Here is an 85,271-nt window from a genome sequence, read left to right as displayed (position 1 = left end):
ACTCGCGGTGTTTCGCCCCGTCAAGCGTGTCTTGGGCCGCGCGGCGCGATGTCGTTCGAAAATCGCCGGCGACCGGAACTCGGGTGGGGAGAGATCTCCCGCTCGCGGACGGCGCCTCCGGCGTCCATCTCGCGACACGACTGCGTCGCTCGCCACGATGATAGATCGGGCCCGCTGCCTTGGCCGCTCCCGTCGCTCATCTCCGTCGCGGTCTCGCCTGGATGCTCGGCGCCATGGCCGCTCTCGTGGCCATGAACGCCTGCGCCAAGGGGCTGCGCGAGGACGGGTTCAGCACGGCGGAGCTGATGTTCTATCGGACCACGCCCGGGCTGCTGTGGATCTGGGCCGAGCTGCGCCGCCAGCGAGTCAGTCTTCGGCCGGTGCGCGCAGATCTCGTCGCGCTGCGCTCGCTGTTCGGGATCGCCGCCATGGCCGCTACCTTCTATGCGGTGCGGGCGCTGACTCTGGTCCAACACCAGACCCTGCATCTACTTCACCCCGTGTTCGTGGCGCTGTTCGCCCCGCTCGTGCTCCGCGAGCGCATGCACCGGCTCGCGTTGCTCGCCCTCGTGTTCGCTGCGAGCGGCGCCTTCTTCGTGCTCGCACCTCTGGGAGATCTCTCCGTCCTCCCGCCAGGCCCCGCGCTCGCCGGGTTCGCCGCCGCGGTGTTCTCGGCGCTGGCACACGTGACCATCCGCAAGACCTCCGCGACCGAGGCGCCCGAGCTGGTGGTCTTCCACTTCGCCTTGCTCGCCGCGGTCGTCGGTCTTTCGTGGGGCGTCGCCCAGGGCGACTTCCAGACCGGACACCTGTCACGCCAGAACCTCGCGCTCGTCGGCGGCACCGCGCTGTTCGGCACGCTCGGACAACTATGGATGACTCGCGCCTACGGCCTCGCGCCGGCCTCGAGCGTCGCCATGGTCGCGTACGCCGCGATCCCCCTGGGCCTCGGCGTCGACCTCATCTTTTGGGACGCGCGTGCGCCGGCCAGCGCGCTGGTCGGCGCGGTGCTCCTGGTCGTCGCCGGCTACTTGCTCACGCGTAAGCCGACGGACGCGGGCCCGCCGTAGGAGAAGATCTCCTCGACTCGACGACGTCGGCCGCGACGTCCTCGAGGCGAGCGACGGTCGCGTTCGTCGTTAGCGCCGCACGTCGGTGCGGCGAGCGCCGTGCTCTCCTCGCTCGCGGCGAGATCTCGCTCGCACCGGCGACGCGGATCAGCCGGGCCAGCCGTAGAAGATCCCGACCATCTCGCGACGCACGTCGTCGAGGCGGGCGAGGCTCTCCGCCGCGGCCGGGTCGACATCGGGCGGGAAGTACGCCGACGGGTCGAGCCGCGTGCGCATCATCTTGGTCTGCCAGATGTTCTCGTTCTGCAGGACCAGGTCCTCGCAGTGATAGTCGGCGAGGATCTTCGGGTCGATGAAGTCCTGGATCGACTTCAGCGTGTGGTCCATGTACACGCGCCGGCCCTCGGCGTCGCGAGTGAAGCCGCGGACGACGTAGTCGATGATCACCACGTCGTTCTCGAAGCTCTCGAACATGAAGTTCAGGGCTCGCAGCGGGACGATCGTCCCGCACGTGGCGATGTCGATGTCGACCCGGAAGCTGCAGATCCCCTTCGGGTCGTACCAGTCCGGGTAGGTATGGGCGCAGAGGTGACTCTTCGTGAGGTGCGCGCCGATGCTCGTGTGGCCCATCACTTCGTCGGCCACCTGCTTTTGGCCGAGATCGCTCATCAGCACCAGCGAGCTCGCGCCTTGCGGCTCGTAGTCCTGGGCGGAGACCGACAGGACCTCGGCGTCGATGATGTGCGCGATCTCGCGCAACATGTCGGTGATGCGCTCGGCGCTGAATTTCTCGTCGATATAGCGGACGTAGGCGTGCCGTTCGTCCTCGGTGCGGGCGACGAAGAAGTCGTAGAGGTTGAAGCTGACCACCTTCGTCAGGTTGTTGAAACCTTGCAGGCGGACGCGTTCGCGCGGGACGAACATGGCCGGGGACGATGGCCGGGGATGCCGGTCGAGTCAAGCCTCGGCGGCGCGTGCGACGGCCAACACCCGCGGAAGGACTGGCCTTTTTTGCGCTTGCGCCCGCCTAGTGCCGTCCCGGACACTCCCTGCCTATGCTTGGGTTCTCCTCGGCCGCAGCATTTGCGTTCGCGCTCGCAGACCCCGACCGGATCCCGAACGACGTGGCGATCGCCATGGCGCCGACGGTCGGGTGGGTCATGTTGGCTTGCGCCGTTCTCCTGTGCCTGATCTTCCTGCTCCAAAGCGAGCGCTGGCGGCGCTGGTGGCTGACGAACGAGGATCCGCGGCCGGTAGCGGCGTTCCGCATCGTCTTCGCCTTCCTCTGCATCTGCAACATCAACGACCTGTGGGAGTACTTCACCTTCCTCTTCTCGGACGAAGGCATCTTCCTCAGTGATGCGGCCCGCCAGCTGGTAGCGCCGGCCCAGTTCAAGGGCTTCGGCGACGGCATCGGCGACGACCCCTACGGCTTCTTCGACGTCCCGGGCGCGCTCGAATTCTTCAAGGGCCACAAGTACTCGCTGCTGTACTTCTGGGACACGCCCACGGCGATGTGGGTGCAGCTCATCGGCTTCTACACCGTCACCGTCCTGTTCATGTTCGGGTGGAAGACGCGGGTGATGGGCGTCTTGAGCTTCCTGCTGATGAACAGCTTCTTCCTCCGGAACCACCTGTTCTGGGAGGGCACGGAGCTGGTCTATCGGGTGTTCTTCTTCTACCTGCTGCTGGCCAAGAGCGGCCACGCGTACAGCATCGACAACTGGCTGCGGACCCGGAAGCTGCGCAAGCAGGGCCTGCTGTCCGAGCGCCACGGGCCTGGCGGCGGCGCCGGCGTGGCCCCCGGTCCCGAGCACCCGCAGGGCTTGCAGGCGGTCTACCGGCTGATCCCGGCCTGGCCGCGCAACCTGATGATGCTCAACCTCGGGGTGCTGTACTGCTTCACCGGCGTGGTCAAAAACGGCCACGTGTGGGCCAAGGGCGACGCGCTCTACTACGCCCTCAACATGGACCACTTCTACCGGTTCTACCCGCAAGAAGTGTCGTCGATCCTGGGCCTCAACATGTTCCGCCTGGCCACGTGGATCACCCACTGGTGGGAGGCGATGTTCCCCATGATGGTGCTCGGCACCATCATCCGCTGGGGCATCCGCGAGCAGGTGCCGCGGCTCGAAGGCTGGCGGCTGTGGGCCGTGCGCGCCTGCTGGGTGGCGTTCGGCCTCGGCGCCCTGGCGGTCGTGCTCATCACCCTGCCGGTGCACCACGTCGAGCTGCCGAAGAACTGGTGGACCACCCAGCGCGTGCAGATTTTCACCGCGGTGGGCTGGGTCGCGCTGATGGCGGCCATCGGCGCCCTGTTCTGGTTCCTCAACCGGCGCCCGCCGACCGTGAAGATCCGCGGCAAGCGCTACCTCCTCGACCTCGACTGGTTCTGCCGGTGGTTCCTCGGTCGCCGCGTGTGGCTCACGCTCGGCCTCATCTTCCACGGCAACCTCCAGCTCCTCATGAACATCGGCATGTTCCCGCCGATCATGATGTCGACCTACCTGTTCTTCCTCCAGGGGGACGAGCCAGGGCGGATCTTGCGGTTCTTCGGGCGCGGGCTGGCCAAGCTGTTCCCGTGGCTGCCGCTCCCGGCCGACGTGCGCCGCGGCGAGCCGCCGCTGCCGGCCGAGGACCGCACGCTGCCGCATCACCGCCGCGACGGTCGTCGACTGCCGCCGGCGTTGCTCTACGGCATGCTCGGGGTCGCCATCATCGGGGTGATCTTGCACGCGAGCCCGCTGGTGCCCTGGTTCAAGGTCAGCGTGCTCGGGCGCGAGGAGACGGCGCCGGGGGTCAACCTGGGGATCCACTTCGCGTGGACCCTGATCGTCATGATGGCCTTCATGACCCTCTACACCTACGTGCAGGGCCATCGCGGGGCCCGGCACCTGGTCGTCAAGCTGCTCGGCCTCGCGGCCGGGATCTTCGCCTACGTGTGGCTGATGAGCCGGACCGGCGAGACCACGCAGGACAAGGACCAGCTGCTCCTCTTCAAGCTGGCGGCGACCGGCTCGATCTTGCTCGTCGTGTGCCTCAACCAGGTGCCGGCGATCCACCGCCACCTGGCCAAGCTCGGCCTGACCTTCTCACCGCCGGACCGGCCGAAGCGCGAGCCCGACATGCCGGCGATCTGCCCGCAGACCGAGCACACGGTCGCGCCGTGGGCCTACGGGCCGGGCGGGCGCCTGTTCGTCGGCGCGCTGGTCCTCTATCACATCGTCGCCATCGCCATCTGGGAGCTGCCCGAGAAGGACTGCATCTCGACGTTCCGGATCAAGGCGCGTGAGCCGTTCTCGACCTGGGTGCTGGCGACGCAGACCGACCAGCAGTGGGGCATGTTCGCGCCCAACCCGCCGCGGCACAACGTGCTGATGCGGACCGTCGTGACCGACGAGGCCGGCGAGCGCTGGGACCTGCGGACCGACACTTACGCGCTCGAGCGCAAGCCGATCCCGTGGGTCTGGAACGACCGCATGCGCAAGATGAACCGCCGCATCATCGGCGGCGAGTCGGGCAAGGGCGACTGGTACCAGCAGTGGTACTCGCGCTACCTCTGCCGCCAGTGGGCGATGAGCCACCGCGGGGTGATGCCGCAGAAGGTCGAGCTCTACAAGGTCTCGTACCGCATGCCGGCGCCGGAGATCGTGGCCAAGCAGGGCTGGTACGTGCCCGAGAAGCTGCTCCACGACACCGGCCGCGAGGAGCGGCAGCACACCACCAAGTGCGCCTCCTCGGACCACGGGCAGCTGCCCAACTTCATCCGCGAGCGCCACGGCCTGCCGCTGCTCGAGGAGGGCGTGTTCAAGCCGTGGATCCACAACAAGAAGAAGGCGTGGGACAAGCGCTACGACCCGCCGAAGACCACCGACGCCAGCAAGCCGAACACCACCGGGACGGCCGGCAAGCGCGCCACCTCGACGGTCAAGCCGCCGTCGCTGGCCCGGGGTGAGGGCGAAGCCGCCGCGCCCGAGCCGACGCCGCCGGCCGAGGTCAAGCCGCTGACGAAGCCGGTCGACTGAGGCACGGCTTCTCACAGCGAAGGGCCCGGCATCACGCCGGGCCTTTTGTTTTAATCCCCGCACATGCTGCTGGGCTTACTCGCGGACGAACGGATCCCCAACGCCGAAGCGCTCGCGCTCTCGCCGACCGTCGGTTGGTGGATGCTGCTCGGCTTCGTCTTCTTCGTGAGCGCCTGCATCTTCCACCGCGAGGCGTTCCGACGGCTGTTCCTGCGCGCCGAGGACCCGCGGACGATGGGCCTCTTCCGCATCGTCTTCGGCCTCGTCACCCTGGCCAACATCAACGGCCTGTCCGACCTCTTCGTCTACCTCTTCACCGACGAGGGCCTGTTCCTCACCGACGTCGCGCGCGAGGTGTTCGCCAAGGAGCAGTTCGTCGGCTTCGGCGACGGCATCGACCCCGAGCCCTACGGCTTCTTCGACTGGGGCGGCGTGGTCGAGTGGCTCAAGGGGCCCAAGTACTCGCCGCTGTTCTTCTGGGACTCGCCGACCGCCTTCTGGCTGGTGCTCGGCGCGTTCGAGGTCGCTTGCGTGTGCATGATCGTCGGCTTCAAGACGAACGTCACCAAGTGGCTCACGCTGCTGCTGTTCCACGCCATCATCCTGCGCAACCAGGTGTTCTGGGAGGGCACCGAGAACGTCTACCGCTGCTTCCTCCTCTACCTGTGCCTGTCGCGCTGCGGCGCCGCCTACAGCGTCGACAACTGGCTGCGTTGCCGTCGACTGCGCAAGCAGGGCCGGCTCAGCGAGCGCGACGGCCCGGGCGCCGGCGCCGGCCTCGCTCCGACCCCCCAGCACCCGCAGGGCCTCGAGGCCGTGTACCGGCTGATCCCCGCCTGGCCGCGGATGATCATGATCTTGCAGCTCGCCGCGCTCTACTGCTCGACCGGCACCGTCAAGAACGGCGACGTGTGGGCCAAGGGCGACGCGTTCTACTACGCGCTCAACCTCGACCACTTCTACCGCTTCGAGCCGCAGCAGCTGTCGGCCGTGTTCGGCACCAACCTGTTCCGCATCAACACGATCGTCGTCCACTACTGGGAGGCGCTGTTCCCCCTGGTCGTGCTCGGCCTGGTGACCCGGTTCGTCCGCCGCGAGCAGCTGCCGCCGCTGCCCGAGTGGCAGCGCTGGGCCGTGCGCGCCTGCTGGCTCGGCCTCGGCCTCGTCGGCCTGGTCGTCGTCTACATCACCCTGCCGTTCCACATCCCGGCGGTGGCGCGCGGCGGCATGGCCAGCCTGGCGACCTGGCAGCGGTGGTTCCCGGTGGCCTGGCTGGCCGGCATGGCCGCGATCGGCGGGCTGTTCTTCTGGCTCGGCCGTCGCCCGCCCACGATCGCGGTCCGCGGCCATCGCCTCACCCTCGACCTCGACTGGTTCTGCACCTGGTTCCTCGGCCGCCGCCTGTGGCTCGGCCTCGGCCTCATCTTCCACGCGCACCTGATCGTGATGATGAACATCGGCTGGTTCACGCCGGCGACGATGGCCACCTACGTCGCGTTCCTCAACGGCAGCGAGGTCGCCTTCCTGCTGCGGGCGATCGGCGAGCGGCTCGGGCGGCTCGGACTACCTGTCCCGAAGGACATCACGCGCGGCGACGCCCCGCTGCCGGCCGAGGACCCGACCCTGCCGCACCTCCACCGCGACGCCGCCGCGCTGCCGGCGTGGGCGCTGGCTGGCGCCCTGGTGGTCGCGGTCGGCGGGGTCTACGTCGTCGCCGAGACCGACCTCGGGGTCCCGTGGGCGGCCACCGGCGCGGTGATCTTCGCCGGCCTGGCGGTGATCGGCTTCGGCGTCGCGCAGCGGCGCGGCGCGGCGCAGCTGTCCGTCATCGACCCGTTCACCGGGCGCCCGCGGCGGCCGTGGGCCTACGGCTCGATGGGCCGCTTCCTCGCCGGCGCGTTCGTCGTCTATCACTGCACCGGCGTGGCGATCTGGCTGCTGCCCGAGAAAGACAGCCTCGGCGGCGAGGGCAAGGACGGCTGGCGGGTGCGCGCGCAGGAGCCGTTCAAGTGGTGGGTCCGGACCAGCCAGACCGCGCAGGGCTGGAAGATGTTCGCGCCCAACCCGCCGCGCAGCAACGTCTTCATGCAGGTCATCGTCACCGACCAGGACGGCGGCGCCTACGACCTCAACACCGACGTCTACCACCCCGACAACAAGCCGATCCCGTGGCTCGGCTACACCCGCCAGCGCAAGATCAACCGCCGGATCATCGGCGGCGAGGGCGGCAAGGGCGACTGGTACCAGAAGTGGCACGCGCGGTGGGTCTGCCGCGACTGGGCGCTCAAGCACGGCGGCCAGGCGCCCAAGAAGGTCGAGCTCTACAAGCTCTCCTACGCGATCCCGACGCCGGAGGAGGTCGCCAAGAACGGCCCCTACAAGCCCGAGGAGCGGCTCGCGGCCAACCGCTTCCGCAAGCTCGTCTACACCGGCGAGTGCGGCGACATCAACGCGCAGCTGCCCAACACCATCCGCGCCCGCCACGGCCTGCCCCTGCTCGCGCCCGGCGAGTTCCGCCCGTGGGTGAAGAACCACCAGAACGCGTGGAACAAGAAGAAGCCCAAGTCGCCGCAGGTCCCGTGGCTCGTGCTCGTCAGCGTGGTCGTGGTCGGCGCCGCCGGCCTGCGCTGGCGCCGGCTCGACCGCGACAACAAGCGCCGCGCCGCCGCCGAGACGGCCTGAACGTTCGGGCATGCGCCTTGAGACATGCCCCCAGGGGCATGTCCGCTCGGACATGCCCCTTCAGTCAGCTCACTCCCGCGACTCGCGCTTGGCCTCGCGGGCCCGGGCCCGGCGCCAGCGCCACAGCTTCATCACCGCCGAGGTGCCTGTCTCGCGCAGCGCCGAGGTGAGGCTCTTGCGCGTCCGGCCGTGCTCGTCGCGGGTGCTCTCCGCCAGCTTGGCGCCGAACCACAACCCCGCGAGGATCCCCGCGATGAGGACGACGATGGTGAAGATCAGGTTGATCAGCTCGGTCATGGACGATGGCTCACAGGTGAGGCGCCCCGAGCAGTACCCGGAGCCAGTGCGGGTACAAAAGTAGCAGAGTCGTCATCGGCAGCCGCGGCGGTTGCGACGCAGACGCCTCTACGGGCGGCTCCGCGGGCACGGGCGCGTTCGGGCACGTGCAGCCCCAACTGGCCGGCAGGCGCGGACAAGCGGTCTCGGCGATGAGCCGGTGGCCCTCGGCGTTGGGGTGGATATGGTCGAAGCTCCGCAGCTCGGTGCGCAGGAACCAGCGCGGCACCTCGGCGGCCTCGACCGCATCGGTAGCGAGCGCCGCGTCGCGCGCCGTCTCGTCGAGCTCGGCGTGCTGCCGCTTCCACAGCGCGTCCTTCGTCAGCGCGGTGCGCATCGCCTCGACGTCGCGCAGCGGCGCCGACGTGGCGCGCAGGGCCGAGCGATACAGGTCGACCGCGACCTCCGGCAGCTCGTCCGGTTGCCACGCCGCCTCGGCCCCGGCCGATCGCTTGCGGGCGTAGTCACCGAGCGCTTCGTGGGGCGTCAGCGCCCCGAGCACGAAATCGACCACCGTCCGCGTCGCTCGCAGGTAGCGCAGCCCGGCCGCCCCGGCCCAGCGCTTCGGGTCGGTGTCGTCGCCCCACGGCGTCAGGCTGAACGCGACCACCTTGAGCCCGCGCGCGTGGGCCAGGGTGAACAGCTCGCGGATGTCGTGGTTGGTCCGCTCTGGCGTGCCGACGCTGTTGAGCCCGCCCTGGAACACCAGCCAGTACTCGAGCGCCGGGTCGCGCAGGTTGACGTACGGGTTCTCCAGGAACTGCTGCTTGAACCGCTGCTTGAGCTGCAGCGCGCCGAAGCCGACCTTCGAAAGGTTGCGGACCTCGACGTTGCTGCACATCTCGGCCAGGCGCTCGGCGTAGGGCTGCTTGGGCCACGCACCGATCGACCCGGCCAGCACCACCACCTTGACCGGGCGGTCCTTCTGCTTGAACCGCCACGTCGGCGGCGGCTCGACCTCGGGCGCCGGAGGGGCCGCCTCGGGCTCCTGCGCGCGCGCCCCCGTCACCCACAACCAACTCGCCACGAACCCGACGACCACGCCACGCATGAGTCACTCCACCACGGCGAACGACGCCGTCGCCAGCTCGATGCCGTCGACGGAGACCACCCGCGCCTTCCAGCTGCCGATGTACTCGCGCCGCAGCACCAGATAGGCGCGGGTGCGGTACGCGTGCAGCTCGGGGATCTGCACCGCCCGCCGGCGGAACAGCTCCCCGTCCTTCTCCCACAGCACGTCGACGCTCTCCTCGACGCGGCTGTGGACCACGCGGAAGCACACGTTCACGGCCCCGTGTCGGCTCAGCGAGAACTTGTCCGCCTCGCCGGTGCAGCCCTCGCGCTCGTAGGCCTGCCCGACCCAGATCTTGTCGACGTGGATCCCCGACGCCCCGATCGCCCCGACCGGCGGCTCGTCGTGGATCCCCACCGGCAGGCGCTCGAACACCCGGGCGATCGCTGGCGGCGTCCCGGCTGGCACCGAGCGCGGACCGGCCGGTCGCGCCTCTTCGGCGGGCTCGACGTCGGCCGTCGGCACGTGCGCCGCCGGCAGACGGATCTCTCGCGCAGCCGCCGGTGTGGGCGTGGGCGTGGGTCGCTCCGCGCGGACCGGCGCTTCGTCCTCGGCTCCGTCGCGCTCGCCGCGAGGCGCCTCGAGGTTGCAGGCCAGACATGCCAGCGCCGCTGCAGCGCCCTGCAGCCCGCAGCGACTCGCGCCCTTCGGGGCGCCTTTGCCTGTTCGTCGCACGCTCGCGGCCTTCACGCGGCGTGGGGGAGCACCGCGCAGCGCATCCTAACCGGTGCGTTCGCGGGCTCACAACCCGCTCGTCCGCAAACGCGACGCCGGTCGGCCCCCGGGGCGTCCCGTGCGCTTGCTCATCGGCACGCGGCGGTCTAAAGAGTGCGGCATGCTTCGCGCTCCTCTGAATTGCCTCGGTACCGTCGTCCTGGCCGGCCTCGTGGTCGCCTGCACCACGCCGCACCACGCCGGCAAAGTACCGCGGGAGAGCCCGCCCGCCCCCGTGCCGGCCGCCGCCCGCCCGTTGCCGGCCGGCAGCGCCGAGGGGGTGCCCGAGAGCCTGCTGCACGAGTACGAGGACCGCGACGTCGCGTCCGCCGCCGAGATCGCCACCTGGCAATTGCCCTTCCAGGCCAAGCGGATCGCCGTCGCGCTGCTGACCCTCGCCGCCAAGGACGACCTCGCCGGCCTGCGCGCCGTGTTCACCGAGCACGCGCGCTGGGGCATCCCCGACCGCCGCGAGTTCGACGCCCGCCCGGTGTTCGCCGACGGCGGCCGCGAGTTCTTCGACACCTTCCGCGACGCCGCCAGCCGCTTCGCCCGCAAGGAGGCCTTCTTCTGCCCGCCGGTGGTCCCGCCGGCCGCGCAGATCTACGTCCGCAACGGCGCCGAGCCGATGTGGTGCGCCTACCTCAGCAAGGATGGCCTCGACGTGCTCGCCTTCAAGTTCGTCTACGAGGACGGCAGCGCCAAGATCGACTACGTCGGCCTGCAGCCGACCCGCGCGACTGGTGGCACCGCCGCGCGCAAGGGCCCGATGCCGCCGCCGATGACCCCGCAGGTCAAGCGCGGCACGGCCCCGGTGGGCCCGTTCATGAGCTCCGGCAACGACTCGATCCCGCTGCAGATCGAGCGCCGCGACCCGCCCCCGGGCATCCGCCAGCCCAACCCGACCGGCTCCCTCGCGCCGGCGCCGGTCGGCGGCCCGACGAACCCCGGCCCGCCCGCGCCCGCGCCCACCAAGGCGGCCCCGGCAACGCCCGCGCCCGCCAAGGCCGCCCCGTCCCCCGCGGCGCCCGCCCCGGCGGCGCCCGCTCCGGACCCGGGCTCCGGTCACTGACCCGAAGGGCATGTCGCATCGGACATGCCCTTCGCTACATGTTCCATCGGGCATGCTCTCCACGACATGCCCTATCGGGCATGCTCCGTGACGTGCCCTGCATGTTCTTGCGGGCATGCTCCCGCAGCATGCTCCCCGCCCCGAGGCGCTCTCTTCAAGATGTCTCTTCGGACAGATTCGGAGCCTCGGCCAGCCACGCCGCGATGCTGCGGTTGTCCTGCCGTCCGAGCCCCAGCTCCTCGCGCAGCGCGATCCAGTCGGCGGCCCAGCCGGCCTGGGGTTCGACGATCAGGTCCGCGTCGAGGTCGGCCACCCCGCGGAAGTTGAGGCGGCACGTCTTCAGCTCGTGCGGGCGCTCCGGGTGCCACAGCGGGATCCCGTACTTGCGGCAGATCCGCGGCCGGTGGGCGTAGAGCAGGCAGCGTTCGTCGCTCCCCAGCGCCGGGCACGCCGTCCCTGGCGCGTACGCGCGGGCGAGGGCCACGATCGCCGCCCGGGTCGCCGGCTCTGCCGCTGCCAGCCCCTCGCGCAGCAGCTCGCCCTCGACCTCCGACACCGCGAAGCTCTGGCGGCAGCACTCCCCGCAGCCTGGCCGGCACTGGATGTGGTCGCGATAGCGGGCCACCACCGGCGCGACGTCGCCGTCGACGATCCGCAGGTGCACGCGCAGGCGCTGCGACCGCGGCGTCATGGTGACGATCGGCCGTCCTTCTGCTCGACCAGCGAGCGGTACGGCGACCACACGTGTCGCTCGAGGAACCGCCGCGCCGAAAGCTCGCCGCGTTCGACCGCCGCCGCGTCCTCGGCCTGGCGCTTCAGCGACGCCTCGAGCGCTCGCGTGCGCATCCCCGAGGCCGCCTCGTCCTCCGGGTGGAGCGCGGCGAACAGCCCCGGCGACCCGCGTCCGAGCCCGACCCACGCCGCGTGCCACTCGGCCAGCTGGGTCCGCAGCGCGGGCAGCTCGACGCGCGCCGCCCAGGCCTCACGCCCGACCTGCAGCTCCGCGAACGAACCGAGGCCCCCGCGACCGCGCGCCCGCAGCAGCGCATCGACCTCGGCGAACGACACCTCGGCCTGCCCGTCCTCGTCGGAGCGGACCGTCATCACTTGCACCACCGACCCGTCGGCCGCGGCCACCGCGACCGCGACCGGCCCGACGTAGCGGCGCACGTTGCAGCCGGCGAGCCGCGCCCCGCCGACGTCGAGCGATCCCTGCCCCGGCGTGCGCAGCGGCCAGCGCCGGCACAGGTGGGCCTGCGACAGCACCAGCGTCATGCTCGCCAGCCGGACCGTCGCGCGATCGACGATCCCGAACGACCGCTGGCGCGTGGCCGCCAGCGCCTCCTGGGCCGCCCGGGTCTGCATCACGGCGCACGTGCCGGTGACCTGTTCGCCGGCGGCCAGGGCGGTCGTCAGCGCCGCGCGGCACGGCTCCGACGTCCGGGCCGTCACGACCGCCATCACGCGTGGGTCGACCTCGTTGCGCCCTGGTTCGCGGCTGCGGCCGCCGAGTCCCGCGCAGCCCGCGGCCACGAAGAGCGCCGCCGCGGCGCCCCACGCCGCAGCCCGGATCGGTTTGCCGCGCCGCACCGCGGGCAGCTTACCACGCCCGGCGCGCCCGCCGACTTGAGCCCAGGGGCGCGCTCGGGCACTCTCCCGGCCCATGTCCCTCGCACCTCGCCGTCTCCGCCTGAGCGCCAGCCTCGCCCTCGCGCTCGTCGCCGCTGCCGTCCCCGGCTGCCTCAAAGTGCCGGTCGGCGACCTCGACGCGCCCGGTGGCAAGGACGGCAACCCGGCCGAGGCCAAGGCGGTCGTCGACCGCTTCGTCGCCGCGCTCGGCGGCGAGGAGGCCCTGCGCAAGATCGCCCAGCGCACCGTCGAGGCGCGCATGACCTTCTTGCCGGAGACCGGCTGCACCGACAAGGACGAGAACTGCCGGGCCACCGAGACCGTCGGCACCTTCACCTTGCAGTCGACGACCGACCAGCGGCTCTACCGGCGCACCGTCATCGACAAGCAGATCGAAGAAGAGGGCTACGACGGCAAGACCGGCTGGCAGTTCCGCCGCGGCTTCCTCGTGCTCGAGGACGAGGACGAGTCGGTCATCACCCGCGAGGACGCCGCGCTGCACTGGTACTTCGACTTCGAAAAGCGGGGCATCGAGCTCGCGCTCGAGAAGCCGCGCGACAAGGACTTCGACGGCAATGCGCGGGTCCTCGACGGCGTGCGCTGGTCGAGCAAGGGCGACCTCGTGCCGCCGAAGACCCAGTGGTACGACCGCAAGACCGGCCTGCTCGCCGAGGAGCTGCTCGAGGACGACAAGGCCGAGCCGCCGATCAGCCAGCAGATCATCTACGACGACTACCGCCCGATCGACGGCGTCCTCGTCGCCCACAAGATCCGCCTCGTCAACAAGTTCGGCGACCGCACCCAGGAGGTCGTGTTCGTGACCCAGCGGATCGACCACGCCCCGATCAAGCCCGAGGTGTTCCAGGTCCCCAAGGTCCCGCCGCCGGAGAAGGCCAAGGACGAGAAGCTCGTCGCCCTGGCCAAGGCCCGCGAGGCCGCCGCCGCCGAGCCGAAGAACGCCGAGGCCCAGGTCGCCCTCGCTCGCGCGCTGTGGGCCGCCTCGCACTTCGAAGAGGCCGCCGACGCCGCCCAGGTCGCCCTCAAGCTCCAGCCCAAGGAGGCCGAGGCGCTGTGGATCCTCGCCCGCGCGCGCGTGCTGCAGGGCCGCTACAAGGATGCCCTGCCGATCCTCGACCGCGCCGGCAAGGCCGGCGTGCGCGACGTCCTCGTCCACGCCCAGCGGGCCTGGATCGCCAGCCACCAGCGCGACTTCCCGGCCGTCGCCGAGGCGCTCGACCACCTCGGCGACGCCAACGCCCAGCTCGCCGGCCGTTACCGCAACTTCGCCGGCAAGCCGCTGCAGGTCAGCTTCAAGGGCAACGGCTGCACCGCCGAGCTGCCGATCGCCACCGAGGGCACCGTCACCTTCGTCGACATCCAGATCGGCGAGGAGAAGGTGCGCGCGCTGGTCGACACCGGCGCGGCCGACGTGATCCTCGACGGCGAGGTCGCGGCCAAGCTGAAGATCCCGGTCCGCTCGAAGTCGCGGCTCGGCGGCGAGGGCGGGGCGGAGATCGGTCACGGTCAGCTCGACGCGATCACGGCCGGCAACGCCACGATCTCGGGCATCCCCGTCGACATCTTCCCGCACCAGGTGCTCGAGCAGATGACCGGAGGCGCCGGCGCGGCGCCGCAGGCCGTGCTCGGCTCCCGCGTGCTCGAGCTGTTCCAGGTCAACTTCGACCTGCCCGCCAACAAGCTCGTGCTCGTCAACCCGATCGCCAAGTGCAAGAGCGCCCTGGCGAGCTACCGCACCGGCAGCGGCGTCCCGTTCTACCTCCACGAGACCCACTTCCTGTACGTGCTCGCGGCCATGAACGGCGCCGAGGGCCTGTTCCTCGTCAACACCGGCATGCAGGGGGTCGCCGTCACCGCCACCACCAAGGCGTTCGCCCGCGCCGGCATCGGCGCCCCGCCGCTGCGCCGCAACGAGGCCGCCCTCGTCGACGTGACCGAGTTCACCGTCGGCAACGCCTTCAAGGTCCTCGGCCTCCGCGGCGCCTACGGCTACTTCGAGCAGAGCGAGAGCAGCGACCAGTTCCGCATCGACGGCATGCTCGGCCTCGACTTCGTCGGCCGCGGCCGCCTCACGATCGACTACCCGGAGCGCAAGCTCTACTTCGCCGCCCCGCCCGCCGAAGCCGCCGCGCCCGCGACCCCCGCAGCGGCGCCCCCCGCGAAGGCCAAGTGACGCGGTGCCTGGCCGATCGAACATGTCCGAAGAAGCAGCAAACCGATGGCTCTTCGGACATGTCCCAAAGTACAGCTTCGATTTTTAAGAGATGACCGAAGCAACACATGACGATCGCGTCGGCTACCTCGCGGCCTGGGGGCTCCTCGGCGACGCGTGGGTCGAGCGGCCGTACGTCGAGGTCGACGGTCGCGGCGTCATCGTCCGCACCGCGGCCGGCCGGCCCGCCGACGCGCCCGCGATCGTCCACGACCTCGGGCGTCGGCTCCTCTACCCCGGCCTCGTCAACGCTCACAGTCACGCCTTCCAGCGGGCGATCCGCGGCGGCACCCACCGGCGCGGCGACGGCGATCCTTCGAGCTTCTGGAGCTGGCGCGAGGCCATGTACCGCGTCGCCAGCAGCCTCGGCCCTGACGAGGTCTACGCCGTCACCCGCCGCTGCTACGCCGAGATGCTGCGCGCCGGGATCACCTGCGTCGGCGAGTTCCACTACCTCCACCACGCGCCCGACGGCACGCCCTACGCCGACGCCAACGAGCTGTCGCGCCAGGTCTTGCGCGCCGCCGCCGAGGTGGGGATCCGCGTCGTCCTGCTCGAGGTCTACTACGCGCGCGCCGGCGAGGGCCGCCCGGCGCTGCCCGAGCAGCGCCGCTTCTGCGACGGCAGCGTCGACCGCTACCTCGCCCGCGTCGACATCTTGCGCAGCGAAGGCCACGCGGTCGGCCTCGCGCCGCACAGCGTGCGCGCCGTCCCGTTGACCGCGCTGACCGAGCTGGCCGCCTACGCCCGCGCGCACGGCCTCGTCGTGCACGCCCACGTCTCCGAGCAGCCGCGCGAGAACGACGAGAGCCGCGCCGAGCACGGCCGCACCCCCACCGAAGTGTTCGCCGACGCCGGCTGCCTCGCGCGCCCCGGCAGCTTCACCGCCGTGCACGCGATCCACCTCGAGGACCGCGACCACGACCTGCTCGCCGGTCACAACGTCTGCGCCTGCCCGACCACCGAGGCCGACCTCGGCGACGGCATCATCCCGGCTCCGCGGCACCGCCAGCACGGCACCGGCCTGGCCCTCGGCAGCGACAGCAACGCCGTGATCGATCTCGTCCAGGAGGCCCGCCTGCTCGAGATGCACGAGCGCCTGCGCGCGCAGGCGCGCCTCTGCCTCGCCGGCCCCGACCCCGTCGCGCGCACCCTCCTCGACATCGCCACCGTGGGAGGCGCTCGCGCCCTCGGCCGCCCCGAGCTCGGCCGCCTGGTGGCGGGCAGCCCGTTCGACGCCTGCGCGGCGGACCTGGACCACCCCCACCTCGCCGACCTGCCGGACGACCAGGCCCACGACGCCCTGTGGCTGTCGGGCACCGCGGCCGCGATCGATCGCGTGTTCGTCGGCGGCGTGCGGCGGCGCTAGACCCCCCAGGTCGGTCGGAGGCCAGCACTAAACCCCGCAAGTCGGCTGCGCTGAACCCCGGCCATGCCCGTCGTGGCGCCGGCGAGACCCCCGCTCCCGCCGGCGCCACGACGGCGGCGTGCGACGGCGCTAGACCCTCACTGCCGCCGGTGCTACGTCCGCAGCGTGCGTCCCCTCCTCGCCCTCGTCCTCGCGTGCAGCGCGTGCACGGGCGCGACCGAGAAGTCACGCGCCGCGTGGGACAAGGCGGTCAGCGGTCAGGGCGGCGCGAGCAAAGGCTCGGGCGGCAGCAGCGGCGGCCGGGGTACCCCCCGCGGCACGGGGGTGCGCGACAACTGGCAGGCGCTCGCGCAGTTCACCACCGACTCCAGCGAGATGCTGGCCGGCGGCTCGACCACGGTCTCGCTGCCGCGGCTGGCCAAGCAGCTGTGCGCCGAGGTGCCGGAGGCGCTGTCGGAGGACCCGCCGCCCGAGGCCGTGCGCTGCGCCCCGAAGTCCCCGTTCGCGGCGCTGGGCCACGAGTTCGAGCTCGAGCTCGGTCGCGACAGCACCATCGGCCTGGTCGCCCGCGAGCTGACGGATCAGGACAGCGGCGAGCTGGTCCGACAGATCTTGCAACGCCTGCGGGGCATCTGCCGCGAGCCGTGGGCCAACGCCGGCCGCGCAGACAACGCTCTCGCGGACTTCCATCGCTGCCCGACCGCCACCGGCGCGGAGGTCGTGGTCGGCCGCTTCCCCACCAACCTCGCCGCGGGCCAGTGGCACTTCTCGCTGGCTGTACTCGGCCCGGGCTAATATCCTCCGGCCACCCGTATGGACACCCTCTCCACCGCGCCCACGAGCCACGGCGGGCTGATCTTCCCGCTCGACATGTTCCGACCGACGGTGCTTGCGGCCGTGATCGCCGAGCTGCTGCTCGGCAAGGTCCGCAACATCCTCGACGCGACGCTCGAGATCTCCCGGCACCCGACGTCGCCGCTGGCGCTGGCGCGGATCCACGGCAACGTGGTCGGCGAGGACCCCGCCGAGTTCTGGCGCACCAACCCGGACATCGCGCTGGCCGCCAGCCAGGCGGTGCCGCGGCAGTGCTTCGTCTACTACGTGCGCTCCGGCCCCAACCGCCGCGAAGGCTTCCTCGTCGCTCAGCGCGGCCAGGCGCTGGCGGCCGACGACAGCGACCGCGACACGTCGGGTCAGCACTGGCCGGTCACGCGCCTGGTCGATCAGCTGCGGATCACCGTCGACGACCTGGCCAACGGCTTCGCCGGCGGTCCCCGCATCGAGCTGTCGCTGATGGAGCCGACCGGCAACGACCAAAACCTGCTGATGGCGCTGGTCGGCCAGCCGCCGGGCGAAGCCGGCGACGAGGAGCTCGACGACATGGGCGAGGAGCCGCCTCCGCCGCCCCCGCCGTCGCGCGGAGGCGGGCTCACGCAGGGCTTCTCGGCCCCGCCGCCGAGCGCCGCGGGTGGTTCGAGCCCCGTGAGTGCCACGAGCTCCGCGAGCCCCCCGAACCAGTCGGCCAAGGCTCCGGCCAAGGCGCCGCAGGTCACCGCGGCTGACGACACCAAGCGCCGCGCCAGCGAGCGAGCCGCCGAGCTGCAGGAGATGCAGGCCCGCAGCGAGAACGCCGCCAAGTCGCTGCGCTACGTCGAGGACGAGCGCGGCCTCGTGGTCCTGGTCCCGGTCGAGCTGTCCGAGGCTTCGCTGCTCAGCAACTACATCGTGCCGGTGATCGAGAGCTCGCTGCCCGACGGTCTGCCGAGCGCGCTGCTGGAGACCCTCACCGGTCGCGCGATCGATTTCGCCGTCAAGGTCGAGTTCTTCAGCGAGGTGTTCGTCGACGCCCAGCCGCTGAACCGCCCCAAGTTCGAGGAGCGCGCCCGCGAGATCGATCTCGGCGGCACGAAGGTGAAGGCCCTCGAGGTCCTGGCCCCACGCCTCGGCATCGGCACGCTGCTGCGCCTCGGCAGCACCAACGTGTTCGTGTCCCGCCGCCCCGACGCGCCTCTGCCGGCGGAGCTGCTGCTCTCGCTGCTCAAGAGCTGAGCGCCGACGTTCGCCCGTGAGCCGACGGAGCGTCGGCTTGCGGTCGTTCGTCACGCGGTACAGCTCGCTTGCGCGGCTCGTCTCGAGCTGAGCGCCGACGTTCGCACTGGGCCGACGGGAGCGTCGGCTCGCGCGGTCGTTCTTCACGCGAGCACAGCTCGCTTGCGCGGCTCGTCTCGAGCGGAGCGCCGACGTTCGCACTGGGGCCGACGGGAGCATCGGCTCGCGCGGTCGTTCTTCACGTGAGCACAGCTCGCTTGCGCGGCTCGTATCGCTCTCGCTCGAGCGGCTCGTATCGCTCGCGCCACTCGACTTTCTCCGACAGAGATCGCCTCATCCATGCTCGTGCTCGCGCGAGAGCGGCCTCTTCGCGGGCACGCTCGCGCGACTGTTCGGGCCTCTGGCGCGCCCGCGATGCACCGCGGAGATCGCTTCGCATCCGTCGTTGAAAGGCCTCGGAGATCGCCTTTGAAGCGATCTCCAGTCGCGACGACGGCACCGGTCCCGGGGGTGGGGATCGGTGCCGCGTGTGGATAGCTGAGGAATTTTACCGGCGACAAACGGCACCGCCTCCCGGAGGGAGGAGCGATGCCTTGGCGGCGTCGGGGTTTACGCGGAGAGGTGAGTCTTGAGGCTCGACAGGATCGCCTCTTCGCGGGCGGCGATCGTGGTGTCGGCCGGGTCGCTGAGCTTGTCGCGGATCAGCGCCTCGAGGATCACCATGCGCTCCGGGTGCGGCGGCAGGTGCTGGGCGAGGCCCAGCTTGCGGCTGGCGAGCACCTTGAGGAACGGCTCGATTTTGCGGATCTCCTGGGCGATCCGCATCGTCGCTTCTTTGCCCTCGCCTCGGCGGATCTGGAACTTCGGGGCGCAGCGTTCGACCGCTGCGACCAGGTCGCGGGCCAGATCGACATCGACCTGGTCTTCGACTCCGAAGCTCGCCACGACGATGGGACGGCTCTGCGCCTTCTTGTTCCCCTCGCCGGACCACCAGACATTGTGCGCGATGGACAGGTAGGTCCTGCGCGACTCACCACAACGGACTTTGTTTCTCCGGAGATACATAGGAATAAACCTTCCTCAGGCAATCCAAGGTTGCGTGCGAGAGCCCGGCATCAGGCCGGCACTATTTTGGACGCAGGTGCCGGGTAAAACTTCAACCCTGTCCCCACGGTCTGTGCCCCTGTTTACCTGCATCCCAAGGCCCCCTGTGCCCACGAACACAAGGCTAGCGTTTGCGCCAGAGGGTCGCCAGAGATTTCCGACTGCTGCAGCCAAATTGCTCAATTTCCTTGGGTTTTTTTATGCGTTTTGGGACCGTGCGCGCCTCGCGCAACGCGTGATACCTGGGCCCACACGCCCAATGGCTCTAGAAATCGCAGTTCCGCGGCGTCCGCGGGAAGGGGATGACGTCGCGGATGTTCTCCATCCCCGTCACGTACATGACGAGGCGCTCGAAGCCGAGGCCGAAGCCGGCGTGCGGCGCCGTGCCGAAGCGGCGGGTGTCGAGGTACCAGCTGTAGTGCTCCGCGTGCAGGCCCGACTTGCGGATTGCGTCCAGCAGCACGTCGAGCCGCTCCTCGCGCTGTGAGCCGCCGATCAGCTCGCCGATCTTCGGCACCAGCAGGTCCATCGCCGCGACCGTTTTGCCGTCGTCGTTGCGGCGCATGTAGAACGCCTTGATCTCGGTCGGGTAGTCGGTGACGAAGACCGGGCGACCGACCAGCGTCTCGGTCAGGTAGCGCTCGTGCTCCGCCTGCAGGTTGGCGCCCCAGTGGACCGGGAACTCGAACTTCTGGCCCGAGGCCTCCAGCCGGCGGACCGCCTCGGTGTACGGCATGCGCTCGAAGCTCGAGTCGAGCACGTGCTGCAGGCGCGCGACCAGGCCCGGATCGATCTGCTTGTTGAAGAACGCGAGGTCGTCGGCGCAGCGGTCGAGCGCCGTGCGCATGAGGTGCTTGACGAACGCCTCCGCCAGCGTCGCGTCGTCGTCGAGGTCGCACCACGCCATCTCCGGCTCGATCATCCAGAACTCGGCGGCGTGCCGGCTGGTGTTCGAGTTCTCGGCGCGGAAGGTCGGGCCGAACGTGTAGATGTCCGACAGGCCCATGGCGAAGGTCTCGCCGTTGAGCTGGCCGGACACCGTGAGGAACGACGGGCGAGCGAAGAAATCCTCGTGGTAGTCGACCGCGCCCTCGGGCGTGCGCGGCGGGCTGTTCACGTCGAGCGTGGTGACGCGGAACATCTCGCCGGCGCCCTCGGCGTCGGAGCCGGTGATGATCGGCGTGTGCACGTACACGAACCCGCGCTGCTGGAAGAACTCGTGGACGGCCTGGGCGAGGGCGCTGCGGACGCGGAAGACGGCGCCGAAGGTGTTGGTGCGGGCACGCAGGTGGGAGATCTCGCGCAAGAACTCGAAGCCGTGGCGCTTCTTCTGCAGCGGGAAGCTCGAGTCGGCCAGGCCGACGACGATCACCTCGGTGGCCTTGAGCTCGACGCGCTGGCCAGCCGCGGGAGAGGCGATGACCTCGCCGACGATCTCGACCGCGCTGCCGGTCGTCAGCTTGCGCAGCTGCTCGTAGTTGGCGAGCTCGGGGTTGACGACCACCTGCAGGCTGGCGAAGCACGAGCCGTCGTGGAGCTCGACGAACACGACCTGTTTGCTGTCCCGGACGGTGCGCGCCCAGCCCTTGACGCGCACACCGGCGCGCGGGGGCTCGAGCTGGAGCACGTCGACGATCTTGGTCCGCGGGGTCTGCATGGCAGACGCGAGCGTAGAATTCCTGGCCCGGGGTTCGCAAGTGCGGTACAGCGACGACGCGCGCATGACCGCCGCCTTCGACCCGCCTGGCAGCGCCCGGAATTCGGCCCCGCCGTCGCTCTCGGCCGCGCCGCCGACCTGGCTGCCGATCCACGAGCGCTTCATCTCGTTGCAGGGTGAGGGCACGCTCGTCGGCGTCCCGAGCTCGTTCGTCCGCGTGTCCGGCTGCAACCTCCGCTGCGCGTGGTGCGACTCGCCCGGCACGTCCTGGGCGCCGTCCAGCCGCCGCGCCGAGCTGACCGAGCTGCTCGGCTTCTGCGCCGCCGGCCCGCGCCACGTCGTGCTCACCGGCGGCGAGCCGCTGCTGTACGCCGGGGTCGCCGCGCTCAGTCGGCAGCTGCGGGCGGCCGGGCATCACGTCACCGTCGAGACCGCCGGGACCGTGTGGCTCGAGGGCCTCGCCTGTGACCTGGTGTCGCTGAGCCCGAAGCTGCGTCACAGCACGCCGTGGGCCCGCGACCCGGCGCAGGCCGAGCGGCACGAGCGCACGCGGCTCCACCTGCCGGCGCTGGCGCGGCTGATGGCGAGCTTCCCGTGGCAGCTCAAGTTCGTCGTGCGCGCCGGCGAGAGCGCCGCCGACGTCGCCGAGATCGAGGCCCTGCTGCGCGAGCTCGCGGTGCCCGACGACCAGCGCGGCCGCGTACTGCTCATGCCCGAGTGCACCGACCGCGAGGCCCTGCCCGCGGCCTATCGCGCGCTCATGCCGATCTGCATCGAGCGCGGGTTTCGCCTCGGCGAGCGGCTCCACATCCACATGTTCGGTCACACCCCGGGCACCTGAGCCCGCGGCGCGGCGAAGAGGTAGAACTGGGCCGTGCTCTACCTCTGGCTCAAGGCGTTCCACATCATCGGCTTCGTCGCGTGGTTCGCCGGGCTCTTCTACATCTTCCGGCTCTACGTCTATCACGTCGAGAACCGCGACAAGCCCGAGATCACGCAGCTGCTGGCGATCATGGAGCGGCGGCTGTACCGCGGGATCTGCTGGCCGGCGATGATCTTCACCGCCACCTTCGGCGTCGCCCTGTTCGTGCAGATGCCGGGCTTCTACATGGCCCAGGGGTGGTTCCACGCCAAGCTGCTCGGGCTGCTGCTGCTCGTCGGCTATCACCTCTACTGCGGCAAGGTCCGCAAGGACCTCGCAGCCGGGCGCTGCAACCTGACCTCGCGGCAATGTCGGCTGCTCAACGAGGTGCCGCTCGTCCCGCTGCTGCTCATCGTGATCATGGTCGTGGTGAAGCCCCACCTCGGCGGCTGAAGCTCCGCGCGCCCCGGCCGTTTGCGCCCCTCCCGACGCCGCTCGGGTTTTTTTTGCTATCCTGCCGGTGATGGTCGCACGCCTCCGCCGCGCGTCGTCCTGCCGCCTGCTGGCGCTGGTGGCGTGCGCGTGGCTGCCGGCCTGCGAGGGCACCGACGCCTCGTGCGCCGGGCTCGCCGAAGACGGCCTGCTGGTCACCGCGTACATCGACCACAACGGCAAGCTGGCGCGCACGGAGATCGAGATTCGCCGGCTCGACGACGACGCCGGGCTGGCGCTGGCGCTGTGCAAGCGCAGCTCGATCGCGGTCGACGGCGTCACGGCCACGCGCGTGCGCAAGCCCAGCGGCTCGTACGTGTACAAGACCGAGACCGTCGACCGGGCCAAGGGCGGCGAGACCGTGAAGCACGAGCTGCGCCTGCGCGACGACGACGACGACGAGGCGATCTATTCCATCTCGGTCGAGGCGCCGGCGTTCGAGATCACCGCGCCCACGGCCGGCGCCAAGCTGCCGCGCGCGCAGGCGTTCGAGGTCGCCTGGACCCCGGCGCGGGCCGGCGCGACGATCCTCGCCCGCATCGACGACGCGATCGACGGCGTGACCTGCCTGGCCGCGCCGATCGTGCTCGAGCTACCGGACGAGGGCGCGGCGCAGGTGGCCCCCGGGCAGCTCAAGACCGGCCTGACCCGGCCCGAGCCGTGCAGCGCGACGCTCCGCCTGTCGCGGGTGGCCACCGGCGCGCTCGAGCCCGTCAGCGGCGACTCCCGCCTCCACGCCGACAGCCGCGCGCAGGTCGCGACCTGGCGCGACCTCAAGTTCACGTCCGACCCTTGAGACACCCCATGAAGCTGCCATCCAAAGGCGTCCTGATCCGGCTCTGCATCTACGTCCCGCTGCTCGCCTACTTCGGCTACATGGCGTGTCAGAAGTACAAGGAGGAGCAGGCCGAGCAGGCCGAGCAGAACGCCGCTCCGGTGCTCGACGGGCCCAAGCACACCTTCACGCTGCCCGACGGCAAGTCGGTCGAGGTCGTCGAGATCTCCGAGGACCAGGCGCGGCAGATGGGCCTCGACCCGGGCGCCCGCGGGCCGGCCGGCAAGGCCGAAGCGCCCGCGAAGCCGCCAGACGCGGCAGACGCCAAATCGCCCCCTCCGGCCCCCACACCGGCGAATTGACCGACTCTGCACGATCGCGTAACCCTCGTGGGCCATGGAGCAGAAGGACTTCTTCAAGCTGTCGGCGAAGGCGCTCGAACACATCGACGCGCACCTCGGCGGGCTCGAGCTCGAGGAGCTCGACGTCCAGCTCGCCGGCGACGTGCTCACGCTCTCGTTCAAGGACGGCGGGCGCTTCGTCATCAACGCCCACAGCGCGGCCGGGCAGATCTGGATGGCCGCCGGCACCACCGCGTGGCACTTCGATTTCGTGCCCGAGCAAAACAAGTGGATCGCCCGCAAGACCGACGACGAGTTGATGACGACCGTCGCGCGGGTGGTCAGCAAGAAGCTCGGGACCGAGGTGTCCCTTTGACCAGGTGACCGCGTGCGCGAGGTCCGACCTTCCTCGGCGGCTCTGGGCCTCGTCGCGGCGTTCGCCGCGGCCTGCTCGCAGATCACCTCGGAGACCGAGCTCCGCACGATCGTTCGCCCCGACGCGCAGCCGCTCTTGAGCGAGGAGCGGGTGGTCGCGGTGGCGGTCGAGGCCCGCTGGTCGCAGCGCGGGAGCACCCTCGAGGTCGAGCTCCGCGAGCTGCGGTCGTGCCGGACGGTGGCGCACCTGGCGGCGCGGCAGGAGGAGCGGATCGTCCGCAAGCCGGACGCGATGATCTACTTCGAGTACGGGCTGGCCGCGCTGGCGCTCGGGGCGGCGGCGCTGGCGTTCGCGCGGCCGGAGCTGTTCGCGGCCGAGCCCTCGTACGACGCCGAGCGCATGCAGTACATCCGCGATCCGAAGACGGGGCTGCGCATCGGCGGGGTGTTCACCGGCGTGGGCGTGGGGCTGTTGACGGCGGGGATCGTCGACAGCGTGCGGGCGCGCGACCGGGTGCGGGTGAGCGACGCGGTGGCGCTGCGCGAGGGTCCGGTGAAGCCGTGCGATCCGCCGAGCGGGCCGGCCAGCGGCCGCGCGGTCGAGCTGGTGCTCGGCGAGCGCGTGCTCGCCAGCAACGCCGACGCCGAGGGTCGGGTCCGCTTCTCGCTGCCGGCCGAGGACCAGACGAGTGAGCTGTCCCCGGAGACAGATCGCTCTCCACGCGCGCTGGCGGCGACGCTGCGGGTCGGGTTCGCGGGGGCGCTGCCGATCACCCTGGTGACCCCGTACGCGCACACGACGGACGCGCCGCACACGGGCACGGCGCATTCGGGGCCGCGATGACGAAGATCTGTCCACGCGTCGCTTCGGCGCGAGCGAGCGAGCCATGACTTCGGCGCTCGCGTACGTCGGCCTCGGCAGCAACCTCGGCGAGCGGCTCGATACGCTGCGCGGCGCGGCTGAAGCGTTGCGTGCCGGGGTGATCGCCGGGACCGAGCTGCTCCGTTGCTCGCCGGTGTTCGAGACCCGGCCGCTGGGACCGTCGCTTCACCCGTTCCTCAACGCGGTGGTCGAGCTGCGGACCACGCTCGCGCCCGCGGAGCTGCTGACCGGGCTGCTCGCGCTCGAGGCGCGGCACGGGCGGACCCGACGCGAGCGCTGGGAGGCGCGCACCCTCGACCTCGACCTGCTGGTCATGACCGAGGACGGTCGCTCGCTGCAGGTCGACAGCGAGCGGCTCGTGCTGCCCCACCCCGAGCTGGCCCGTCGCGACTTCGTGCTCGCCCCGCTGGCGGCGCTGCGCCCGGACCTGCGCCCGCGCGGCGGCGCCACGGCGGCCGAGCTGCTGGCCGCGCTCGCCCCGGAGGCCCGCACGATCCTCGCGCACGGCGGGCCCCCGCTGTGCTAGCTTCCTCGCGCCCAGGCGGATAGCTCAGCGGTAGAGCGGCGCCCTTACAAGGCGCGGGTCGCAGGTTCGAACCCTGTTCCGCCTATGAGAAGAGAAGAAGGGGCCGAGCGCGAAGCTCGGCCCCTTCTCTCGTTCCGGATGGCGTGACGTTCGCTCGCGCCGGAGAGGCCGCTCGGATGTCTCTTCGGACATGTCATCGCGTGCCGAGGCTGATCGCGCGCTGAGTCTCGAGGACAGAGCCAGCTCGCGAAGAGAGGGCCGAGCGCGCGGCGCTCGGCCCTCATCATATGTCTTGAAGGACATGCCCTTCAGAGCATGCCCTTCGGAGCATGCCCTTACGGGCAGGGGAAGATCGCGTCGAGGGCGAAGATCGCGTCGGTGACCTCGTCGGGGCCCGGGGCGTCGGTGGTCCACAGCGCGGCCAGCTTGCCGGCCTCGGCGGGGTTGCGATCCTGGGCCTCGCGGTTGAGCACGGGGCCGGCGACCTGCAGGAACGCCCAGTGGGCCTGGGTGTCGGCGCTGCTGCAGGAGGCGTCGACGTACTGCTGCATGTGGTCGCGGACGATCACCGCGTAGCCGCGGTGGAGGCCCTGGTCGAGCTGCTCCCAGCCCTGCGCGAACAGCTCCTGCTGGTCGTCGGGCAGGGTCTCGAGCAGCGGGTACATGCCGCCGTCCTGGGCGATGTCACGCCAGCAGCGGGTGGCCAGGATGCCGTCGTGGATCCGCTCGTGGGCGTTGCCGCTGATCGCGTCGACCTCGGCGGCCATGCCGATCGGGGCGTCGATCGCCTCGCCGCCGGTGTAGTAGGCCCAGGCCGAGTCGCAGTCCTTCGGCGCGACCGTGGCGCAGGTGTTGGCCTCCTTGTACACGGAGAGGTAGAGGAACCAGAGCAGGCCGCCGTGGATCCGCGCCGCGTGGATCTTGGCGTCGCCCTCGCCGGCCTGACCGGCGGCGAACGCCTCGTCGACCAGCGGCTTCATCGCCGCCGGGCCGACGCAGCGCTCGGCGTACTTGGTGGCCAGCGCCTCGACGGTGCACTGCTTGTCGGCGTCGACCTGCGGGTCCCACTCGGCCTCGGGGATCGGCGGGAAGTGCAGGTCCTCGCGGCGGACGAGCCGCGACTCGAGGCCCTCGGGCAGCACGTACTCGCTGCGCGCGGCGGTGAAGTCGGCGGGCGTCGGGTCGGCCTTGCGCCACAGCAGGTCGGCGATGTTCTCGTAGGCGACGATGCGGGCGATGGTGCTCGGCGGGTTGTCGACGAGGGTGTACGGGCCCGTGTCGGACACGCACGCGGGCCACTCGTCGTCGGCCGAATTGTTGGTGCGCGGCTGGTAGTCGGTGGCGAGCGGCTCACAACCCGACTCGTCGATCGCCGGGATGTCGAGGCCGTCGCAGGCGCTCTCGGTGGTGGTGCCCGGATCGGTCGTGCTGGTCGGCTCGTCGGTCGTCGAGGTCGGCGTGTCGGTCGTCGAGGTCGGCTCGTCGGTCGTCGAGGTCGCGTCGGTCCCGTCGGTCGTCGCGGTCCCGTCCGTGGACGCGGTCCCGTCGGTCGTCGGGTCGCTGGTCGGCGAATCGGTGGTGTTCGGGTCGTCGGCCGGACAGGCCGTCAGCGCCATCAGGGCGGTGCAAAGGGCTAAATTTCGCATGGGGAAAAACTCGCGGTGGATTCACGAGCAATTATCCACCTCGTTTTTCGCCACACCACAGCAGTTCCACGCTGCGAAAATTCGAGGGGATCCACTCGGCGCGAAACCGCGTTCGAGGCGCCCTGAGGAGCGGTCCAGACCCTGCCCGAAGGTCTACGCGTCGGGCGAGACGAGGCCGATGCGGATGGCGTGACGCACGAGGCCGGCGACGTGGTGCACGTCGAGCTTGGCCATGATGCGGCCGCGGTGACCCTCGACGGTCTTCACGCTGAGACTGAGCTGGCGGGCAATTTCCGGGCTGGAGCGGCCCTCGGCGACGAGCTGGAGGATCTCGCGTTCGCGATTGGTGAGGGCGTCACCCGGCTGCGGCTCGCGCCCGCCGGGCCGCGCGTCGCGGCGCGAGTCGTGGAGCACGATCTTGGCGATCGAAGGGCTGAAGAAGGCGTCGCCCTGCGAGACGGCCTGGATCGCGGCCACCAGGTCGGACAGGCCGCTGCCCTTGAGCAGGTAGCCGCTGGCGCCGGCGCGGATGGCCGGGCGCACGTACTCCTCGCCGGAGTGCATCGACAGGATGAGCACCTGGGTGGCCGGGAAGTCCTTGCGGATCGCTCGCGTGGCGTCGACGCCGTTCAGCTCCGGCATGCCGAGGTCCATGATCGCGACGTCGGGCTTGTGGGCGGCCACGGCCTCGACCGCGGCGCGACCGTCGGCGACTTCGGCGACGACCTCGATGTCGTCACGCACGTCGAGCAGCGCGCGCAGGCCCTCGCGCACGATCGTGTGGTCTTCGGCGAGGACGACCCGGATGGTCTTCTTGGTGCTCACGCTCGCAATGTATCACGCGACGACCACGGCCGAGTCGTCGCCGTCGTCGCTCAAAGCCCGCCGCGGCAGCTCGACGCGGATGGCAGTGCCGGCTCCCGTCGAGGTGTCGATGCGGAGGTTGCCGCCGAGCAGCTCGACGCGCTCGCGCATGCCGACGAGCCCTCGACCGCCACGCCCCTCGCCGCGCTCGCCGGGGACAAACCCCCGGCCGTTGTCCCGGACCTCCAGCACGATGTGCGCGGGCTCGACCCTCAGGACCACCCGCAACTCGCTGGCTGCGGCGTGGCGCGCGGCGTTCGTCAGCGCCTCCTGGGTCACCCGGTAGCACACGCTCTCGAGCGCGGCGGACAGCCCGCCGTCAGGCACCTCGAGCTCCCGCCAGATCTCGAGGTCCTCGCGCTCGAAGTCGTCGCACAGCCGCTCGATCGCGGCGACCAGGCCGACGTCGTCGAGGATCGCCGGGCCCAACATGCTGACGGCGCGACGGATCTCCTCGAGCGTCGCGTCGACGATCGTCAGGGTGCGCGCGGCCATCTTGGCGGTCTTGCTGTCGGGCTCGGCCAGCTCGACCATCAGCTGCACGTTGATGCGGATCGCCGTGAGCGCCTGGCCGGCCGAGTCGTGCAGCTCGCGGGCGATGACGCGCCGCTCGGCCTCCTGGAGCAGCACGGCGCGGGCCGACAGCTCGCGCAGCCGGCCCTCTTTTTGGCGCAGCTGCTCGTAAGCCTCGCCGAGCTGCGACGAGCGCTCGGCGACCTGTTGCTCGAGCGTCTGGTTGAAGCGGGCGAGCGCGGCCTGGCTCTGCTCGATGCGCCGCTCGGCGCGGGTGATCGCGCCCAGCGGGATGAAGTAGAGCAGACCGGCGAGCCCGACGCCGAGCAGGCCGAACGGTCCGAGCAGCAGCAGCGCGGCGTTGCGGGCCTCGGCCAGGCTGACGGCGACCCACGCGTGGCCGACGACCTCGTCGTTGAGGATGATCGGCGCGGCCTCCCAGGCGAGCGGACCAGCGGCGGCGGGGCTGGCGATCGGCTCGGGGTCGAGGGGGATCCGCACTCCCGATCGATCGGCGATCTCGATGCGAGCGGCCCCCGCGTTGTCGACGTAGGCGCGCAGATGGGCCAGCAGCTTGCCGGCGTCGTAGCGCCACAGCACCGGCCGCTCCTGGACCTCACGGGCGATCGCGTCGGCCGCCTGGACGGCGGTCGCCCGCGCCTGCGAGCGCAGCCCGCGAGCCTGCAGGGTGGCGTAGGCCAGCGGCGCCGAGGCCGAGACCAGCACCAGCAAGAGCACCACCAGCGGCACCATGCGCGCCGAAAGATAGCGGCGCAGACCGACCTTGCTCGAGCGGAGGTGGCCCTCGGGCGCTGGCCTCTCAGACATGCGCGCCTCGCTGGTCGTGCATCATGCTTCGAAGGACATGTCCGTGAGAGCATGCCCCATCGGACATGGCGACGAGAACATGTCCCTTCGAACCTGCGCGGAGGGTCATTGGATCTCCGGCAGCGGGATGTAGCCGTGGGCCTTCATCAGGGCGATGCCCTCTTCGGAGCGGGCGAAGCGGATGAACTCGGCGGCCAGGCCGGTCGGGGCCTCGAGGCCGGCGAAGGCGAGGTCCTTTGAGAAGGGGTAGCGGCCCGATTGCACGCTGGCCTCGCTGGGGGCGTAGCCGTCGAGCTCGAGCGCGCGGAGGGGCAGGCGCTGGAGGCTGATGACGCCGACGTCGAGCAGGCCGATCGCGCCGGGGGTGATCGCAAGCGCCTCCTGCATCGCGCGGTCGTGGACGATGACGCGCCAGCGGTGCTCGCGGTAGGCGGCCTCGTCGGCGGCGGCGAAGGCCGGCAGGGCGGCGGCGACGGCGGCGTGGCCGGAGTCGCCGCGCTCGCGCTGCAGCACGGTGATCGGCGCGCCGTCGGACCAGCGGGTCTTGCGACCGGCGAAGATGTCGGCGAGCTCGGTGGTGGAGATCGCGGTGTCGGGGACGGACAGGTTGACGGCGACGACCACGGGGACGCGGGCGTAGGGGATCGCGTCGACGCCGATGTGCAGCTCGCGGTCGCTCAGCGGGCGCGAGATGAGCCCGAGGTCGACGACGTCGTCGTAGACGGCCATCACCCCGCCCGTCGAGCCGATGCTCTCGAACACGACGATGTGGGCGTCGTGGCCGCGCACCACGAAGGCGTCGGCGAGGGCGCGCGTCAGCGGGATGTTGCTGCCCGAGCCGGCCAGGTGCAGCACGCCGTGCGGCCGCGGGGTCGAGCGCTGATACAGCTGCGAGTTCTTCGGGACATGTCCCTCGAGGAAGGGCTCGTCCGAGCCGGCCAGCAGCGGGGCGACGAAGCCGGCGGCGAGGATCGCGACCCCGGCCACCCCGAGCAGCACCGCGACCCACAGGGCCACGAGCGACGCGGAGGCGCGCGAGTCGGCGGCTGGCTCGGCCATGGCGTGGGTGTACTCCATTTAGAAGCCGACCTCGACGAGCACGTTGAGCCCGCGACCAGGGCCGTTGATGCTGGAGCCGTGGTAGCGGTAGGCGGCGTTGGTGACGTTCTCGAGCACGAGCACGACGAGGGCGTGCTGCTGCAGACGGTAGCCGGCGCGTAGATCGAGCACCGCGAACCCGGGGGAGCCTCCTTGAGGGATCCGCTGGTCGTTCTTGTCGGTCTCGGTGAGCCGCGTCTGCGGCCGGGCCCAGCGCAGGGCGGAGCTGGCGAACATGCCGTGGCGGTGGCGCCAGCTGATCTCGACGGTACCGTTGAGCGGGGGGATCCGCGACAGGGGCACGCGCGCGGGCTCGAGGCCAGAGACGGGGTTGGGGCCGTCGCCCCAGGTGTAGGCCGCGGTCGCGCGCATGCCGAAGCCCTTCGGCAACAGCAGCCGCACGGCGCCGTCGAGCCCGCGGATGTGGCTGGTGCCGGCGATGTTGGCGAGGGTGACGTTGTAGACCGCGGCGCCGCAGAGGTTGTCGTCGGGCGGGCACTGGTCGCGGTCGAACCGGACCCGCGTGATCAGGCGATCGATCCACGACTGGAACGCGAACAATTGCAGCTGCACCCGCGGGCGCTCGACGCGAAAACCTGTCTCCAAGGACAGGGCCCGCTCCGGCCGCAGGTTGGGGTTCTCGTACTGCTGGCCGGCGCCGGTGGCCTGACGGCTGGTGAGGTCGTCGAGGTTGGGCGCGCGGAAGCCTTGGTCGAGGTTGGTGATCCAGCGCAGGCCGTCGACGAGCCGCACGGCGATCCCGCCGCCGCCGACGCCGCCGCCCCAGGTCTGATCGATCGGCCGCCGGCCGACCCTCGGGTCGAGGTTGCCGGGGGCGTTGGCGACCACGAGCGAGCCGCGACCGCCGGCGCGCAGCTCGACGCGGTCGAACAGGCCGAGCGTGGCCTCGGTCCACAAGCCGGAGGTCAGGTAGCGGCTGCCGCTGGCGTACTGCGAGGTCGACGGGGTGGTGATGCCGACGTCGAGGAAGGTGTTCCAGGCGTGGCTGCGCAGGGTGTCGAAGTAGGCGTCGAGGCCGTAGTGGACCTTGAAGTCGACGCCCCGGGCCAGCTCGAACCGCTTGGTGGCGATGTTGAGGCCGGTGCCGAGCGAGTAGACCTCGTCGCGGCCGATGATGCGGTAGGTCGACTCGGCGCCGCGGTCGAACCGGCGCCGCTCGTGCTGGTGCTGATAGCTGAGGGTCCAGCGCACCGTCTCGGCCGCGGCCGGGCCGTCGCTCACGTCCCAGGCGCCGTAGACGAGGGTGCGGAACTGTTCGTCGTACCACAGGCACTCGCTCTGCGGCGCGGTCACGGGCGGGCAGCGATCGGTGCGCGGGGCGTCGAATTGGCGATAATCGTAGTAGCCGAGCGTGAGGCGGTGCTTGTCATTCACGCGATAGACGAGGCGCGCGTCGGCGGTGAACTCGCGGAAGCCGGTGCCGCGCTGGGTGACGCCGTCGGCGGCGAACAGCGGCGACTTGACGGGCTGGCCAGTGGCCGGCGACAGCACCTTGCCGCCCGATCGCAGCAGGCCGACGTCGCGGTAACCGACGCCGCCGAACAGGCCGACCTTGCCCTTCCAGCCGACGTCGAGCTGGGCCCGCCCGCCCATCTCGCCGTCGGCGGTGCCGCTGCGCAACATCGCCTTGGAGTGGCCGTACCAGCCGCGGCGATTGCCGAGCTCGAGCGACGGATCGATCGGCGTGGCCAGGAGGGCGCCGCCCATCGCGTCGGAGCCGTAGCGGGTGGAGGCGGCGCCGCGCAGGACCTCGAGCCGCTGCAGGGTGCGCGAGTCGATGGTGAAGAAGTACTGGTTGGGGCCGTAGCGGAAGGTGCTGTTGTTGAGGCGGATGCCGTCGAACATCATGACCGTCTGCTGGCCGGTCAGGCCGCGCACGTACGGCGAGCCCTGGCCGTGCGCGGTCTGCTGGACGTAGACGCCGGGCTCGAAGCGCAGGGCGTCAGGGGCCGACCGCGGCAGCCGCTCCTCGAGGTCGCGTCGGGTGACGACGCTGGCAGCCCGCGTGTCGTGGCTGTCCTGCGCCCGCGTGTCGCGGACGGTGGTGCGCCCGACGGTGCGCGCCTGCTCGGCGGCCGCTCGCGTCAGGCGAGTCGGCGCGGCAGCAGGCGGCGCAGGACCCTCCGGGACAGGTCCCTTCGGACCTGTCCCTTCGGGCATGGTCCGAAGGACAGGCGCTGGTGCGGCCGCGACCGGACGCGCCAGCACCACGAGGGCAGCGACGACCAGCCACGACGAACGGAGGGGGGAGACCACCGGGGCGGCGGATTGTCGCGCCATGGTTGGCTCAGGGCAAACTCTCGTGAATGGAGCAGGTGGATCCACTCGTATGACCAGCGCCAAAGCGCGCGCATCGGCTCGTCAAACCGCGAAATCAGCGGCGCATCGGCGCTGGGTCGCCGTCTGCGCCCGTGAGAATCACCTGCGCTCTGCGCGGCGCGACGCATCGGCGCGACGCATCTGGAGATCCACGCGCACTGCGTGGTGCAGACGATCGCGGCTGCGTCGCTGCGCGACTCAGGGGTTCGGCTCGTCGCCCGGGTCCGGCTTGCGCAGCTCGGCGAGCAGGGCGGCTTCGGGCGTGCCGGGCGCGGGCTCCTCGGCGTAGCCCCACTGCACGTGCGGCGGCAGCGACATGAGGATCGACTCGGTGCGGCCGCCGGTCTTGAGGCCGAACACGGTGCCGCGGTCGTAGAGGAGGTTGAACTCGACGTAGCGGCCGCGGCGGAGCTCCTGCCAGCGGCGCTCGTCCGGGCCGTACGGCGTGGCCGCGTGTCGGCGCGCGATCGGCAGCCAGGCGTCGAGGAAGCGCATGCCGCCGTCGCGGATGAAGCGGAGCAGGTCGTCGTCGTGGCCGGGGCGCGTGGGCTCGACGAACAGGTGGTCGAAGAAGATCCCGCCGACGCCGCGCGACTCGCCGCGGTGCTTCAAATAGAAGTAACGATCGCACCAGTCGCGAAAGCGCGGGTAGTCGCCGATGCCCGGGTGCGCCTCGCAGAAGCGGCGCCAGACGTCGTGGAAGTGCGCCTTGTCCTCGGGGAAGTAGTAGTACGGGGTCAGGTCGGCGCCGCCGCCGAACCACCGCCGCTCGCCCTGCTCGATGTAGCGGAAGTTGGCGTGCACGGTCGGCACGAACGGGTTCTTCGGGTGCAGCACCAGCGAGACGCCGGCGGCGAAGAAGTTGGCGCCGGTGCCGGCGAGCTGGCTGGCGAACTGCGGGTTGAGCTCGCCGAACACGGCCGAGGTGTTGACGCCGCCCTTCTCGATGACGTCGCCGCGGATCACCCGCGTGAGGCCGCCACCGCCGCCGGCCCGGTCCCAGGCGTCGCTGACGAACGCCCCGCTGCCGCCGAACTCACGCTCGAAGGCCTCGACGGCGGCGCAGATGGTCGACTGGACCTCGGTGACGGCGTCGTGCGCGCGGCGCTGGAACTCGCTGTGAAACTTGGTCGCGGACCCCACGCGGCGAGTGTAAGCCGCGTCCCCGGCAGGCGCGCACGCGCACGTTCTGCGGTACGCTCACGCCGTGGCGCCGTCCGAGCTCGCGGCCGAGATCCCGATGTCGACCGAACGCCTGCGCCTGGCCGTGACCGGGCTGGGCGGGATCGCGGGCGCGCTGGTGCTGCCGATGCTTTCGTCATGGCTCGGCTTGCTCATGCAACTGCTCGAGGGCGACCGCGGCGGCCTCGGCCCGCGCCCGCGCCTGTCGGGCCTGTCCGCGCTCAAGGCGCTGGCGCTGACGGTGCTGCTGGCGTTCATCGCCGTGAATTGGCAGAAGGCCGCGGGCGAGCTGCGACAGATGCAGGCCGAGGCGCCGATCCTCGGCTCGACGCTGGCGGGCTTCGGCGTCGGCCTGGTGTTCTGGGCGATCTACGCGCTCGGGATCTCGTCGCTGCGCGCCGACTTCGAGCGCGCGCGCCTCAGTCGCCGGATCGGCGGCCTGCTGCGCTGACGCGCGCCTGCGCGCCCTCCCACGTGCGCGAGAGTTTGCCAAGATGCCGGGCGTGAGCGCGGCGCAGCCTCCCCCGCCGACCCGCGAAGACGCGGCCACGCTGGTCGCCCCCACGCTCGCCGACGCGATCACGCTCGCGGCCGGGTCGGAGCTCGAGCCGCCGCGCGAGCTGCCGGGGCGGATCGGTCGCTTCACGATCCTCCGCGAGCTCGGCGCGGGCGGGATGGGCGTGGTCTATGCGGCCTACGACGAGCAGCTCGACCGCAAGGTGGCGATCAAGCTGCTGCGCGGGGCGGGCGACCTGGCCACGTCGCAGGGCCACGCGCGACTGCTGCGCGAGGCGCAGGCGCTGGCCCGCCTGTCGCACCCGCACGTGGTCGCGGTCTACGAGGTCGGTAGCTTCTCGGAACATGTCTTTTTGGCCATGGAGTACGTGCAGGGCGCGAGCCTGCGCGGGTGGCTGGAGGCGGCGCCGCGGCCGTGGCACGAGGTGCTGCGGGTGTTCACGCAGGCCGGTCGCGGGCTGGCGGCCGCCCACGCGGCGGGCCTGGTGCACCGCGACTTCAAGCCCGACAACGCGATCGTCGGCGACGACGGGCGCGTGCGCGTGCTCGACTTCGGGCTGGCGCGCGCGCCGATCGTCGAGGCTTCGGAGCCAGCCGCTGAAGAGCCGACGGCGACGACCGGGCGCGTGACGCTGGGCTCGCAGTTGACGGTGGCCGGGGCGGTGGTCGGGACGCCGGCGTACATCGCCCCGGAGCTCTACATGCGCCTGCCGGCCGATCCGCGCTCGGACCAGTTCGCGTTCTGTGTCGCGCTGTGGGAGGCGATCTACGGCCAGCGCCCGTTCCGCGGCGCGACCCTGCAAGCGCTGGCGCTGGCGATCTGCGAGGGCCAGCCGGTCCCGCCGCCGCCGGGTCGCCGCGTGCCGGCGTGGCTGCACGCGGCGCTGGTCCGCGGCCTCGACCCCGACCCCGCGCGCCGATTCGCGACGATGGACGCCTTGCTGGCCGTGCTGGATCGCGACCCCGAGCGCGCCCGCGTCCGCCTGCTCGGCGCGGCGGTGCTGCTGGGCGTGATGGCGATGGTCGGCTTCGGGCTGCGCAACCTGGCCGGCAGCCGCGGCGAGCTGTGCACCGACGGGGCGGCGAAGATCACGAGTATTTGGGGACAGGAACAAAAGGACAGCCTGTCGGCGGCCCTGTCGGCGTCGGACCTGGGCTACGCGCGCGACCTCGGGTCGCGGATCGGCCTGCGCCTCGACGCCTACGCCGCGGCGTGGGCAGCCGCCCACCGCGACGCGTGCGAGGCCACGGCGGTGCGCAAGGAGCAGGCGCCGGAGCTGCTCGAGCTGCGCATGGCCTGCCTCGAGGATCGCCGCAACGCGCTGGCGGAGACGGTGGCGCTGCTGCGCGAGGCCGAGGCGCCGACGCTCGAGCGCGCGGTCCAGGCGGTCGAGGGCCTGCCGGCGATCGAGCCGTGCAGCAACGCCAGCTATGTGCGCGCGGAGCACCCGCTGCCGGCGACCGCGGCCGAGGCGATCGCCGAGGCAGGGGCGCGCAAGCGGTTCGAGCGGGTGGCGGCGCTGGTCCACGCCAACCGCGGGCGCGAGGCGGAGCTCGAGCTGCAGCAGGTCGAGCCGGAGGCGCTGCCGCAACACCTGGGGCCGGAGCTGCTGCTGGTGCGCTCGCAGGTCGACATGGCCAACGGTCGCCGCGCCGCCGCCCGCGACGACGCGGAGCAGGCTTACCTGGCGGCCCGCCGCGCCGGCGATGATGCGGTCGCCCGCCGCGCGGCGCTGCAGGTGCTCAATCGACTCGACCACGACCAGCGCGCGCGGCCGGTGTGGGACCTGTGGTCGCGCCTGGCAGAGACCGAGGTGACCCGCTCGGGCTCGCTGCGCGATCGCCTGTCGCTGCAGCTCGCGCGCGCCAACTACCTGCGCACCGCGACGACCGAGTACTGGCGCGCCCACGACCTGCTGGTACCGGCGCTCGAGCAGTGCGAGGCCGACCGCGAGTGCCGCGACTCGACCCTCGGCCCGTATCTGATGAACGGCCTCGGCATGGTCTACACCGAGCTCGGTGACGGCGAGGCGTCGCTGGCGCTCAACCGCCGCGCGCTGGCCCGCTGGATCGAGATGTTAGGGCCGCGGCACCCGGTCGTCGGCGGCTCGCTCGACAACGTCAGCGGCGCGCTCGAGCTGCTCGGCCGCTACGAAGAGGCGGCCAGCGTCGAGGAGGAGGCGCTGGCCGTGCGCCTGGCGGCGTACGGACCCGACGCGCCGGTCGTGGCCGAGTCGTACAACAACCTCGCGTCGGTGTTGATGCAACTCGACCAGGTGCCGCGCGCCGCCAGCTACCTGCGCGAGACGGCGCGGATCGAGGAGGAGGCGTACGGGCCCGAGGCGCCGGAGCTGGCGGTGACGCTGATGAACCTCGGCAGCGCGCTGCACAAGCTCGGGCACCACGAGGAGGCGCTGCGGCTGCTGCTGCGCTGCGAGCAGATCCAGCGCGTGACGCTGGTGCCGTACCACGCGGAGACGATGTACGCGCAGGCACTGCTGGCCAGCGTGCTGCTGGTCCGCGGCGATCTCGAGGGCTCGGAGCGCCACTTCCTCGCGGCGCTCAAGGTGATCGAGCTGCGCCGCGAGCCCGACTTCATCAACGCGGCGATGGTGCAGCAGAACTACGCGCTGCTGCTGCGCAAGCTCGGCCGGGCCGGGGAGGCGCGCACGCTGTTGACGCGGCTGCGCGAGCGGCTGGCGCAGCGGGTCGGAGAGTCGCACGTGTACCTGGCCGAGCTCGACACGGCGATCGCGGGGGTCGAGCTGGCGCTCGGCGACGCCGCGGCAGCGGAGCAGCGGGCGCGCCAGGCCATGAGACTCCAGGACGCTTCGATGGCGGCGGACGACCCACGCCGGTTCGAGACGCTGGCGATCCTCGCCGAGCTGCTGCGCGAGCGCCGGCCCGCCGAGGCGGTGGCGCTGACGGAGCAGGCGCTGCCGATGGTGGCGGCCGCCCTGCCCGCGCCGGAGGTGCTGGCGGCGCTATACGAGACGCTGGCGATCGCGCTGGTCCACAGCGGCGGCGACCGCGAGCGCGCGCGCGAGACCGCCTGCGTTTACGATCAACTGCTCCGTCGCGCGGGCGACACGTCGGCCGCCAGCCGCGCGCCGCTGCGAGCGCTGAAGCTGCTGACGCCGCCGTGCCCGTGAGGCGCGAGGACGCGTCACCGGGGCGTGATCCACGGACACCGGGCGACCCGGTCCTCCGCTGCGAGCGCTGAGGCTGCTGCTGGCCCGCGGCACGGGCGTCGGAGCGCCGCAGATCTGCCGACCGCGGCTGCGGTCTTCGTTTATGTCCTCGGGGACATTGTCTTTACGACATGTCCTTTACGGCATTCCCCATGGGACATGTCTGTTCAGACATATCATGAACGAAGGCGCGCGCGTCGAGGTTCATGCCCGCAGCAGGCCGACCACCACGAGCGCGAGGCTCCACAGCACGCACTGCAGGTGACCGGCGCCGGCGGTGAGGAGGATGAAGCGGCGGCACTCGTCGCGCTGCTCGGCGTCGGCGCTGCCGAGCAGGGGCACGGCGGCGGCCACCAGCGCCAGCGCGGGGGCGGCCAGCAGGGCCACGCCGACGATCCCGAGGCCGGGCACGACCAGGCCGCCCATCAGCGCGGCCATCACCAACAGTTCGAGGCTGTGACGGCGCGCGGCCCACTGCCCGCGGCGGACCGCGTAGCTGCGCTTGTCGGTGGCCCTGTCCGAAGGGACATCCGGCAGCGAGGTGAGGATGTTGCCGACCACGCCGATCAGGAACAGCGGGGCCAGCGCGAGCCACGGGAACGCCGCGAGCGAGCCGGCCTGGACGTAGAAGCCGAGCAGCGGCAGCACCACCCCGGTGCCGAGGCCCTGCACGACCTCGCCGCCGCCGCGGTACGAGAGGCGCAGCGGGGCGAAGTTGTAGGCCCACACCAGCAGCGCGGCGACGGCCACGAACGCCGGGGTCCACGGACGAGCTGTCCACAAGGCCAGGTAGAGCGAGAGTCCGGACAGGCCGACGAGCGCCAGCCAGGCGGCGTCGCGCAGCTCGCCGGGGCGCAGACGGCCGTCGGGCAGCACCCGCGAGCCGCCGGAGAACTCGTTGTAGGTGCGGTTGGCGGCGTCGCTGTCGCGGTCGGCGTAGTCGTTGCTGAAGACGATCACCAGCAGCAGCAGCGCGGCGAACATGTGCAGGGCGTACAGGGTCGGCAGCGAGAACGCGCCGGCGTACGCGAAGGCCAGCGCCTGCCCGAGCCACAGCGGGACGACGAGGTTGACCTGGGCCAGCGGTCGGGTCGCTTGCAGCCACGCGGCTGGGTCGAACATGGAGGCGACGGTACCACCGCTCCGCGGGAGGAGGATCGCAGCGGGCCGGCCGTCTACTCGAAGACGAGCACGTGGGCGGCCCAGTCGGCCGCGCTGCCGCGCTGGACCCGTTCGTCGCGGACGGCGACCGCCGGCGAGGCGCCGCCGCGGATCCGCGCTCGCACGGCGGCGAAGAACGGGCCGGCCTCGCGGTCGTCGACGGGGGCCGGCGAGGCGATGACGACCCGCGCGCCGGCCTCGAGGAACGCGCTCGGCAAGCTCCACGCCTCGTGCAAGTACGGCGCGACCTGACCGGCGTGGCAGGCCCCGAGGATCACGACCGGCCGCGCCGGCAGGGCGACGCCGCGGATCTGCCCGGCCGTCAATGCGTGGCGGCCGTCGGCCTCGGGCGTCAGGGCCAGGAAGGAGGCGTCCGACACTCCGAGGTCGACGAGACCGTGGACGTGAAACTCGATCTCACCGGCCTCGGGCAGCGCCTGCAGCACCCGCGTCGGCGTCGCCGCGGGGCCGGTCAGCGCCCGCGTGCCGGCGTCGATCTCACCTGTCCACGGGGACAGGCGCGGCAGGCCGAGCGAGGTCGGCGCGACCGCGTCGGCGACGACCAGTCGCATGTCCGATGGGACATGCTTTTTTGGCAATGTCTTAACAGTCTGGTGACCGACGCGGTACGACCAGGCGATCTCGGGCGGCAGCAAGCCGGGGCGACCGGCCAGCGGCGGGCGGGCGAACACCGCGACCTCGGGGCAGGCCCGCAGCGCCGCGATCGCAGCCTCGGGCACCCGCGCCTCGTCGGCGAGGGCCGGGGCTTCGCGGGTGACGAGAGCGCCGATCGCCGGGCCGGCGGGTCCGAGCGCGACGCTGTAGCTGCGCTCGTGATCGTCGGCGAGGCCGAGCGCGCAGGATGTCGGCGCGGGCGCACCGACCTCTTCTGCGAGCAGTTGCAGCGCCGCGCCGTGATCGCCCCGCGCGGCCGCGTCGAGCACCAGCGAGGCGTAGCTGAACGACACCGCCTTGAGCGCGTGCGGGTCGCTGCGCGGCAGCTCGCGCGCGGCGGCGATCGCCTGGCGCAGCAGGGCGCGGCCGGCCTCGGGCTCGCCGCCGATGCGCGCGCGGCCCTCGATATGATCGGCGAGCGCGGCCTCGCCGGGCATCAGGCCGCCCGCCCGCACCGCCTGCAAACCGACGAGCACGGCCTCGACGTCGCGCGCATCGCCGCTCATGCGCGTCAGGTCGGCCTGGACGAACAGCCGCGCCAGCGACGGCGGCTGCTGGCAATCCGGCGCGGCCTGCAGCTCGCGTCGCGCCCCGGCGACGTCGAGCGCGACGATCGCAAGACCGGCGAGCACGTCCCGCGCGTGACGCTCGGCCCGGCAGCGCGCCACCTCGGCCTCGGGCAGGCGCAGCAGGGTCTCGCCGGTGATCGCCCGCGCGAGGCCGAAGGCGCCGCGCAGGCGAGCGACCTCGGCCCGCAGCTGCAAGGAGGTCGTCTCGGCGCCCCAGTGCTGGTCCTGCGTCACCCGCCGCGCGGCGGCCTCGAGCGGAGCGGCGGCCTCGGGCAGGCGGTGCATCAGCGCCAGCAGCTCGGCGTGGGCCAGCTCGAGCCGCGCGCAGCGATAGCCAAGGCCGGGGCCGCACAGCGCCTGCGCGGAGGTCAGCGTCGCCTCGGCGGGCGCGTAATCACCGGCGTCGAGCTGCGCGCCGGCCCGCTCCTGCGCGGCCAGCATGCGCAGCCATGGGTCACCTGTACTTTCGGCCAGCTTGGTGAAGCCGGACAGATCGGCGCGCGCTTGCCCGGCATGGACCATCGCCCCGAGAGCGATGTCGAGTTGCCCGGCCGCTCGCGCCGCGGCGACCAGCGCCGGCCCGTCGCCGCCGCGACCGAGCGCGAGCCCGGCGTAGCGCTCGGCCAGCGGACCGCGGCGGGCGAACTCGGACCTGGCTGTCTTTTGCAGCATGTCCTGAAGGACATTCCCGCCGGCCAGCCGATCGAGCCGCTCGGCCAGCGGCAGCAACGACTCGAGGCGCGCGCGCGTCGGGGCGGTGCGCACGGCGTCATAGAAGTAGAGGCGCACCAGCGACGGCGCGCCGAGGATCGCGGCCTCGGGGACCGGATCGCCGTGATCGATCAACGCCGCTCCGGCCGCCTGTACCTCGGCGAACAGCCGCTCGCGCGCGGCCGGCTCGCGCCGCAGCGCCGCGGCGTGGGCCCGTGCCTCGGCGCCCCACGCCGGCGTGTCGGCGGCCGCGAGCTGCTCGAGCGCGTCCGCGGCGGCGCGCGAGAGGCCGAGGTCGCGCAGCGCGAGGGCCCGGTTCCAGCGCGCCTGCAAGTGCTCCGGCGCGACCGCCAGCGCGGCGTCGGCGAGCGCGAGCGCGGGCTCGGGCTGGGCCTGCATCAACGCCAGCGCGGCGAGGTCGCTGTCGCGATCGGGCGAGGGCTCGAGCCGCAGCAGCACCGCCTGGGCTTGCGCGAGCTCGCCGCGTAGCGCGTGGGCGGCCGCGAGCCCGCGCAGCTCGCCGATCTGCTCGAGCCGCGAGAGCTCGCTCAGCGGGATCGGTTCACCCTGGATCGGCCCGGCGGCGCGGGTGACGGCGTAGTCGCGGTGGACGTCGGCCGGGCCGAAGCTGAGCCGGGCCTCGACGCCGCGCGTCGGCGTCAGCGTGAGTGAAGCTGACCCTTCGGACATGCCCTTGGGGACATCCACGAGCTCGGGCCCGCCGCCCGGCCCGCGCAGGTACAGGGCGATCGCGGCGGCCGCGGCGAGCACCGGCGCCGCGGCCCACCAGCGCCGTGGTCTGCGCGCGGCCAGCGAGATCGGCGGCGCGGCGGCCGGCGCCTCGGGCCCGCTCGCGACCTGCAGCTGCATCAACACGTGGAGCTGCTGCTGGCAGCGCGCGCAGTCGACGAGGTGGACCTCGAAGGTCGCCCGCGCGTCGCCCTCGAGCTCGCCGTCGAAGTAGCGGTCGATGTCGTCGCAGCGGGAGGTCATGGGTGGCTCTCGTCGGCGGCGCGGGCCGGCAGCAGCAGGTCACGGAGCTTGCGACGGGCCCGGGCGAGGCGGGTGCCGACGGTGGCCTTGGGGATCCCCAGGCGCGCGGCGATCTCTTGATACGGCACACCCTCGAGGCTGTGAAGCTGATAGACGTCGCGGAAGTCGGGCTCGAGCCGCTCGACCGCGGCGACGACATCGTCGCGGGTCAGCGCCGCCCAGGCCGGCTCGGCAGCCGGCTCCGGGGCGGGCAAGGCGACCTCGTCGAGCGAGGCGTGGGCCGGGCCGCGCACGCGCGCGCGGCAGCGGTCGAGGAAGAGGTGGTGCAGCATCGTGCACAGCCAGGCGCGCAGGTTGGTCCCGGGCTGGTACTGCGCGCGACGCTGGAGCGCCCGCTCGAAGGTGTCCTGCAGCAGGTCGCCGGCGTCGGCCGAGTTGCGACACAGCCGCAGGGCGAGGTCCCGCAGCGCGTGCTCGTGGGCGCGGAGGCTGCGATGAAACTCCGCCGCGGCGTCGATCGGCGGATCGATGGCTTGCGGCGGGGCCATGAATGGCGACAGCGGACGATGCCACGCGAGGGGATCGACGGTCAACCGCGGCCGAGCTGACCGGCGATCGCTAGGCCGGCCTGACCGGCGATGTTGCTGGCGTCGAGGATCCTCCGGGTGATGTCGTCGGGGATCCCTCCCGGACCCGGGGGCACCGGCGGGCGCAGGATGATGACGGCGCCGCTGCCAGCGAGCGACATGATCGACTGCGGCACGGCCTGTTGATGGTTGTTGTCGCCCGGCACCGTCTGGCCGATCGAGGCGAAATGCTTGTGCCTGTCGCCGTCGCGGATGGCCGCGACCCGCTGGTCTCGCAGGTCGACCATGAAGGCCATGAACCGCTGCGAGTCCTTGGCGTTGTCGGTGACGACGATGACGGCGTGGTCGAGGTGCGGCCAGTTCGGACCGCCGTGCCAGCCGTCGAACTTCTCCATCGGGATGACCTCGGGCAGCTTGAGCGATTCGGCCGAGTAGTTGCCCGGCTTCCACGTGAACAGCGGCGCCTGGCTGATCTTCGGCAGCTTGCTGGTGTCGATCTGCTCCGGCGGCGGCGGCGGCGGCGGCTTCAGCGGCGCGACATGGGTCGAGGGGACCTTCGGGCTCACCGGCACGGGCGACGGGACCTTGGGCTTCACCGGCTCGATCGGCGCAAGCAGGGCCGACCACCACGCGGCGAGGATGACGAGTGACACCTTCATTGCTCCGCTCCTCCTGCGCGCCTGGGCGCGCTCGGCCGCCTGCGCGGCGGCCCACGTTACCAACCTCGTGTTCGTTCACGTGGCCGCGGCCGCGCGCGCGACCGTGGCCCGGACCGCGGCCTCGAAGCCGCAGGTCCCGGACCTGACTCGCAGCGCGATCGCTGGTGATGACGAGGTTGTCGCCCCGACAACGCCAGGGCTCCGCGATCTTCCCGGAGCTCCCGAAATTTTAAATGGGCGAGCCCGCTGCGCGCGCCTCCGCGCCGGCCGGCGAGATCGCAGGCCGCCGGTGCGAGCGGCTTGTCGGGTTGCGACATGTTCCTTTGAACATGTCTATACAGACATCTTGTTCGGTGGCGATGTCGAGCGCGAGGGGTTCGCGTTCGGGGCGATCGCGAGCGGGAGCGCACCCGTGAGCGGCGGGTGGACCCTCGTCGGCGCTTGCTTCAGACTGGCCCTCGCCGCATGTCCTCACGTCACCTCGTCGACCCGCAGTTGCTCCCGCTGCTCAGCGCCATGCCGGCCTTTGGGCTGAACGCCCAGTCGCTGCCCCAGCTACGCGCCCTCATGCCACCCGCGGGCGACACGCTCGGGGACCTCGTCGCCTCCGAGCGGACCGTGCCCGGACCCGAGGACGCGCCCGAGGTGCGAGTGGTCGTCTACGAGCCGCCGCGGCGCCTCGGGCTCGGGCCGGCGTACCTGCACATGCACGGCGGCGGCTACGTGATGGGCTCGCCGCACATCGCTGCCGCGCGCAACCAGGCGCTGGCGAGCGCGCTCGGCTGCGTGGTCGTCTCGGTCGATTATCGGCTCGCGCCCGAGACCCCGTTCCCCGGGGCGATCGAGGACTGCTACGCGGCGCTGAAGTGGCTGCACGCGCAGGCCGAAGAGCTCGGCGTCGATCGCCGGCGGATCGCCATCGGGGGCGAGAGCGCCGGCGGCGGGCTGGCGGCGGCGCTCGGGCTGATGGCGCGCGATCGCGGCGAGGTCCCGGTCGCGTTTCAGCTGCTCGTCTATCCGATGCTCGACGATCGCACCGTCGTCGCCGAGCCGCGGCCGCACGCCGGCGAGTTCGTGTGGACGAACGAGGACAACCGGTTCGGCTGGAAGTCCCTGCTCGGCGGTGAGCCGGGCGCCGAGGACGTCTCGCAGTACGCGGCGGCCGCTCGCGCCGGCGACCTCTCGGGCCTGCCGCCGACCTACCTCGCCGTCGGGGCGCTCGACCTGTTCCTCGCCGAGGACGTCGCGTACGCGCAGCGGCTGCTGCAGGCGGGCGTGCCGACCGAGCTGCACGTCTATCCCGGGGCGTTCCACGGGTTCGACATGGTCGCCCACGCCGAGGTGGCGCAGCGGTTCGAACGCGACCTGCGCGACGCCCTGCGCCGCGGGCTGCGGCCGAAGTGACGCCGCGAGCGAGCGGGCGAGCCGTCGTAACTTTCTCTCAGTGCGTCGCTTCGCGCTCGGGCAGCAGGAAGCGGTAACCGACGCCGCGGAGCGTCTCGATGTACTGGCCGGCGGCCCCGAGCTTCTTGCGCAGGCGCTGCACGTGCGTGTCGACCGTGCGCGTCGTGACGTCGACCTGCACGCCCCACACGTCGTTGAGCAGCGTGTCGCGGGTCTGCACCCGGCCGCGGCGGGCCAGCAGCGTCGCCAGCAAACGGAACTCGAGCGCGGTCAGGGTCACGCGGCTATTTTGAACCCACACCTGGTGGCCGTCGTGGTCGACGCGCAGCAGCTCGTAGTGCTGCTCCTCGGTCGACGGATCGTCGGTCGTGCGGCGGCGCAGGATCGCCTTTACGCGCAGCAGCAGCTCGCGCACGCTGAACGGCTTCGTCACGTAATCGTCGGCCCCCAGCTCGAACCCGACCACCCGATCGATCTCCTCGCTGCGGGCCGTGATCATGATGACCGGCGTCCCGCGCGTCCGCTCCGTCATGCGGATGTTGCGACAGACCTCGGTGCCGGCCATGTCGGGCAGCATCCAGTCGAGCAGCACGAGGTCCGGCGGCGGGCTCTGGCCCATGAGCGACAGCGCGGACGTGCCGTTCTGGGCCGTGAGGGCGCAGAAGCCCTCGCGCTCGAGGCTGAAGCGCAGCGAGTCGAGCAGGTCGCGCTCATCGTCGACGATGAGGATCGTGGCGGGCATGGTCTGTTCCTAACAGGTGCGCTGCGGGCCGGCCCCACAGGCTCGCGACAACGTGGTGACTCAGTCGTGATCGCGGAAGCCGAGGAGCTTGAAGGTCTGCGTGGATTCGTGCTCGACGAGCGAGGCGAGGATCTGCAGCTCGTGCTCGGCGCCGTCCTCGCCGCGCACGACGAGGTGCGGGCGCTCGTGGAACACCACGCCGGCCCGGCGGACGGTCCGGCGCGGTTCGAAGCGGACGAACGCGAGCGCGGCGCCGCCGTGGTGGGACAGCGCGCGCTGCAGGTCGTCATGGGACTGGCGGACGTGCATGTCCCACAGCAGCTCGCGGCCCATCGCCTCGGCGGCGGGGTGGTTGGCGATCGCGGGGAACAAACGGCCGGTGTACTCGTCGCGGCCGATCGCCAGCGCGGTCAGGGCCTCGGCGTCCCGGTCGACGAGGCCGGCGACGACCGCCTCGCCGAGCGCGTCGAGGCTCGGCAGGCCGCCGGCGAGCGGCGCGTCGCCGACGTGCGGCTCGGCCGGCGCCGGCGGGCTCGGATCGTCGCCGGCCGACGGCGCCTCACATGCCCCGAAGGACAGGCAGAGCGCGAGGGCGGCGGCGACGCGGAGCATGGCGGGTCCTGCTAGTTGGCGGCGTAGGTCGACCAGCCGAGGGTCCAGTCGCCCTCGGCGTTGGCGACGCCGCCGATGTAGTCGGCGGCGTCGAAGCCGGCCGGGGCCGCGCCCGCGCCGCGCAGCGGCGAGCCGTCGGCCGGGGCGAAGTTCGGCGCGGTGAAGTCGAGGCTGGTGAGCTGCGGGTCGGTGTCGATCAGGTTGCTGTTGCCCGCGCCCTCGACGAACCCCTCGAGGTCGAAGGTCGAGCCCTCGCCGACCACGTACGGGGTCGCGCCGTCGTCGACCGCCGAGTTGCCGGAGAACAGGCTGTTCTTGAACACGATGCCGCCCGCCGTCGCGACGGTCTCGGTCGCGCCCTCGGTCAGCTCGATCGCCGCGTTGTGGAAGCCGACGAAGATCGCGTTGTAGAACTCGGCCGCGACGCCCTCCTTGAGGCGGACGCCAGCGCTCTGGGTGTCGATGTCGCCGCCGGCGGCGGTGCCGATGGCGGTGACGTTGACGAACTTGGGCGCGGTGCGCGGCTCGGCGTCGAGGTTGTCGGCCTGGTTCGACAGCTCGAACGCGTAGTTGCCGGCGGCCGGGTCCTGCAGCAGCACGACGTGCTGCAGCGAGCCGGTGTAGCCCTGGTCGCTGTCGATCGAGTCGTCCTGGGCGCCGGTGACGAGGATGTGCTTGCCGCTCCAGGAGCCCCCGAACATCTCGACGCCGTCGTCCTTGCCCATGTGGACCTGCAGGTAGTCGACCTGGGTGCCGGTGCCGCACGAGTAGAAGGTGACGCCGTTGAGCTCGTTGTCCTTCGTCAGCTCGAAGCCGACGAACTCGACGCGGACCCACTTGAGCGAGCCGCACGAATAGGCGTCGTCGCCGCCGCCGTAGGCGTAGTCTGGGTTGCCGGCGTCGAGGCCCTCGGCGATGCCGGAGCCGGTCTGGAGGTTGTTCTTGGCGTCGCCGAGGAGGACGATGCCGCCCCAGTCGCCGCGCGCCCGGCTGCCCTCGGCCAGCGCCGAGGTGAACACGATCGGCTGCTCCTTGGTGCCCTCGGCGATCAGCTGCGAGCCCTTGGCGATGACGAGCGCCGAGCCGTTGAGGCCCTTGATCGTGACGCCGGGGTTGACCGTGAGCTTGGCGCCGTTCTTGACGGTGAGGACGCCGCTGAGGGTGTGACCGCAGGTCCAGGTGGTGTCGGACTCGATGGTGCCCTCGATCTCGCTGTCGCACTCCTCTTCGCCCGGCGCGGTGTCGTTGGTGTCGGCGGTGTCGGAGGTCTGCATGCCATCGTCGCCACAGCCCTGGGCGAACACCAGCGGCAGCGCCACGGCGGCCGCGAACATCGGGAGAGTCTTCTTGAACGTCATCACGGGGAAGCCTTCTTCGGAGAGGTCGCGGCGCTATCTCTAAAAGAGACCCGTGACGCCGCTCCCACGGGTCGGTGACGCGAACGCGACATGTTCGCGCCCTTCACCGTCACATGCTGTAGCTGAGGCCGAGGATGAACGAGACGCCCTTGCGGGTCTGATAGAACACGCTGTCCTGCGCGCCCTGGACGTAGGTCTGGCGCCAATTGAGCATGTTCAGCGCCATGAAGCTGAGGCTCAGGTTCTTGTGGACCCGCTGCGACATGGCGAAATCGAGGGTGTGGATCGGCTTCTCGTAGACGTCGGGCAGGCGGTTGGCGCCGACGAACGCGATCCGGCGGCCGAAGGTGTTGTAGAGCAGGCGCACGTTGGTGCCCGACTTGTCGTTGTCGTAGGCGAAGTAGGCGTTGACCACGAACGGCGACTGACCCTCGAGCGGACGGTTGGTCGAGGTGAGGGCGTTGAGCGGGTCGCCGGGCACGGGCGCGGGGATCTCGACGCGCGAGTGCACGTAGGCGAAGTTGGCCCCGAGCGAGAAGTCGCGGGCGTCGCGGTGGATGAACGACAGGTTCTTGCGCAGCTCGAGCTCGACGCCGACGTTCTGCGCCTGGTTCGCGTTGCGGTAGGTCTGCACCCGCGGGAAGGTGGCAATGACGCGCTCGATCGGGCTGTCGAAGTACTTGTAGAAGACGCTGGCGGCGATGACCTCGTTGGCGCTGGGGAACCACTCCCACCGCAGGTCGGCGTTATAGATCTTGGTGCTCTTGAGGTCGGGGTTGCCCTGCACGCCGAAGCCGCCGGCGAAGTCGACGAACAGGAACTTCGAAAGCTCGCGCATCTCGGGGCGAGCGACCGTCTCGGCGCCAGCGAGGCGGATGTTCATGTCGCTGCGCGGCGAGAAGATCAGGCTGCCCGACGGCAGGACCTGGCGGTCGCGCAGCGCGGCGCGGTAGGCCGGGTCGGCGTTGGGGCTGTACGGGCTGTACGGCGAGACGTTGATGTTGCTGGCCTCGAAGCGGGCGCCGCCGACGAGCCGGAACCACCGCGTGAACGGCAGGTCGAGCATCGCGTAGCCGGCGTAGATCTGCTGCGAGCCCTTGTAGCCGTCCTGGCCGCCGGGGCGGGTGATCTCGTTGATCACGAACGGCTCGCTGCCGCCCTGGTTCATCGGCACGCCGCCGCCGATGGTGTCCTTGGTGAAGATGTTGCCTGAGCCCGAGGGCAGCGCGCCGGTCCAGCCGCGCGGCTCGAGGTCGAGGGTGCGGGCGTCGAACTGCCGCTGGCGCGCCTCGACCCACCCGCCGGCCTTGACGCGGGCGTCGAGGCCGCGCCACTGCTTGAACGGCATGGTCAGGTTGAGCGCGCCGGTGCCGGTGTTGTCGAGCAGCTTGAAGAACTGGAACTTGCCGGCCTCGTTGGGCGCGACCTGGTAGTCGCCGCCGATGTTGTTGAAGAACATCTCACGCAGGAGCGGGTCGTCCTGGCGCGCCTGGGCGTAGCTGCCGAACCAGTCGAGGGTGAGGTCCTTGGCGCCGGCGAAGGTGTGGCGGCCGCCCAGGCGGGTGAACACCACCGAGCGCATCATGTAGCGCAGGCGGGTGTTGAGGCTGGTGGTGTTCTCGGTGGCGCTGGTGTTGCGCGCGTTGCCGGTGAGCGCGCGCGACTCGTTGTCGGCGTCGCGGGTGTAGACGGCGGTGAGCTCGAGCCGGTGGTTCTTGTCGAGGTTCCACTTGATGAGCGCGAGCGCCGAGCCCTGGACGTTCTGGGTGGTCTTGATGCCGTCCCAGCGGACCGTCGGCTGATCGGTGTCGAGGGTGTAGCCGCTGTTCTGGTCGCCGGTGACGCTGTAGATCCGGTGGGTCTCGCGCAGCGTCTGGTGGACGTTCGAGTACTGCAGCGCGGTGAGGAACCCGAGCCGCGTGCCCCACGGCTTGAAGGTGTTGCCGAGCTGCAGGCCGGCGCCGAAGTTCGGCATCGCCGTCTTGCTGCCGATCGCGGTGCGCGTCGACGGCAGGCCCTCGCCGAACCGCTCGAGCTGCTCGGCCGAGTAGACCGGCTTGCCGCCTTCGATCTCGGTCGGGCGGATCGGTCGCGCGGTGTCGAAGTTGTCGGAGAGGCCGCGCCCGAGGTTGCCGAAGGTGGCGTTGTCGCCGGCGAAGCGGTCGCCGGTGTTGGCGTCGCGGAAGGTGGTGGCCGTGTTGGCGCCGATGCGCGCGTCGACGGCGAAGTACAGCTTGTCGGGGGTCTCGCGCGTCTCGAGCTGGACCGAGGCGCCGGCGAAGTCGGCCGGGACGTCGGGGGTGGCGGTCTTCTGGACGTTGATCGCCGACAGCGCGCCCGAGGGGATGATGTCGAGCGGGACGGTGCGCAGGTTGGGGTCGGGGCTCGGCAAGCGGGCGCCGTCGAGCAGGGTGTTGCCGTAGCGGTGGCCGAGGCCGCGGACGAAGATGAAGCGGTCGCCGACGACGGTGGTGCCGACGATCCGGCGCGCGACCGCGGAGGCCGAGCCGCCGCCCGACTTGCGGATGTCGTCGCGGCTCATGACATCGCGCGCGCTGGCGGCCTTCTTGCGCTCGACCAGCTTGCCGGCGGCGCTCTCCTTGTTGATCTCGGCCTTGACGACCACGGTCTGGGTCATGCCCGCGATCGGCTTGAGCTCGCGGTTGATGGCCTCGGTCCCGTCCTTGGCGACGGCGACGCCGCTGATCGTCATGCCCTCGTAGGCGTCATAGGAGATCCGTACCTGATAGGTGCCGGGCGGGACGGACAGCTGGTACTCGCCGTTGATGTCCGTCTTGGTCTTGTAGTCGGTGCCGACCACGGCGACGCCGACGCCGATGAGCGGCGAACCACTGGTGGCGTCGAGGACGCGGCCCTTGATCGTGCCGGCGTCGCCAGCGACCTTGACCTGCTGCTTCGGCGCCATCTCCTTCTTGAGCGCGTCGGCGTCGTTGGTGAGGTCCTCGACGCAGAAGCCGTCGTCCTCGGCGCAGCCGCCCTCCTCTTCCTCGGCGGGCGGGGCCTTGGCCGGCGCCTCGGCAGGCTGCTCGGGCGGCTGCTCCGCGGGCGGCTGCTCCGCGTCCGCGGGCGGCTGCTGGCCCGGCGCCGGCTGCTCGATCACGTTGCCGTCGTCGTCAAAGCCGGTCGGTCCCTCGTAATCACGAGGACCGTCGGCGGCACGAACGGTACGCGCACAGACTCCAGCTCCGACCGCTGCCAATAGCGTCAGCAGGGCCGGGCTCTTGCAACGTCGCAAGAACATGGCGATCCAGATCTCGATTGTTGATGCGACCGGGTCGGCCGCGCGGGGGTTGTACTGGAAACGAAACAGCCGCCCAAGGGGGGCGGCTGTGGTGTCACCAAGAAGTCACGGCGGCTTCACTCGGGCTTCGAGGTGAGGATGACGATCGGGAACGCCTGCGCGCCGCGGGCGAGGTCGACGGCGCCGAGCACCATGCCGTACTCGGTGTCGTCGGCGGCGTCGAGGTACAGGGAGTTGTCGGGGCGCGCGTTGAACATGCGCGTGAGCTTCTCGGTGAGCTCGGCGCGGTCGACGTCGATCTTGTTGATCGCGGTCTTGCCGTCGGCGGCGACGCTGAGCACGAGCGGCTTGTCGGGGTCGTTGGCCTGGTCGAGCTGCTCTTCCTTGTCGTCCTTGGGCGGCAGGCGGACCCAGAAGCTCTTGGCCATCACGGGCGCGAGGACCATGAAGATGATGAGCAGCACGAGGACGACGTCGACCAGCGGGGTGACGTTCATCTCGGGCTGGACGCGGGCCTTCTTGAAGCCGGTGTTGAGGCTGGCTCCCATGGCTAGTCGACCTCCCCGCCGCCGTCCCACTTGCGCTGGGAGCCGACAGCCAGCGAGACGCCGCCGAAGCCGATGTCCTGCACGTCCTTGAAGAAGGTGCGCACGGCCTTGTACGGGACCTTGGCGTCGCCGCGCAGCAGGACCTTGCGCTTGGGGCTGCGGGCGTACACGTCCTTCAAGAAGCCGATCGCCTGCTCGCGGGCCATGTCCTGTTCCTCGAGCGTGTAGACCTCGTTGCGGTCGATCGTGACGACGAGCGGCTCTTCCTTGCTCTCGGCGTCCTTGTCCGGGAACATGACGCTTATCAGCTCGATCGGCTTGTCATCCTGCATGTTCGGGATGATGAGCATGAAGATGATCAGCAGCACGAGGACGACGTCGACCAGCGGGGTGACGTTGATGCTGGGCTTCGGCCCTTTACCGGGTTTACCGGTCTCGACCGCCATGCCCATGGGCGCCCTCCAAATAGTCGATCAGCTCGCCGGCGGCGTGCTGCATCTGCATGTCGAGGCGGTCGAAGCGGCCCGACAGGTAGTTGAAGAACAGCACCGAGGTGATGGCGACGATGAGGCCGACCGCGGTGACGATCAGCGCCTCGGCGATGCCGGCGGAGACCGCCGCGATGCCACCACCGCCGGCGGAGGCGATGCCCTGGAAGGCGACGATGATGCCGATGACGGTGCCGAACAGGCCGATGAACGGAGCGGTCGAGCCGATCGAGGCGAGCATGCCCATGCCGCGGCGACCCTCGGCGCTGTAGAGCTCGAGCTTGCGCGCGAGCTCGCGGCGGGTCAGCTCGGCGGCCGCGGTCGGGCCGCCGTCCTTGCGCTCGTTGGCCTGGAAGGTCTGCACGCCGATGGCGGTGAGGCGCGCGAGCGGGTTGCGGGTGAAGCGGCGGGCCAGCTCGAGCACGCCGGCGATGTCGCCGTCGGCGAACTGCGAGCGCGACTTGCTGGCGAACTCCATCGACTCGCGGTCGGTGCGACGCAAGACCCAGGCGCGCTCGATGATGACCGCGAAGCTGGCCACACCCATGCCCAGCAGCGAGATCGCCACCAAGCGGGAGAGGAGGCTCATGCTTCCCCAGATCTCGAACAGTGACATCTCCATGACTCAGGTCCTCTCAGGGTTGCTGCTCGCGCGCGTCATCCGCCGCCGGTGAGCTTGAAGGGGAAGTTGACGATGATCCAAACCGAGATCGGCTCGCCGTCGAGCTTGGACGGGGTGTACTTCCACCCCTTGACGACGCCGATGACGGCGGCCTTGAACAGCTTCTCGGCTTGGGTCTTCTCTTCGTCGCCGGAGGCCGTGTTGGTGGCCCGCAAGATCTTGGCGCCCTTGACCGTGCCGTCGCGATGGACGTGCAGCTTGAGCACGACCTCGCCCTCGATGCCGCCGTCGCGCAGCTCGCCCGGGTAGTCGGGCATCTTGTTGCCGGCGTCGGGGGTCGGCACGCTGGCCCGCTCGGGCCGGTCGACCGGCTTGGTCGGATCGATCGGCTCCTCGACCTTCTTCGGCGGTGGGGCCGGCTTCGGCGGGTCGGGCTTCTTCGGCGGCGCGGGCTTGTCGGCCTGCTTCGGCGGGCCGCTGCCCTGGCCGGGCTGACCTGTCCCGAAGTTCTTGTCGCTGCTGGGCGCGGCCTGCTCGGGCGGCGGTCCCACGGGGATGACCTTCGGCGGGTCGAGCTTGGGCTTGGGCTTGGGCTTGGCCTGCGGCTGGGGCTTCGGCACGTCAGGCGGCGGAGGCGGGGGCGGCTCTTCTTCCACCTCCGGCTCGGGCTGCTCGTCGACGGCGAAGTCCTTGATCTCGGGCTCGAGGAGGACGGCGACCTCGGGCTCGTGCAGGCGGTCACGCCAGGCCCAGGTGCCGATCACCAACATATGGCCGAACAGGGCCAGGACGATCGCCCGCTTGTTCCGGCGTACGAACACCTGATCGCGGGTCGCGGGGTCGAAGCCGTTGAACATCGGGACGCGGAGGTTTATGACGAACAGGCTTTGCAGCCCGATGTCGCGAATGTTCCATCTCTGTGACATCGCCTCGGGGAGTGACTTGTATTCTCACGCGTTTCTTGGCTGTCACATCGGACAGCCGGCCGCGTGCGCGTTACGCTGGGCGTGATGCGGGTCGACGACCTCGGCTGCACGATCGCCGGGCGAACGCTGCTCGCAGGGGTGTGCTTCTCGATCGATCACGGCGAGGCGCTGGCGGTGCTCGGGCCGTCCGGGGCCGGCAAGAGCCTGGTGCTGCGCTGTCTCCTGGGGCTGGCGCCGAGCGAGGCGAAGGTGACGGGGAGGTTGCAGTGGGAGGGCCGCGAGGTGTCGCTCGCCGATCGCGACGCGCTGGCGCAGCTGCGCGGGCGCGGGCTGGCGCTGGTGCCCCAGGCCGCGGCGGCGAGCCTCGACCCGATGCGCACCGTCGGCGCGCAGCTGCGCGAGGTCTGTGCGCTGCACGACACGGACGGGCGTCCAAATGAGCGCCTCGAAGAGGTGGGGCTCGCGGCGGAGTTCGCGGATCGCCACCCGCACGCGCTGAGCGGCGGGCAGGCGCAGCGCGTGGCCCTGGCGCTGGCGCTGGCCTGCCGCCCCGCGTTGCTGCTGGCCGACGAGCCGATGGCGGCGCTCGACTGCGTGAGCCAGGCCGAGCTGGTCGAGCTGCTGGTGCGGCGCTGCGCAGCCGAGCAGGTGGCGCTGGTGCTGGTGTCGCACGACCTGGCCCGCGTGGTCCGCTGCTGCGCGCGCGCGATCGTGCTGGACGGCGGGCGCATGGTCGCTCGCGGACCGCTGGCCGAGCTGCTAGCGGCGCCGCCCGAGCCGACCACGGCGGCGATGGTGTTGGCGGCGGCGCGGCGAGGATGACCCTATGAACATGTCTCTAGAGACAGGTTCATCAGGGCATGTCCACGAGGACATGCTTGTCGGACGCGGGCTGACGGTCGGCGAGCGGCTGCGCGGGGTGGACCTCGAGCTCGGGCGGAGCACGGGGTTGGCGGTGATCGGTCGCTCGGGCTCGGGGAAGTCGACGCTGGCGCGGGCGCTGGTCGGGCTCGAGCCGGAGCTCGCGGGCTCGCTGCGGCTGGCGGGGCGCGAGCTGGTCGGGTCGCCGCGGGCGGCGTGGGCGGAGCTGCGGGCGCGGGTGCAGCTGGTGTGGCAGGACCCGGCGACGGCGCTCGACCCCAACCTGACGATCCGGCGCAGCATCGACGAGGCGCGGCTGCTGGCGGGGCGCGATCGTTATGGTCGGGACGATCCGCGAGCGGCGGCGCTGATGGAGCGCGTGGCGCTGGGGCCCGAGCTGCTCGGCCGGGTGCCGGGGGCGCTCAGCGGCGGGCAGCGGCAGCGGGCCGCGATCGCGCGGGCGCTGGCCGCGGAGCCGGAGCTGCTGATCGTCGACGAGATCACGAGCGCGCTCGACCGCCCGGTCGCCTGGACCATCGTCGACCTGCTGCGCTCGCTACGGACCGCGTCGATCGGGCTGGTGATGATCAGCCACGACCTGTCCTTTCTGCCAGGTACGGTGGAGGACGTGCTGGTGCTCGCGGGCGGCCGCCCGGTCGAGTCCGGCCCGGTGACTTCGGTGCTGACCGCCCCGCAGGCCGCGGCCACCCGGGCGCTCGTCGACGCGGCGCCGCGGCTCTGATAAGAGGATCGCGGATGGGGACCGAGCCGGTCGTCTACGTATTCCACCATGCTGCGCCGATCCCCATCGGCCACCGGGTGGAGCTGCAGTTCTTCGAGCGCGACACGGGCTTCTTCAGCGTGGAGTTCAGCGAGCAGCTCGACATGCCGCTCATCCGCGACCTCGACACGGGAATCGAGTATGCGCCGGAGTGGTTGTTCAAGCAGGAAGCTCGCGACCACCTCGGTCCGAGCTCGCCGCGCGTGCTCGAGATGTCGCCGATGGTCCGGCCGACGCGGGCGCTGTCGGGGACCGTGGTGGCCTGCCGCGTGGTCACGGGGCTGGTGGCAGCCGACTGGACGGTCTTTACGTACCTGACGCTGCACGAGGAAGAGGCGCGCATCTATCGCTGAGGACGGCCCGAGAATTTTCGGCGCCGCGCGCGTGCGTCCGCCCGGGAGGCGGTCTATCTTTGCGGGATATGAAGCGTGGTGTCGGCGGCTGTATCGGCGCGATCGTCCTGGGCGTGGGGTGTGGGCCCGACCCGGTCGCTCAGGAGGAGCTCGAAGAGGTTTGCGGCCAGGAAGGACCGTTTCGCATCCTCCCGCTCGAGCCGGACCGTCAGGTCAACTTCGGCTGGCAGACGCGGATCGGCGACCGGCTGGTGTTCTCGACCGAGCGGATCGCGCCCGGCGACGAGGATGACTACTTCCCGGATACGAGCGACCCCGAGGTGTGGTCGACCGGGCTGTGCGGCGAGTCGCCGGTGATGCTGGCGCGAGATATCGGGATGATCTTCACCGTCGACCGCTGGCCGGAGCTGCTCTTCGGTTGCGACGAGGAGACCGCGGAGGTCTTGCTCCTCGATCCGCTCGGGGAGCGCGAGCCGCACGTGGTGTTCGCTGGCGACCCGGAGGCGTTCGGCTGTGCGCTGCGCTGGACCGACCACGGGATGCTCTCGGTCGTCCCGCACGACGAGGACTTCGGGGCGCTGATGCTGAGCCCCTACCCCGACGACCCGCTCACCCAGACGTCGGAGCCGGTCGTGCTGCTCGACGATGTGCGTATCACCTCGACGGGCCGCGGCGGCACCGGCATCGTCGCCAGCTCGATCCGCACGTTCGACGATTTCGTGCTGGCGCTCGACGACGAGGGCACGCTGATGCGCATCGACCTGGCCGACCGCTCGGTGGCGCCGCTGGTGCCGGACGTGCGCGAGGTGGAGACTTCCCGCGACGGGCGCTGGCTGCTCTGGCAAGACGCGACCGTCACCAACGGCGATCCCGAGGCTCCGGAGGGCGACATCTTCCTGCGCGACCTGACGACCGATGTCGACGCGCTGCTGGCCCGGTCGTGGCTGAGGCTGAGCCTGTTCCCGCTGAGCCAGGCCGGCGCGGGGATCGTTCAGCTCGGCTTCGGCTTCTCGGAGACCCAGCGGATCTTCTTCCTCCCCAATCTCGACTTCGTCGACGTACCGGGGGACGTATCGCCCGTCGCGAAGATCGACGACGAGCGGTGGATCACCGGATCGCTCTCCGACAGCACCTTGACCCTGACCGACCTGAAGGCGGGCACGTCGCGGCCGTTCGAGAAGCAGGGGCGCATCAAGTGGATCGAGGACGACGGCCTGGTCCTGTTCGAGGCCAAGGGGTGCTGCATCGAGGGCAGAAAGCGCGACGAGGGGCCGCTCTGGCGGGTGCCGTTCGAAGGCGCGCCGGAGCAGCTCGCGAGCCGCGCGAACGAATTCTTGGGGCGGCTGTCGGACGAACGCATGCTCGGTCCGGTCGGCATTGGCGCCGACTGGCTCGGCGATCTGGTGGTGATCGATCTGGCGACGGGCCAGGAGCGGCTCGTCGATCGCCACGTGTTCGCCCTCTCGCTCGATATGCGGTGGGGCCACGAGGAAGGGCTCATCAGCTACTCGATCCGCGACGGCGAGCGCTCGGGGGTGTACGTGGCGCGGTTGTCGGCAGAGGCCCGCAGCGGGTCGCGCAAAGCGGTCCGGGAGCACGTGGGGGTCGACGTGGTCCGCGGCCGGGATGGCAAGCCGGTGCCGGTGCCGCGGCTGCGGCCCGGAGAGCCGGACTGGGACGCGCTGGCGGCGTTGCGCTCGCACGGCGGCGAATGACGGGCTCGCGCGAGCGGTGAGCGACGAAGCTCGTTCAGTCGTCGTCGTCGTGGCCCGGCGGGAGGGAGCCGCGCTGGGCGTGCATGCGGGCGGTCAGCTCGAGGAAGAAGCGCTCCATCGGGCGGGCGACTTCGGGGCCGTGGAGGACCTCGACGAGGCGGGTGGCGGCCTCGAAGGTGCAGACGGCCTCGGGGCGCGGGGCGTGGCGGATGCCCCAGCGCGAGGGGCCACCTGGCGGAAGGGACACCTTCGGAAATTCGGCGACGTGGGCGGCGCGCCGGGCCATGCGTGAGCACTGGTGCCAGGTGCCGTCGAGGATGACGACGCAGCGCTGACGGCCGGGGGCGGTTTGCAGGAGCTCGGGACCGGCGACCTGGGCGTCCTCGGCGGGGAAGAGCACGACGTAGTCGAGGTCGGGCTCGGTGAGCGGGCCAGTCTCCATGGCGACGTCCTGGGCGCCGTAGTGAAGGATGGGAGCGCGCAGGACGGCCGCGGCGGCCCGGCCGGTGCTGGTCGGCTTGTAGCGCTCGCGGTTGTGCTGGACGAGGACAAAGCGAGTCGGCAGGTCGAGCACCGGGAGCTCGGCGCACAGGCACCGCTCGAGGTGAAGGCCGCAGACGGGGCAGCGCGGACGGGAGCTCTTGCGCAAGGACATGGGAGGGGCCGGTGAGGAGGTGGCGGTGAGGGCGGCGGCGGGACTGGGCCTGCGCGAGGGGCGAGAGTCAGGGCGATGTCTCGGCCGGCATGGAGGTGATGGTCAGCTCAGAGGCAGTGCTCGTCGCCGAGATCGAAGGGGCGAAATGCTCATTGCCTCAAAGGACAGGGTTGAAAGGACATGTCTGAGAGAGCATGCTCTCTGGTACAGGGTCGCAAGGACATGGCCGATAGAGAAGGTCTTGAAGGACAGGGCCTTCAGGACAGGGTCTTCAGGTCATGTCCGCAAGGGCAGCCGAGACGCGGGCGCGCAGGGCCGGGGGGAAGACGGCGCGGTGGTGGACGAAGCGCTCGCGGGCGAGGCCGCGGAGCAGCGGAGAGGCGTCGAGCAGGCGCTGGACGCGGCCGCCGCTGCGCAGGACCATGAGCGCCTCGTCGTCGGTGTAGGCGTCGATCTCGACGCGGTCGATGGCGCCGAGGTACGCGGGGGCGACGCCCTCGGCGGCGAGGACTTCGGCGAGCCGGGCCTCGGCGGCGGCAGAGTCGACGTGCGGCGCGAGCCGCAAGGTTTTAAAAAGGTGCCGGCCGACGAGGCCGTCGGCGAGCTCGCGCAGGACAGGGTCGGCGCTGCGAGCGTAGGCGGCGAGAGCCTCGGCGAGGGCGTGGTCGTCGAGGCGGAGGTAGCTGTGGATGTCGACGGGGCGGCCGCGCAAGAGATCCTCGAGGACCGGCGGGGTGCCAGGCTCGGGGCCGAGCTCGCACAGGCGGCGGAACAGGGCCCGGATCATCATCTCGGCGGCGCGCGCGGCCTTGTGCAGGTAGACCTGGCGGTACATGTAGAGGCGGGCGAGGAAGAAGCCCTCGACGGCGGTGAGGCCCTTCTCGCCGTCGACGGCGAGCCGCGCAGAGGTCGAGCCCTCGGGGACGTAGAGCCGCAGCGAGGCGAGCAACCAGTCGACGTCGAGGAGGCCGTAGCGCACGCCGGTCATGTAGCTGTCGCGCATGAGGTAGTCGCAGCGATCGACGTCGAAGGTGCCGGAGACGGCGCGCGCGAGGTGACCGATCGGGCCCTGACCATGGATGAGGCGCTCGACGAGCGCGGGCGCGGTCGGGTCGAGCTCGGCGAGGACGCGGTGGACCTGGGTGTCGGGGTCGAGGAGGATCCGCGAGGTCCACACTTCGTGGCGCGGGGCGCCAGGGAGCACGGCCTCGAAGGTGTGACTGAGCGGGCCGTGGCCGAGGTCGTGGAGGAGGGCAGCAGCGAGGGCGACGTGGGCCCAGAAGTCATCGATGCGATCGTGCGGCGGGAGCTCCTGGGCGAGGGTGCGCACGCGATCGAGGTAACGCTGCATGACGTGGGCAGCGCCGACGGCGTGGGCGAAGCGCGAGTGCTCGCCGCCAGGAAAGGCGAGGGCGGCGAGGCCGAGGGCGCGGATCCGCCGCAAACGCTGGACCTCGGCGCAGTCGAGGAGGCGCGTGGCGAGGCGGGCGGTGGCGCCGCTGAAGGAGATCAGGCCGTGCACGGGATCGCGCAGGAGCATCGCGCGGAGTTTAGGGTAGGCGCGGGCGGCTGGCGATCCGGCACGGCCGTGATTCGCGTGGCCGTGAGGAGCCCGGCGAGCAAAGATCTAGTGTGATGGAGAGCCGCGCGCCGCTCGAGGGCCTCGCCAGTCGAGGGTCGCGCGGGCCGGTGGAGACGCGGCTGCGCAGGGCGCTGCGGTGCGCTTCGCCTTGCGTGTGACGCGGTCGCGGGTCGATGCGCCGAGCAGGGTCCGAGGTCTCGCCGAGGCCGACGGGACGTGCGCGGCCCCATGGGCCCTGAAACAAACCTCGCGCGCTGGCGGACGGTCTCCAGGCCGTCCTGGCGCCGATCGGGCGCGGCGACGGCGTGTTATCTTGCGCGTCGCCGATGGCCGATTCGCCCGCCCTGCCGCCGAACTCGCCCGCGTGCCGCAAGTGCGCGTTCGTGTTCGAGGCGGGGCTGCCGTTCGAGCGCTGCCCGAATTGCGGGACGCCGACGCAGGCGCCGCCGGAAGAGCCGGGTCGGGTGATCTTGCCGCGGCTGACGACGCTGCCGCTGCCGGGGACGCCGCTGGGGAGCATCCGCAAGCCGCAGGCGCCGGTGACGGGGTTCTTCGTGCCGCCGACGCTGGTGGGCGACCGGCCGGGGAGCGAGCGCAACAGCGACGCGCCAGGCGCAGCGTCGTCGCGGCCGCCGTCACAACCGTCACCGGAGTCGAGCAGCGGCGAGGACGACCTGCCGGCGCCGGTGTCGACGACGCGGCCGTTCACGCTGCCGAAGATCACGACCCCACCGCGCACGCTGCCGACGACGATCGACTCCCGCGACCTCGAGAACAGCGCGGAGCTCGACCTGCCGCACCTCAGCGAGATGTCGACGGTGACGGCGCGGGTGCTCTCGCGGTCGGACGACGTCGAGGTCGACCTCGCGGACATCAAGGCGGAGACGCGCGAGCTGCCGACGCAACCCGACGCGCCGCCGCCCCCGCCGCGGCCGCAGCTGCAGTCGCGCCGGCCGACGGTGGTGCTGACGCCGCCGCCGCCCGAGCCGGGTGCGCTGGCCTACGCGGGCCTGATCGGGCTGTTCGTGGCGCTGGTCGGCAGCTTCGGGTTCTATTACGGGCGGGCGCAGGAGACGTCGCTGGTGGTCGGGGCGTACGCGGCCAAGGTGCCGGCGGACGCGACGGCCCGGCGCGAGCGCGACGAGCGGCTGGCAGCGCTGTTCGACGACGACACGATGGACAGCTACCTGACGGCGATGGCCGTGGCGGAGCAGACGGAGGACCCGCTCGGACGCGCCGAGGCGGCGCTGCGGATCCACCTGCGCTACGGGCCAGATCCGGTGCGCGCGGCCCAGGCGAAGACGTGGCTGACGGCGACGGTCCAGCGCGAGAACTTCCGCGCCGAGCGGATCCAGGCCCTCGCGGCGCTCGCCGACGGCGAGCGAGCAACTGCGCGAGGGATGCTGGCCTCGGGCGCGGAGCCGGGAGTGACGCTGTACCGCGGGCTGCTGGCGCTGGCCGCCGGTGACTTCAAAACCGCGGCCGAGGATGCCGCGGAGGCGATGTCCTTGCGGCCAGGAGATCAGGCGGCCCGCTGGCTGTCGTTCGCTACCGATCTCGCGAAGGACCGGCGAGCTTCGCTCGAGCCGCTGCGCGACGCGACCGATCGCCAGCACCGCCCGGCGCTCGAGCTGTTGTTGGTCGACGCGCTGATCGCCCGCGGCCGGCTGGCGGAGGCGCGCAAGCGGCTCGAGGCGCTGGTCCGCGAGCCAGGGGTGAGCGACCGGCATCAGGCGCACGTGCTGGTGCGTCACGCTCGCGTGGCGGCGGCGTCGGTCGAGGTGTCGCGCAGCGTGTACTGGGCCGACGAGGCGATCAAGCTGGCGCCGCGCGATCCGGAGGTCGTGCACGCGTCGCTGCGGGTGCTGATCGAGGCGGACGAGCTGGCGCGCGCGCAGCAAGGGCTGACGGCGCGGCTGCGCGACGCGCCCGACGACCTCGAGGCGTCGATCCTGCAAGCCGAGCTGGCGCTGCGAGCCAGCAACGAGGGCGGGGCGCTCAAGGCGATCGAGAAGCTGGCGGCCGAGAAGTCGACGCTGATCGAGTCGATGTTTTTGCGCGGCCGGCTGGCGCTGCTGCGCGGCGATGTCGAGGAGGCGGTCGAGCACTTCCAAGCGGCGGCCGCGAGCAAGCCGGCACACGTGCGCGCGGCCGTCGAGTACGCCCGCCTGCGGCCGTGCGAGGAGGCGCTGGGCCGGCTGGAGCGGCTGTACTCGGAGCACAGCCGCGATCCTACCGAGAGCGCGCGAGCCGACCTGCGGGCGCTGGCGCTGGCGCGGGCCGGGGCGCTGGCCACTCTCGGCAACCGCGACGCGGCGATGGAGACGCTCGACCGGGCGCTGGCGCTCGACCCCGACGACAACGCGGCCCAGCTGCGCCGCGGGGTGCTGGTGCTCGAGACTCCGCGATCGGACGCCGGGCGAGTCGACCTGCTGGCGGTGCACGAGCGCACGGGCGGATTCGCGGGGCTGATCGGGCCGCTGAGCCGCCTGTACCTTCGGTCAGGTGAGCTGCGCGCGCTCGAGGCGCTGGTGCAGCCGCACCTGAGCGACGTGCGGGCGCCGGACGAGGTGGTGCTGGCGATCGCGCGCCTGCGGCTGGCGCAGGACGCGGTCGAGGCGGCGGAGTCGCTGGCCGACCAGATCTTGCTGCGCTCGCCGGACTCGTGGGAGGGCCACCTGCTGAAGTCGAAGGTGCTGCTGGCGCGCGGCGAGCCGGGGCTGGCGCAGGCCGAGCTGCGGCTCAGCCGGCCCGGGGGGCCCAACCCCGACGTGGAGCTCATGGCGGGCAAGATCGCCGAGCGCAGCGGTCGCCTGCAGGACGCGCTGCCGGCGTTCCGCCGCGCGCACCAGCTGGCGCCGACGCTGCACGAGGCCGGATTCCTGTACGGTCGCGCGCTCTTGCAGCTCGGGCGCGCCCAGGAGGCGGTGACCGAGCTCAGCGCGGTAACTCGGGCGACGGAGGCGTTCCCGGCCGCGTTCATGGCGCTGGGGCAGGCGCACTACGAGCGCGAAAATTTCGAGGAGGCCCGCCGCCAGCTCCAGCGCGCCGTGACGCTCGAGCCGGGCCTCACCGAGGCGCACTACTGGCTCGGTCGCAGCGAGCACGACCTGCAGCTCGACGCCGAGGCGGCGGTCAGCCTGGGCCGGGCGGTCCAGGCCGCCGCGCCGGGCACGGCCTGGCTGCCCGACGCGCACCTGTGGCTGGCCCGCGCCGCCGAGGCCCACGGCGACGTCGCCACCAGCCGCACGGCGTACGAGGAATTCCTGCGCCTGGCGCCCGCGACCGCCCCCGGCCGGCGCGAAGCGGAGCGCGCGCTGGCCCGCGTGGCCCGGGCGCCGTGAGGGCTTTACGCGCGGGCCCGGCTTGTCGATACTCGCGGCCCCGCCGGAGGAGTGGCCGAGCGGTCTAAGGCAGCGGACTTGAAATCCGCCGTGTCCGCAAGGGCACCGAGGGTTCGAATCCCTCCTCCTCCGCTAGTTCGATCTCTGGTCCTTCGGGACATGTGCTCACGGGCATGCTCTTCGGGGCATGCCCGTCGGCACATGTCCCTTTAAACATGCCCGAAAGGTCAGTAGCGCGTGGGCGGCTTGCCGTCCTTGTTGCGCGGGACCCGGCGCTCGAGCCGCTGCTCCCACTCGACGCCGGCGATCGGCACGACGTAGACGGTGGGGCAGACCAGGCGGCGGTCGGTCGAGCCGAGCCGGCGGGCCCAGTACTCGACGTCGACGACCTGGTACGGCACGTCGTCGATGACGACGACCTCGTGGATCCGCGGGACGAACTGCACGTCCTCGGTGGTCTCGGTGCGGAACAGCAGGCGGCCTTCGCAGGCGTACTCGACGTAGGGCATCGCGCCGCCCGAGTCTACCGCGAAGCCTCGCCGAGCAGCGCCGCCCGCAGCGCGTCCGGCTGGCCGATCGGGGTGCTGCAGACCTGGGCCCGGCAGACCAGCGCCGCCGGCGGGCCCTCGGCCGCTTCGAAGCTCACGGCCAGGCGCGCGCGCATGGCCGGTCGCGCCGCGGCGACGGTGCGCGCCAGCCCGGCGACGGCCTCGGGCGAGGCGCCGCGCAGGGTGACATGGGCGGCCTCGGGGGCCGCGAACTGCGCGGCGGCGATCAGGCTGGCGAACGCGAACGGCTGGCGGACCGCGGCGCCCTGTCGCTGCAGGCACGCCTCCGCGGCCGCGCGCGCTCCCGCCGGGGCGACGCCGGCGAGATCGAGGCGCAGCAGCACCTCGACCATCGGCCCGAGGCCGCTCGGGATCGCCGAATCGTGCTGCGACTCGGTGCGCTCGATCAGCCGCTCGGCGTCGTCGGCGGTGACGTAGAAGCCGACGCCCCCGGACACCGCGTGGTGCGCCAGCGCGTAGCGGGCCAGCACGGCGGCGGCCTGCTGCCAGGCGAGGTCGAGCGTGGCCTCGTGGAGGTCGAGGCAGGCGCGGGCCAGGAACGCCAGGTCCTCGAGGTAGCCGCGCGTGTGCACCACGCCGTCGGTGTCGACGCGCATGACCTCGCCGTGGGCGCCGATGTGGGCGTCGAGCAGTCGCCGCGCGGCCGCGGTCGCCAGTGCGAGCCAGTGGGCGCGCAGCTCCGGCTCGCCCCACTGCTCGGCGGCCGCCGCGGCGCGCACGAGGCCGGAGATCAGGAGGCCGTTCCAGGCGGTGAGGATCTTGTCGTCGCGCAGCGGCGGGACCCGCTGGTAACGCGACGCCAGCAGCCTGGCCCGCAGCGGCGCGAGGCGGGCCTCGAGCGCGGCCTCGGTCATGCCGAGCGCGCCGGCGGTGGGCGCGAGCGGCTGGGCGAGGTGAAGGATCGACATGCCGTGCTCGAAGTTGCCGCGTGGGTCGACGCCGTAGACCGCGGCGAACAGCGCGGCGTCGTCGCGGCTGCCGAGCACCTCCTCGAGCTGTGCCGGCGTCCAGCAGAAATACTTGCCCTCGACGCCCTCGCTGTCGGCGTCGGTGGCGGCGTAGAAGGTCCCCGCGGGCCCGCGCATGTCGGCCTCGAGGTAGGTGACCGTCTCGCGCACGACCCGGCGCAGGTAGCCGTGCTCGGGCCAGCGCAGGCTGGCGTCGGCGTACAGCCCGAGCAGCAGGGCGTTGTCGTAGAGCATCTTCTCGAAGTGCGGCACCAGCCACTCGCGGTCGACGGCGTAGCGGGCGAAGCCGCCGCGCAGGTGGTCGTAGATCCCGCCGCGCCACATCTTCTCGAGCGTCAGCAGCAGCTCGTCCGAACCTGTCCCATCGACCCTGTTTTGAAGCATGAGGACTTCGAGGCAGGTCGCGTTGGGGAACTTGGGCTGGCGACCGAACCCGCCCCACTCGGGGTCGATGCGGGACAGCAGATCGGTGGCCGCGGCCTTGAGCGGCCCGGGCCCGACGAGCGCGCCGTCGCCATCCTGGCCGCCGGCGGACAGCTCGCGGATGCCCTCGAGCAGCTGCTCGGCCTGGCCCTCGACGTCGGCGCGGCGGTTCTGCCACAGGTCGGTCAGCGCCAGCAGCAGCTGGCGGAAGCTCGGGCGTCCGTAGCTCGGCACCGGCGGGAAATAGGTCCCGCCGTAGAACGGGCGGTGGTCCGGGGTCAGGAACACCGTCAGCGGCCAGCCTCCGCCCTGACCCATGAGCAGCACGACCTTTTGGTAGATCTCGTCGATGTCGGGCCGCTCCTCGCGGTCGACCTTGATGTTGATGAAGTTCTGGTTCATCAGCGCCGCGGTCTCGGCGTCCTCGAAGGACTCGTGGGCCATGACGTGGCACCAGTGGCAGGCGCTGTAGCCGACCGACAGCAAGATGGGCCGGTCCTCGCGGCGGGCGCGCTCGAGGGCCTCGTCGCCCCACGGGTACCAGTCGACCGGGTTTTCCGCGTGCTGCCGGAGGTAGGGGCTCTTGGATTGCGCGAGGCGGTTCATGGCCGATCTGGAGTGTGCGTGCTCCTCGCCCAGGCGCCGCCCCCGGACATGCGCCGTTCCTCACGCACCGTCTCACCCGGACCCCGCCGAAGCGCCCCGCTCGCCGCGCCCAAGGGCTGGACCTCTTTAAAAATTCTGGTAATGTCCGCGCCCCGCCACCTGGAGAGGTGTCCGAGTGGTCGAAGGTGCCAGACTCGAAATCTGGTGTGGCGAAAGTCACCGTGGGTTCGAATCCCACCCTCTCCGCAAGTTTTCCTCCGAGAAGAAGCCCCACACAGCAAACCAGAACACCCGGAGAGGTGTCCGAGTGGTCTAAGGTGCAAGATTGGAAATCTTGTGTGGGGCAACCCACCGAGGGTTCGAATCCCTCCCTCTCCGCACCGGCCTCAACAACCGGTACTTATGCCCCGAGCGACGGCTCTCTCGTAAACCCCGCCAGGACCGGAAGGTAGCAACGGTAGCGAGAGAACGGGTGTTCGGGGCGCTTTTTATTGGTTCGCTGCGAGATGACGTGACCCGCCCGCCGCCGAGTGCTCCCTGAGCCGGCGACAAAGCCGCGGCGTACGGTGAGCAGATCCCGATTCGCCGACAGGCTCAGCCGCAGTCAGCCTCGCACCGCAGCGTGAGCGAGCGACCCGCAGGCTCAGCCGCGGAACTCGTCCTTCGCTTTGCGACGCGCCGCCAGCTCCTCGACCGAGCTCGCGCGGACGAACGGGTTGGTCGCCCGCTCGTCGGCCTCGGTGGTCGGCGTGGTGCGGCTCGGCAGCGCCGCCGCTCGCTCGGCGATCGCCCGGTTGTCGGGCTCGACCACCGCCGCGAAGCGCAAGTTGCCCGCCGTGTACTCGTGGCCGAACCACAGCCGCGTCGAGCCGCCCAGCGAAGTCAGCTGCTGCAGGCTCCGGTGCATCTGCGCGGGTGTCCCTTCGAACAGGCGACCACAACCGGCCGCGAACAGGGTGTCGCCGGTGAACACGTCGTCGGGCTCGCCACCCTCGCCGACCAGCCGCCAGGCGATCGCGCCGCTGGTGTGCCCGGGGATGTGCAGCCCCAGCAAGCGCCGCCCCGCGAGCACGAGGCCGCTGTCCAGCCATGCATCGATCGCCGCGTCGGCGAACACGGTCTGACGGGGGATCCGTCCGCGATCACTGGCGTGCCCGGCGACCCACACGTCAGCGTCGTCGCCCACGAGCTCGTCGATGCCACCGACGTGATCGTGATGGTGATGGGTTGCGAGGATCCCCCTCAGCCGCCCGCCCGCCGCCGCGATCGCCCGCGCCGGCGGCCCGGCCTCCGATGGATCGACCAGCCAGACGTCGCTCGAGTCGGCATCGCGCAGCAGGTACGCGTAGTTGTCGCGCAGACACGGGACGGGCTCGATGATCAGCACTCTAAAGGTTTAACAAAGCCGACCCGCGCGCTCAAGCCGACCTGTCCCCTGGGACATTTGATTGCCCGACCTGGCACTGCTCAGGCCGCTCTTGTCTAGCGATCGACATGTCCCTTGGGACATCTCGCCCGGGGCATGCCCCCGACGCGACGAGACCCGCCCTCGGGGAGAGCGGGTCTTCGTGGCATCGTCCGGTCGAGGGTCGACGATCAGCGGCCGCGACCGCCGCCGCCGCTGAAGCCTCCGCCGCCACCACGGCCGCCGCCGCCTCCGCCGCCTCCGCCGCTGAAGCCACCGCCGCCGCCGCCGCCTCCGCCGCTGAAGCCGCCGCCGCCACCGCCGCCGCTGCTGAAGCCGCCGCGACTGCCGCCGAAGCCGCTGCCGCCGCCGCCGTTGAACCCGCCGCTCGAGCCGCCGCTGAACCCGCCACGGCTGCCGCCGCTGAAGGTCGAGCCCGTCCCGCGCGCGCCGCCCCAACCGCCGCCGCTGTCACCGAACGAGCTCGTCGCGCTGCGCGGCCCGCCGCGTGAGCCGGAGGTGGCAGGCACGTAGGTCGCTTGCGACGACGCGAACCCGCCGCCGCTGCTCGGCCGCGCCGCGCCGGCCGCCATCGTCCCGCGCTCGCCGCCGCCGCTCGTGCCCGGAGGCGCGTAGGTCGGGCGGTAGGTCGCGTTCATGCCGCCGGTGGCCTTGGAGCCGCCGGCCGAAAGACCGCCGGCCCCCGGAGCCGCGTAGCCGCGTCCGCCAGCCTCGCCGCCGGGGCGAGCCCCGCTCGACATCGGCATGTTCGGGTAGCTCGCGCTCGAGCCGGTGACCGTGCGCGTGCCGCTGGCGGTCCACGAACCTGGCCCTTGGGGCAGCTGACTCGGGCGCGTGTTCGGAGCCGCGAGGTTGGCGGGACCCCCCGCCTGACCGCCCGGGCCGAGGCCGCCGCGACCGCCCTCGGGCGCCGCAGCCAGCCCGCGCGGCCCGCTGGCGCCCGCACCCATGCCGCCGGCCTGCGGACCGGCCGAGAGATCGGTCGGTCGACCTGCCCCCGGGGCCATGCCGCCGTTGTTGCCGTTCGGACGGCCGAGCTTGTCGCCGAAGCCCTGGTTGCCCGTCGGCCCGCCCTGCGACGCGTTCATCGAGTGCCGCGTGCCGCCCGTCGGCCCGCCGGTGCTCGGCGTCGTGTGCCGCACCGAGCCCGGGTCGTGCGGGTAGTAGTTGTAGTAGTACGACGGCGGCCGGCCCCACGCGTGGTAGCCCCAGTAGCCCGGCCCGCCCCAGTACCAGCCGTTGCCGTAGAAGCCCCAGCCGTACGAGTACGGGACCCACGGGTAGTAGTAGTTCCACGCGTACACCAGCGGCGACGGCGGGCCCCAGTAGTACACCCAGTTGCTGTAGTACGGGCTGTAGTAAACGAAGTTGCCGTTGATGTTGTAGTACCAACGATCGGACCACCACACCCGCGGGTAGGTCTCGATCGCCTCGGGGTACGTGTGCACGTACGTCACGACCTGGACCTGCTGCCCGTCGCTCAGCGTCTCGGTGCCGACCAGGCCCGGCGGGTTGGCGATGTTGGCCTGGGTCTGCGCCTCGGGGTCGACCGGCGCCTCGCCCGGAATCGCGTAACCGTTGGCCTGCGGCGCCCCGGTCGGGGTGGCGTACGCCTGGCTCTGCACGTAAACCGTCTCGTAGGCCGCCGGCGCGGCCGCCACGGTCCGCGGGATCTCGTCGGGATGGACCACCCCAGCCCCCACGCTCCGCGTGCAACCGCCAGCGAACGAAAGCACGAGCGCCAGTGCGCTCACGGGGCCGATCCAGGGACGCTTGTTCATGACCGTGACTCCACCTCGTGAAGAGGCTGAGGGTTGACGCCAAAGCCTAGCGTTTATTGGTAGGCGCGGCCACGCATGGGCGCTGGCGACGCCGCTGCGGCCGAGCAGCGCCGCGCAGCACGATCGCGGGAGCGCCCACCCGTGTGCGCCGTCACGGGTTTTGCGCCCCGACCCCGCGTCCTGATCTCCCTCATCCGCCACCGCACAGCGTTGACGCGGGTGTGGCTCCAAACCTATGCTCGAGGGTGCGCTCATGAGTGCGGAAATTCACGTCCTCAAGTTCCTGACGGGCAAGTACAAGGGCGAAGAGTTTCCCCTGGACGCCGACAAGGACCACTACATCGTCGGCCGCAGCAGCGAATCGGACCTCGTGCTCGCCGACGACGCCGTGAGCCGCAAGCACGCCCGCTTCTTCGCCGAACGCCAGCGCGTGTGGGTCCGCGATCTCGGCTCGCGCAACGGGGTGCACGTCAACGGCGGCGCCGTCCAGCGCCACTGCCTCCGCGCCGGCGACCGCATCTCCATCGGCGGCAGCCTCATGAGCGTGGTGGTCGCCAAGCCGAGCCAGGTCGGCGCCGCCCCGCGCGCCGGCGAGAAGAAGCACCGCACGCCGACGACGGTCGACTTCTCCAACCGCTCGATGACGGGGAGCATCGAGGAGATCCCGCTGGTCGACGTGCTGCAGTGGCTGGCGGCCAGCCGCAAGACCGGGACCCTCAACGTGCGCAACCTCGACACCGTCCAGACCGGTCGGGTGCACCTGCGCGACGGCCACGCGTTCTCGGCGACGATCGACAAGAGCGCCGCGGCGCTGCTGCCCGAGAAGGCGCTGATGCGGATGCTGGCGTGGAAGCGCGGGACGTTCGCGCTCGAGAACGCGGCCCCGGAGCACGCACCGGCGCAGGAGATCCGCTCGGCGATCGAGCACATCCTGATGGAGTCGGCCCGCCAGCAGGACGAGATCCTCCACCTGGCCGAAAAGACACCCGTGCCGACGTACGGCGCCGAGGTGGCGCTGATCCAGCCGTCGCCCGTCCGCTGGCACACGCTGCCGCGCGAGCAGCTCGACGTCGTGCAAGACCTCGCCGAGGGCCGGACCTGGTCGTACATCCTCGACGCGTACCCGCAGGACGACCTGGCCCTCACCAAGCTGGTCGTCGAGCTGCGGAAGAAGCGAGTCGTCGAGTTCTCGTGAGCCGAGCGGCGAAGACAGGTTCGGCGCATCAGGCAGCAGGAAGGCGCTCTCGGTTCGACGAGAGCGCCGGCCTCCACGTCGATCGCTAGCGCTTCTTCTGCTCGAGGCTCGTGCGGATGTCTTGCTCGATCCGCCCGATGCACTCCGGCTTGTAGCTGCGGTACGAGCCGCGGATCGTGCCCTTCTCGTCGACCACGAACGAGAACGGGAAGTTGGGGCTGTCATACTGCTTGGCCAGGTCCTCGCCGCCGAGCACCAGCTTGGCGGAGATCCTCCGCTCCTTGGCGAACTCGAGCACCTTCTCCGGCTCGGTGTCGGTGGCCACGGCGACCAGCACCGCGCCCTGCTTCTTGTAGTGACGGATCAGCCGGTCGAACTCCGGCAGCTCCTTGAGGCACGGCTTACACCACGTGCCCCAGAAGTTGAGCAGCACGACCTTGCCGCGCAGGCTCGCCATGCTGATGTCCTTGCCCTCGGCGGTCTTGAGCGCGAACGGCAGCGCGCTCGTGCCGACACCGGCGTCGCGCCCGCACGAGTCGTCGACCTTGGTGTGCAGCGCCGCAGGCAGGGCGCTCGCGGTCGCCGGCTTGACCTCGCCCGCGGGCTCGGCGGTCGGCACGTTCGCGGCCACCACGTCGCCCGGCGGCTTGTCGGCGGGCGCCGTGTCGCGCGCGGGCGCCTCGACCGGCTCGCTCGCGGGCGCCTCGACCGGCTGCTGCACGGGCGCCTCGGGCTCCGCCACCGCCGTCGACTCGGGCGCCTCGCTGGCCTCGCGCTTGCACCCGAGCTCGAGCGGCGCGAGCAGCGATATGGCCATCAGGACATGTTGCTTAGGACATTGCTTGAAGGTCATGTTGCTTCGGACTCCAGCGAGCGGCTGATCGCGCGCCACACCTCTCGCAGCTCCTCGGCGCCGGCGCGGTAGGGCAGCAGCAGGCGGATCGTGTGGCCGCCGCAGACGGTGACGAGGATGCCGTGGTCGCGCATCATGCGGTCGCCGACGGCGGTGGCGATCTGCTCGCCGGGCTTTCCGACCTGCACGCCGATCAGCGCCCCGTGGCCGCGGATCTCGCTCACCCGCGCGCACGGCTCTTCGCGGGCGATCGCCTGCAGCGTCGGCAGCTGGGCCCCGGCGGCGGCGAGCAGGCCGTCGCGCTCGAGGATGTCGATGCTGGCGAGCGCCGCGGCGCACGCCAGCGGGTTGCCGCCGAAGGTCGTGCCGTGGGTGCCCTTGCCCATCGCCTGCGCCAGGTCGCCGCGCGCGAGGCACACGCCGATCGGGAACCCGCCGCCGAGCGCCTTGGCGATCCACATCAGGTCGGGCGCGAGCGACGGATCGTCGCCGACGATGTGCGACCAGGCCGACCACGAACCGGTGCGCCCGAAGCCGCACTGCACCTCGTCGGCGCCGACCAGCGCGCCGTGCTCGCGGCACAGCTGGTGCAGCCCGACCAGGAACTCGCGCGTGGCCGGATACACGCCCGCCTCGCCCTGGATCGTCTCGATGAAGACCGCCGCGATCGCGGCCCCGTGCTCGGCGAAGGTCCGGCGCAGCGCTTCGAGGTCGCCGAACGGCAGGCGCAGCACTCGCGCGGTGGCGAACGGCTCGGCGGGCTCGCTCTCGCCGAGGCAGCGCACGTACGGGTGGCGGTAGGCGGTGTTGGCCGTGCACGCCAGCGCCCCGAGCGAGCGGCCGTGGAAGGCCCGCTCGAACGCGACGATCGTGTTGCGCCCGGTCGCCCGCAGCGCGAGCTTCAGGGCCGCCTCGGTGGTCTCGGTGCCGGTGGTGGCGATGAACGCCCGCGCGTCGACGACCGGCACCCGCGCGGCGATCTCGGCGGCGAAGCGCTGCTGCGGCGCGGTGCTGAACGAGTTGGCGGCGGCGCTCAGGCGCTGCATCTGCGCCGTCAGGGCCTCGACCCACCGCGGGTGCGCGTGGCCGAGCGGCGCACAGCCGACGCCGTTCACCGCGTCGAGGTAGACCCGACCGGCGCTGTCACGCACGCGCAGCGAGCCGCGCTCGTCGGGCACCGCTTCGTCGAGGACGAGGTCGCGGAGGGCATAGGTCGGCCACCGGCGCTCTTGCATGGGGTGAGTCATGGCAGCCCGGACGCGCCGGTGCAAGCGCCTCAGAACGTGAGCTCGACGGCCGAGCCGAGCCAGCGCAGACCGGCCCGCGTCGCCACCGGCCGGCGCGCACGCTCGCGGCGCAGGGCGATGCCCAGCGCCAGCGCGGCCACCCCGACCGCCGCCGTCACCACGATCGCCACGTTGGTCGTGTCCTGGAGCGTGTAGAACGTGCGATACAGCCCCGGCTTCTCGCCCTCCTCGCACAGGCCGTCGCAGCCGGCGCGGGCGCGTTCGCGGGCCAGGAGCACGCGCGACCCGAGGATCGCCACCGTCACGCCGCCCGCGAGCGCGAGCGACGTCGTGGTCCAAAAGCCCGCGCGCAGCCCCTTGACGCGCCGCGACTCCTCCGCCGGTGCGAACCGCGGCAGCCTCGGCGAGTCCGCCGGCCGCACCTCGGGCCGCACGAACCCGGGGAACACGATCGTCACCGACCCACCGGCGCGCACGTCGGCGCGGATGTGCTTGCGCTGCCCGGGCGCCTCGCCGACGAACTCGACGTCGAGCGAACCGGGGAGCGTGAGCCACGGGAAGGCGCCCTTGTCGACCGCATCGCCGTTGATCCGGATCTCCCGGATCGCCTCGGGGCTGTCGATCTGCAGCAACACCTCGCCGAGCCGCTGCCGCAGCTGTTCGCTGCGTTCGAGCGCGGGCACGCGGTGCTCGTCCTTCGCCTCGGCGTGCTGGAGGTAGTCGAGGTACGCCTGCAGCGCCCCGATCAGGTCACTCGCGCGATCGAGCGACAGTGCCTTGTTGTAGAGCGCGTTGATCGACCACGCCGCCTCGAGCGAGCGCGCGAACGCCTGCGCCGCCTCGGCGTAGCGGCGCTCGCTGTAGTGCTGCTTGCCCTCGCGGAAGTACGCCAGCGCGGCCGCCTGATCGACCGCCGGGGCCGGCGCCTCGGGCGGTGCATCCGGTGCGTCCGCGCTCTCGGGCCCCTCCGCGGCCGGCTCCTCCGACACCGCCGGTGCGGCCGGCTCCTGCGCCTGAACGACCGGAGACGCGGTCATCACCGCGGCGCAGAGCATGGCGGTCGCTCGGCGCCATCGCCAGCGGCCTCGCCTCATCCGCCACCCTTGACGGGGCTGAAGACCGGCTCGTCTTTGAGCTCGCTCTCCTCGCCCTTCTCACTCTTGCTCGCGGCCGGCGTCGCATCGTTCCCGCCGGCGCCCGGGCTCTTCGCACCCGGCGGCTTCTTCTTCGGGGTCGGGTTCGCCAGCGTGTTCGTCACCGGCGCGACCGTCGGCACCGGCGCCGGCGCCTCCGGCTGCAGCTCGACCACGAAGTTCTCGTTGTTCATCGGGATGAGGCTGCGCCGGGTCGGCTTGTAGCCCGAGTGCGTCACCGTCAGCTGCAGCTGCGCCTGATCGTCGTAGGGCACCACCAGCCGCAGCGGCGTCACTTGCCCTTCCAGCTGCGGCGCGAGCGCGGCGAGCACCGACTCGGGCCCCTTGTTGACGGTGACCGTGGCACCCACCGGATCGGTCGACACGAACCACACCACCGTGCTCGGCCGCGGCGGCTGCACCTGCGGCTGCGGCTGCGGCGCGGGCGGGCTCGCCGGCTCGGGCGGCAGCGCGTTCCAGCGCGGCAGCAAGAACAGCAGCAGCACCGCCGCCACCCCCGCGCCCACCAGCGGCAGCGCCAGCCACAGCGCCCACGGTCGCCGCGTCGGCACGATCGCCAGCCGATCTGTCGGCGAGGACATGTCGTCGGGGACAGGTGCCAGCGCGCGCGCGTCGGCCAGCACGCGCGTCTGGGTCTGCTCGTCGGCCGCGCCCGGCAGCGGCAACGACGCGGCCGGCAGCGGCGCCGACCCGAGCGAAGTCGGCCGCGCCCGCAGCTCGCCGCGCGAGGCGCCGCGGATCGCCGCCATGCGGTACTTCGCCTGCTCCGCGAAGTGGTGGCGCATGATCGCCCCCAGCGCCCGCCGCGGCTCGCTGGTGTCGCCGCACTCCCGCAGCAGCGCGCGGATGTCGGCCAGCATCGCCTCGGCGCTCGGGTAGCGCTCCTCGGGCGTCGGCGCCAGCGCACGCTGCAGCAGCGAATCGAGGCCTGGCGGCAGGTCGGGTCGCAGCTCTCGCAGCGGCGGCACCTCGCAGCGCATCACGCTCTCGAGCGTCTCGGCGTCGCCTTCGCCGGCGAACAGCCGCCGCCCCGTCAGCATCTCCCAGAAGATCACCCCGAGCGCGAACAGGTCGGTCCCGGCCGACAGCGGCTTGCCGCGGGCCTGCTCCGGCGCCATGTAGGCCAGCTTGCCGCGCAGGTGCCCCGTATGGTTGCTGTTGCGCAGCCTGGTCGCCTTGACGAGGCCGAAGTCGACGATCTTGGTCCAGCCGTCGAAGTTGACGATCAGGTTTTGCGGCGACATGTCGCGGTGGACCAGCCCGTAGGGGCGGCCATCGGGGTCACGCAGCCCGTGGACCGCGACCAGGCCCTCGCACGCGTCGGCGAGGATCTGCAGGGCCACCGCCAGCGGCAGCCGGTCGTCGGTCGGACGCAGCTGGCGCAGCAGCGCCGACAGCGTCTCGCCGTCGATGTACTCGAGGACCATGAAGTAATTGCCGGCGTCCTCGCCCAGGTCGAGGATGCCGGCCACGTGCGGGCTGTGGATCCGCGCCGCGATCTTGGCCTCGTCGAGGAACATCCCGACGAACTCGGGCTCGGCCGCGAGGTGCTGATGAATCACCTTGATGGCGACCACCCGCTCGAAACCTGCGGAGCCCGTGGCGCGTCCGAGGTACACGGTCGCCATGCCGCCGTGCCCGAGCCGCTGGACGACCTCGTAGCGGCCGATCCGCTGCAGCGCGTGCAGCGGAGCGCTCCCCTCGCCGGGTGGCGAGGGCGCGACGTCGGCGTTGCCGCGCGGCAACACTTTCGTCTCGGGCTCGAGCTCCATGGTGCGGACCGACGAGGGCACGGTGCGAACACCCCCGAACAGGGCGATGGTGGCACGATACGTCAATCACCGGGTGTGATCACGTCCGCGGTCCCGAGCCCTCGCTCACCGCAGTGAGCCCGACGAAGCCCGCATTCCACGCAACCCGCGTCACCTCGACGTTCGCCGACGACATCGGCCCCGAGACCGACGTACGGGCGCATCGGCGTCGATGGCCTCGCACGTCGGGTCGCTGTGGAAGCCTCCGCAGCTGCGGAAGGTCAGAATTCGCACCTGTTCATGGGGGCGATTTTTTTGTATTCCACTTCACCGTGCCCGGTCCCAGGTCCACGGGGCAAATTGATTTTGCCCCTTGCTCCCCGGTCTGCGGCTAGGTTAAAATGGCTGAGGAGATCTCCGAGATCTCTCCGACGGCGGTAAATATCTGCGATTCACCATGCCAGGACTCGACTGATCCACCAAATCGATCGGGCCTCACGAAATCAGAGATTTACCAGTGATGTCGGGGACTTGATCGTCATGGTGGCGGCCTCTACCAGGATGCGCCCCTCGCGCATCCTAGGGCAGTGTGGAATGGGCCTTGCGTGCGGACAGCGCTTGACGTAGAGGCTGGAGAGCAGGAGCCACCAGGCGAAGGGAGGGCAGCAATGGCGAAGCGACAGACCCGCAGGAGCATCTCGGTCAAGGGCATCACCTATCAGCGGCTCAAGGACTATTGCGAGTCCACCGGCCTCAGCGTCAGCGGGTATCTCGAAGAGATTATTGCGGAAAAGCTGGATGCGGCCGGCGTGCCCGTCCCCACCGTGGTCAAGCCCCGGCCCACGGCCAAGCTGATCGAGAACGAGGACATCGTCTCGCAGCACTTCACGTTTTAGCGCTGCGCCGTCGTCGCCGACCCTTCGCCCTGCTCGAGCGCGCGCGAACCTCCCTTCGCGGCGCCCTCTCCGCCGACGAAACGCGGTCGCGACATCTTCGCGCAGCTCTTGCGAGCGGACCCAGCAGGTCTGTCGGCCGGCGGACCCAGGCGGTAGTCTCGCTGGTGAATGACGAAGAAGTACCTGCGGGCGGCCCGGACACGGATCTCCCGCCGACGGGCGCTGCAGGCGATCGCTGCGCTCGCCGGCACCACCGCGTTCGGCTGCGGTGACGACGGGAGCGAGCCCAGCGGCACCACCGACGGCGGCTCCTCCGACCCGACCACCGGCACCACGACCACCGGCGATGGTTCGAGCACGACCGACGTGCCGACCACCTCGGACGGCGGCGCCAGCGACACCGGCACCACCAGCTCGTCGACCACCACCGACGACAGCACGACCACCGGCGAAAGCACCGGCGAATCGACCACGGAGTCGCCGGTCAGCGAGTGTGCCGCCAGCGACCTCAGCCCCGAGGAGCTGCTCGCCGGCATCGAGCACATCGTCGTCCTGGTGATGGAGAACCGCTCGTTCGATCACTACTTCGGCGCCCTCAAGTTCCTCGAGGGTCGCGTGGTCGACGGCCTCGACGGCGACGAGTGGAACCCGAGCATCGGTCTCGGCGACGTCACCGTCTACAAGCTCGACGAGTACCAGCCCAAGGATCCGCCGCACGAGTGGGACGAGTGCCACACGCAGTTCAACCTCGGCGCCTGCAACGGGTTCGTGTTCGAGAACGAGAAGAAGAACCCCGGCTACGCCGAGCAGGTCATGGGTTACCACGTGCGCGAGCAGATCCCCGTGTCGTGGGCGCTCGCCGACAACTTCGCCCTGTGCGATCGGTGGTTCGCCTCGGTCATGGGCCCGACCTGGCCCAACCGCTACTACGTGCACGCCTGCAGCTCCGAGGGCGGCAAGAGCAACTTCCCGTCGCCCTTCCTGCAGACCCTGTGGCACGCCTGCGACGACGCTGGCCTGACCAGCCGGATCTACTTCACCGACGTCCCCTGGGTCGCGGGTGCCTTCCCGCTGATCCCGACCGTGTGGGGCAAGCTGGCGGACGGCATCGGCGGCTTCAGCCTCGACGCGCTGACCAACCCCAACAACCTCGACCGCTTCTTCGCCGACGCGGCCGCCGGCACCCTGCCCAACTTCACCGTCATCGACCCTGGCTTCACCTCCAACGATGACCACCCCGAGCACGACATCCAGCTCGGCCAGATCTTGATCGGCTCGCTCTACAAGGCCCTCGCCGAGGGACCCGGCTGGGAGAAGACCCTGTTCATCGTCACCTACGACGAGCACGGCGGCTTCTACGACCACGTCGCGCCGCCGACCACCGTCGACGACGAGGCCGAGTTCACGCAGATGGGCTTCCGTGTGCCCTCGCTCGTCATCGGCCCGCGCGTCCGCAAGGGCTGCGTCGTCAGCACCCAGTTCGAGCACTGCTCGATCGGCGCCACCCTCATGCGTCGCTTCGGCGTCTCCGCCCTCAACGACCGCATGGCCTCCGCCAACGACCTCTCGTCGTGTATCAACCCCGAGTACCTGGGCGACCCGCAGCCGCCCCCGCCGATCCCGCTGATGGACGTCTCGATCGACAAGATCACCGCCCGCGTCGGCCGCTCCACCAGCCAGCACGAGCTGTTCGAGTACCTCGACATCACCATCGACGAGGACTTCCGCGCCCGCCAGGTCGCCGCCACCGTGCGCCTGCTGAAGCACGCCGAGCGCCTCGGCGTCGCCCGCCTCCGCGCCTGACCTTCGGGACAGGTTGATTCACGAACTCGCGGCGGCATCGATCCGCCCGAGCGTGAGTCATCGACTGCATGTCCTTCAGGACAGCTCGCTCGGCACGGACCTGTCTCTACGGGCAGCTCACAGCTCGCGCCAGCCGCCGCGCCGGCGCATCTCGAACGCTCCGAAGCGGACGTCGAGCACCAGTTCGGCCGCCAGGTACGGGTACCAGGCTTGCATCGTCACGCCGACGCGGCGTGTGCCGAAGCGCAGGTGAAGGCCTGCGCCGAGGCGGTCGCGGACGGTGAACGCCGTGCTCGTCTCGAGGTCTTCCGGCGTCAGCAGCGTCAGCGCCTCGCGGCCGCGGGCCCAGCCGATGTCGAAGCCGCCGGTCAGCCACGCCTGCGACAGGCTCACGCTCGCCATCAGGTAGTGCGCGCGGCGCTGGAACGCGATCGTCGTCGGGTCGCCGTCATCGCGCGTCGGCGGGTACAGCACCTGCTGATAGAACGCCCCCACCTCGAGCAGTCGCCCGCGGAAGAACGCCACCGCCGCCTTCGGCGACCAGCTCGGCCGCACCTGTCCCGGGAGCCAGTGTGCCGTCGCGCCGAGCGTCAGGTGATCGAGCAGCCCCAATTGCAGCTCGAGGCGATAGATCTGCGGCAACCCCAGACCCACGCCGACCGCGATCACCCCGTGATCGAGATAGCGGGCCGAGCGCGCCACCGGGCGAGTGAGGTACCGCCGCAGCGCATCGCGTGACGACCGGCGCGTCGAGGTCTCGCTCGCCGGAGTTTGCGGAACCTCAAGTCGCTGCAGCGTCGTCCTCGGCGGGGCGACCGACACCGTGCCGAGCGCGGGCGCCGGCTCCGGCACGGACGGCGGAGCCGGTGAGGCGTCGAGCAGCGAGGCCGCGATGACGAGCGAGAGCAGCAACCTCCGAGATTGAAGCGCAAACCGTGAGGATGCTCAACCTTTCGCGGCCTGCACCCCTCCCGCATACTTCGAGCAACGAGCCCACGCATGACCAAGAAGCCACTCTCTCGCGCCATCCATATCGTCGCGGCCAAGCGCACGCCCTTCGGCACCTTCGGCGGCGCGCTGAAGGACTTCACCGCGACTGACCTCGCCGTGGTCGCCGCCAAGGCCGCGCTGCAGGCCGGCGGCGTCAGCCCCGAGGTCGTCGACACCGTGGTGTTCGGCAACGTCGCCCAGACCTCGGCCGACGCGATCTACCTCGCGCGCCACGTCGGCCTCAAGAGCGGCGTCCCGATCGCCGTCCCCGCGCTCACCGTCAACCGCCTGTGCGGTTCGGGCTTCCAGGCGGTCGTCAGCGGCATCCACGACATCCTCGCCGGCGACGCCGAGATCGCGCTCGTCGGCGGCTCCGAGAGCATGAGCCAGGCCCCGCACGTCGGTCGCGGCCTGCGCTGGGGCGCCCGGCTCGGCGTCGACCTCAAGCTCGAGGACAGCCTGTGGACCTCGCTCACCGACCCGTACGCCGGCTGCTCGATGGCGATCACCGCCGAGAACCTGGCCGAGAAGTACGGCATCAGCCGCGCCGAGTGCGACGCCTACGGCCTGCGCTCGCAGCAGACCTGGGCCGCCGCGCAGGACGCCGGCCGCTTCACCGCCGAGCTCGCGCCGGTCGAGATCAAGTCCAAGAAGGGCGTGACCCAGTTCGCCGTCGACGAGCACGCGCGCCGCGACGCCAGCCTCGAGACCATGGGCAAGTTGCCGGCCTCCTTCAAGAAGGACGGCGTCGTCACGGCCGGTAACGCCTCCGGCATCTGCGACGGCGGCGCCGCGCTCGTGCTCGCCAGCGAAGAGGCCGTCAAGCGTCACGGCCTCACCTCGCTCGCGCGCGTCGTCCAGTGGCACGTCGCCGGCGTCGAGCCGACGATCATGGGCATCGGCCCCGTGCCCGCCATCCGCGGCGCCCTCGCCCGCGCCGGCCTCGCCCAGGGCGACGTCGACCTGTTCGAGATCAACGAGGCCTTCGCCGCTCAGTACCTCGCCTGCGAGAAGGAGCTCGGCCTCGACCGCGACAAGACCAATGTCGACGGCGGCGCCATCGCTCTCGGCCACCCGCTCGGCGCCTCGGGCGCGCGCATCACCGCCCACCTCGTCCACGAGCTCCGCCGCCGCTCCGGCCGCTACGCCGTCGGCGCCGCCTGCATCGGCGGCGGCCAGGGCATCGCCCTCGTGCTCGAGCACAGCTGATGCTCCTGTCGCAAGGGCCATGTCCCTTGCGACATGCGCGATAGAACCTGCGCCAAAGGCCCTGCCCGATCGGACAGGGCCTTTCATCGTCCGCACCGCGAGCCACGAACCTCGCTTCGCGCCCGATGTAGGCGCCCAACCACCGAACGGCGCGTGAAAACGCGACCCCGTTCGCCGAACGGCCGTGTCCGCTACACGGGCAGGCTACACGTGCAGGTAGACCTGCACGCTGACGAGGACCCCGAGGCTGAACAGGATCAGCAGCGGCAGCCGCGTCTCCAGGCCCGAGCGGTCGTCGATGTCGCCGAGCGGTCGCACATGCAGCGGGCCGGTGCGGACCTGACGACGCGCGACCAGCACGTCGACCACCTCGCGACCGGGCTGAGCGGCCGGCGCCATGCGACGCACCGCTCTACCTGCCGTATTCCCCGCCAACTGCACCCTTCTGTGATGCCTCCGAAAGTCCGGCGCTGCAAGTTCGCGGCAGAGCCGCCGGTCAGGAAGCCGGCGATCGGGCAGCCGGCCCGCCTGCGGGCGATACGGCGGAACCGAGCGCGTGAATCGCGTGCTTCAGCGCCGTCGCCAGGTCCACCGCCCGAGCGCGGACCTCCGCCTCGGTCGTGCCCACCAGCGCGCCGATCATCGCCACGCCGGCTGCTCCCGCCCTTGCACACCGCAGCGCCTCCTCAGCCCCGAGGCCGCCGATCGCCACGACCGGGTGCGGCGAGATCGCGCAGACCTGCTCCAGCGCTTCGAAGCCGACAGCGGGCTCCTGCGCCAGTTTGGAGCGGGTCTGCAGGATCGGCCCGAAGCCGATGTAGTCGACATCGAGCCCAGCCGCGAGCTCCACCTGCGCTCGCGAGTGCGTCGAAAGCCCGATCAAGAAGCCTGGCGGCGCCGCGCTTCGCAGCTCCGCCAGCAGCTCGGACCAGGGTCGGTCACCTGTCCGCTCGGCCATGTCCTCCTGGCCGAGGTGAACCCCGTCGGCGCCTGCCATCGCCGCCTCGAAGTCGTCGTCGACGATCAGCAGACCTCCCGCCGCGCGGACCATGGGCGCCAGCTCACGCACCAGCCGCCCGCGCTCCGCCGCATCGGCCTGCTTGGCCCGCAGCTGCACGATCATGGGAGCTTTCTCCGGACCGATCTCCATGACGCCGAGCAGCCCGGCCAGCGCCACCGCCGGCTCGAGCCCACCCGCGTGCGGCAGATCGAGGATCGCATACAGGCCTCGCCACGCCGGAACTCGCGCCCGCATCGCCTCGGCTTAGCACCTCGCACCGGCGCTGCACAAGGCCGCGACGTCTCGCCTTGCGAGGTAGTGGCCGCGCGCATACATGTCTCTTCGACCATGTCCTCGCGGACATCTTCGAAAGGCCGCTCGATGCGCCGGCGATCATGATTTCTTCCTCACCTGCTGGCACCTCGACGAGCGAGCAGCGTGCCCAGCCTCGCCGACCTCCGCCCAGGCCAGACCAGCGCCGAATTCGGAGCCGCCGCGTCGGGCCTCGCAGCCGCCATTCCGCCGTCTTCGAGGTCTTCGGGCCGCGTGAGCTTCGTGCGGCGGGCGCGGACTCGCGCCAGCTGGCGCCGCTGCTACTCTTCGCCACCATGGCAGGAAAGGCTCGCAGCCGCGCCCGCAGTCAACAGGTCCCCGTCGACGAACCTGGCATCGAGTGGGACCTCGCCAGCGCCGTCAAGCCGACGATCGTCGCCGATCGGCCGTTCCGCCTCGTCACCCAGTTCGAGCCCGCCGGCGGCCAGCCTGCGGCGATCAAGCAGCTCGTCGAGGGCATCCAGCGCGGCGACCGGTACCAGCACCTGCTCGGCATCACCGGCTCCGGCAAGACCTTCACGATCGCCAACGTCATCGCCCAGGTCCAGCGGCCGACGCTGATCCTCGCCCATAACAAGACGCTCGCGGCCCAGCTCTACGGCGAGTTCAAGTCGCTGTTTCCCGACAACGCCGTCGAGTACTTCGTCTCCTACTACGACTACTACCAGCCCGAGGCCTACCTGCCGTCGACCGACACGTTCATCGAGAAGGACTCGATGATCAACGAGCAGATCGATCGGCTGCGCCACGCGGCCACTTACTCGCTGCTGAGCCGGCGCGACGTCATCATCATCGCCAGCGTCTCCTGCATCTACGGCATCGGCGCGGCCGAGGCCTACTACGGCATGGTCGCCACCCTCTCGGTCGGTGAGAGCCTCGACCGCGACCAGCTGCTGCGGCGCCTGGTCGAGATGCAGTACGAGCGCAACGACATCGATTTCCACCGCGGCACCTTCCGCGTGCGCGGCGACGTGGTCGAGGTGTTCCCGGCCTACGAGGACGAGAAGGCGATCCGCATCGAGTTCTTCGGCGACGAGGTCGAGGCGATCCGCGAGGTCGACGCCCTGCGCGGGGCCGTGCGCGGGACCATGCAGCGGGTCACGATCTTCCCCGCCAGCCACTACGTCACCCCGGCCTCGCAGCTGCGCAAGGCGATCAACGGCATCAAGCTCGAGCTGCACGACCGCCTGGTCGAGCTCAAGGAGAAGATCCGTCTGGTCGAGGCTCAGCGGCTCGAGCAGCGCACCATGTTCGACCTCGAGATGCTCGAGGAGATGGGCTTCTGCTCCGGCATCGAGAACTACTCGCGCCACCTCACCATGCGCAACGTCGGCGACCCGCCGCCGACCCTCATCGACTACTTCGCCCCGGACTTCCTGATGGTCGTCGACGAGTCGCACCAGACCGTCCCGCAGGTCGGCGCGATGTACAACGGCGACCGCAGCCGCAAGACCACCCTGGTCGAGCACGGCTTCCGCTTGCCGTCGGCGCTCGACAACCGCCCGCTCAAGTTCGACGAGTGGGAGAGCCGGATGCACCAGGTCATCTTCATGAGCGCGACGCCGGCCGAGTACGAGCTGCGCAAGACCGAGGGCGTGGTGGTCGAGCAGATCATCCGCCCGACCGGCCTGCTCGACCCGGAGATCCAGGTGCGCCCGATCGCCGGCCAGGTCGACGAGCTGTTGGGCGAGATCCGCGACCGCATCGCCAAGAACGAGCGCGTCCTCGTGACGACGCTGACCAAGCGCATGGCCGAGGACCTGACCGAGTACTACAGCGACCTCGGCATCCGCGTCCGCTACCTCCACTCCGACGTCGAGACGCTCGAGCGCGTCGAGATCCTCCGCGGCCTGCGGCGCGGCGAGTTCGACGTGCTGGTCGGCATCAACCTCCTGCGCGAGGGCCTCGACCTGCCCGAGGTCAGCCTGGTGGCCATCCTCGACGCCGACAAGGAGGGCTTCCTCCGCGAGTACAAGAGCCTGATCCAGACCTGCGGCCGTGCGGCCCGCAACCTCCGCGGCACGGTCCTCATGTTCGCCGACCGCATGACCGACAGCATGCGTCGCTGCATCGAGGAGACCACCCGCCGCCGCGAGGTCCAGGCGATCTACAACGCGGAGCACGGGATCGTCCCGCGCAGCACCCACGCGGCCATCAACCCGCTCGAGGCCCAGGCCAAGCCCGACGCCACCTCGACCCGCGGCAAACAGGCCAAGGGCCCCGTCAACGAGCTCCCGGTCGGCCTCGGCCCGTTGACCGACGGCGAGCTGCTGCCGAGCGAGCTCGACGCGCGGATGGGCGAGCTCAAGGCGCAGATGGTCGAGCTGGCCAAGGCGCTCCGCTACGAGGAGGCGGCCCGGATCCGCGACCGAATCCGCGTGCTCGAGGCGCGCCGCCTCGAGTTCGTCGACGCCTGACGAGGACGGACATGCGCGCAGCGAACCACGCCATCACGCGCGAGCGACCCGGGCGCCGCTCCCCGGCGGCCCCGGGCCGCTCGCCGGGGTCGCCACCCGAGGCTTCTCTTTAGAACATGTCCGAAGAGACCTACGACCTCGCGCGCGAGCAGTACGAGCGCCGCTACATGGCGGCGCTGGCCCAGCGGATCCGGGCGATCCGCGAGGAGCGCGGGCTGACCCAGCAGTCGGTCGCGCGCGCCGCTGGCATCGCTTCGGACATGGTCTCGCGGCTCGAGAACGGCCACTACACCAGCCCGGGCCTGCGCACCCTGCTGCGGATCGCCGACGGCATGGGCGTGCCGCTGGCGCTGCTGCTGCCCGAGCTGCCTGGACCCGCCGCGTCCCCCGAGAGCACGCTGCTGGCGCTGCTCAACTCGGTCGCACAACGGGCCCAGCCGCAAGAGCTCGAGCTGCTCCTCGACCTCGCCAGAGTCGTCATCGGCCGCGACCGCCCGTGAGCGCAGCGGGGGCCGCTGTTGCGACCCGAGCTGCGGATGTTCTTCCGGACATGTCCGAAGGAACATCCGACAGGTGCCGGCTCGAGCGAGGCAAATCTCGCTCACTGGTCGCCCGGCCGAGATCCGGTCACGCCTCGGCACTCGGAGCCGTCACGCGCAGGGCGATCCTCGGTGCAGCGCGAAGGAACATTCGCTGGACGGCTCCCGGGCGCGATCTCCTCGACATGCCTCCACGAACATGTCCGGAAGAAGGTGTCTCTCGAACGCAGAAACGCCGACGAGGACGGCGCGCACCCTGCGGGTTGCTGCGGCGTCCTCGTCGAGGCGCGGGCCGGGGGCTCAGAACTTGAAGCTGACGCCGTTGGCCGTGAAGTCGGGGCGGAAGGCCGTCCTCGCGCGGGTCGGGTCCCAGTTCTCCCAGCGCTTGTAGCGGGCGCGGTAGGTGAGGCCGACGATGAGGAGCACCGCGCCGAGCAGGGCCGCCGCGCCGGTGGCCGGGACCGCGAACGTGTTGTGCTGCCGGTTCTTGCACGCGAACGACTTGTCGATGTCCTCGTCGGGGCAGCGCGTGAGGAAGTAGGACGTGATCACGCCGACGAGGCCAGCGCCGAGCAGGACGCCGCCGGAGATCATCAGGCCGGTGCCCTTCGCCTTGAACTTGCCGTTGCCGAGCATAGGCTCCGGCGGGCGCTCCGGACCCTCGGGGACCACCGTCTCCGGCTGCTCCGGCTGCTCCGGCTCGGCCTTCTCTTCGGGCTGCGGCTCCTCGACCGGCACCTCGCTGGGCACCTCGTCGGGCGAGTCACTGGTCGGGACCTCGCCCGGGGTCGCCTCGCCCGGCGTGGCAGCCGGGTTGGCGGGCTGATCCGCCGGCGCGGCGGGGGCCGCGGCCGGAGCTGCAGCCGCGGGGGTCGCGGGGGCCGCGAGACCGGGCACGGGCACCATGGCCAGGGCGAGGACGGTTGCGACGAACGATCGGGAGCGGAGCATGGCCGTCATTGGGGAAGGGCCGGACAGGCTAGCACCGGCGCTGTGCCTGAGTATTGTACGGTTCGTCTGCGCTTCACAAGCCCCAAGCGCCTGCGAGATCGGACCATCGTGGGACCTCCACGGCCGCCGCAGCGCAAAATCCGCCACGATCCCGGGGGATCTTATGCCGATGCTCGCCGATCTCGATGACCCACCACGCTCCCGCACCCGGGACCTGCTCTTCGGTGCCCTCGCCGGCTTACCCGTCGTCGGCGTGATCGCGTGGTTCCTGCTGCCGAGCCTCGCCGGGATGATCCAGGGCAACGCCAGCAGCTACGACGCGCGCCTGCGGGCCGAGGACGCGTACATGCAAACCCTCTGCACGCAGGCCATGGTGCTCCCCCGCGACGAGGAGCTGTGCGAGTGCGTGCTCGCCATCGAGTTCCCCTCGCTCGACTGCCGCGGCCCCTTCCTCGCCTGGAGTCTCGCGCGTCACCACACGACCTGCGCCGACGTCGCCACCCGCCGCGCTTCACTGACCTTTTGTTCGTGCGTCGACACCGTCCAGGAGCGCGTCGACAAGGCGCCCGACCCTGAGGCCGCCCGCGTCGAGGCCCAGCGCGTCGGCAAGTGCCTCGAGCTGCCCGACGCCTTCGCGCTGCCGCAGATCGAGACGCTCATGCCCGGGGCCTGAAGCCCTCGGGTGAACCCCCCGCCGGACCGCGGCGGGTGCTCGCGCCTGGCGGAGCGACCAGGGTCGCTCCGGATCGACCCCCCGCTGACCTGTCGCAGGCGACATGTCCTGAAAGCGAGACGGCCAGGTCGCTCCGGCCCGACCTGCCACTCACCTGTCACATGCGACATGTCCAGACAGACATGCCCCGATCGCCATGTCCTTACGGACCTGTCGGAACCGCCATGTCGCCACGGACATAGCGCATCCGCCACACCCGCTGTTCGCGGCGCAGCGTCGTCTGTTCACGGCGGCTGGCCTCGAACGGGTTGCCGCGCCAGAAGCCCCACGGGCCGGCCTGGTTGACGAAGCCGACGTGCGCGAGCGATGGGTCCTCGACCGTCGCCATGATCTCGAGCGCCACGTCGAACACGTCGCTGGCCACGTGCAGCTCGCCGC

71 protein-coding genes, 4 tRNA genes and 1 other RNA gene (1 of these 76 only partly in view) are annotated in these 85,271 nt (G+C 71.3%); 35 read left to right on the top strand and 41 right to left on the bottom strand.

The features are described 5' to 3' along the window. Positions 1–179: 179 nt before the first annotated feature. A complete protein-coding gene (locus POL25_RS17445; protein ID WP_272087171.1) occupies positions 180–1,070 on the top strand; it encodes a DMT family transporter in 891 nt (296 codons plus the stop codon). Between the two features lie 147 nt (positions 1,071–1,217). Here the strand turns inward: POL25_RS17445 and speD are convergent, their stop codons facing one another. Next, the gene (speD, locus tag POL25_RS17440) at positions 1,218–1,994 is read right to left on the bottom strand and encodes an adenosylmethionine decarboxylase (protein ID WP_272087170.1); all 777 of its coding nucleotides are present in this window, start codon (positions 1,992–1,994) and stop codon (positions 1,218–1,220) included. Between the two features lie 131 nt (positions 1,995–2,125). Between speD and POL25_RS17435 the strand changes: the two genes are divergently transcribed. Next, positions 2,126–5,095, top strand: a complete 2,970-nt coding sequence (locus tag POL25_RS17435) for an HTTM domain-containing protein (protein WP_272087169.1) — start codon at positions 2,126–2,128, stop codon at positions 5,093–5,095. A 63-nt stretch (positions 5,096–5,158) separates the two neighbouring features. Continuing rightward, a complete protein-coding gene (locus POL25_RS17430; protein WP_272087168.1) occupies positions 5,159–7,777 on the top strand; it encodes an HTTM domain-containing protein in 2,619 nt (872 codons plus the stop codon). 69 nt (positions 7,778–7,846) lie between these two features. Here POL25_RS17430 and POL25_RS17425 read toward each other — a convergent pair whose 3' ends face one another. Genes POL25_RS17425 through POL25_RS44385 form a run of 3 tightly spaced genes read right to left on the bottom strand, consistent with a single transcriptional unit; the run spans position 7,847 to position 9,860 of the window. Continuing rightward, complete coding sequence (locus POL25_RS17425) at positions 7,847–8,074, bottom strand: hypothetical protein (RefSeq protein WP_272087167.1); 228 nt, start codon at positions 8,072–8,074, stop codon at positions 7,847–7,849. A gap of 10 nt (positions 8,075–8,084) precedes the next feature. After that, on the bottom strand, positions 8,085–9,164 hold the full coding sequence (locus POL25_RS17420) for an SGNH/GDSL hydrolase family protein (protein ID WP_272087166.1): 1,080 nt from the start codon (positions 9,162–9,164) through the stop codon (positions 8,085–8,087). Between the two features lie 3 nt (positions 9,165–9,167). Beyond that, a complete protein-coding gene (locus POL25_RS44385) occupies positions 9,168–9,860 on the bottom strand; it encodes a DUF2914 domain-containing protein (RefSeq protein WP_272087165.1) in 693 nt (230 codons plus the stop codon). A 160-nt stretch (positions 9,861–10,020) separates the two neighbouring features. On the opposite strand from POL25_RS44385, the gene POL25_RS17410 reads away from it, so the two are divergent. Further along, entirely contained in the window at positions 10,021–10,971 is a 951-nt protein-coding gene (locus POL25_RS17410; protein ID WP_272087164.1) for a hypothetical protein, read from the top strand. 154 nt (positions 10,972–11,125) lie between these two features. On the opposite strand, the gene POL25_RS17405 is transcribed toward POL25_RS17410, so the two are convergent. Both POL25_RS17405 and POL25_RS17400 read right to left on the bottom strand, forming a co-directional pair. After that, positions 11,126–11,662 carry a YkgJ family cysteine cluster protein gene (locus POL25_RS17405; protein WP_272087163.1) on the bottom strand — a complete coding sequence of 179 codons (537 nt, stop codon included), beginning with the start codon at positions 11,660–11,662 and terminating at the stop codon, positions 11,126–11,128. Further along, complete coding sequence (locus POL25_RS17400; protein ID WP_272087162.1) at positions 11,659–12,561, bottom strand: hypothetical protein; 903 nt, start codon at positions 12,559–12,561, stop codon at positions 11,659–11,661. Before POL25_RS17400 ends, POL25_RS17405 begins: the two co-directional genes overlap by 4 nt. 73 nt (positions 12,562–12,634) lie before the next feature. Here POL25_RS17400 and POL25_RS17395 point away from each other — a divergent pair, with 73 nt between their 5' ends. From POL25_RS17395 to POL25_RS17380, 4 genes are all read left to right on the top strand, one after another. Further along, on the top strand, positions 12,635–14,791 hold the full coding sequence (locus POL25_RS17395) for an aspartyl protease family protein (RefSeq protein ID WP_272087161.1): 2,157 nt from the start codon (positions 12,635–12,637) through the stop codon (positions 14,789–14,791). 91 nt (positions 14,792–14,882) lie between these two features. Continuing rightward, entirely contained in the window at positions 14,883–16,199 is a 1,317-nt protein-coding gene (locus POL25_RS17390) for a formimidoylglutamate deiminase (RefSeq protein ID WP_272087160.1), read from the top strand. 165 nt (positions 16,200–16,364) lie between these two features. After that, positions 16,365–16,994: a hypothetical protein gene (locus tag POL25_RS17385; RefSeq protein WP_272087159.1), complete on the top strand. Its 630-nt coding sequence runs from the start codon at positions 16,365–16,367 to the stop codon at positions 16,992–16,994. Positions 16,995–17,012: 18 nt separating this feature from the next. After that, positions 17,013–18,248 carry a hypothetical protein gene (locus POL25_RS17380; RefSeq protein WP_272087158.1) on the top strand — a complete coding sequence of 412 codons (1,236 nt, stop codon included), beginning with the start codon at positions 17,013–17,015 and terminating at the stop codon, positions 18,246–18,248. A gap of 609 nt (positions 18,249–18,857) precedes the next feature. On the opposite strand, the gene POL25_RS17375 is transcribed toward POL25_RS17380, so the two are convergent. Both POL25_RS17375 and asnS read right to left on the bottom strand, forming a co-directional pair. Continuing rightward, positions 18,858–19,193 carry a hypothetical protein gene (locus tag POL25_RS17375; protein ID WP_267742441.1) on the bottom strand — a complete coding sequence of 112 codons (336 nt, stop codon included), beginning with the start codon at positions 19,191–19,193 and terminating at the stop codon, positions 18,858–18,860. Between the two features lie 424 nt (positions 19,194–19,617). Beyond that, on the bottom strand, positions 19,618–21,009 hold the full coding sequence (gene asnS / locus POL25_RS17370; protein WP_272087157.1) for an asparagine--tRNA ligase: 1,392 nt from the start codon (positions 21,007–21,009) through the stop codon (positions 19,618–19,620). A 64-nt stretch (positions 21,010–21,073) separates the two neighbouring features. Between asnS and POL25_RS17365 the strand changes: the two genes are divergently transcribed. From POL25_RS17365 to POL25_RS17330, 8 genes are all read left to right on the top strand, one after another. Beyond that, the gene (locus POL25_RS17365; RefSeq protein WP_272087156.1) at positions 21,074–21,850 is read left to right on the top strand and encodes a 7-carboxy-7-deazaguanine synthase QueE; all 777 of its coding nucleotides are present in this window, start codon (positions 21,074–21,076) and stop codon (positions 21,848–21,850) included. 33 nt (positions 21,851–21,883) lie between these two features. Next, positions 21,884–22,324 (top strand): protoporphyrinogen oxidase HemJ, encoded by a 441-nt coding sequence (gene hemJ / locus POL25_RS17360; protein WP_272087155.1) that lies wholly within the window; start codon positions 21,884–21,886, stop codon positions 22,322–22,324. 70 nt (positions 22,325–22,394) lie between these two features. Continuing rightward, positions 22,395–23,159, top strand: coding sequence for a hypothetical protein (locus POL25_RS17355; protein ID WP_272087154.1), 765 nt, complete (start codon positions 22,395–22,397; stop codon positions 23,157–23,159). Between the two features lie 8 nt (positions 23,160–23,167). Continuing rightward, positions 23,168–23,500, top strand: coding sequence for a hypothetical protein (locus POL25_RS17350; protein WP_272087153.1), 333 nt, complete (start codon positions 23,168–23,170; stop codon positions 23,498–23,500). Between the two features lie 34 nt (positions 23,501–23,534). Beyond that, positions 23,535–23,855, top strand: a complete 321-nt coding sequence (gene cyaY / locus POL25_RS17345; protein WP_272087152.1) for an iron donor protein CyaY — start codon at positions 23,535–23,537, stop codon at positions 23,853–23,855. Between the two features lie 12 nt (positions 23,856–23,867). Beyond that, the gene (locus tag POL25_RS17340) at positions 23,868–24,698 is read left to right on the top strand and encodes a hypothetical protein (protein ID WP_272087151.1); all 831 of its coding nucleotides are present in this window, start codon (positions 23,868–23,870) and stop codon (positions 24,696–24,698) included. Positions 24,699–24,741: 43 nt separating this feature from the next. After that, positions 24,742–25,263, top strand: coding sequence for a 2-amino-4-hydroxy-6-hydroxymethyldihydropteridine diphosphokinase (folK, locus tag POL25_RS17335; protein WP_272087150.1), 522 nt, complete (start codon positions 24,742–24,744; stop codon positions 25,261–25,263). 13 nt (positions 25,264–25,276) lie between these two features. Next, positions 25,277–25,348: transfer RNA gene (locus tag POL25_RS17330), tRNA-Val, on the top strand. Positions 25,349–25,598: 250 nt separating this feature from the next. Here POL25_RS17330 and POL25_RS17325 read toward each other — a convergent pair. From POL25_RS17325 to hemF, 6 genes are all read right to left on the bottom strand, one after another. Continuing rightward, entirely contained in the window at positions 25,599–26,909 is a 1,311-nt protein-coding gene (locus POL25_RS17325) for a hypothetical protein (RefSeq protein ID WP_272087149.1), read from the bottom strand. Between the two features lie 153 nt (positions 26,910–27,062). Next, the gene (locus POL25_RS44380; RefSeq protein ID WP_272087148.1) at positions 27,063–27,734 is read right to left on the bottom strand and encodes a response regulator; all 672 of its coding nucleotides are present in this window, start codon (positions 27,732–27,734) and stop codon (positions 27,063–27,065) included. A gap of 12 nt (positions 27,735–27,746) precedes the next feature. Then, complete coding sequence (locus tag POL25_RS17315; protein WP_272087147.1) at positions 27,747–29,114, bottom strand: sensor histidine kinase; 1,368 nt, start codon at positions 29,112–29,114, stop codon at positions 27,747–27,749. A 105-nt stretch (positions 29,115–29,219) separates the two neighbouring features. After that, positions 29,220–30,173 carry a PstS family phosphate ABC transporter substrate-binding protein gene (locus POL25_RS17310; RefSeq protein WP_272087146.1) on the bottom strand — a complete coding sequence of 318 codons (954 nt, stop codon included), beginning with the start codon at positions 30,171–30,173 and terminating at the stop codon, positions 29,220–29,222. Between the two features lie 18 nt (positions 30,174–30,191). Continuing rightward, entirely contained in the window at positions 30,192–32,513 is a 2,322-nt protein-coding gene (locus POL25_RS17305) for a TonB-dependent receptor (RefSeq protein WP_272087145.1), read from the bottom strand. 237 nt (positions 32,514–32,750) lie between these two features. Further along, the gene (hemF, locus tag POL25_RS17300) at positions 32,751–33,695 is read right to left on the bottom strand and encodes an oxygen-dependent coproporphyrinogen oxidase (RefSeq protein WP_272087144.1); all 945 of its coding nucleotides are present in this window, start codon (positions 33,693–33,695) and stop codon (positions 32,751–32,753) included. A gap of 64 nt (positions 33,696–33,759) precedes the next feature. Here hemF and POL25_RS17295 point away from each other — a divergent pair, with 64 nt between their 5' ends. Together POL25_RS17295 and POL25_RS17290 are read left to right on the top strand one after the other, a co-directional pair. Next, a complete protein-coding gene (locus POL25_RS17295; protein WP_272087143.1) occupies positions 33,760–34,185 on the top strand; it encodes a hypothetical protein in 426 nt (141 codons plus the stop codon). A 52-nt stretch (positions 34,186–34,237) separates the two neighbouring features. Beyond that, the gene (locus POL25_RS17290) at positions 34,238–37,402 is read left to right on the top strand and encodes a protein kinase domain-containing protein (RefSeq protein ID WP_272087142.1); all 3,165 of its coding nucleotides are present in this window, start codon (positions 34,238–34,240) and stop codon (positions 37,400–37,402) included. Positions 37,403–37,645: 243 nt separating this feature from the next. On the opposite strand, the gene POL25_RS17285 is transcribed toward POL25_RS17290, so the two are convergent. Genes POL25_RS17285 through POL25_RS17270 form a run of 4 tightly spaced genes read right to left on the bottom strand, consistent with a single transcriptional unit; the run spans position 37,646 to position 42,796 of the window. Next, positions 37,646–38,563 carry a prenyltransferase gene (locus tag POL25_RS17285; RefSeq protein ID WP_272087141.1) on the bottom strand — a complete coding sequence of 306 codons (918 nt, stop codon included), beginning with the start codon at positions 38,561–38,563 and terminating at the stop codon, positions 37,646–37,648. Between the two features lie 53 nt (positions 38,564–38,616). Further along, a complete protein-coding gene (locus POL25_RS17280) occupies positions 38,617–41,550 on the bottom strand; it encodes a CHAT domain-containing protein (protein WP_272087140.1) in 2,934 nt (977 codons plus the stop codon). After that, on the bottom strand, positions 41,547–42,098 hold the full coding sequence (locus POL25_RS17275; protein ID WP_272087139.1) for an RNA polymerase sigma factor: 552 nt from the start codon (positions 42,096–42,098) through the stop codon (positions 41,547–41,549). The genes POL25_RS17280 and POL25_RS17275 overlap by 4 nt, the downstream gene beginning before the upstream one ends. Positions 42,099–42,139: 41 nt before the next feature. After that, the gene (locus POL25_RS17270) at positions 42,140–42,796 is read right to left on the bottom strand and encodes a hypothetical protein (RefSeq protein WP_272087138.1); all 657 of its coding nucleotides are present in this window, start codon (positions 42,794–42,796) and stop codon (positions 42,140–42,142) included. A 465-nt stretch (positions 42,797–43,261) separates the two neighbouring features. Here POL25_RS17270 and POL25_RS17265 point away from each other — a divergent pair, with 465 nt between their 5' ends. Further along, positions 43,262–44,200 (top strand): alpha/beta hydrolase, encoded by a 939-nt coding sequence (locus tag POL25_RS17265; RefSeq protein WP_272087137.1) that lies wholly within the window; start codon positions 43,262–43,264, stop codon positions 44,198–44,200. A gap of 37 nt (positions 44,201–44,237) precedes the next feature. Here the strand turns inward: POL25_RS17265 and POL25_RS17260 are convergent, their stop codons facing one another. From POL25_RS17260 to POL25_RS17225, 8 genes are all read right to left on the bottom strand, one after another. After that, positions 44,238–44,942, bottom strand: coding sequence for a response regulator (locus tag POL25_RS17260; protein WP_272087136.1), 705 nt, complete (start codon positions 44,940–44,942; stop codon positions 44,238–44,240). A gap of 60 nt (positions 44,943–45,002) precedes the next feature. Further along, positions 45,003–45,554 carry a hypothetical protein gene (locus POL25_RS17255; RefSeq protein ID WP_272087135.1) on the bottom strand — a complete coding sequence of 184 codons (552 nt, stop codon included), beginning with the start codon at positions 45,552–45,554 and terminating at the stop codon, positions 45,003–45,005. A gap of 11 nt (positions 45,555–45,565) precedes the next feature. Further along, positions 45,566–46,912 carry a beta-helix domain-containing protein gene (locus POL25_RS17250; RefSeq protein WP_272087134.1) on the bottom strand — a complete coding sequence of 449 codons (1,347 nt, stop codon included), beginning with the start codon at positions 46,910–46,912 and terminating at the stop codon, positions 45,566–45,568. A 109-nt stretch (positions 46,913–47,021) separates the two neighbouring features. Continuing rightward, positions 47,022–50,174, bottom strand: coding sequence for a TonB-dependent receptor (locus POL25_RS17245; RefSeq protein ID WP_272087133.1), 3,153 nt, complete (start codon positions 50,172–50,174; stop codon positions 47,022–47,024). A 116-nt stretch (positions 50,175–50,290) separates the two neighbouring features. Beyond that, positions 50,291–50,722: an ExbD/TolR family protein gene (locus POL25_RS17240; RefSeq protein ID WP_272087132.1), complete on the bottom strand. Its 432-nt coding sequence runs from the start codon at positions 50,720–50,722 to the stop codon at positions 50,291–50,293. A 2-nt stretch (positions 50,723–50,724) separates the two neighbouring features. Next, positions 50,725–51,174, bottom strand: a complete 450-nt coding sequence (locus tag POL25_RS17235; protein WP_272087131.1) for an ExbD/TolR family protein — start codon at positions 51,172–51,174, stop codon at positions 50,725–50,727. Next, on the bottom strand, positions 51,149–51,832 hold the full coding sequence (locus POL25_RS17230) for a MotA/TolQ/ExbB proton channel family protein (RefSeq protein WP_272087130.1): 684 nt from the start codon (positions 51,830–51,832) through the stop codon (positions 51,149–51,151). The genes POL25_RS17235 and POL25_RS17230 overlap by 26 nt, the downstream gene beginning before the upstream one ends. Before the next feature lie 35 nt (positions 51,833–51,867). Continuing rightward, on the bottom strand, positions 51,868–52,758 hold the full coding sequence (locus tag POL25_RS17225; RefSeq protein ID WP_272087129.1) for an energy transducer TonB: 891 nt from the start codon (positions 52,756–52,758) through the stop codon (positions 51,868–51,870). A gap of 63 nt (positions 52,759–52,821) precedes the next feature. Here POL25_RS17225 and POL25_RS17220 point away from each other — a divergent pair, with 63 nt between their 5' ends. The 4 genes from POL25_RS17220 (at position 52,822) to POL25_RS17205 (ending at position 56,468) form a co-directional block, all read left to right on the top strand. Then, positions 52,822–53,580, top strand: a complete 759-nt coding sequence (locus POL25_RS17220; RefSeq protein ID WP_272087128.1) for an ABC transporter ATP-binding protein — start codon at positions 52,822–52,824, stop codon at positions 53,578–53,580. A gap of 52 nt (positions 53,581–53,632) precedes the next feature. Continuing rightward, entirely contained in the window at positions 53,633–54,361 is a 729-nt protein-coding gene (locus POL25_RS17215) for an ATP-binding cassette domain-containing protein (RefSeq protein ID WP_272087127.1), read from the top strand. A 14-nt stretch (positions 54,362–54,375) separates the two neighbouring features. Then, the gene (locus POL25_RS17210) at positions 54,376–54,753 is read left to right on the top strand and encodes a hypothetical protein (protein ID WP_272087126.1); all 378 of its coding nucleotides are present in this window, start codon (positions 54,376–54,378) and stop codon (positions 54,751–54,753) included. A 68-nt stretch (positions 54,754–54,821) separates the two neighbouring features. Next, complete coding sequence (locus POL25_RS17205) at positions 54,822–56,468, top strand: hypothetical protein (RefSeq protein WP_272087125.1); 1,647 nt, start codon at positions 54,822–54,824, stop codon at positions 56,466–56,468. 34 nt (positions 56,469–56,502) lie between these two features. Here POL25_RS17205 and POL25_RS17200 read toward each other — a convergent pair whose 3' ends face one another. Beyond that, a complete protein-coding gene (locus tag POL25_RS17200; RefSeq protein ID WP_272087124.1) occupies positions 56,503–57,123 on the bottom strand; it encodes a tRNA-uridine aminocarboxypropyltransferase in 621 nt (206 codons plus the stop codon). A gap of 271 nt (positions 57,124–57,394) precedes the next feature. Continuing rightward, on the bottom strand, positions 57,395–58,663 hold the full coding sequence (locus POL25_RS17195) for an HD domain-containing protein (protein ID WP_272087123.1): 1,269 nt from the start codon (positions 58,661–58,663) through the stop codon (positions 57,395–57,397). Between the two features lie 368 nt (positions 58,664–59,031). Between POL25_RS17195 and POL25_RS17190 the strand changes: the two genes are divergently transcribed. Both POL25_RS17190 and POL25_RS17185 read left to right on the top strand, forming a co-directional pair. Next, positions 59,032–62,049: a tetratricopeptide repeat protein gene (locus POL25_RS17190; protein ID WP_272087122.1), complete on the top strand. Its 3,018-nt coding sequence runs from the start codon at positions 59,032–59,034 to the stop codon at positions 62,047–62,049. A 45-nt stretch (positions 62,050–62,094) separates the two neighbouring features. Further along, positions 62,095–62,181: transfer RNA gene (locus POL25_RS17185), tRNA-Ser, on the top strand. A gap of 95 nt (positions 62,182–62,276) precedes the next feature. Here the strand turns inward: POL25_RS17185 and POL25_RS17180 are convergent. Then, the gene (locus POL25_RS17180) at positions 62,277–62,558 is read right to left on the bottom strand and encodes a hypothetical protein (protein ID WP_272087121.1); all 282 of its coding nucleotides are present in this window, start codon (positions 62,556–62,558) and stop codon (positions 62,277–62,279) included. Positions 62,559–62,572: 14 nt separating this feature from the next. Beyond that, complete coding sequence (locus POL25_RS17175) at positions 62,573–64,615, bottom strand: thioredoxin domain-containing protein (protein WP_272087120.1); 2,043 nt, start codon at positions 64,613–64,615, stop codon at positions 62,573–62,575. 161 nt (positions 64,616–64,776) lie between these two features. Here POL25_RS17175 and POL25_RS17170 point away from each other — a divergent pair. The 3 genes from POL25_RS17170 to ffs all read left to right on the top strand — a co-directional run bounded on the left by POL25_RS17170 (position 64,777) and on the right by ffs (position 65,109). Continuing rightward, positions 64,777–64,861: transfer RNA gene (locus POL25_RS17170), tRNA-Ser, on the top strand. Between the two features lie 47 nt (positions 64,862–64,908). Then, positions 64,909–64,993: transfer RNA gene (locus POL25_RS17165), tRNA-Ser, on the top strand. 20 nt (positions 64,994–65,013) lie between these two features. Next, positions 65,014–65,109, top strand: an RNA gene (gene ffs, locus POL25_RS17160) — signal recognition particle sRNA small type. A 149-nt stretch (positions 65,110–65,258) separates the two neighbouring features. Here ffs and gloB read toward each other — a convergent pair. Continuing rightward, on the bottom strand, positions 65,259–66,002 hold the full coding sequence (gloB, locus tag POL25_RS17155) for a hydroxyacylglutathione hydrolase (RefSeq protein WP_272087119.1): 744 nt from the start codon (positions 66,000–66,002) through the stop codon (positions 65,259–65,261). 209 nt (positions 66,003–66,211) lie between these two features. Next, complete coding sequence (locus tag POL25_RS17150) at positions 66,212–67,822, bottom strand: hypothetical protein (protein WP_272087118.1); 1,611 nt, start codon at positions 67,820–67,822, stop codon at positions 66,212–66,214. Between the two features lie 253 nt (positions 67,823–68,075). Here POL25_RS17150 and POL25_RS17145 point away from each other — a divergent pair, with 253 nt between their 5' ends. Further along, a complete protein-coding gene (locus POL25_RS17145; protein WP_272087117.1) occupies positions 68,076–69,017 on the top strand; it encodes a DUF4388 domain-containing protein in 942 nt (313 codons plus the stop codon). An 85-nt stretch (positions 69,018–69,102) separates the two neighbouring features. On the opposite strand, the gene POL25_RS17140 is transcribed toward POL25_RS17145, so the two are convergent. The 4 genes from POL25_RS17140 to POL25_RS17125 are packed head-to-tail and all read right to left on the bottom strand — an operon-like array spanning position 69,103 to position 74,109. Continuing rightward, positions 69,103–69,870 (bottom strand): TlpA disulfide reductase family protein, encoded by a 768-nt coding sequence (locus POL25_RS17140; RefSeq protein ID WP_272087116.1) that lies wholly within the window; start codon positions 69,868–69,870, stop codon positions 69,103–69,105. Continuing rightward, positions 69,867–71,105 (bottom strand): aspartate aminotransferase family protein, encoded by a 1,239-nt coding sequence (locus tag POL25_RS17135; RefSeq protein WP_272087115.1) that lies wholly within the window; start codon positions 71,103–71,105, stop codon positions 69,867–69,869. The genes POL25_RS17140 and POL25_RS17135 overlap by 4 nt, the downstream gene beginning before the upstream one ends. 41 nt (positions 71,106–71,146) lie before the next feature. Continuing rightward, positions 71,147–72,154, bottom strand: coding sequence for a tetratricopeptide repeat protein (locus POL25_RS17130; RefSeq protein ID WP_272087114.1), 1,008 nt, complete (start codon positions 72,152–72,154; stop codon positions 71,147–71,149). 53 nt (positions 72,155–72,207) lie between these two features. After that, positions 72,208–74,109, bottom strand: coding sequence for a serine/threonine protein kinase (locus POL25_RS17125; RefSeq protein WP_272087113.1), 1,902 nt, complete (start codon positions 74,107–74,109; stop codon positions 72,208–72,210). Positions 74,110–74,690: 581 nt separating this feature from the next. Here POL25_RS17125 and POL25_RS17120 point away from each other — a divergent pair. Both POL25_RS17120 and POL25_RS17115 read left to right on the top strand, forming a co-directional pair. Then, complete coding sequence (locus POL25_RS17120; RefSeq protein ID WP_224197245.1) at positions 74,691–74,918, top strand: hypothetical protein; 228 nt, start codon at positions 74,691–74,693, stop codon at positions 74,916–74,918. 168 nt (positions 74,919–75,086) lie between these two features. Next, positions 75,087–76,721: an alkaline phosphatase family protein gene (locus tag POL25_RS17115; protein WP_272087112.1), complete on the top strand. Its 1,635-nt coding sequence runs from the start codon at positions 75,087–75,089 to the stop codon at positions 76,719–76,721. Between the two features lie 117 nt (positions 76,722–76,838). Here POL25_RS17115 and POL25_RS17110 read toward each other — a convergent pair whose 3' ends face one another. Next, entirely contained in the window at positions 76,839–77,423 is a 585-nt protein-coding gene (locus POL25_RS17110; RefSeq protein WP_272087111.1) for a hypothetical protein, read from the bottom strand. A 297-nt stretch (positions 77,424–77,720) separates the two neighbouring features. Between POL25_RS17110 and POL25_RS17105 the strand changes: the two genes are divergently transcribed. Next, the gene (locus POL25_RS17105; RefSeq protein WP_272087110.1) at positions 77,721–78,920 is read left to right on the top strand and encodes an acetyl-CoA C-acetyltransferase; all 1,200 of its coding nucleotides are present in this window, start codon (positions 77,721–77,723) and stop codon (positions 78,918–78,920) included. A 204-nt stretch (positions 78,921–79,124) separates the two neighbouring features. On the opposite strand, the gene POL25_RS17100 is transcribed toward POL25_RS17105, so the two are convergent. Both POL25_RS17100 and POL25_RS17095 read right to left on the bottom strand, forming a co-directional pair. Next, entirely contained in the window at positions 79,125–79,319 is a 195-nt protein-coding gene (locus tag POL25_RS17100; RefSeq protein ID WP_272087109.1) for a hypothetical protein, read from the bottom strand. Between the two features lie 97 nt (positions 79,320–79,416). Beyond that, complete coding sequence (locus POL25_RS17095) at positions 79,417–80,097, bottom strand: thiamine phosphate synthase (protein WP_272087108.1); 681 nt, start codon at positions 80,095–80,097, stop codon at positions 79,417–79,419. Positions 80,098–80,528: 431 nt separating this feature from the next. Between POL25_RS17095 and uvrB the strand changes: the two genes are divergently transcribed. Both uvrB and POL25_RS17085 read left to right on the top strand, forming a co-directional pair. After that, positions 80,529–82,670 carry an excinuclease ABC subunit UvrB gene (gene uvrB / locus POL25_RS17090; protein WP_272087107.1) on the top strand — a complete coding sequence of 714 codons (2,142 nt, stop codon included), beginning with the start codon at positions 80,529–80,531 and terminating at the stop codon, positions 82,668–82,670. 116 nt (positions 82,671–82,786) lie between these two features. Beyond that, complete coding sequence (locus POL25_RS17085) at positions 82,787–83,170, top strand: helix-turn-helix domain-containing protein (RefSeq protein ID WP_272087106.1); 384 nt, start codon at positions 82,787–82,789, stop codon at positions 83,168–83,170. Between the two features lie 339 nt (positions 83,171–83,509). Here POL25_RS17085 and POL25_RS17080 read toward each other — a convergent pair whose 3' ends face one another. Continuing rightward, complete coding sequence (locus tag POL25_RS17080; RefSeq protein ID WP_272087105.1) at positions 83,510–84,160, bottom strand: hypothetical protein; 651 nt, start codon at positions 84,158–84,160, stop codon at positions 83,510–83,512. Positions 84,161–84,329: 169 nt separating this feature from the next. On the opposite strand from POL25_RS17080, the gene POL25_RS17075 reads away from it, so the two are divergent. Beyond that, positions 84,330–84,833 carry a hypothetical protein gene (locus tag POL25_RS17075; RefSeq protein ID WP_272087104.1) on the top strand — a complete coding sequence of 168 codons (504 nt, stop codon included), beginning with the start codon at positions 84,330–84,332 and terminating at the stop codon, positions 84,831–84,833. Between the two features lie 202 nt (positions 84,834–85,035). Here the strand turns inward: POL25_RS17075 and trmB are convergent, their stop codons facing one another. After that, positions 85,036–85,271, bottom strand: partial view of a tRNA (guanine(46)-N(7))-methyltransferase TrmB gene (trmB, locus tag POL25_RS17070; RefSeq protein WP_272087103.1) — the final stretch only. It continues 421 nt past the right edge of the window; the window shows 236 of its 657 coding nt (coding positions 422–657); its start codon lies beyond the right edge, outside the window; its stop codon occupies positions 85,036–85,038.

It is taken from the genome of Nannocystis bainbridge (assembly GCF_028368995.1).
GTDB classification, from domain to species: Bacteria; Myxococcota_A; Polyangia; order Nannocystales; family Nannocystaceae; genus Nannocystis; species Nannocystis bainbridge.
This window is presented reverse-complemented; position numbering and strand designations above follow the sequence as displayed.

What these genes read in the sequence shown, in the direction of transcription:
- speD (WP_272087170.1), bottom strand. Translation starts at nt 1,994, where the DNA reads ATGTTCGTCCCGCGCGAACGCGTCCGCCTGCAAGGTTTCAACAACCTG.
- POL25_RS17435 (WP_272087169.1), top strand. Translation starts at nt 2,126, where the DNA reads ATGCTTGGGTTCTCCTCGGCCGCAGCATTTGCGTTCGCGCTCGCAGAC.
- POL25_RS17430 (WP_272087168.1), top strand. Translation starts at nt 5,159, where the DNA reads ATGCTGCTGGGCTTACTCGCGGACGAACGGATCCCCAACGCCGAAGCG.
- POL25_RS17425 (WP_272087167.1), bottom strand. Translation starts at nt 8,074, where the DNA reads ATGACCGAGCTGATCAACCTGATCTTCACCATCGTCGTCCTCATCGCG.
- POL25_RS17420 (WP_272087166.1), bottom strand. Translation starts at nt 9,164, where the DNA reads ATGCGTGGCGTGGTCGTCGGGTTCGTGGCGAGTTGGTTGTGGGTGACG.
- POL25_RS17410 (WP_272087164.1), top strand. Translation starts at nt 10,021, where the DNA reads ATGCTTCGCGCTCCTCTGAATTGCCTCGGTACCGTCGTCCTGGCCGGC.
- POL25_RS17405 (WP_272087163.1), bottom strand. Translation starts at nt 11,662, where the DNA reads ATGACGCCGCGGTCGCAGCGCCTGCGCGTGCACCTGCGGATCGTCGAC.
- POL25_RS17395 (WP_272087161.1), top strand. Translation starts at nt 12,635, where the DNA reads ATGTCCCTCGCACCTCGCCGTCTCCGCCTGAGCGCCAGCCTCGCCCTC.
- POL25_RS17390 (WP_272087160.1), top strand. Translation starts at nt 14,883, where the DNA reads ATGACCGAAGCAACACATGACGATCGCGTCGGCTACCTCGCGGCCTGG.
- POL25_RS17380 (WP_272087158.1), top strand. Translation starts at nt 17,013, where the DNA reads ATGGACACCCTCTCCACCGCGCCCACGAGCCACGGCGGGCTGATCTTC.
- asnS (WP_272087157.1), bottom strand. Translation starts at nt 21,009, where the DNA reads ATGCAGACCCCGCGGACCAAGATCGTCGACGTGCTCCAGCTCGAGCCC.
- POL25_RS17365 (WP_272087156.1), top strand. Translation starts at nt 21,074, where the DNA reads ATGACCGCCGCCTTCGACCCGCCTGGCAGCGCCCGGAATTCGGCCCCG.
- POL25_RS17355 (WP_272087154.1), top strand. Translation starts at nt 22,395, where the DNA reads ATGGTCGCACGCCTCCGCCGCGCGTCGTCCTGCCGCCTGCTGGCGCTG.
- POL25_RS17350 (WP_272087153.1), top strand. Translation starts at nt 23,168, where the DNA reads ATGAAGCTGCCATCCAAAGGCGTCCTGATCCGGCTCTGCATCTACGTC.
- cyaY (WP_272087152.1), top strand. Translation starts at nt 23,535, where the DNA reads ATGGAGCAGAAGGACTTCTTCAAGCTGTCGGCGAAGGCGCTCGAACAC.
- folK (WP_272087150.1), top strand. Translation starts at nt 24,742, where the DNA reads ATGACTTCGGCGCTCGCGTACGTCGGCCTCGGCAGCAACCTCGGCGAG.
- POL25_RS17325 (WP_272087149.1), bottom strand. Translation starts at nt 26,909, where the DNA reads ATGCGAAATTTAGCCCTTTGCACCGCCCTGATGGCGCTGACGGCCTGT.
- POL25_RS17315 (WP_272087147.1), bottom strand. Translation starts at nt 29,114, where the DNA reads ATGTCTGAGAGGCCAGCGCCCGAGGGCCACCTCCGCTCGAGCAAGGTC.
- POL25_RS17310 (WP_272087146.1), bottom strand. Translation starts at nt 30,173, where the DNA reads ATGGCCGAGCCAGCCGCCGACTCGCGCGCCTCCGCGTCGCTCGTGGCC.
- POL25_RS17305 (WP_272087145.1), bottom strand. Translation starts at nt 32,513, where the DNA reads ATGGCGCGACAATCCGCCGCCCCGGTGGTCTCCCCCCTCCGTTCGTCG.
- POL25_RS17285 (WP_272087141.1), bottom strand. Translation starts at nt 38,563, where the DNA reads ATGTTCGACCCAGCCGCGTGGCTGCAAGCGACCCGACCGCTGGCCCAG.
- POL25_RS17280 (WP_272087140.1), bottom strand. Translation starts at nt 41,550, where the DNA reads ATGACCTCCCGCTGCGACGACATCGACCGCTACTTCGACGGCGAGCTC.
- POL25_RS17275 (WP_272087139.1), bottom strand. Translation starts at nt 42,098, where the DNA reads ATGGCCCCGCCGCAAGCCATCGATCCGCCGATCGACGCCGCGGCGGAG.
- POL25_RS17270 (WP_272087138.1), bottom strand. Translation starts at nt 42,796, where the DNA reads ATGAAGGTGTCACTCGTCATCCTCGCCGCGTGGTGGTCGGCCCTGCTT.
- POL25_RS17265 (WP_272087137.1), top strand. Translation starts at nt 43,262, where the DNA reads ATGTCCTCACGTCACCTCGTCGACCCGCAGTTGCTCCCGCTGCTCAGC.
- POL25_RS17260 (WP_272087136.1), bottom strand. Translation starts at nt 44,942, where the DNA reads ATGCCCGCCACGATCCTCATCGTCGACGATGAGCGCGACCTGCTCGAC.
- POL25_RS17255 (WP_272087135.1), bottom strand. Translation starts at nt 45,554, where the DNA reads ATGCTCCGCGTCGCCGCCGCCCTCGCGCTCTGCCTGTCCTTCGGGGCA.
- POL25_RS17250 (WP_272087134.1), bottom strand. Translation starts at nt 46,912, where the DNA reads ATGACGTTCAAGAAGACTCTCCCGATGTTCGCGGCCGCCGTGGCGCTG.
- POL25_RS17245 (WP_272087133.1), bottom strand. Translation starts at nt 50,174, where the DNA reads ATGTTCTTGCGACGTTGCAAGAGCCCGGCCCTGCTGACGCTATTGGCA.
- POL25_RS17240 (WP_272087132.1), bottom strand. Translation starts at nt 50,722, where the DNA reads ATGGGAGCCAGCCTCAACACCGGCTTCAAGAAGGCCCGCGTCCAGCCC.
- POL25_RS17235 (WP_272087131.1), bottom strand. Translation starts at nt 51,174, where the DNA reads ATGGGCATGGCGGTCGAGACCGGTAAACCCGGTAAAGGGCCGAAGCCC.
- POL25_RS17230 (WP_272087130.1), bottom strand. Translation starts at nt 51,832, where the DNA reads ATGGAGATGTCACTGTTCGAGATCTGGGGAAGCATGAGCCTCCTCTCC.
- POL25_RS17225 (WP_272087129.1), bottom strand. Translation starts at nt 52,758, where the DNA reads ATGTCACAGAGATGGAACATTCGCGACATCGGGCTGCAAAGCCTGTTC.
- POL25_RS17215 (WP_272087127.1), top strand. Translation starts at nt 53,633, where the DNA reads ATGCTTGTCGGACGCGGGCTGACGGTCGGCGAGCGGCTGCGCGGGGTG.
- POL25_RS17210 (WP_272087126.1), top strand. Translation starts at nt 54,376, where the DNA reads ATGGGGACCGAGCCGGTCGTCTACGTATTCCACCATGCTGCGCCGATC.
- POL25_RS17205 (WP_272087125.1), top strand. Translation starts at nt 54,822, where the DNA reads ATGAAGCGTGGTGTCGGCGGCTGTATCGGCGCGATCGTCCTGGGCGTG.
- POL25_RS17200 (WP_272087124.1), bottom strand. Translation starts at nt 57,123, where the DNA reads ATGTCCTTGCGCAAGAGCTCCCGTCCGCGCTGCCCCGTCTGCGGCCTT.
- POL25_RS17195 (WP_272087123.1), bottom strand. Translation starts at nt 58,663, where the DNA reads ATGCTCCTGCGCGATCCCGTGCACGGCCTGATCTCCTTCAGCGGCGCC.
- POL25_RS17190 (WP_272087122.1), top strand. Translation starts at nt 59,032, where the DNA reads ATGGCCGATTCGCCCGCCCTGCCGCCGAACTCGCCCGCGTGCCGCAAG.
- POL25_RS17180 (WP_272087121.1), bottom strand. Translation starts at nt 62,558, where the DNA reads ATGCCCTACGTCGAGTACGCCTGCGAAGGCCGCCTGCTGTTCCGCACC.
- POL25_RS17175 (WP_272087120.1), bottom strand. Translation starts at nt 64,615, where the DNA reads ATGAACCGCCTCGCGCAATCCAAGAGCCCCTACCTCCGGCAGCACGCG.
- POL25_RS17150 (WP_272087118.1), bottom strand. Translation starts at nt 67,822, where the DNA reads ATGAACAAGCGTCCCTGGATCGGCCCCGTGAGCGCACTGGCGCTCGTG.
- POL25_RS17145 (WP_272087117.1), top strand. Translation starts at nt 68,076, where the DNA reads ATGAGTGCGGAAATTCACGTCCTCAAGTTCCTGACGGGCAAGTACAAG.
- POL25_RS17140 (WP_272087116.1), bottom strand. Translation starts at nt 69,870, where the DNA reads ATGACCTTCAAGCAATGTCCTAAGCAACATGTCCTGATGGCCATATCG.
- POL25_RS17135 (WP_272087115.1), bottom strand. Translation starts at nt 71,105, where the DNA reads ATGCAAGAGCGCCGGTGGCCGACCTATGCCCTCCGCGACCTCGTCCTC.
- POL25_RS17130 (WP_272087114.1), bottom strand. Translation starts at nt 72,154, where the DNA reads ATGACCGCGTCTCCGGTCGTTCAGGCGCAGGAGCCGGCCGCACCGGCG.
- POL25_RS17120 (WP_224197245.1), top strand. Translation starts at nt 74,691, where the DNA reads ATGGCGAAGCGACAGACCCGCAGGAGCATCTCGGTCAAGGGCATCACC.
- POL25_RS17115 (WP_272087112.1), top strand. Translation starts at nt 75,087, where the DNA reads ATGACGAAGAAGTACCTGCGGGCGGCCCGGACACGGATCTCCCGCCGA.
- POL25_RS17105 (WP_272087110.1), top strand. Translation starts at nt 77,721, where the DNA reads ATGACCAAGAAGCCACTCTCTCGCGCCATCCATATCGTCGCGGCCAAG.
- POL25_RS17100 (WP_272087109.1), bottom strand. Translation starts at nt 79,319, where the DNA reads ATGGCGCCGGCCGCTCAGCCCGGTCGCGAGGTGGTCGACGTGCTGGTC.
- uvrB (WP_272087107.1), top strand. Translation starts at nt 80,529, where the DNA reads ATGGCAGGAAAGGCTCGCAGCCGCGCCCGCAGTCAACAGGTCCCCGTC.
- POL25_RS17085 (WP_272087106.1), top strand. Translation starts at nt 82,787, where the DNA reads ATGTCCGAAGAGACCTACGACCTCGCGCGCGAGCAGTACGAGCGCCGC.
- POL25_RS17080 (WP_272087105.1), bottom strand. Translation starts at nt 84,160, where the DNA reads ATGCTCCGCTCCCGATCGTTCGTCGCAACCGTCCTCGCCCTGGCCATG.
- POL25_RS17075 (WP_272087104.1), top strand. Translation starts at nt 84,330, where the DNA reads ATGCTCGCCGATCTCGATGACCCACCACGCTCCCGCACCCGGGACCTG.